Source organism: Aquibium oceanicum, assembly GCF_001889605.1.
GTDB lineage: Bacteria > Pseudomonadota > Alphaproteobacteria > Rhizobiales > Rhizobiaceae > Aquibium > Aquibium oceanicum.
The window spans coordinates 4,909,104-5,016,281 of record NZ_CP018171.1; the positions used below are offsets into that span (position 1 = coordinate 4,909,104).

125 protein-coding genes, 1 tRNA gene, 1 other RNA gene, 6 pseudogenes and 3 other annotated features (1 of these 136 cut by a window edge) are annotated in these 107,178 nt (G+C 59.8%); of the genes and pseudogenes, 38 read left to right on the plus strand and 95 right to left on the minus strand.

The genetic code is table 11. The annotated features are described in order from the left end of the window. Positions 1–1,339 carry the 5' portion of an acetate--CoA ligase gene (gene acs / locus BSQ44_RS23945; RefSeq protein ID WP_072607540.1) on the minus strand. Its footprint begins 617 nt before the window's first position, so the window shows 1,339 of its 1,956 coding nt (coding positions 1–1,339); the start codon lies at positions 1,337–1,339; the stop codon falls past the left edge of the window. 317 nt (positions 1,340–1,656) lie between these two features. Here acs and BSQ44_RS23950 point away from each other — a divergent pair, with 317 nt between their 5' ends. The 5 genes from BSQ44_RS23950 to BSQ44_RS23970 all read left to right on the plus strand — a co-directional run bounded on the left by BSQ44_RS23950 (position 1,657) and on the right by BSQ44_RS23970 (position 4,537). Beyond that, positions 1,657–1,929, plus strand: a complete 273-nt coding sequence (locus tag BSQ44_RS23950; protein ID WP_072607541.1) for an usg protein — start codon at positions 1,657–1,659, stop codon at positions 1,927–1,929. Positions 1,930–2,023: 94 nt separating this feature from the next. Beyond that, positions 2,024–2,180: non-coding RNA, 6S RNA (gene ssrS / locus BSQ44_RS23955), on the plus strand. An 81-nt stretch (positions 2,181–2,261) separates the two neighbouring features. Beyond that, positions 2,262–2,849, plus strand: coding sequence for a 5-formyltetrahydrofolate cyclo-ligase (locus tag BSQ44_RS23960; RefSeq protein WP_072607542.1), 588 nt, complete (start codon positions 2,262–2,264; stop codon positions 2,847–2,849). A 10-nt stretch (positions 2,850–2,859) separates the two neighbouring features. Further along, the gene (locus BSQ44_RS23965) at positions 2,860–3,690 is read left to right on the plus strand and encodes a TIGR00282 family metallophosphoesterase (protein ID WP_072607543.1); all 831 of its coding nucleotides are present in this window, start codon (positions 2,860–2,862) and stop codon (positions 3,688–3,690) included. Between the two features lie 64 nt (positions 3,691–3,754). Continuing rightward, a complete protein-coding gene (locus BSQ44_RS23970) occupies positions 3,755–4,537 on the plus strand; it encodes a TerC family protein (protein WP_072607544.1) in 783 nt (260 codons plus the stop codon). A 6-nt stretch (positions 4,538–4,543) separates the two neighbouring features. Here BSQ44_RS23970 and BSQ44_RS23975 read toward each other — a convergent pair whose 3' ends face one another. Then, positions 4,544–5,113, minus strand: coding sequence for a tetratricopeptide repeat protein (locus tag BSQ44_RS23975; protein WP_072607545.1), 570 nt, complete (start codon positions 5,111–5,113; stop codon positions 4,544–4,546). Between the two features lie 4 nt (positions 5,114–5,117). Continuing rightward, the gene (locus BSQ44_RS23980) at positions 5,118–5,933 is read right to left on the minus strand and encodes an MBL fold metallo-hydrolase (RefSeq protein ID WP_072607546.1); all 816 of its coding nucleotides are present in this window, start codon (positions 5,931–5,933) and stop codon (positions 5,118–5,120) included. A gap of 162 nt (positions 5,934–6,095) precedes the next feature. Between BSQ44_RS23980 and BSQ44_RS23985 the strand changes: the two genes are divergently transcribed. Continuing rightward, positions 6,096–6,170: transfer RNA gene (locus BSQ44_RS23985), tRNA-Glu, on the plus strand. Positions 6,171–6,310: 140 nt separating this feature from the next. On the opposite strand, the gene BSQ44_RS23990 is transcribed toward BSQ44_RS23985, so the two are convergent. From BSQ44_RS23990 to BSQ44_RS24005, 3 genes and pseudogenes are all read right to left on the minus strand, one after another. Further along, positions 6,311–6,892, minus strand: coding sequence for a hypothetical protein (locus BSQ44_RS23990; RefSeq protein ID WP_072607547.1), 582 nt, complete (start codon positions 6,890–6,892; stop codon positions 6,311–6,313). Positions 6,893–7,237: 345 nt separating this feature from the next. Continuing rightward, positions 7,238–8,350: a hypothetical protein gene (locus BSQ44_RS23995; RefSeq protein ID WP_072607548.1), complete on the minus strand. Its 1,113-nt coding sequence runs from the start codon at positions 8,348–8,350 to the stop codon at positions 7,238–7,240. Between the two features lie 853 nt (positions 8,351–9,203). Continuing rightward, positions 9,204–9,509, minus strand: a pseudogene (locus BSQ44_RS24005) (transposase domain-containing protein); the annotation flags it as partial. A gap of 260 nt (positions 9,510–9,769) precedes the next feature. On the opposite strand from BSQ44_RS24005, the gene BSQ44_RS27775 reads away from it, so the two are divergent. The 3 genes from BSQ44_RS27775 (at position 9,770) to BSQ44_RS24015 (ending at position 10,856) form a co-directional block, all read left to right on the plus strand. Further along, a complete protein-coding gene (locus tag BSQ44_RS27775; RefSeq protein WP_256381704.1) occupies positions 9,770–9,898 on the plus strand; it encodes a hypothetical protein in 129 nt (42 codons plus the stop codon). 240 nt (positions 9,899–10,138) lie between these two features. Continuing rightward, positions 10,139–10,528, plus strand: a complete 390-nt coding sequence (locus tag BSQ44_RS24010) for a type II toxin-antitoxin system RelE/ParE family toxin (RefSeq protein WP_072607550.1) — start codon at positions 10,139–10,141, stop codon at positions 10,526–10,528. Continuing rightward, positions 10,509–10,856 (plus strand): helix-turn-helix domain-containing protein, encoded by a 348-nt coding sequence (locus BSQ44_RS24015; protein WP_072607551.1) that lies wholly within the window; start codon positions 10,509–10,511, stop codon positions 10,854–10,856. Before BSQ44_RS24010 ends, BSQ44_RS24015 begins: the two co-directional genes overlap by 20 nt. A 275-nt stretch (positions 10,857–11,131) precedes the next feature. Here BSQ44_RS24015 and BSQ44_RS24020 read toward each other — a convergent pair whose 3' ends face one another. The 21 genes from BSQ44_RS24020 to BSQ44_RS24115 all read right to left on the minus strand — a co-directional run bounded on the left by BSQ44_RS24020 (position 11,132) and on the right by BSQ44_RS24115 (position 27,413). Next, entirely contained in the window at positions 11,132–11,572 is a 441-nt protein-coding gene (locus BSQ44_RS24020; RefSeq protein ID WP_072607552.1) for a TMEM165/GDT1 family protein, read from the minus strand. A gap of 369 nt (positions 11,573–11,941) precedes the next feature. Beyond that, the gene (locus BSQ44_RS24025) at positions 11,942–12,145 is read right to left on the minus strand and encodes a hypothetical protein (protein WP_072607553.1); all 204 of its coding nucleotides are present in this window, start codon (positions 12,143–12,145) and stop codon (positions 11,942–11,944) included. Position 12,146: 1 nt separating this feature from the next. Further along, the gene (locus BSQ44_RS24030; protein ID WP_157894675.1) at positions 12,147–12,890 is read right to left on the minus strand and encodes a hypothetical protein; all 744 of its coding nucleotides are present in this window, start codon (positions 12,888–12,890) and stop codon (positions 12,147–12,149) included. Between the two features lie 2 nt (positions 12,891–12,892). Then, positions 12,893–13,363, minus strand: coding sequence for a hypothetical protein (locus BSQ44_RS24035; RefSeq protein WP_072607555.1), 471 nt, complete (start codon positions 13,361–13,363; stop codon positions 12,893–12,895). Next, positions 13,363–13,533 carry a hypothetical protein gene (locus BSQ44_RS27060; protein WP_157894676.1) on the minus strand — a complete coding sequence of 57 codons (171 nt, stop codon included), beginning with the start codon at positions 13,531–13,533 and terminating at the stop codon, positions 13,363–13,365. Before BSQ44_RS27060 ends, BSQ44_RS24035 begins: the two co-directional genes overlap by 1 nt. A 1-nt stretch (position 13,534) precedes the next feature. Then, entirely contained in the window at positions 13,535–14,134 is a 600-nt protein-coding gene (locus BSQ44_RS24040) for a hypothetical protein (protein ID WP_072607556.1), read from the minus strand. After that, positions 14,121–14,717 carry a hypothetical protein gene (locus BSQ44_RS27300; protein ID WP_072607557.1) on the minus strand — a complete coding sequence of 199 codons (597 nt, stop codon included), beginning with the start codon at positions 14,715–14,717 and terminating at the stop codon, positions 14,121–14,123. Before BSQ44_RS27300 ends, BSQ44_RS24040 begins: the two co-directional genes overlap by 14 nt. 356 nt (positions 14,718–15,073) lie before the next feature. Then, positions 15,074–16,141 (minus strand): AAA family ATPase, encoded by a 1,068-nt coding sequence (locus BSQ44_RS24050; protein WP_083534897.1) that lies wholly within the window; start codon positions 16,139–16,141, stop codon positions 15,074–15,076. Further along, the gene (locus tag BSQ44_RS24055) at positions 16,138–16,650 is read right to left on the minus strand and encodes a hypothetical protein (RefSeq protein WP_072607559.1); all 513 of its coding nucleotides are present in this window, start codon (positions 16,648–16,650) and stop codon (positions 16,138–16,140) included. The genes BSQ44_RS24050 and BSQ44_RS24055 overlap by 4 nt, the downstream gene beginning before the upstream one ends. 396 nt (positions 16,651–17,046) lie before the next feature. Beyond that, complete coding sequence (locus tag BSQ44_RS24065) at positions 17,047–17,250, minus strand: helix-turn-helix domain-containing protein (RefSeq protein WP_083534898.1); 204 nt, start codon at positions 17,248–17,250, stop codon at positions 17,047–17,049. An 85-nt stretch (positions 17,251–17,335) separates the two neighbouring features. Next, positions 17,336–17,884, minus strand: a complete 549-nt coding sequence (locus tag BSQ44_RS24070) for a hypothetical protein (protein ID WP_072607561.1) — start codon at positions 17,882–17,884, stop codon at positions 17,336–17,338. Continuing rightward, on the minus strand, positions 17,874–19,238 hold the full coding sequence (locus BSQ44_RS24075) for a tyrosine-type recombinase/integrase (RefSeq protein ID WP_072607562.1): 1,365 nt from the start codon (positions 19,236–19,238) through the stop codon (positions 17,874–17,876). Before BSQ44_RS24075 ends, BSQ44_RS24070 begins: the two co-directional genes overlap by 11 nt. Positions 19,239–19,492: 254 nt before the next feature. Continuing rightward, complete coding sequence (locus BSQ44_RS24080) at positions 19,493–20,428, minus strand: tyrosine-type recombinase/integrase (protein ID WP_162276749.1); 936 nt, start codon at positions 20,426–20,428, stop codon at positions 19,493–19,495. A 121-nt stretch (positions 20,429–20,549) separates the two neighbouring features. Continuing rightward, on the minus strand, positions 20,550–20,819 hold the full coding sequence (locus BSQ44_RS27175; protein WP_162276750.1) for a hypothetical protein: 270 nt from the start codon (positions 20,817–20,819) through the stop codon (positions 20,550–20,552). A gap of 14 nt (positions 20,820–20,833) precedes the next feature. Then, positions 20,834–22,846: an AAA family ATPase gene (locus tag BSQ44_RS24085; protein ID WP_157894677.1), complete on the minus strand. Its 2,013-nt coding sequence runs from the start codon at positions 22,844–22,846 to the stop codon at positions 20,834–20,836. After that, entirely contained in the window at positions 22,831–23,049 is a 219-nt protein-coding gene (locus BSQ44_RS24090) for a hypothetical protein (protein ID WP_072607565.1), read from the minus strand. Before BSQ44_RS24090 ends, BSQ44_RS24085 begins: the two co-directional genes overlap by 16 nt. Then, the gene (locus BSQ44_RS24095; protein WP_157894678.1) at positions 23,046–24,020 is read right to left on the minus strand and encodes a metallophosphoesterase; all 975 of its coding nucleotides are present in this window, start codon (positions 24,018–24,020) and stop codon (positions 23,046–23,048) included. The genes BSQ44_RS24090 and BSQ44_RS24095 overlap by 4 nt, the downstream gene beginning before the upstream one ends. 143 nt (positions 24,021–24,163) lie before the next feature. Next, positions 24,164–24,661 (minus strand): hypothetical protein, encoded by a 498-nt coding sequence (locus BSQ44_RS24100; RefSeq protein WP_072607567.1) that lies wholly within the window; start codon positions 24,659–24,661, stop codon positions 24,164–24,166. Between the two features lie 53 nt (positions 24,662–24,714). After that, on the minus strand, positions 24,715–25,365 hold the full coding sequence (locus BSQ44_RS24105; protein ID WP_072607568.1) for a hypothetical protein: 651 nt from the start codon (positions 25,363–25,365) through the stop codon (positions 24,715–24,717). Between the two features lie 114 nt (positions 25,366–25,479). After that, on the minus strand, positions 25,480–27,087 hold the full coding sequence (locus tag BSQ44_RS24110; RefSeq protein WP_072607569.1) for a helicase-related protein: 1,608 nt from the start codon (positions 27,085–27,087) through the stop codon (positions 25,480–25,482). Further along, positions 27,084–27,413, minus strand: coding sequence for a hypothetical protein (locus tag BSQ44_RS24115; protein ID WP_072607570.1), 330 nt, complete (start codon positions 27,411–27,413; stop codon positions 27,084–27,086). The genes BSQ44_RS24110 and BSQ44_RS24115 overlap by 4 nt, the downstream gene beginning before the upstream one ends. A 439-nt stretch (positions 27,414–27,852) precedes the next feature. On the opposite strand from BSQ44_RS24115, the gene BSQ44_RS24120 reads away from it, so the two are divergent. Together BSQ44_RS24120 and pal are read left to right on the plus strand one after the other, a co-directional pair. Then, complete coding sequence (locus BSQ44_RS24120; protein WP_083534901.1) at positions 27,853–28,296, plus strand: phage integrase N-terminal SAM-like domain-containing protein; 444 nt, start codon at positions 27,853–27,855, stop codon at positions 28,294–28,296. A 349-nt stretch (positions 28,297–28,645) separates the two neighbouring features. Beyond that, positions 28,646–29,173 (plus strand): peptidoglycan-associated lipoprotein Pal, encoded by a 528-nt coding sequence (gene pal / locus BSQ44_RS24125; RefSeq protein ID WP_072607571.1) that lies wholly within the window; start codon positions 28,646–28,648, stop codon positions 29,171–29,173. Positions 29,174–29,192: 19 nt separating this feature from the next. Here pal and BSQ44_RS24130 read toward each other — a convergent pair whose 3' ends face one another. The 4 genes from BSQ44_RS24130 to BSQ44_RS24145 all read right to left on the minus strand — a co-directional run bounded on the left by BSQ44_RS24130 (position 29,193) and on the right by BSQ44_RS24145 (position 34,172). Continuing rightward, positions 29,193–30,467 carry a sensor histidine kinase gene (locus tag BSQ44_RS24130; protein WP_162276751.1) on the minus strand — a complete coding sequence of 425 codons (1,275 nt, stop codon included), beginning with the start codon at positions 30,465–30,467 and terminating at the stop codon, positions 29,193–29,195. A gap of 321 nt (positions 30,468–30,788) precedes the next feature. After that, positions 30,789–30,977 carry a lipid II flippase family protein gene (locus tag BSQ44_RS24135; RefSeq protein ID WP_235633303.1) on the minus strand — a complete coding sequence of 63 codons (189 nt, stop codon included), beginning with the start codon at positions 30,975–30,977 and terminating at the stop codon, positions 30,789–30,791. A 326-nt stretch (positions 30,978–31,303) separates the two neighbouring features. Beyond that, positions 31,304–32,662 carry an HD domain-containing phosphohydrolase gene (locus BSQ44_RS27600; protein ID WP_072607574.1) on the minus strand — a complete coding sequence of 453 codons (1,359 nt, stop codon included), beginning with the start codon at positions 32,660–32,662 and terminating at the stop codon, positions 31,304–31,306. 190 nt (positions 32,663–32,852) lie between these two features. Next, positions 32,853–34,172 (minus strand): TadE/TadG family type IV pilus assembly protein, encoded by a 1,320-nt coding sequence (locus BSQ44_RS24145; RefSeq protein ID WP_072607575.1) that lies wholly within the window; start codon positions 34,170–34,172, stop codon positions 32,853–32,855. A gap of 568 nt (positions 34,173–34,740) precedes the next feature. On the opposite strand from BSQ44_RS24145, the gene BSQ44_RS24155 reads away from it, so the two are divergent. Beyond that, a protein-coding gene (locus tag BSQ44_RS24155; protein WP_114579930.1) for an IS3 family transposase occupies positions 34,741–35,969 on the plus strand; the annotation gives its coding sequence in 2 pieces (ribosomal slippage) (positions 34,741–35,029 and positions 35,029–35,969; 1,230 coding nt in all). Next, positions 35,022–35,138: a sequence feature (AL1L pseudoknot), on the plus strand. Its footprint overlaps the gene before it by 117 nt. Positions 35,970–36,371: 402 nt before the next feature. Here the strand turns inward: BSQ44_RS24155 and BSQ44_RS26650 are convergent. The 3 genes from BSQ44_RS26650 to BSQ44_RS24175 form a co-directional block, all read right to left on the minus strand. After that, a complete protein-coding gene (locus BSQ44_RS26650) occupies positions 36,372–37,046 on the minus strand; it encodes a DUF7227 family protein (RefSeq protein WP_210187902.1) in 675 nt (224 codons plus the stop codon). A gap of 120 nt (positions 37,047–37,166) precedes the next feature. Further along, the gene (locus tag BSQ44_RS24170) at positions 37,167–37,985 is read right to left on the minus strand and encodes a hypothetical protein (RefSeq protein ID WP_072607578.1); all 819 of its coding nucleotides are present in this window, start codon (positions 37,983–37,985) and stop codon (positions 37,167–37,169) included. Positions 37,986–37,994: 9 nt separating this feature from the next. After that, a complete protein-coding gene (locus tag BSQ44_RS24175; protein WP_072607579.1) occupies positions 37,995–39,983 on the minus strand; it encodes a hypothetical protein in 1,989 nt (662 codons plus the stop codon). A 203-nt stretch (positions 39,984–40,186) separates the two neighbouring features. Between BSQ44_RS24175 and BSQ44_RS24180 the strand changes: the two genes are divergently transcribed. From BSQ44_RS24180 to BSQ44_RS27070, 4 genes are all read left to right on the plus strand, one after another. After that, positions 40,187–40,480, plus strand: coding sequence for a hypothetical protein (locus BSQ44_RS24180; protein WP_072607580.1), 294 nt, complete (start codon positions 40,187–40,189; stop codon positions 40,478–40,480). A gap of 2 nt (positions 40,481–40,482) precedes the next feature. Continuing rightward, the gene (locus BSQ44_RS24185) at positions 40,483–41,469 is read left to right on the plus strand and encodes an IS1595 family transposase (RefSeq protein ID WP_072607581.1); all 987 of its coding nucleotides are present in this window, start codon (positions 40,483–40,485) and stop codon (positions 41,467–41,469) included. Between the two features lie 678 nt (positions 41,470–42,147). Then, the gene (locus BSQ44_RS27065; protein WP_157894679.1) at positions 42,148–42,906 is read left to right on the plus strand and encodes a hypothetical protein; all 759 of its coding nucleotides are present in this window, start codon (positions 42,148–42,150) and stop codon (positions 42,904–42,906) included. A 150-nt stretch (positions 42,907–43,056) separates the two neighbouring features. Next, entirely contained in the window at positions 43,057–43,680 is a 624-nt protein-coding gene (locus BSQ44_RS27070) for a hypothetical protein (RefSeq protein ID WP_157894680.1), read from the plus strand. A gap of 135 nt (positions 43,681–43,815) precedes the next feature. Here BSQ44_RS27070 and BSQ44_RS24205 read toward each other — a convergent pair whose 3' ends face one another. The 4 genes from BSQ44_RS24205 to BSQ44_RS24220 are packed head-to-tail and all read right to left on the minus strand — an operon-like array spanning position 43,816 to position 44,854. Beyond that, a complete protein-coding gene (locus BSQ44_RS24205; RefSeq protein ID WP_072607585.1) occupies positions 43,816–44,010 on the minus strand; it encodes a hypothetical protein in 195 nt (64 codons plus the stop codon). Next, positions 43,991–44,287, minus strand: coding sequence for a hypothetical protein (locus tag BSQ44_RS24210; RefSeq protein ID WP_072607586.1), 297 nt, complete (start codon positions 44,285–44,287; stop codon positions 43,991–43,993). Before BSQ44_RS24210 ends, BSQ44_RS24205 begins: the two co-directional genes overlap by 20 nt. Further along, positions 44,284–44,670, minus strand: a complete 387-nt coding sequence (locus BSQ44_RS24215; RefSeq protein ID WP_072607587.1) for a hypothetical protein — start codon at positions 44,668–44,670, stop codon at positions 44,284–44,286. The genes BSQ44_RS24210 and BSQ44_RS24215 overlap by 4 nt, the downstream gene beginning before the upstream one ends. Further along, positions 44,651–44,854 (minus strand): hypothetical protein, encoded by a 204-nt coding sequence (locus BSQ44_RS24220; protein ID WP_072607588.1) that lies wholly within the window; start codon positions 44,852–44,854, stop codon positions 44,651–44,653. Before BSQ44_RS24220 ends, BSQ44_RS24215 begins: the two co-directional genes overlap by 20 nt. A 29-nt stretch (positions 44,855–44,883) precedes the next feature. Here BSQ44_RS24220 and BSQ44_RS24225 point away from each other — a divergent pair, with 29 nt between their 5' ends. Continuing rightward, entirely contained in the window at positions 44,884–45,108 is a 225-nt protein-coding gene (locus tag BSQ44_RS24225) for a hypothetical protein (protein ID WP_072607589.1), read from the plus strand. Here BSQ44_RS24225 and BSQ44_RS24230 read toward each other — a convergent pair. The 34 genes from BSQ44_RS24230 to BSQ44_RS24390 form a co-directional block, all read right to left on the minus strand. Beyond that, positions 45,071–45,424 carry a hypothetical protein gene (locus BSQ44_RS24230; RefSeq protein ID WP_072607590.1) on the minus strand — a complete coding sequence of 118 codons (354 nt, stop codon included), beginning with the start codon at positions 45,422–45,424 and terminating at the stop codon, positions 45,071–45,073. The two genes, BSQ44_RS24225 and BSQ44_RS24230, sit on opposite strands and share 38 nt — an antisense overlap. Next, positions 45,421–45,666, minus strand: coding sequence for a hypothetical protein (locus BSQ44_RS24235; protein WP_072607591.1), 246 nt, complete (start codon positions 45,664–45,666; stop codon positions 45,421–45,423). Before BSQ44_RS24235 ends, BSQ44_RS24230 begins: the two co-directional genes overlap by 4 nt. Beyond that, positions 45,663–46,313, minus strand: coding sequence for a hypothetical protein (locus tag BSQ44_RS24240; protein WP_072607592.1), 651 nt, complete (start codon positions 46,311–46,313; stop codon positions 45,663–45,665). Before BSQ44_RS24240 ends, BSQ44_RS24235 begins: the two co-directional genes overlap by 4 nt. Next, positions 46,310–46,714 (minus strand): hypothetical protein, encoded by a 405-nt coding sequence (locus BSQ44_RS24245; RefSeq protein ID WP_072607593.1) that lies wholly within the window; start codon positions 46,712–46,714, stop codon positions 46,310–46,312. Before BSQ44_RS24245 ends, BSQ44_RS24240 begins: the two co-directional genes overlap by 4 nt. Beyond that, the gene (locus tag BSQ44_RS24250; protein ID WP_072607594.1) at positions 46,701–46,934 is read right to left on the minus strand and encodes a hypothetical protein; all 234 of its coding nucleotides are present in this window, start codon (positions 46,932–46,934) and stop codon (positions 46,701–46,703) included. The genes BSQ44_RS24245 and BSQ44_RS24250 overlap by 14 nt, the downstream gene beginning before the upstream one ends. Further along, complete coding sequence (locus BSQ44_RS24255) at positions 46,931–47,182, minus strand: hypothetical protein (RefSeq protein ID WP_072607595.1); 252 nt, start codon at positions 47,180–47,182, stop codon at positions 46,931–46,933. Before BSQ44_RS24255 ends, BSQ44_RS24250 begins: the two co-directional genes overlap by 4 nt. Further along, on the minus strand, positions 47,179–47,691 hold the full coding sequence (locus tag BSQ44_RS24260; RefSeq protein WP_072607596.1) for a hypothetical protein: 513 nt from the start codon (positions 47,689–47,691) through the stop codon (positions 47,179–47,181). Before BSQ44_RS24260 ends, BSQ44_RS24255 begins: the two co-directional genes overlap by 4 nt. Continuing rightward, on the minus strand, positions 47,688–47,918 hold the full coding sequence (locus BSQ44_RS24265; RefSeq protein WP_072607597.1) for a hypothetical protein: 231 nt from the start codon (positions 47,916–47,918) through the stop codon (positions 47,688–47,690). The genes BSQ44_RS24260 and BSQ44_RS24265 overlap by 4 nt, the downstream gene beginning before the upstream one ends. Next, entirely contained in the window at positions 47,915–48,370 is a 456-nt protein-coding gene (locus BSQ44_RS24270) for a hypothetical protein (protein ID WP_072607598.1), read from the minus strand. Before BSQ44_RS24270 ends, BSQ44_RS24265 begins: the two co-directional genes overlap by 4 nt. Continuing rightward, complete coding sequence (locus BSQ44_RS24275; RefSeq protein WP_072607599.1) at positions 48,370–48,609, minus strand: hypothetical protein; 240 nt, start codon at positions 48,607–48,609, stop codon at positions 48,370–48,372. The genes BSQ44_RS24270 and BSQ44_RS24275 overlap by 1 nt, the downstream gene beginning before the upstream one ends. After that, positions 48,596–48,886, minus strand: a complete 291-nt coding sequence (locus BSQ44_RS24280; protein WP_072607600.1) for a hypothetical protein — start codon at positions 48,884–48,886, stop codon at positions 48,596–48,598. The genes BSQ44_RS24275 and BSQ44_RS24280 overlap by 14 nt, the downstream gene beginning before the upstream one ends. Continuing rightward, positions 48,876–49,115, minus strand: a complete 240-nt coding sequence (locus tag BSQ44_RS24285; RefSeq protein ID WP_072607601.1) for a hypothetical protein — start codon at positions 49,113–49,115, stop codon at positions 48,876–48,878. Before BSQ44_RS24285 ends, BSQ44_RS24280 begins: the two co-directional genes overlap by 11 nt. Next, positions 49,112–49,333, minus strand: a complete 222-nt coding sequence (locus tag BSQ44_RS24290) for a hypothetical protein (RefSeq protein ID WP_072607602.1) — start codon at positions 49,331–49,333, stop codon at positions 49,112–49,114. Before BSQ44_RS24290 ends, BSQ44_RS24285 begins: the two co-directional genes overlap by 4 nt. Next, positions 49,330–49,551 carry a hypothetical protein gene (locus BSQ44_RS24295; RefSeq protein WP_072607603.1) on the minus strand — a complete coding sequence of 74 codons (222 nt, stop codon included), beginning with the start codon at positions 49,549–49,551 and terminating at the stop codon, positions 49,330–49,332. Before BSQ44_RS24295 ends, BSQ44_RS24290 begins: the two co-directional genes overlap by 4 nt. Positions 49,552–49,607: 56 nt before the next feature. Then, positions 49,608–49,862 (minus strand): hypothetical protein, encoded by a 255-nt coding sequence (locus BSQ44_RS24300; RefSeq protein ID WP_072607604.1) that lies wholly within the window; start codon positions 49,860–49,862, stop codon positions 49,608–49,610. A gap of 79 nt (positions 49,863–49,941) precedes the next feature. Further along, entirely contained in the window at positions 49,942–51,171 is a 1,230-nt protein-coding gene (locus BSQ44_RS24305) for a DUF2786 domain-containing protein (RefSeq protein WP_072607605.1), read from the minus strand. Next, the gene (locus BSQ44_RS24310; protein WP_072607606.1) at positions 51,168–51,536 is read right to left on the minus strand and encodes a hypothetical protein; all 369 of its coding nucleotides are present in this window, start codon (positions 51,534–51,536) and stop codon (positions 51,168–51,170) included. The genes BSQ44_RS24305 and BSQ44_RS24310 overlap by 4 nt, the downstream gene beginning before the upstream one ends. Further along, positions 51,533–52,066 (minus strand): hypothetical protein, encoded by a 534-nt coding sequence (locus BSQ44_RS24315; protein ID WP_072607607.1) that lies wholly within the window; start codon positions 52,064–52,066, stop codon positions 51,533–51,535. The genes BSQ44_RS24310 and BSQ44_RS24315 overlap by 4 nt, the downstream gene beginning before the upstream one ends. Further along, the gene (locus tag BSQ44_RS24320; RefSeq protein ID WP_072607608.1) at positions 52,063–52,305 is read right to left on the minus strand and encodes a hypothetical protein; all 243 of its coding nucleotides are present in this window, start codon (positions 52,303–52,305) and stop codon (positions 52,063–52,065) included. Before BSQ44_RS24320 ends, BSQ44_RS24315 begins: the two co-directional genes overlap by 4 nt. Continuing rightward, positions 52,302–52,862, minus strand: coding sequence for a hypothetical protein (locus tag BSQ44_RS24325; protein ID WP_072607609.1), 561 nt, complete (start codon positions 52,860–52,862; stop codon positions 52,302–52,304). Before BSQ44_RS24325 ends, BSQ44_RS24320 begins: the two co-directional genes overlap by 4 nt. A gap of 143 nt (positions 52,863–53,005) precedes the next feature. Further along, entirely contained in the window at positions 53,006–53,308 is a 303-nt protein-coding gene (locus tag BSQ44_RS24330; RefSeq protein ID WP_072607610.1) for a DUF6197 family protein, read from the minus strand. Next, positions 53,295–53,651, minus strand: a complete 357-nt coding sequence (locus BSQ44_RS24335; protein ID WP_072607611.1) for a hypothetical protein — start codon at positions 53,649–53,651, stop codon at positions 53,295–53,297. The genes BSQ44_RS24330 and BSQ44_RS24335 overlap by 14 nt, the downstream gene beginning before the upstream one ends. Continuing rightward, the gene (locus BSQ44_RS24340) at positions 53,648–53,998 is read right to left on the minus strand and encodes a hypothetical protein (protein WP_072607612.1); all 351 of its coding nucleotides are present in this window, start codon (positions 53,996–53,998) and stop codon (positions 53,648–53,650) included. Before BSQ44_RS24340 ends, BSQ44_RS24335 begins: the two co-directional genes overlap by 4 nt. 329 nt (positions 53,999–54,327) lie before the next feature. Next, positions 54,328–54,681: a hypothetical protein gene (locus BSQ44_RS24345; RefSeq protein ID WP_072607613.1), complete on the minus strand. Its 354-nt coding sequence runs from the start codon at positions 54,679–54,681 to the stop codon at positions 54,328–54,330. Beyond that, complete coding sequence (locus tag BSQ44_RS24350) at positions 54,678–55,199, minus strand: hypothetical protein (protein WP_072607614.1); 522 nt, start codon at positions 55,197–55,199, stop codon at positions 54,678–54,680. The genes BSQ44_RS24345 and BSQ44_RS24350 overlap by 4 nt, the downstream gene beginning before the upstream one ends. Before the next feature lie 110 nt (positions 55,200–55,309). Continuing rightward, positions 55,310–55,669: a hypothetical protein gene (locus tag BSQ44_RS24355; protein WP_157894682.1), complete on the minus strand. Its 360-nt coding sequence runs from the start codon at positions 55,667–55,669 to the stop codon at positions 55,310–55,312. A gap of 55 nt (positions 55,670–55,724) precedes the next feature. Further along, entirely contained in the window at positions 55,725–56,018 is a 294-nt protein-coding gene (locus tag BSQ44_RS24360) for a hypothetical protein (RefSeq protein ID WP_157894683.1), read from the minus strand. 526 nt (positions 56,019–56,544) lie between these two features. Continuing rightward, positions 56,545–56,829 (minus strand): hypothetical protein, encoded by a 285-nt coding sequence (locus BSQ44_RS24365; protein WP_072607617.1) that lies wholly within the window; start codon positions 56,827–56,829, stop codon positions 56,545–56,547. Next, positions 56,826–57,134 carry a DUF6197 family protein gene (locus BSQ44_RS24370; protein WP_072607618.1) on the minus strand — a complete coding sequence of 103 codons (309 nt, stop codon included), beginning with the start codon at positions 57,132–57,134 and terminating at the stop codon, positions 56,826–56,828. Before BSQ44_RS24370 ends, BSQ44_RS24365 begins: the two co-directional genes overlap by 4 nt. Before the next feature lie 11 nt (positions 57,135–57,145). Next, positions 57,146–57,268 carry a hypothetical protein gene (locus tag BSQ44_RS27780; protein ID WP_256381705.1) on the minus strand — a complete coding sequence of 41 codons (123 nt, stop codon included), beginning with the start codon at positions 57,266–57,268 and terminating at the stop codon, positions 57,146–57,148. Between the two features lie 235 nt (positions 57,269–57,503). Then, a complete protein-coding gene (locus BSQ44_RS24375) occupies positions 57,504–57,950 on the minus strand; it encodes a hypothetical protein (RefSeq protein ID WP_072607619.1) in 447 nt (148 codons plus the stop codon). A 131-nt stretch (positions 57,951–58,081) separates the two neighbouring features. Then, positions 58,082–58,702, minus strand: a complete 621-nt coding sequence (locus BSQ44_RS24380; RefSeq protein WP_072607620.1) for a hypothetical protein — start codon at positions 58,700–58,702, stop codon at positions 58,082–58,084. 1,258 nt (positions 58,703–59,960) lie between these two features. Then, on the minus strand, positions 59,961–60,431 hold the full coding sequence (locus tag BSQ44_RS24385) for a sigma-70 family RNA polymerase sigma factor (protein WP_072607621.1): 471 nt from the start codon (positions 60,429–60,431) through the stop codon (positions 59,961–59,963). Between the two features lie 477 nt (positions 60,432–60,908). After that, a protein-coding gene (locus tag BSQ44_RS24390; protein WP_114579923.1) for an IS3 family transposase occupies positions 60,909–62,098 on the minus strand; the annotation gives its coding sequence in 2 pieces (ribosomal slippage) (positions 60,909–61,846 and positions 61,846–62,098; 1,191 coding nt in all). Between the two features lie 133 nt (positions 62,099–62,231). Between BSQ44_RS24390 and BSQ44_RS24400 the strand changes: the two are divergent. Then, positions 62,232–62,578: pseudogene (locus tag BSQ44_RS24400) on the plus strand (transposase); the annotation flags it as partial. Between the two features lie 327 nt (positions 62,579–62,905). Here the strand turns inward: BSQ44_RS24400 and BSQ44_RS27080 are convergent. The 5 genes from BSQ44_RS27080 to BSQ44_RS24420 are packed head-to-tail and all read right to left on the minus strand — an operon-like array spanning position 62,906 to position 68,822. Then, positions 62,906–63,163 (minus strand): hypothetical protein, encoded by a 258-nt coding sequence (locus BSQ44_RS27080; RefSeq protein ID WP_157894684.1) that lies wholly within the window; start codon positions 63,161–63,163, stop codon positions 62,906–62,908. A gap of 10 nt (positions 63,164–63,173) precedes the next feature. Further along, on the minus strand, positions 63,174–64,040 hold the full coding sequence (locus BSQ44_RS27085) for a DUF6671 family protein (RefSeq protein ID WP_072607623.1): 867 nt from the start codon (positions 64,038–64,040) through the stop codon (positions 63,174–63,176). Then, positions 64,040–64,930 carry a sulfate adenylyltransferase subunit CysD gene (gene cysD / locus BSQ44_RS24410; RefSeq protein WP_072607624.1) on the minus strand — a complete coding sequence of 297 codons (891 nt, stop codon included), beginning with the start codon at positions 64,928–64,930 and terminating at the stop codon, positions 64,040–64,042. The genes BSQ44_RS27085 and cysD overlap by 1 nt, the downstream gene beginning before the upstream one ends. Then, positions 64,927–67,287 (minus strand): YbcC family protein, encoded by a 2,361-nt coding sequence (locus tag BSQ44_RS24415; RefSeq protein WP_072607625.1) that lies wholly within the window; start codon positions 67,285–67,287, stop codon positions 64,927–64,929. Before BSQ44_RS24415 ends, cysD begins: the two co-directional genes overlap by 4 nt. Further along, positions 67,284–68,822: a proton-conducting transporter transmembrane domain-containing protein gene (locus BSQ44_RS24420; protein WP_072607626.1), complete on the minus strand. Its 1,539-nt coding sequence runs from the start codon at positions 68,820–68,822 to the stop codon at positions 67,284–67,286. Before BSQ44_RS24420 ends, BSQ44_RS24415 begins: the two co-directional genes overlap by 4 nt. Before the next feature lie 95 nt (positions 68,823–68,917). On the opposite strand from BSQ44_RS24420, the gene BSQ44_RS24425 reads away from it, so the two are divergent. Together BSQ44_RS24425 and BSQ44_RS24430 are read left to right on the plus strand one after the other, a co-directional pair. Continuing rightward, complete coding sequence (locus tag BSQ44_RS24425; RefSeq protein ID WP_072607627.1) at positions 68,918–69,796, plus strand: LysR family transcriptional regulator; 879 nt, start codon at positions 68,918–68,920, stop codon at positions 69,794–69,796. A gap of 132 nt (positions 69,797–69,928) precedes the next feature. Then, positions 69,929–70,447 (plus strand): transposase, encoded by a 519-nt coding sequence (locus BSQ44_RS24430; protein WP_072608267.1) that lies wholly within the window; start codon positions 69,929–69,931, stop codon positions 70,445–70,447. Positions 70,448–70,895: 448 nt separating this feature from the next. On the opposite strand, the gene BSQ44_RS24435 is transcribed toward BSQ44_RS24430, so the two are convergent. The 5 genes and pseudogenes from BSQ44_RS24435 to BSQ44_RS26420 all read right to left on the minus strand — a co-directional run bounded on the left by BSQ44_RS24435 (position 70,896) and on the right by BSQ44_RS26420 (position 76,164). Further along, positions 70,896–72,410 (minus strand): pilus assembly protein TadG-related protein, encoded by a 1,515-nt coding sequence (locus BSQ44_RS24435; protein ID WP_335623250.1) that lies wholly within the window; start codon positions 72,408–72,410, stop codon positions 70,896–70,898. A gap of 131 nt (positions 72,411–72,541) precedes the next feature. Next, positions 72,542–72,784 (minus strand): annotated as a pseudogene (locus BSQ44_RS24440) (transposase); the annotation flags it as partial. Between the two features lie 640 nt (positions 72,785–73,424). Next, positions 73,425–73,751, minus strand: coding sequence for a DUF982 domain-containing protein (locus BSQ44_RS24445; protein ID WP_072607628.1), 327 nt, complete (start codon positions 73,749–73,751; stop codon positions 73,425–73,427). A gap of 1,667 nt (positions 73,752–75,418) precedes the next feature. After that, the gene (locus BSQ44_RS24455; RefSeq protein WP_072607630.1) at positions 75,419–75,910 is read right to left on the minus strand and encodes a GNAT family N-acetyltransferase; all 492 of its coding nucleotides are present in this window, start codon (positions 75,908–75,910) and stop codon (positions 75,419–75,421) included. Further along, on the minus strand, positions 75,907–76,164 hold the full coding sequence (locus BSQ44_RS26420) for a type II toxin-antitoxin system TacA family antitoxin (RefSeq protein WP_083535042.1): 258 nt from the start codon (positions 76,162–76,164) through the stop codon (positions 75,907–75,909). Before BSQ44_RS26420 ends, BSQ44_RS24455 begins: the two co-directional genes overlap by 4 nt. On the opposite strand from BSQ44_RS26420, the gene BSQ44_RS24465 reads away from it, so the two are divergent. The 4 genes from BSQ44_RS24465 to BSQ44_RS24480 all read left to right on the plus strand — a co-directional run bounded on the left by BSQ44_RS24465 (position 76,157) and on the right by BSQ44_RS24480 (position 79,833). Next, positions 76,157–76,555, plus strand: a complete 399-nt coding sequence (locus tag BSQ44_RS24465; RefSeq protein WP_072607631.1) for a recombinase family protein — start codon at positions 76,157–76,159, stop codon at positions 76,553–76,555. The two genes, BSQ44_RS26420 and BSQ44_RS24465, sit on opposite strands and share 8 nt — an antisense overlap. A gap of 171 nt (positions 76,556–76,726) precedes the next feature. Then, positions 76,727–77,608, plus strand: a complete 882-nt coding sequence (locus BSQ44_RS24470; protein ID WP_083534908.1) for a serine hydrolase domain-containing protein — start codon at positions 76,727–76,729, stop codon at positions 77,606–77,608. 310 nt (positions 77,609–77,918) lie between these two features. Next, complete coding sequence (locus tag BSQ44_RS24475; protein WP_157894685.1) at positions 77,919–78,398, plus strand: hypothetical protein; 480 nt, start codon at positions 77,919–77,921, stop codon at positions 78,396–78,398. A 79-nt stretch (positions 78,399–78,477) separates the two neighbouring features. Next, positions 78,478–79,833: a hypothetical protein gene (locus BSQ44_RS24480; RefSeq protein WP_072607633.1), complete on the plus strand. Its 1,356-nt coding sequence runs from the start codon at positions 78,478–78,480 to the stop codon at positions 79,831–79,833. Positions 79,834–79,936: 103 nt separating this feature from the next. Here the strand turns inward: BSQ44_RS24480 and BSQ44_RS24485 are convergent, their stop codons facing one another. From BSQ44_RS24485 to BSQ44_RS24500, 3 genes are all read right to left on the minus strand, one after another. Then, complete coding sequence (locus BSQ44_RS24485) at positions 79,937–80,209, minus strand: hypothetical protein (protein WP_157894686.1); 273 nt, start codon at positions 80,207–80,209, stop codon at positions 79,937–79,939. Between the two features lie 64 nt (positions 80,210–80,273). After that, positions 80,274–81,502, minus strand: a protein-coding gene (locus BSQ44_RS24490; RefSeq protein WP_114579930.1) for an IS3 family transposase whose coding sequence is annotated in 2 segments (ribosomal slippage) — positions 80,274–81,214 and positions 81,214–81,502 — 1,230 coding nt in all. Because the reading frame shifts where the segments join, the coding sequence is not laid out codon by codon here. Further along, positions 81,105–81,221 (minus strand) — a sequence feature (AL1L pseudoknot). (Overlaps the previous gene by 117 nt.) 241 nt (positions 81,503–81,743) lie before the next feature. Beyond that, on the minus strand, positions 81,744–82,067 hold the full coding sequence (locus BSQ44_RS24500; RefSeq protein WP_072607635.1) for a hypothetical protein: 324 nt from the start codon (positions 82,065–82,067) through the stop codon (positions 81,744–81,746). A 585-nt stretch (positions 82,068–82,652) separates the two neighbouring features. Here BSQ44_RS24500 and BSQ44_RS27090 point away from each other — a divergent pair. From BSQ44_RS27090 to BSQ44_RS27935, 3 genes are read left to right on the plus strand one after another with little or no spacing between them, the layout of a single operon-like run. Next, positions 82,653–83,003: a transposase gene (locus BSQ44_RS27090; RefSeq protein WP_072607637.1), complete on the plus strand. Its 351-nt coding sequence runs from the start codon at positions 82,653–82,655 to the stop codon at positions 83,001–83,003. Then, the gene (locus BSQ44_RS24515) at positions 82,976–83,662 is read left to right on the plus strand and encodes an IS3 family transposase (protein ID WP_235633446.1); all 687 of its coding nucleotides are present in this window, start codon (positions 82,976–82,978) and stop codon (positions 83,660–83,662) included. Before BSQ44_RS27090 ends, BSQ44_RS24515 begins: the two co-directional genes overlap by 28 nt. After that, positions 83,607–83,804: an IS3 family transposase gene (locus BSQ44_RS27935; RefSeq protein ID WP_114580026.1), complete on the plus strand. Its 198-nt coding sequence runs from the start codon at positions 83,607–83,609 to the stop codon at positions 83,802–83,804. The genes BSQ44_RS24515 and BSQ44_RS27935 overlap by 56 nt, the downstream gene beginning before the upstream one ends. A gap of 13 nt (positions 83,805–83,817) precedes the next feature. Here BSQ44_RS27935 and BSQ44_RS24520 read toward each other — a convergent pair whose 3' ends face one another. Both BSQ44_RS24520 and BSQ44_RS24525 read right to left on the minus strand, forming a co-directional pair. Beyond that, the gene (locus BSQ44_RS24520) at positions 83,818–85,473 is read right to left on the minus strand and encodes a PAS domain-containing hybrid sensor histidine kinase/response regulator (protein WP_235633304.1); all 1,656 of its coding nucleotides are present in this window, start codon (positions 85,471–85,473) and stop codon (positions 83,818–83,820) included. Continuing rightward, positions 85,470–86,276: an alpha/beta fold hydrolase gene (locus tag BSQ44_RS24525; RefSeq protein ID WP_072607638.1), complete on the minus strand. Its 807-nt coding sequence runs from the start codon at positions 86,274–86,276 to the stop codon at positions 85,470–85,472. The genes BSQ44_RS24520 and BSQ44_RS24525 overlap by 4 nt, the downstream gene beginning before the upstream one ends. A gap of 427 nt (positions 86,277–86,703) precedes the next feature. On the opposite strand from BSQ44_RS24525, the gene BSQ44_RS24535 reads away from it, so the two are divergent. Further along, a protein-coding gene (locus tag BSQ44_RS24535) for an IS3 family transposase (RefSeq protein ID WP_114579930.1) occupies positions 86,704–87,932 on the plus strand; the annotation gives its coding sequence in 2 pieces (ribosomal slippage) (positions 86,704–86,992 and positions 86,992–87,932; 1,230 coding nt in all). Beyond that, positions 86,985–87,101, plus strand: a sequence feature (AL1L pseudoknot). Its footprint overlaps the gene before it by 117 nt. Positions 87,933–87,968: 36 nt before the next feature. Here BSQ44_RS24535 and BSQ44_RS24540 read toward each other — a convergent pair. Next, entirely contained in the window at positions 87,969–90,200 is a 2,232-nt protein-coding gene (locus BSQ44_RS24540) for an HWE histidine kinase domain-containing protein (protein ID WP_162276752.1), read from the minus strand. A gap of 172 nt (positions 90,201–90,372) precedes the next feature. On the opposite strand from BSQ44_RS24540, the gene BSQ44_RS26675 reads away from it, so the two are divergent. The 4 genes from BSQ44_RS26675 (at position 90,373) to BSQ44_RS26435 (ending at position 94,555) form a co-directional block, all read left to right on the plus strand. After that, a complete protein-coding gene (locus BSQ44_RS26675) occupies positions 90,373–91,779 on the plus strand; it encodes a sensor histidine kinase (protein ID WP_072607640.1) in 1,407 nt (468 codons plus the stop codon). 555 nt (positions 91,780–92,334) lie between these two features. Further along, entirely contained in the window at positions 92,335–92,577 is a 243-nt protein-coding gene (locus BSQ44_RS27940) for a DUF982 domain-containing protein (RefSeq protein WP_072607641.1), read from the plus strand. A gap of 512 nt (positions 92,578–93,089) precedes the next feature. After that, entirely contained in the window at positions 93,090–94,025 is a 936-nt protein-coding gene (locus tag BSQ44_RS24555; protein ID WP_235633305.1) for a GGDEF domain-containing protein, read from the plus strand. A 197-nt stretch (positions 94,026–94,222) separates the two neighbouring features. Next, positions 94,223–94,555 carry a transposase gene (locus BSQ44_RS26435; protein ID WP_210187903.1) on the plus strand — a complete coding sequence of 111 codons (333 nt, stop codon included), beginning with the start codon at positions 94,223–94,225 and terminating at the stop codon, positions 94,553–94,555. A gap of 47 nt (positions 94,556–94,602) precedes the next feature. Here BSQ44_RS26435 and BSQ44_RS24565 read toward each other — a convergent pair whose 3' ends face one another. Both BSQ44_RS24565 and BSQ44_RS24570 read right to left on the minus strand, forming a co-directional pair. Further along, the gene (locus tag BSQ44_RS24565; protein WP_072607643.1) at positions 94,603–96,978 is read right to left on the minus strand and encodes a hybrid sensor histidine kinase/response regulator; all 2,376 of its coding nucleotides are present in this window, start codon (positions 96,976–96,978) and stop codon (positions 94,603–94,605) included. A gap of 194 nt (positions 96,979–97,172) precedes the next feature. Then, complete coding sequence (locus BSQ44_RS24570) at positions 97,173–98,108, minus strand: LysR family transcriptional regulator (RefSeq protein WP_072607644.1); 936 nt, start codon at positions 98,106–98,108, stop codon at positions 97,173–97,175. 111 nt (positions 98,109–98,219) lie between these two features. Here BSQ44_RS24570 and BSQ44_RS24575 point away from each other — a divergent pair, with 111 nt between their 5' ends. Both BSQ44_RS24575 and BSQ44_RS24580 read left to right on the plus strand, forming a co-directional pair. Beyond that, on the plus strand, positions 98,220–98,663 hold the full coding sequence (locus BSQ44_RS24575) for a cupin domain-containing protein (protein WP_072607645.1): 444 nt from the start codon (positions 98,220–98,222) through the stop codon (positions 98,661–98,663). A gap of 4 nt (positions 98,664–98,667) precedes the next feature. Further along, positions 98,668–99,468, plus strand: coding sequence for a glutathione S-transferase family protein (locus tag BSQ44_RS24580; RefSeq protein ID WP_072607646.1), 801 nt, complete (start codon positions 98,668–98,670; stop codon positions 99,466–99,468). Between the two features lie 2 nt (positions 99,469–99,470). Here the strand turns inward: BSQ44_RS24580 and BSQ44_RS24585 are convergent. Beyond that, positions 99,471–99,773 (minus strand): annotated as a pseudogene (locus BSQ44_RS24585) (transposase); the annotation flags it as partial. A gap of 128 nt (positions 99,774–99,901) precedes the next feature. Further along, positions 99,902–100,934 (minus strand): annotated as a pseudogene (locus BSQ44_RS24590) (transposase). A 152-nt stretch (positions 100,935–101,086) separates the two neighbouring features. On the opposite strand from BSQ44_RS24590, the gene BSQ44_RS24595 reads away from it, so the two are divergent. Continuing rightward, the gene (locus tag BSQ44_RS24595) at positions 101,087–101,479 is read left to right on the plus strand and encodes a cupin domain-containing protein (RefSeq protein WP_072607647.1); all 393 of its coding nucleotides are present in this window, start codon (positions 101,087–101,089) and stop codon (positions 101,477–101,479) included. Positions 101,480–101,503: 24 nt separating this feature from the next. Continuing rightward, entirely contained in the window at positions 101,504–102,121 is a 618-nt protein-coding gene (locus BSQ44_RS24600; RefSeq protein ID WP_210187904.1) for a TetR/AcrR family transcriptional regulator, read from the plus strand. 137 nt (positions 102,122–102,258) lie between these two features. Here BSQ44_RS24600 and BSQ44_RS24605 read toward each other — a convergent pair whose 3' ends face one another. After that, a complete protein-coding gene (locus tag BSQ44_RS24605) occupies positions 102,259–102,744 on the minus strand; it encodes a DedA family protein (RefSeq protein WP_072607648.1) in 486 nt (161 codons plus the stop codon). Between the two features lie 39 nt (positions 102,745–102,783). Here BSQ44_RS24605 and BSQ44_RS24615 point away from each other — a divergent pair. Together BSQ44_RS24615 and BSQ44_RS24620 are read left to right on the plus strand one after the other, a co-directional pair. Beyond that, positions 102,784–103,973 (plus strand): IS3 family transposase gene (locus BSQ44_RS24615; RefSeq protein WP_114579923.1). Its coding sequence is split into 2 segments (ribosomal slippage): positions 102,784–103,036 and positions 103,036–103,973, totalling 1,191 coding nucleotides; the frame shifts between segments, so codons are not numbered across the junction. A gap of 636 nt (positions 103,974–104,609) precedes the next feature. Next, the gene (locus BSQ44_RS24620) at positions 104,610–106,232 is read left to right on the plus strand and encodes a sensor histidine kinase (protein ID WP_072607649.1); all 1,623 of its coding nucleotides are present in this window, start codon (positions 104,610–104,612) and stop codon (positions 106,230–106,232) included. Between the two features lie 93 nt (positions 106,233–106,325). Here the strand turns inward: BSQ44_RS24620 and BSQ44_RS24625 are convergent, their stop codons facing one another. Then, complete coding sequence (locus tag BSQ44_RS24625; RefSeq protein ID WP_072607650.1) at positions 106,326–106,613, minus strand: hypothetical protein; 288 nt, start codon at positions 106,611–106,613, stop codon at positions 106,326–106,328. A gap of 55 nt (positions 106,614–106,668) precedes the next feature. Beyond that, positions 106,669–106,872, minus strand: a pseudogene (locus BSQ44_RS24630) (transposase); the annotation flags it as partial. Positions 106,873–107,178 lie beyond the last annotated feature (306 nt).

Consider the following 107,178-nt stretch of genomic DNA (forward strand, 5'->3'; position numbering starts at 1 on the left):
GCTGGACACCGAAGAAGGGAAGCGTGGCCGAGCCCGCCTTCAGGTCGATCGCGCCGGGCAGCGGGGTGATGAGGATGCCGCCGGTCTCGGTCTGCCACCAGGTGTCGACGATCGGCGACTTCTTCTCGCCGACAACGTTGTAATACCACTCCCAGGCTTCCGGATTGATCGGCTCGCCGACGGAGCCGAGCACGCGCAGCGACTTGCGGGAGCTCTTCTTCACGTGGTCGTCGCCGGCACCCATCAGGGCGCGGATCGCGGTCGGCGCGGTGTAGAAGATGTTGACCTTGTGCTTGTCGACGACGTCCCACAGGCGCGAGGCGGAGGGATAGTTCGGCACGCCCTCGAACATCAGCGTCGTGGCGCCGTTGGCCAGCGGTCCGTAGACGATGTAGGAATGGCCGGTGACCCAGCCGACATCGGCCGTGCACCAGTAGATGTCTCCCTCGTGATAGTCGAAGACGTACTCGTGCGTCATCGAGGCGTAGACCAGGTAGCCGCCGGTCGTATGCAGCACGCCCTTCGGCTTGCCGGTCGAGCCGGAGGTGTAGAGGATGAACAGCGGATCCTCCGCCTTCATCTTCTCCGGCTCGCACTCCGGCTTAACGCCGCGGATCTCGTCGTGGTACCAGAGGTCGCGGCCGTTGGCCCAGCCGACCTTGCCGCCGGTGCGGCGCACGACCAGCACGTTCTTCACCATGACATGCTGGCGCGCGGCAATGTCGATCGCCTTGTCGGTGTTCTCCTTGAGCGGGATCGTGCGGCCGCCGCGCAGGCCTTCGTCGGCGGTGATGACGAAGGTCGATTCGCAGTCGACGATGCGGCCGGCGAGTGCATCCGGCGAGAAGCCGCCGAAGACCACGGAGTGGATGGCCCCGATGCGCGCGCAGGCGAGCATCGCATAGCCCGCTTCCGGGATCATCGGCATGTAGATGGTGACGCGGTCGCCCTTCCTGACGCCGTGCGCCTTCATCACATTAGCCAGCCGGCAGACGTGCTCGTAAAGCTCTCGATAGGTGACCTTCTTGTCATCGTAGGGATTGTCGCCTTCCCAGATGATCGCAACCTGGTCGCCGCGCTTCTTCAGGTGCCGGTCGATGCAGTTGTAGGAGACGTTGGTCTGGCCGTCCTCGTACCACTTGATCGACACCTTGCCCTTGAAGGAGGTGTTCTTGACCTTGGTGTAGGGCTTGAACCAGTGGATGCGCTTGCCGTGCTTGCCCCAGAACTTCTCCGGGTCCTTCACGCTGTCCTTATACCACTTGTCATACGTGTCGCGGTCGATCAGCGCCCGCTTCTTCCAGTCGGCTTTGACACGATGGACATGGACGTCGGACATGCATTCCCTCCCGTTCGGAACCTTCGCGGCGGCCTGACGGCTCGCGCTCGCCGGCCCCCGCACTCGGGCCGCATTATTATCAATTCGCCGCGCCCCACAACATTAGACCTTGGGTTGGGTGCGGCGAACGGCCCACACGCGGCGCACGCTGGGTCCAGCGGTTGTTAGCAGCCACCGCAACATGCTGCCAACATATTGATCCGACGTGGTATTTCGGCTTCGATCACGAAAATGTCAATAGACGATTAACCTTCCGGTCCGACACTTTTTCGTCGGAGGAGATTGATGGAGACCAACACATGACCGGAAGAACTGCCATGCGTGACGCTTCTGAGATGGAACTGATGCTCAATGGATACGGGCTGACCACCGCGCAAATCCTCTACCGCATGCCCGATCATCCCCACCTGCTCCAGACCTACATCTGGCAGGAATACGATCTCGCGCCTCGCTTTCCGGCACTTTTCCGATTCGTGGAGTTCTGGCGGGATAAGCTCGAGGGGCCGCTGCATTCTGTGTCCTACACGCATCGCAAGCTGATCGCGCCCAACGAATGGCGCAGCGTGAACGGCGAACTGGTCCTTCACTAGCATCGGCCGGCGCGGGCTTCGGGGCCCGCGCGCATCGGTGGTCGCGACATCGATTCCGGTGGCGGACGCAATCCGGTCGTCCTATATTCGTCGCGACGGTCTGCGCTTCGCGGCAGGAGTAACACTTCCTCGGGGCCTTATTGATCCTTAGGGAGCTGTCCCTGGGAGGACCCGTGGGTTCTTCCATACGGCGCCCACCTACTTTGTAGGCACCCGGGATCAACCTCTCCACCGGTTGTCGTGGATCGTCGCTCTGCCTCACCTTCGGGATTCCAAGGTTGATTTCCTCCCGCCATTCGGGTTCCTGCACCCCGGAAAACGGGAAACTCCGGATGCAGCCCCTCAAGGAACTCAAGCGACGCCTCCGCGAAGAAGCTCTGGCGCGGCGCGATGCGCTCGAACCGCAGTACCGCATCGAGGCGTCGCTTTCGGTCGCGGAGACCGGGGCCGCGGCTATCGCGTGCGGACCGGGCGACGTGGTCTCCGGCTTCTGGCCGATCCGTTCCGAGATCGATCCCCGCCCGCTGATGGACACGCTGCGGCAGAAGGGGGCGCGGCTGTGCCTGCCGGCGATCCTCGACAAGACGACCATCGTCTTTCGCGAACTCGTCCGCGGCGCACCGATGGTCGACATGGGTTTTGGCACCATGGGTCCGGCGGAAGATGCAGAGGTGCTCGACCCAACCATCATGCTCGTCCCGCTCGCCGCCTTCGACGCGCGCGGCCACCGCATCGGCTACGGCGCCGGATATTACGATCGCGCCATCTCGAAACTGCACGCGCAAGGCCTGTCGCCCCGTCTCTGCGGCCTGGCCTTCGACTGCCAGGAGGTGGAGCGCGTGCCGGACGAGCCGCATGACATGATCATCCCCGAACTGCTGACCGAAAGCGGCTTGCGCCGTTTCGCCGCCGGACTGTAAGGCTCGCCTCATGAGACTGCTCTTCCTCGGAGACATGGTGGGCCGCACGGGCCGCAACGCGGTGTGGGACCGCCTGCCCGGCCTGATCTCGGACTTCAAGCTCGACTTCGTCATCGTCAACGGCGAGAACGCTGCGGGCGGCTTCGGCATCACCGAGGACATCTTCCGCCAGACCCTCGACGCCGGCGCCGACGTCGTGACCACCGGCAATCATGTGTGGGACCAGCGCGAGGCGCTCGAATTCGCCCCGCGCGAGGAACGCTTCCTGCGCCCGGCGAACTTTCCGCCCGGCACGCCCGGTCACGGCTCGGGCCTGTTCACCGCGAAGAACGGTGCCCGCGTGATGGTGTCCAACATCATGGGCCGCGTCTTCATGCATCCCGAACTAGACGACCCCTTCCAGGCGGCCGAGCGCGAACTTGCCGCCTGCCCGCTCGGCGAGCAGGCCGATGCGGTGGTCATCGACTTCCATGCCGAGGCGACGAGCGAGAAGATGTGCTTCGCGCATTTCGTCGACGGTCGCGCGAGCCTGGTGGTGGGAACCCATACGCACCAGCCGACCGCCGACCACCAGATCCTGTCGGGCGGCACGGCGTACCTGACCGATGCCGGCATGTGCGGCGACTACGATTCCTCGCTCGGCATGGACAAGAGCGAGCCGCTCAACCGGTTTCTGTCCAAGGTGCCTAAGGGACGTTTCGAGGCCGCGGCCGGCCCGGCGACCATCTGCGGCCTCGGGGTCGAGATTTCCGACCGCACCGGGCTTGCCGAAAAGGTCGCGCCTCTGCGCCTCGGCCCGCGGCTCGAGGAGACGGTTCCAGCCTTCTGGAACGGCCATTGACCGGTCGCGTTGAAGAACCTAGTCCTTCAGCCAGTCCGGCCAACCCCCTCGGAAAGTTCCTCCCATGCCTTTCGCAGAGTTCATAGCCCCGCATTTCGTATGGCTGGATGATCCGACCGCCTGGGTCGCGCTGGCGACACTGGTCGTGCTCGAGATCGTGCTCGGCATCGACAACCTGATCTTCATCTCCATCCTGACCAACAAGCTTCCGGTCGAGCAGCAGAAGAACGCGCGCCGAATCGGCATCGGCGCGGCCCTGGTACTGCGGCTGATCCTGCTTGCCACGATCTCCTTCATCGTCAGCCTGACGACGCCGCTCTTCACGCTCTTCGACCATGGCTTTTCCTGGCGCGACCTGATCCTGATCGCAGGCGGGCTGTTCCTGGTCTGGAAGGCAACGAAGGAGATCCATCATTCCGTCGATCCGGAAGACGAAAAGGACACCATGATCGGTTCGGGTGTTACCTTGTCGATCGGCGCAGCGATCTTCCAGATCCTGCTGCTCGACCTCGTCTTCTCGATCGATTCCATCATTACCGCCGTCGGCATGACCGACGAGATCGCGATCATGTACATCGCCGTGATCTGCGCCGTGACGGTAATGCTGATCGCGGCCGAGCCGCTGTCGCGCTTCATCGCCAAGAACCCGACCATCGTCATGCTCGCGCTTGGCTTCCTGCTGATGATCGGCATGACGCTGATCGCCGACGGCATGGGCTTCCACGTGCCCAAGGGCTACATCTACGCTGCCATGGGCTTCTCCGCCCTGGTCGAGGCTCTCAACATGCTGGCGCGCCGCAAGCGCGCGGCCGACAAGGCCGCAGGCAGGAACGGCGGCGGGCACTGACCGTCGTCAAATCGGCGTGCCTCCGGGCCGGGGGAGTACCTCTCCCGGCACGGGGATCAGCATGTGGCGTTCCTTGAGCCAGGGATCGATCGAGATCGCCTCGCGCAGCGCCTGCTGGCCGAGTTCCCTCCGGCCCTGCCGCATAAGGACGAGCGCCTTGCCGGCCAGCGCGGCGAAGTGCTTCGGCTCGAGTTCCAGAGCGCGCTGGAGGTCGGAGAGCGACTCGTCGAAGTTCTCTTTCAAAAAATGCACGAAGGCGCGCTGGTTCCAGCCTTCCGCATAGTCCGGGGCCGCGGCCACAACGCCGTCGAGGATGCCCAGCGCCTTGTCGAAATCATAGTTTTCGCGCGCGCGCATCGCCTCGGCGACGTCGCGCCGCACCTCGGCTGTCGGTCCCTGGGCCATCCACATCTTCCAGATGGCGTCCTCGGCCGTCCGCGCCGCGGCCTCCGTCGGCGCGTTCAAGAGTTCCTCGAAGAGACGACCCCGCTCCTCCGGCTCCGCCGCCGGCATGGCGGAAGCCGCCAGGAACAGCGCCAGGAACGCCAGCACCAGCCTCGCCGGAGCGGAGCTCATGGCTTCAGACCCCCTGGAGGATGAGGATGGTCGGCCGCCTCGGCAGGTCCCGCAGCGAAATGGTAAAGCCGCGTTCCTCGCGATAGTCGATCTCGTAGCCCTCGCCCATCATCGACAGGAACTCGCCCATTGGCGTGGAATGGCGATGCATCGGCAGAACGATGGAAGAATATAGCCGCGTGGTGATGTCGCTCATCTTGGTGAGCGACTGCGTCATCCCTCCGTCGACCGGTACCATGACGATGTCGAGCCGACCGATCGCGGCATAATGCGCATCGGTCAGATCGTGGTGGAGGTGTCCGAGATGGCCGATGCATAGATCCGCCACCTCGAAAATGAAGATCGAGTTTCCGTCCTTTTCCATCTCGCCGTAGCGGCGGATGTCGGTCGGCACGTTGCGGATGTAGACGTCGTCCACGACGACGGCATGCCGCGCCGGCCCGTCGCCGGAAGGGTTCCAGCCGGGCAGCACGTATTCGATCGCCGGATCGGGAGTGGTGGTGAAGTGCGTGGTGTGCGCCTTGTTCATGGTGACGACGCGCGGCAGCGGATCCCGGCCGTAGATACCGCTGAAATCGGTGGCGACGCGCACGCCGGCGGGCGTCTCGATGATGTAGGTCGAATGGCCGGCATAGGTGATCGTCACCTCGGACGCAGCCCTGACGGTCTGCGCGGGGGTGAAACTCGAGAAGGTCACCGAGGGCAGCCCTTGCGCGATCGCCAGGCATTTCGACGGGACGGGATCGTCCTGCGCAAGTCCCGGGATCGGCCAGGACAGGAGGAGGGCGAGGAAGGCGGCGGCAGCGCGGGCGAGAGGCATGGGCGTTTCTCCGACGGCGAAGCGTTTGGGGGCGCTAGCCCATTACGCCACGTTATGCCGCTGGAACGGAGTAACGATTTCGCGAGACGGCAAGTCGAAATTTCCCGCCGCGCCACCGGTTGCAATTCGCGGCGGCTCTGGTTATATCGCGGTCTCTTGGACGCGCCCATCGTCTAGCGGTCAGGACGGCGCCCTCTCACGGCGCAAACAGGGGTTCGATTCCCCTTGGGCGTACCAAGAAAAACAAGGGTTTAGGCAGAAACCCGCAAAACCATCAAATATCAGTCGAATAAACGTCCACGTACAATGGCGGACAAATGAAAAACCCGGTCACGTGAGCAGCCGGGTTCGGGATCAGCGCAAAGGCGCCCGTTGGATCAGGCGCCCGACTTCAAGCCGTCGATAACCGCTTTCTGCCTCGCGCGCCGCGCTTGTGCCTTCTCGAATTCGCGATGCCTCTCTTCCCGTTCTGCCTTCGGCTTCTCGATTGCCCGCTGGACCGCGCCGATAGCAGCGGCAAGCCCAATCCGCTGGCGCTGCAACAAACTGAATTCACTCGAAACAAAATGGCGAACCGTGGCGTCGGTATCATCTGCTGACGGCGGTTCCTCCCGGTAGTTCGCCACGATCTCCCGCGTATGGCCGCCCTCGGGATAGATCGAAAGGTCAGTCGCGTCCTTCGACGGATTGGCGAGAAGGAATTCCATCGCTTCGGCGAACGCTTCATATGTGAGGTCAACGTCCGCCTTCTCGGCTTGCAGAATAGCCAGGACGGGTTGCAGCCCATGCCGGATAAGGTAGGCGAATGCATCGTTGATGCTGGTGGGGGAACTTCCCACCGTGCGGCGAACCCCGTCCTCCCCGGTCTCCCATTCGTAGAAGTGTGGCCCCGTGAGCGCCTTCGCCGCCTGCTTCAGTTCGGGTGCAATTCGAAGGGCAAAGCTCGTGGTCTGCGTCATGATTTCAGCCTCATGTGATATCGACAGCGGTCAGTGATATCACTTCAGAAGTTCAATATCAATCCATCCCGGTGATATGAAAAATCGGTCAGTTGCCCAGCCAGGTCAGAAGGGTGCAAATTTGCCCCCTTGTCAGCCGCCGCGCCTAAGCCGCCAGCGTGCCAGCCTGAGCCGCCACAAGGCGCACCACAGGCGGACGATGGACAGGAGCAGCCTCATAGCGGTTCCCATCATCCCACATCATCGCTCCTACGCCTTGGCTATCTCACTCGGCTTCGATCGCCTAACGTGTGTCCCTGTGGGAAGCCCCGTCCTCTGGATCATCCGCATCAGGCTTTGAAGCCGCTAAACGGATGAATGCGAGGTAGAATGCGCAGCAAGAGCGTAGCGTAGCCGCAAGTAGATCAGGGACGCATAGCAGGCTATCAAACTTGCGATCAGAAACTCGCGGATTTCGGAGAGCTCGTATCCATCCACCATACCGTCGCCGAGTATCAAGAAAATGATCTGAGATCCCATGAGCAGTGACACCATCCCTACCGACCGCCTGTAAATTGGCCCCCCCTTGTCGACCGTTTCTAAGACCCAGCGTACAGCGATGAGGATCGCAAGGAAGAACCACAGTTGGTAGAGGAGGATGTTCCACTCCTCGAAAAGGAGCCCTGCTACTGGAAGGGAAGCGACCGCAAAGGCCGGTGGCGGTACGAAGGGAGCCAGAGTACGCAGTATTTGGTTGCCAGATGATTGCCAGAACGCCGGCAGGGCAATGAACGCCATAAACGCTGCGGAATAGTAAGCGGCTTCGAACATGTATGTTGCAAAATTGTGGAAGTTCGTTTCGTTCTGTGCATTCCCCGCAAATAGTTCTCCTGCTTCCCATCCGAGCCAATGCTGTCCCCAAGACATCTCTTCCATCAGGATGAGGAAAGTGCACGCGAGCATCGCAGAGAAAGCAACTGACGGAGGGAGTCCCAACGGTCGGAAGTCCCGGACCTCACGGCTGATCCAGACACAGCGAGCAAATCCCGCAAGCGCAATCAACAAGACAAGCTCGGTGGCGATGCTGAGCAATTGCCCTTCGCGAACGAGTTCGTTGAGAATCTGAGGCGCAAGAACGACGGTGGCGGCAGCTAGAAGGAGAACTGCACCCGAGAAGTTCGATGCGAATGCGAGGAGAACTGCCTCTTTCCTGTTACCCACATGCATTGCGGGTGAAACAAGTCTGGGCCCGCGAAACGCAAGGAACAAGCATCCAGCGGCGACTGCCGAAGCCGTAATCCGCGCCCAACCGAAGAGCGACCAATCCGGTGCATATTTTTCTAGGAATGCGAACCCGTATTGAGTGCTTCCAAAATGGAAGGTGGCGCCGATAACCCATATGGCGGCAACAAGAAACAACACCCTGGAAAAAGGAACGTTAGACCGAAGCGCACCAATTCCGCGATCATGCACTTCCATGACGCTACCTCCCTACGGATTGCGCCAATATATAAACAAACTGTTAGCCATCAATACATATGAACAGATATGGTTAAATATAGAAATTTCGTAAAATTTGACGCGAATTTTTATGATACAGTTACTCTCTGACTCATTGAATTCTTACAATTATGGAATTGACGGCCGAGTTGGCGCACCCGACTCGAATTTGCTGTGTCCGGGGCCTTTGAGCGTAGAGGTATCAAGTCGGACACTTCCGGAAACCTCCGCCGTTATCCAAATCGGCCTCGATGCACAGGAACATTGAGGAATCGAAACAGAAACGGACCAGAATCAAGCCCTCAGGTGTGCTCCCCCGCGATTTGGGCGAAGGAGGTTTCCGGAGGTGCCCAGTCATGTATTACCCGTTCGCGTTCGGTCGACCGGGCGAAGGGAAATCCCGATGCGCCGGCGGATGCAGGATCAGCCCGACGTCTTTGCCGCCGCACTTCCTGCACCGGAGTTTCGGAACGAGGTCGGGCGCCATGGTTGAGTGCTCCGGCCCGAGCTTCGCCTTCAAAACTCCGAGGTCGATCCTGCCGAAGTGGAAGCATTGCGGCTTGTTGCAGCCCGCGCCCAGGCTGTAACCCTCATCGATCATTTTTTGCACGGTCCAACCCATAGCGGCTGAGATAGCGTCCTCGCGGCGCCGTGACGAGCGCTATCGATCGCGTTTCAGCTTACCTTTCGGGCCGGTTCCAGTCAGGCGTTTTGAAGCCCTCCTGCGACTGAGACTTCGGCGGTTCCAGTAGCGGGATGCCAGCCTCGTCCACAGCCTCATCACAAGAACGGCGACCTCGCTTGCGCCGTATGCGTCCGGGAAGGGCCGCGGTCAGGCTGCTTTTGCGGTGGCGGTGGATCGGCGCCAATTCCACGGCAGGAGTTCAGCCAGCCTGCTCTGCGGCGCGTCGGCGATGCGGGAGAGCACGTCGGCGAGCCAGGCTTGTGGATCGACGTCGTTGAGCTTTGCGGTGCCGATCAGCGTGTACATGACGGCCGCGCGCTCGGCGCCGCGCTCGGAGCCGGCGAAGAGCCAGGATTTTCCACCGAGAGCCAGGCCGCGCAGCGCTCGTTCGGCCGCATTGTTGGTCAGGCAGATGCGCCCGTCTGCGAGGAAACGGCTGAACCCCTCCCAACGCTTGGCTGACAACGCGAATCCCAGGGGTGGGCTGTTGCGAATTTGGTGGACGCTTCTCGCGTGCCTACTCATCGGCTGCGGGGTAGCAATTTTGCTGCTAGGCTCGCCGCCCGGGCCGATCGACGCGTACTTCTTCGGATAGAGGTGGAAATGCGGACTGACCCGCCCGGCTTCTTCTCGCGCGCCAGCCGCCGCGCATTCTTCGCGGGGACATGGTTCGCGCTCGCGGTGATCTTCGTCGCGTGGATGGTGATGGGGTGATGCCAAACATTGAGGAAATCGCTCGGACGATCGCCAAGGCCAAGCACGGCACGGACGCCATGTGGGCGAACTACGTTGGTGCTGCGGAGGCTGTGATCGGGTTGTTCAAGGCGAAGCGTCGGCGCTGAGACAGTTCTCACCGGCTTGGCGATGGCTCAACGCCGCGCGAATGGCAAGTACGTGTCGGCACTGCTCGGCGGCGCGCTCAATTATCCGGTGTCACGGGCGTGGGCGGGGTAGCGACAGCGGGCGGCTTGACGAACTATGCCAGAACTGGCATATATGCAGCACGCGCCAATAAGGGCGCGCTCACAGGAGGTTAGTGATGCTCAGCGGAAAAGCATACGTCAAACAGGAGCGGTGGACCCGTGAAGACAACATTCTTTCTTGGATCGAGCCTTGACCAGATTCGCAGTTTTCCAAAGGAGGTACGGCAAGAAGTAGGCTTCGCAATTGAGACGGCACAGCTTGGCGGTAAGGCGATCAACGTCGTGCCGCTCGTCGGATTCAAAGGGGCCGGAATTCTTGAGATTTTCTCAGATTTCGATGGGAACACTTTTAGAGCGGTTTACACCGTGCGGTTCCCGGAAACGATTTATGTACTGCATGCGTTTATGAAGAAATCAAAGCGGGGGATTTCGACTCCCCGTCAGGAGATGGAAATGATTCGCTCGCGCCTGAAAGCGGCGGAGCGCCATTATGAAAATGAAAAGAAACGAGAAGCCGCGGAGAAAAAGAATGTCGGAACAAATCGATGACGTTCAGGTCGTCAGAAGTTCTGGCGACATCTACAATGACCTAAATGTGCCTCATGACGTCAAAGATGGGTTGAAAAACGCGATCGCACGCGAGATTTGCAGCCTCATTGAAGACAAGCGGCTCACTCAAAAGCAGGTCGCAGACATCCTTGGTACAGATCAAGCCAAGGTATCGAAGATCACTCGCGGACGACTGACAGATTTTAGTGTCGATCGCCTCGTCAATTTCCTCACGGCGCTTGGATACAACATCGATATCCATCTGGAACGCACGATGGAAAAGCAGGGTCGCGTTAAACTTCACACCCCTATGGCAGCGGTCGGTTAGCTAGCCCGCCGCTGCCACAATACGTTCCCCATCTAACCCGCCGCGCCCCGAACTTCCCCCGCCTCCCGTATTGCCCGCAGGGCCTCCCCTACGCGTGGTGTCAGATCGGCGACGTACTTCGGTCCGGCTCGTCATTTTCGCCAATGGCGACGCTCTCACCGGCAATGTGGCGGAACTCATTCCTTGGGCAGTTCAATCCTACCGGTAAGTGGATCGAATTTATTGTAGGACCAAGGGGCGATAACGTAACTGTCGCCATCCTGCGGCAATCCGAACTACATAAGGGCATCCTCGGGGGTGATGTCCTCGAACGTCTTTCCCCCGTCCGCCGTGAAACGCACCTTGGTATTTGTATTGATTTCGGTAATCGTCTTTTCGATGCGAGACAGGCTTTCGCGAAGATAGTTTATGTCCCTCTCTTGGAGTCCTTGACGCCCATCTATGCGGCCAACCTCTTTGGCGATCTCAATAGCCAAGGAAGCCCTCTGGCGTTCGAGGTCCATGAGCTGCTGAGAAAGATTGGTATTGATCGCGGTGACGGTGGAATTCAGATCGGAGACGCTCGTCTGTAGCCCGCTTACGGCGACGGCCAATCCCTTCACATGCTTGTCAGAGATATAGTCCGCGATCCAGTACGAACCGAACCATATTGCCGGGGCGGAAACGATCATCGCCGCGACAGTTTTTACAGCCCATACGGCGATTGCGTTCCACATCTGATGTTACCTCTCTCGCCCGGAGCATACTGAGTGTTTGCCCATATTTTGGCAAGGTAAGATTGCTTTTGGGGAACCGCTACAACCTGTTCCTTGTTTCCTGCCGATGCGCCACGCCTGACTGCCGTCATCCGCCCCGCGTGACGTCAGCGCCCGATGCCGCTGGCAGACCCTCCGAACACGGTTGATCTACTCTTTTGACCGTTCCTGCGGCCATGCCTTCACCTATCGCCTGATCTAGGTCGCGGTCATGCGTACCGAAGTCGATGTTCACGCATCGACGAAGGCGATTGCTGCTTTGCAATCTTTACGCTCGTTCGCCCGCTGCGATGCGATATCGGCGCCGATCGAGCGTTGCGATCCGGGAGTCTAGCCATTGCTCTGCACCTGCCTTGCCTGTTGCCGCATGATCTGCCGCGCGATCTCTTGCAGCCGCTGTTCCTCTAACGAGGTCTCACGCGCCCGCTTCCTCAAGCTAAGCCGTTCCGCTTCGTCCATTTCCGCCAGCCGCGCCCGATGCTGCTTTGCGAGGGAATTCCGGATTGCACCGCACAGGGATTGCAGGGAAATCATCTCAGTCACCCACGAATGACTTGATGATGGTCTTGGCCTCGTTCGGCTTCAGGTCATCGAACCAATCGAGGAAATCGAGCGCGTCGGCATCGTCCATCCGTGCCAGAAGCCGGTTCGCCCGGAACCATGCCGCAGCCACCTTTTCAGCCGCCCATGGCCCCCACTCGTCAATGAGTTCCCGTCCAACCTGATTTGCACCGAACTTTTTCAGCCCGTCTTCGTCCACCGGATTGACGAAGGAGGGCGGACCATCCGCAATCTCGGCATAGACCGCATACCGGGCCGCTTCCGTCATGCTGTCATCGAAACGCTGCATGAAAACGCGCATGGCGCGGCGATCTTCCGAGACCGCATTGACGATGCCTCGCGCTTGCGTCTGGACGCGTTCCAGATGCGTTTTGAAGCCGGCCATGGACTGCCATTCGTCCACAAGCGCGCGGCCTTCCGTGGTTTCCAAAAGCTGATTTCGGCTGTCCTGCCAATCCAGCAAGTCCACCGGGTTGACGCTGTCCGGATTGGCCGTTGCCAGATCGTCGCGGATATAGCCTTCCAACTCGCGATCCAGCTTTTCCTCGAAATAGCGATCAATATCCGTGTCCCGAATTCGTTCGATTTCCTTCCTGCGAGCGATGCCGGCAGGGAGGGAGGCAATCCCCCCACCGGCACCACCCGCAGGTTCTTCCGTCGCAGCCCACCCGGCCATTGCGCCAGAAGATTCATGTTTCGTGAGTTCGGAACCCGACACGTTCACACCTTCACGGGATAAAGCTGTCGAAGATCGCGCTCAGCCACCGCCGCCGACGCGACCGGCTGTGTCATGCGATGGCCGTCCGCCTTGCGCTCCACCGCGAAGCCCGAGCCCGTCCACATGACGCGATACTTCTCGTCTTCGAACAGGCCATCAAAACGCGCCGAGAACGTCGTCACGCGAGGCTTGGACAGAACGGCTTTCTTCATGTCGCTATCGGTGACAATCGATTCAGCAGACCAGCTTTCATCGAACGCGACCATGTACACCCGGTCATGCTTGCGAAGGCTGTTCCCACTCGACTGGACCCGCCGCCAGATGCCAGGCTCTTTCAGGTCATCGAGCACGATTTCTTTCGGCATACGGACCATGTATTCCCGCCAGCCGAACCCGTTCGAATTCAGTGTGACCAAGCGCGGATCGATCTCCGCCGGCTTGCGTGGCGCGAGTTCTACCGTTTCGTCTTTCATCAGAGTGTCCCCTTATCAACGAGCTTTCCGCCGCGATCTTCCGCCAGTTCTCGCGTCGGGAAACGCTCAAGCTGTTCCCCGTCCGGACGGCAGAGCCAATAGGTGTTCGGCCCGGTGCGATGCACCATTGCCCGACCGTCAAGGATCATCTCTTTCTCGTTCTTCTCCATCTCATTCGCCTTTCAATGCCGGTTCGATCTCATGTGCGGAAATCTTCTCTTCCGCCTCCCGCCAGTTGCCGGCATGGAACGGCGGATGGATCGGCCATTCGATATGGCCGAAACGGTTCGTTGCCATTCCAACCGGGGACAGCGCGTCGGCCAGAAGCCAGCTAAGGCGCTGTTCGAAATACGGTCCGGTGATGGTATGCGGAGCCGGATAGCCCAGCGCCCGCACCCCGGCATGAACCGACGTTGTCAGGTTGCGAACGTCCTTCAACGCGCCCGCCAGTTCGCGTGCCAGCGTGTCAGCCGTTTCTAGCGCTTCCAGACGTTCGGAATGCAGGTTGGCAAGTTCCTCCCGCTTGGCCTTCCTGCGCGCCTGTATGGCCTTGTCAGAGGCTTCACGTTCGCGCCGGGTGACTTCCCCTTCCGCCGCTTCAAGAGCCTCTATCTCGTGCTCTAGGGCGTCTATGGCGCTATGGTCGAACTTGCGTCCCTCAAGGATCGCCGTGCCCGCCTTGTCCCTCAGCACCTTGAGCCGTGACGCGGCCTCACTCTTGCGAGTGGCAAGGGTATCCATGGCGCTGGCCGTGGTCTCAAGCTGTTGCATCGGATGCCTCCAGTTCCAGCAAGCGAGCGATGCCTATCTCTTGCGCTAGATTGGCGAGAGGTTCGGGAAGGGGATGGCCTGCATCGATGGCTTCACGGATGACGTGAGCTACCCGGCGGGCCAGGTCGTAGCGTCCCGCACGGTCGAGAGGGAGCGCGTAGCTTTCGCCGTCGCCGTTGGCCGTGGTGGCTACATCGGCAGGGGAAAGGGTGACGAGCTTGCCAGTCCAAGCCGGCGCGGGAGGCATGGGCGGAACAGCCGCAGCCTTACCCTTTAGGTCTAGGGTCTCAAGCACGCGGCGAAGCTGCCCCACGGTCGTCTGATAGTCCTTGAGGGCGTCAGCGTTCGCCAGTCCGGCCTTCGCAAAGCCTTCCTCAGCGCGCTCAAGTTCAACCTGCATGGTAGCGGCGCGGCGGACTAGGGAGCGCTGCATTTCCGTGAGCGCGTCCACGCCGCCTAGATCGTCGGAAAGCGCGACTATCACGTCACGAAACCGGCGCGCCCATTTGCTGCGCCCGTCCATATCGCCGAGCGAACCGTTGGTAATGCGGCTACGGCCTTGCGCCTTTGTGGTGGCTTTCACCGGGGTTGCAGATGGCATTTCGAAGCAGCCTTATTCGTCTGTTATTCGACATATACCGGAGTTAGCCCGCTAAGTCACTGTTTTTCAATGGCCGCCAGTGTTCGCCAGCGTTCATGTTTCCGCCTTCAATGGGCGCAAACGCCAGATCGGGAGTGACTCGAGGATCAGCGCGACAGGGCAAGACGCAAAAAATCGGCTGTGCGACAGACGGAAAGAGGGCCCATTAGACCGAGAATTAATCTTCGCCCCTCAAACGGGACAAATCGGGACAAGTCGGGACAAGTCCCGCAGAAGGGCCGGGACATACCGGGACACACCCCTATAAGGGTGTCCCGTGTCCCGTCTGCTGTCCCCTCTCAGAAGCATCGCCAAACGTGTTCATCGTAGATACGGACTATCCCCTTGTCCTGAAGAGCGTTCCTGATCCGCTGGAATGCTTTCTTGCGCGCTTCTGGCGTGTCCTTGTCTGCTATGCCGTGAGTGTAGCAACGGGACCGCCAATGCTCGACCAGCACGACCTTGCACGGGGGCCATTCGGTTCCCTGTCTAGTGACGCCTTTGAAAACGAGTGCATCGTCCAGAGCATCAAGCGCCGTCCTTTGCTTCACGCTTAGCTTTGACGTCTTGGACGGCTTTACGGCATCGTCCAAGACGGGAACGAGGCTCCCGCCTGTAGTCGTCATCCGAAAGCCCCATTGCCCTGTGCTGTCAGCGTCCTTGTGACGTTCGATTGTCAGCGTTGACGTTAGCGCTTCCTTGTCCCCTTCCACGCGCATACGGCTATCAAAGGAGCCCCAGAAGTGGGTATGCATCCGGGCGCGGGTATCGTCCTGCCATCCGGTATGTGCGACGGTGAGGATAGCCGCGCCGGTCTCGCGAAGAATGCGCTGGATACCATGCACCCATGCACGCGCCGTCTTGTCCTCGATCTCGGAACCCGCCATCGATCCGCCGAAGATATCCACCACGACTAGGGCGAACGTGCCAATAGATGCCATGGACGAAATCAGCGCTGACACGTCGTCCACCACGTCCAGCCGGATTTCTCGCGGGAACAGGTGCACGTTTTCGCGCTCTTCAATCGACATGGAATGATAGTCAAACCATGTCGGGATGCGAAGGCGTCCGACACCAACGGAACCTTCCGTGGCGACAAACAGCACCTTGCCCTGTGCTGTCCTGCCACCGTGCCATGGTTGGCCTGTCGAGACGGAACAGCCAATGTCGATGGCAAGGAAGCTTTTGAACGAGTTTGACTTGCCGAACATCAATGCCGTGCTGCGCTTCTGGATAAGCCCTTCCACGAGCCATTCCGGTTCCGGCATTGCCTCCATTTCGGCATAAGACAGGATATGCAGCGGCGGTGCCTTTCTGGCCTCTTTCCGCATGTGATCTTCCAACGGAACAGCGCTAAAACTGTTCATGCGGCCACCGCCTTCCTGCCAGTCAGAACGAAGATTTCCGGCTTGTGGGGCGGTTCGAAATGCCGGCGGAACTGGAACAGCAATTCATCGGCAATCGCGATGCGAGGGCAGTCCTGTAGCCGGGACCATGCACGCGACCAATCGAGGATGACTATGCCGTCACGCTTGGCCTGTAGCCAATCGAGGGGATTGGCAAAGACGTTCAAGTTGCAGTCGAACGAGTAGGTTGCCGGGTTGTCTATAACGTCCTGTCCAAGCGCGAATGCGCGGTTGCAGTCGGTCGCCAGATCGCCCGTGCGAGGCTGCCAGAAGACAACATCGTCGCCTTCATCGAAGGCCAGCCAGGGTGAACCTCCGCTGTCAGCTTCGAAGATGCCATCGTGCGCCTTGCGACCGTGCGCCAGCCGGATAGGTTCCGGACGGATCATCGCTTCGATTGTGACGCCCGACTTTAGCAGCCAATCAATTTGCGCCTGCTTTAGTCCGGTGAATTCGGAAGAGTGCATCATACCATCGCCCTCCCGTATGCGAGTTCGGCAACGGCCCGCGCCATCGGCCAAGAGACCGCGAAGCGGGATCGAACGCGCGCCGCTTGCCTTTCGGTGAGAGTTTCGGCATTGTCTGGAAAGGGATTGCTGCCGCGCATTCCAATCTTTCGAGAGCCGGCCGTCGCCACAACGGCCGGTTTTCGCTTTTCCGGGGGACCGTTCATCAAGCGGCCCTCCTGCGCCGCAGCGTAGCGGCCCGCAAGACTTCAATTGCTTGCTTGTTCGTGATGCCGAACCGCTCGCAAAGCGTCGGGATTAGTGCCCTGCGAACCCGATCCTGTGGACGGCGGGCGTTCCATTCCGCTACCGCGTCGATCATTTCGCGGTCAGGAACGAAAGTGTCGGAAGGGTTGTCCATCATGCAGCCTCCACAAGCGGGAGGGACGCCAGATAGGCTTTGAAGTCGTCGGCAAGGATCAGCGTGCGCCGTCCGCACTTGCGCGCCGGTAGCAGCCCTTCGCCAATGGCTTCATATATCTTTGTCCGCCCCACCGGAGCGCGTGCCACGCACTCGTCAATCGAAAGGCCGAACTTTTCCGAGATGTCCGTTTGCTGGTGCATATCTTGTTCCCGTGGCTGTTGGCGAATTCGCCGTTGTTCACGAGACCAAGATTGCTGGCACTAGCGCGTAATTCGCCTAGGGCAATTACGCTTTGTTGAGCGATAAACTTCGCGCCGTTTCGAGCATTACCCGGACGTGTTCTTCCGCACTCAGTTCCGGATATCTGCTACGATCACGAAGCCACTCATGATAGGCGTCACGAAGCTCGCCTTTCTTGCGCTTCACGTTACCGCGATAGTGAATGAGGCTTTTCTTATCCATCCCGAGCGCCCGCGAAACATATGTCGCCGACTTATCCAGCGTCCAGCCGGGAGCTTCTGACAGTATGGTGATAGCCGCCGCTGCCATTGTGTCATGCGATGCCGAGAAGGCCTTTTTTGTAGAACGCCGTTCGGCATTCGCCAGCGTAAACAGACTATTGTTTCGCCCTTCGCTGACATCTTCCAACGCACTGTAGAGATGGTGCAGCGGTGCGCGTAGCCGCCGATCAACGCCCGCGTCCGCTAGAAACTCGTACACGGCTCCGAGGCTCTTCCGGACTAGCCGTCGTTCTTCGTCATCCGTATCGTCGTTTTCGCGGGATTGCGCGGCCTCAAGTTTTCGAACCAGTTCGGCTAGCAGATCATTCCGCATGATATGCACCCCGCAACGTAATGACGTTGCCCTGTGTCGGCATCATGGGAACGATTGCCGCCCGCGCCATGTCCTCCAGTCCGTCCGTGACATGCGCGGAATAGTGGTCTTCGATCATCTTTACTGACGTGTCATGCAGCGCCGCGACAAGCCGGATAGGCAGGTTCGCCTTGATGCCCCTGACGATGCTGGAATGACGCAAGGCGTAGGGAATGACATCGGCCATACCCGCCGCGTCGCGGATCGCCTGCCACGGACGGCCGATTTCGGATGACGACTGCCACGGTCCACGGTAGCCCTTGTACCAAGCGATGCTGCCCTTGCGCTGTTCCCACCGCCAGCGCTCCAAAAGGAATTCGTCCGGCTTGCGGCCCGTCACCACAGGGACAAGCGCGTCCATGATGTCACGGCCCACAGGAACCGTGATCGAACCGGACTTCCCGCCCCTGCCCTTCCGGCTAACCGGGATCAGGAGCCGGGATGCGGCAATCTGGCAATCGCCGACGCGAAGGCGTGCAACCTGCGAGAAGCGGGCGCCAGTGGCCGCAAGCACGAGCACGAGGCGGAACAGGTCGCCGCCCCTGTCCTGCTCCTGATCCACTTCCCTTGCCGCGCGGAGAAGCCGCGCGATATCGCTATCGGGGAGTATCTGGTTTTCCCGTGCGATCGGGTCTTCATCGTCCATGGTTTCCAGCGCCCGCAAGCCATGCTTCACGATGCCGGGGAATGTCGGGTCCAGACGGTCCCGGTTCGCAGCGTATGCGCTGTTAAGCGCCGCCTTGAGGTCGTTTATCAGCCGTTGCCGGGAGGATGCCTTCATACCGTCCGACAAGTCGGCGCGCCATGTGAGCAGATCGCTTTCCTTAAGCGCATGAAGCGGGATCGCCGCCAAGGGAGCCGCCCCGATTTCTTCCTGCTTTCCCCGCGCCGGCTGGCCAAGCACATAGCGGCTCAACCGCCTTCCGCCGTCCGAACGCTTCTCCCGCCCTGCCCTCTTGCTGTCCCGAGCGTCGCGCGCCGCGATGTAGCTTTCGACCGCATGAGCAACCGTGAGCACGGGACCGGCTGCCGCTGCAATGGCTTCCTGCCGTGCGGTCTCGACCGTGGCGCGGGCTTGCTTGACTGCCGCGTGATAATCGAGCGTCCCGGTCTTGATCGCGTCATCCGCCGTGCCGATGGACGATTGCTTATAGCCGATGCCGACGCGCCAGCGGACAAGCCACACGCCGCCCCGCTTGCCTTTGCGATAGCCAAGGTGAACTTCCGGGTCGATCGATTTCCAATGTGCTCCATGCGCCAGCTTGGCGCGGGCGTTCGGGGTTGTGATCGCGGCTTCCTTGAGGGTCTTCGCCATGTCCGTCACTCCAAACTCGTCTAATATCCGTCAAATATACACTGGCGGACGCTGGCGAACAATGGCGAACGTCAAATATTCTTTTCCTTTATTTTCATTAACTTAGACGAACAACGGCGGACACACATCCAGTCGTGCTAACGCCCTCTCACGGCGCAAACAGGGGTTCGATTCCCCTTGGGCGTACCATTCGGCCGTTTCGGGTTAACAATTTCAGCGGCTTATGAGTGGTTTTGTCTAACGGTCTTCGGCTGTTAGACAGTTTTTGTTCCCTTTTCGTCTTCCGGGACCAGGTGCGCGATCGATTCCATCGCGGACCGAGCGGCCGTCTTTCGGTTCGCAGCTTCGACATATGTCTGAACCTCGGCCAGGTTTCTGTGCCCGCTGATGGCCATGATGTCGGTCGCGCTCCGCCCTGCGTCTGCAAGGCGAACACAGGCAGCTTTGCGAAGGCCATGAGGTGACAAGCCGGTTGGCAAACCGGCTTCCTTCACCATGTCGCGGAACCAGTTGGTGAAGCCGGCCTCCGTGAAGGGCTTCCCTTGTGCCGTCATCAGAAACGTCAGGTTTTCGCGCTTGAGTACACTGAGCACCTCAGCGAAGCGACCCATGACAGGAATCGCGACCTCGGTTCCGGTCTTGGACTGCCGAATGGTTAAGTACCCGCCGCGTACGTGCTGCCAACCCATCCGAATGATGTCAGAACGCCTTTGAGCGGTAAGGAGCAACAGATCCATCGCTAGCCGCGCCCGAGTTCCCTTCGGATGCTTCGCGTAGAAGATTGCGATCTCATCCTCGGTCCAGGTGCGGAAGCCTGTGGACCGGTCTCGCAGCTTCTTTACGCCAACCGTCGGATTATCAGCGCGGAACCTCTTCTTTACGGCGAAGCTCATCAGGATCTTGAGTGTCTTGCGCAATCGGTTAGCTGCTGCAGGCCGATCTGCCCTCTCGGCGATCAGTTTCTCAACGTGATCCGTCGTCAGCCCTGCGACGGACTTGTCACCGTGCTGGGCTCGGAAACGCTCGATGTCATTCCGATAGGTGCGCTGCGTTATCGGCGCGAGATTGTTGAACTCCGGTGTCTGGTAATACTTCGCGATCAGATCGGAGAAACTGCCAGGGATGGTCCTGCTCTTGCCGATCTCGACGACCTGCCGTTCGCCCGATATTGCCTTCGTATAGACTGCCATGAATTGCTCCGACCACACTGGAAGGGGCAGGTTCACGCCATGCATTGGATACCCAGGCCGACGGAACTGAGCACGCAACACCCCGCGGGAGTCGATGTACGGGCCCTTGACGTATTTTGGCTTATTCTTTCTCGGCGGCATTGAAGTATTTGTCCCATTCGTTTGCTGGCGCATCGTCATTTGCCGGGATCGCAGAAGGTGCCGTGGTGTCGAAGTGTACGAGGACGATCCGCCCATCGTTCGTGATTTCACTCCGAATAATGGGAAGATCACAAGCTCTGGCAGCTCGGATGGCACGCTGAAGGTCGGCTTGCTTGAATGTCTTTTGCGTGTTTGGCATGTTCGGGGCTTGTTGCCTCGCGTAGAAAAGCGGCAGTGCGAGGTGCTCCATTGACGGCTGCCACCTCAAAAAGCGGCATAAGTTGAGATCGAGCTCACTCTCTCAAGCTCGATGTAGTAGTCGGCTTGAGGGTACTTGTGGGTGACGAGGAGGATTTGCGAGACACGTTCTGCCAAGCCCTCTAGGGTCTTCGCAGTATTATCCGCCCGATCGGCGTCCATTGATGCGTCGATCTCATCTCCGAGGAAGACTGAGAACTGATTGTTGGTCAGAACCTGGCCCAGTCCAAGACGCAGCGAAAGGTTCGCCACGGCCTTGCCGGAGCCCGACAGCGTGTTGATCGGCTGGCCGTCAACCTGGATATCGAACTCCTCGTCAACCTCGATCAGGTTGCGTTGTCCACCGGTCATCTTGGTGATGTAGTGGGACGCCACCTTGTTCAGCGACGGGATGAGGTGCTGTTTCACCAGCTTGCGTAGGATGGTGAGAGCTTCCTTGCCCTTTCGGTATCCCTGCTCCTCCTCCCGGCGACGGTCGACCTCAGCCTTCTTGGTCTCGTAGATCCCGAGCGCCCTTTCATAGGCGTCGAGCCGGTCCTCGTAGATCTTGGCAGCTTGATAGGCTGCTTCGAGCTCGGCGAGGTTCTCAGGCACGTTCAGCAGATAGGCGTGACGCTCCTCGTCCTCGACCCGACGAGCCTTGGCCTCGATCCATTCGGCATGACGCTTCTCGTAGGAGGACATCTCCTGCTCGTAGGCCAGGCGCTCCCGCCAGAGCTGGTTCAGCTCCTTGCTGCTTCCAACGCTGGGCTTGATAGCTTCCAGCTCCGCACGGCGGGCCTGGGCGTCCTTGGCGACCTTGAACTGCGCCAGCTGCTGGCGGGTGTACTCGGGCTTGGGCGTGTCCTTCACACGTTCCCATTCGGCCCTGACCTTTTCGAACGCCTGCAGCTGGCGACGGGCGACGTCGATGTTCACCATGTCGGGCTTGGAGGGGCGCTCCTCGTCCTGCAGTTCGCAGTCGAGTTTCCGCATCTCGGCTTCGACCTTCTCCAGCCGACCGGCTTCGATAGGCCATTGGTGCTCACAGGCAGGACAGGTGTGAGTGCCGACGTCCGTCAGGTCCTTCCACTGCTTCTCCAGATGGTCGAACCGCTCGAACCGCTTCAGGAGCTCCATGTCGGCGTCGGCCTTGGCGATCTGCTCGGCCGTCATGGTCGGCACATCTCGCTTGAGGCGCTCCCGGATCTCCCAGTCGTCCACACTGATCGTGTCAGGATCGACCGGAGGGGGGCCAGGGAGGCGCGCGAGCTCCTTCTGGGCGCTCTCATACGCCCGAGCCTCCTCAACGAGCTCCTCGAGCTTCTCTGCCGGTTCCTGTGTGGGTTCGACCGGCTTGGTGGGCGCAGCGGGAAACGGCGACGAGATCCTGCCCTTGATCTGGTTCAGCTCGTCACGGAGCCCGCGGAGGCGGCTGAGCTCCGGTTCCATGTCGGCAGAAGGCTGGTAGCCGGCCGGCTTGGCAGGCTCCTCCGGCTTGACGAGCGTCTCCTCGATCCCGTCGATCGCCGAGGAGATCGAGCGCGCCTCCTCGCCGCACCACTTCGCCAGGTCATCAATCACGGACAGGCCGATGACGGAGTCCACCATCTGCTTGCGCTCGGTTGGCTTCATGGCGCCGAGCTTCTCGATGTCGCCCTGGTTCGCCACGCACGCCGTGTCGAAGACCTGGAGGCCGAAGCCGAGGATCTCGACGACCTTCGCGTTCGTGCCCTTGACGCCATTGGCGATCTCGGTGTCGCCGCGGAAGATCTTCGCGGTCGAGATCGTGCGCTTGGTCCGGTAGGTCTCGCCGCGCACGACGAACTCCAGCTCAACCTTCATGTTCTTGTAGTCGGTCGTCTGCCCGCGCAGGGCGGCGGTGCCGAAGAGCGAGAACCGGATCATCTCCAGGATGACGGACTTGCCGGCCTCATTCGGGCCGGTGATGGCGCCAAAGCCCTTCTGGAACGAAAAATCCCCCGACAGGGTGCGACCTGTCGAGGGAAACGTGACTTCGTACTTCAATCTGGATAGCATTTGCATTTCCCTTGTGCTCGCGCCTTGTTGACGGCGCTGATGACGGTCTCCGGCATGACTTGCCGATAGAAGAGAGCGATAGCCCGCAGGGGCTCCTCGCCTTGTCCCGCCCTCTTCTTCAGCTCCGAGATCATGTTGATCTCACCCTGGTCGAGGCCCTGGGTCGTCAGCCACTCGTCCATCGCTTTGACGAACTTGTTCATTCCTTGATCCTGGCCTCCTCGAACCGCTCGACCAGTTTCTCTCGGACGGTCTGCGGGACGCCGGCCTCCTCGAACGCCTGGGAGAACAGTGCCATGAGGTCGAACTCGCCCATGGAGACCTCCTCGACCGCGTCGTCTTCATTGTCCCCGACGCGCTTGAACGAGAGCTGGAGGCAGTCCACCTGTTGGTCGAAGGGCTCACCGCGGTTCAGGAGCACGCGGACGCACTTGTCGCGGAGATCCGTGCCCTCCAGCTCCTCGGGCCGGAGCGTGACGTACATCTCGCCGGTGTCCTCGCCGTGGGCGTAGGGCTGCATTGAGCCGACCTGGACGACCTTGACACCGTCGCGGGTGAACTCGTCGGGGAGGTGGACATGTCCAGTGTAGACGGTACGGCATCCAACCTCCGCAAACCGCTCAGTCGGAACCATGTTGTCGTGGCCGCAGATCGTATCCCAATGGCCGAACGCCACGTCGATCTCTTCGGTGACCAGCTCTGCGGCCGGTGTGATTGGATGGAAGGGGAAGAAGCCGACCTTTACGCCACCCATTTCGGCTAGGAGTGCACCACGGCCGTGCCGGACGACGAACACGTTTTGACAGCGCGAAACGATCAGTTCGAACAGGTCGAGTGCACCTTTCCTCTTCAGATCCCGCGAGATGTCGTGGTTGCCCGCGAGTACAAAATACCTGGTCTCGGGATTGGAGCGGGCGGCGGCCAGGTAGGCCCATGCCGCCTCGAAGACGACTACGTAGGGGACGGCCCAGCGATCGAAGAGATCCCCGGTACAGATGTGGACGTCGTATCGTCCCGAGTTCTCGAGCCGTTGTCGGAAGTCCCTCGACACCATCCCCTCACGAAGACATCGCTTGTCGAGCGGAACTCCGCGGATGAAAGTCCTTCCTAGATGTGGATCGCCCAAGATGCCGACACGGGCGGCGCCAATCGTGGTTTCGGTGATGCGGTCCATCGAAAAAATCCCTTCGGTGAGTGGGCAATGCAGCTTGGTGCCGGCGGCCAATTGAGACCGCCGGCGCCGGGCAAGTTCATGTCTTGCGGGAGAGGGTCGGCGGCTGTTTGCGGCCCGCTAGGAGCGGGATCGACGAGCGGCTATCAAGCAACGAGGCCAGAAGAAGCCGGGCCAGAGGCCTGCAGGTCCGTGACGATGACACTGTAGCCTGCGCTGACGTTGTCATTGTAGCCGGCGTTGCAGTCGATGTAGCCGCGTATCACCACCTGGACGCGGCGCTCTTCTCCATAAGAGGGGGAGCGGTGGCCGTTGCGCCGGAAGTGGCGGAGAAGTTTGTGTCTGCCTTCCTTGACGTCTAGCATGGCGGACTCTGCGGAGATCCTGATGGGGTGTGGTCCGCTGAGAGAGGGTTCTCCCTCAAGCGGAGGTTCGGTCTCTACGTTCGTGACGATCACGCCGTATTCGATGCTGATGCCGTCATTATTGCCGCAGACCCCATCGATATAGCCCCGGATCTCCACCGGTACGCGAAGTTCCTCCGAGCAGGAGTGCAATGGGTTTTCGCCGAGGGAGAAGTGGTCGAAGAGTTCGTGCCTGCCCTCCTTCACGTGGAGCAGGAGGAAGTTGGAAGAGATGTTCATGATGCTATTCCTTGGTCGAGCGGGAGTTGAGGGGAAGGAAGTGCCAGCCGCCATCAAGCCACCACCCTCCACTCACGGAACTCGAGGATGCCCCAGGTATTCCCGTTCCCGTTCTTCTCCTCGTAGCCGATGGTGACCGCGATCCTGTCGGTCGCCGGGTCGTCGCCGGCCTTCCGCATTGCCTTCACGAGCTTGGCGAGCGCCGAGAAGCCGGTCGTCGAGAACGAGTGACCCAGGACCGTGCCGGCCTCGATCGTCTCCTCCTTGAGCTTCACGTCTTCGGCGAGCTCGATGTTGACGTCCGCCGACTTGTACGGCCGGGCGTTCGACTGCACCGAACGGGCTTCGGACAGTGCCTGAGCCCACGTTGCGCCGTCCTGCGACATCACCCGGTCGGTCGTCTTCCGGTAGGTCGCCGGGTTCTGTCCGTACTTCACCACCTCCGTGTAGGAGATGTCGGACATGTCGATGATCGCCTTGATCTCCTCCAGGAGCGGCTTCTTCGAGCCGATCTGAAGGCCGTGTTCGGAGACCTTGAGCCATTCGTCTACGACGACGGCACCGGCCATCGCATCGTCCATGCCGATCGGCCGGCCGACAGCGGTGTTCTGCTGCGGAGCCGGAGCCGGTAAGTTGGCCGCTTCCTGCGGGACGTTGGCGGCGGCGGTGGTGGCGGCGTTGATGGCTGCGTCGATGTTGTTCATTCTCATTTCCTTTTTCAGTTTGGTTCACCGCTTGCTGCGGTAAGCGAGAAATAAGAAAGGCCCGCTGGATTACAGCGGGCCTTTTCTTGTGTTCCTAGAGTATCGGTGTTTTCTCTATGCCGCCTCCTTGTACTCCTCGTTGTCGTTCGTGTTGTGCTCGAACAGCTTCAGAACCGGCTGGGTCGGGTCCACCTTGTGCGCGTCGAGCGACTTCGAATAGATGACCCAGGTGATCCGGTTGTCGAGGCTGTCCTCGTAGAGCAGGACGGTGATGCGGAGCGGGGTCCCCCGCTTCCCGCGGATGCAGCGCCGGTATGCCTGCAACACGGTGGTGTCGAGGAAGTCCAGCGAGGCGAAGATCATGTGATCCACCTCCTGGTCCCCACACCATTGCCAGTTGAAGCCGACGTCGGCGACGGCCGGCGAGGCGATGATGCAGTTCAGGTCGCCCCGCTTAAAGGCATCGTCGATCTCACCGCGCTTCTTCGGCGTGACGTCGCCATTGAGCACCGCCGCTTTCAGTCCGTACTTCTGCGCCAGCTTCAGGATGCGGTACTGCTGGGGCTTGAGGGCCGCATAGACGATCACCGGCTTCCCGGTGCGCTGGTGGTCCTCGAAGTGGATGTCGAGCCGCTCCTCCTTCCCGCACGGGGCGCCACCCATGATATCGACGGTCCCCTCTCCCACCAGGTTGGGGAACACGTTGGGGTGTTCCATGATCTGGCGAGCGCGGATGAAGGCGACACCTGGCTCGGTGCCCTCCAGGAAGAATTTCTCCAGCTCGACGAAGGCCTGATCCTTGAACTGGTCGTAGATCTCCCGCTGCTTTTTCGTCATTTCGACGTACTCGGGAATGATGACCTTCGACTCCTTGCCGTAGACCATTTCGAAGGTGCGCCGGATGGCGTGCTTCTTGAAGATCGCCGACAGTTTCTCGTGGTTGCGCCACGAGGAGAGCTTCCCGGTGATGGGGTCCTCGACGGCGTGGTAGTAGTAGAAGCCCTTGTAGGACGGGTAGTAGCGGGGCTCGATCACGCGGATCGCCGGATAGGCGCTGTCCAGCCGGCCCGAGATCAACGTCCCGGTCATACCGATGAACCACTCCATCCGCTTCTTGAAGCTGTCGTAGAAGCCCTGGGTCCGCTGCGAGCTATCACCCTTGTAGCCCTTGTGGATCTCGTCGACGTGGCAGGCACGCACGAAGGGCGGGAGAGCCTCCCAGTGGGTCGAGTAGCAGTCGAACCCCATGAGGAAGACCTTGGTCTTGCCGGGGTTGGCGATTTCGTAGGGGAGGATCGTCCGCGCGTAGAACATCTGCTCGTTGACGGACATGTCCTCGTTGACGATGCCAGCCTCGCGCAGGGCCTTGAACGTGGTCTTCTGCGAGCCGAACAGCTTGTAGTGGCCGCGCCAGTTGCGCAGGGTCTCGGCGAGCTTCTTCTGGGCCGGCGAGAGCGGCCGCAGGCCGGTGACGATCGTCACCTCGTCGGGCTGGAACCCGGTGAAGCGCAGGACCTCGTCGCGGTTTTTCTTGAGCAACGACAGAGGCATTACGAACGCCGTGCCGATGCCGTGGGTCTTCCAGAGCCACCACTGCTTCACGCAGACAGACGGTGTCTTCCCCGTGCCCGGATCGGACAGGTTCAGACACCGCTTGTTGCGCATGTAGAAGGAGAGATCGGCGACCTGGTAGTCCCTAAGCGAGACGTCGCCCTGCTTCACGCCATCTCCGGCGTCACCTCGACGCGGGCTTTGCAGGCTCTCGAATAAATCGTGTCGGTCCTCAAGATGCCGAGTTCGAACAGCGAAGCCGTGAGTTTTGGATCGGCGATGGCGAGCTTTTCCGGGTCGAGCACGATGGCCGTCCCTTTCGGCGCGCGTTGCGTTGCCGCTGCGACGGTCACCTTGCCTTTGCCGGGGACTTCGTACGTGTCGGCGCCGGCGGAGCGTATTTCTTCCTTCTTACGCTCGAACGTCGCCTCGAGCGGGATCAGTTTCGCCTTGAGTTGGAGCAGTTCCTCGACGAGCGGGCGGATGTTGTGGTTCATGGGGTTCTCCAAAATGAAAAAGACGAGACCGTGGTCAACATCTGACGCTTGGTACCCGCATGGACTGGCAGGAGGCGACTTCATCCCGGCCTTTCGGCCGGGTTCGCGCGCGACCGGAATCTCGCCATGCGAAAGGCATTCGGCTCCCGGCTTATTCGGAGGCGAGAAGGAGACTGTCAGGTCTCAGCGAGCGTCGCGCAGACAGCTGCCGTTCTGGAGTCGACCCTTTGTCGTCGTTCCGGCTAGTTCGACCGCTGCCCGAAACCTGCCGTTCGTTCAGCTGTCCTGCGATGGCAAACTTGGGGCCGTTGAGAGAACCCGCTGCGCGGGAAGGCTCGTGCGACTGAGGTCGACGGTACAGGGCGACCATCGCGCTCTGCATTGAGCGCCGCCCGGTAGCGGCAGAGCATGACGGGTTTCTGCAACAAGGAGCCTGACAATGCACAACCAACCGAACTCGCCCGCGATCAGCCCGCTTCCTCAACGCCTGATTGACGACATGAACCTGCGCCGCTTCGGACACGAGGCCCGACGCAAATATCTCCGGGAAATCGGACGGCTTGCTACCTTTCTCGCACGATCTCCCAATACGGCGTCCCCGGATGATCTGCGCCGCTTCCAGATATGGCAGCAAATCGAGGGCGTCCCGGTGCCGACGATGAACAGCGTTGTGTCGGCGCTGCGGTTCTTCTTCAATACCACGGTTGATCGCCCTGATTTTGGCCGCCGCCTTGTTCGGCTGGGGCACCCGCGCAAACTGCCGGTGGTGCTCTGCCGTGAGGAAGTGACACGTCGGCTCGACGCCACGACCTGCAAGCCTACGGGCAGACTAAATCCCATCGGGTTCCACAACGATGGTGCTGGTCCACGAACGGGATCCTGAACGGATCATAGATCGGTTCGCAGACGTGTTCGAGCAGTTGTCCGTTGCAGTTCAGTCGGGGAACGACACGTGGGGAGGTCAACACTTCCCCTATGCGAACACGCCCCAAGTCGTTGGCGAGTTCCTCAAAGACTGCCCCCGCGCTCCGTAGGTGGAATCACCGGTCAGTCAGTGTTGGCGCTCATTGGCCTGTCGGAGTGGCGAAGCAGCCGACCGCTGCCAGCGACACCCGAGGCGGTTCCTTATCCAAAAATTCGCAGTCATTAACCTCGTTTCTTGAGTGGCGGTTAACCTAGACGTGGATACTAGAAGATCACACTAACCCCTGCAATTTGAAGGAGTGGCGGCGATGCGCCGGATGGCAACGACTGCAAAGAGCCCGGCGATCTATGCTCTCTTCATTGTGCTCGCGGTGACCGGCTGCGCGTCCAAGAAGATTCCCAACAGTGCGGCCGATCTCGGCCTGGGCGCGGCCGCCGTCACCGGCGCGAGCGTCGGCGCTGGGGCACCCGGCTCTCAACAAGAGTTCACTGTCACAGTCGGAGATCGGATCTTCTTCGACACCGATTCGTCCACCATACGCGCCGATGCTCAGGCAACCCTTGCCCGCCAGGCGCAGTGGCTGAACCAGTATCCGTCCTATTCGATCACCATCGAGGGACATGCGGACGAACGCGGCACACGCGAATACAACCTCGCGCTCGGCGCGCGCCGCGCCGCGGCAAGCCGCGACTTCCTGGTCGCACGCGGCGTTCAAGCAAACCGCTTGAAGACGATTTCGTATGGCAAGGAACGTCCGATCGCCGTCTGTGACAACATCTCTTGCTGGTCCCAGAATCGCCGTGCGGTAACGGTCCTGAACAGCGTCGGCAGCTGACTTATCCAAAGAGTCGAGCTCAAACTGCCTGATCAGCATAGTCCTGCGCGGGGGGATGTCGTAGCGGGAATTGGACCCGCCAGCGGGTCCCCGGTCTCTCCAAGTCTGATCGAGCAGAGGTATGAGCTGAGCGGCCGGCCAGAGTGCTAACCATCGACTGGACCACCAGTGATCCAAGTCCTTCTTGAGCTATAGAATCGATTCCGGCACCATCATCGACCACTTCGACGACGACATCGTCGTTCTTCCCGCAGACGCTCACTGAAATGAATCCGCCATCAGACGGGAATGCATACTTCAGCGAGTTCACCACAAGCTCGTTTACAATGATCCCCAGCGAGACAGCATCATCTCCTCTCATCAGGAGCGCTTCAGCTGACAGCTCCAAGCAAATGCCCTCCCGGACCAGGGTACAACGAATGTCCCTGATCAGAGCTTCGAGGTACGCCCTGATATCGACGGCCGAGGTCGCTGAATTGATCTGGAGACGACGTTGCGCCGACGCGACCGATACTATCCGCTGGTGCACATCCTCCAAGGTTTCGCGCGCACCGGGGTCGGTGGTTCGGCGAGCCTCCAGAACTAGATATGATGAAAGCATCGACAGGTTGTTGCCGAGGCGATGACTCATGTCGGCCAGCAAGTTCTCGACCCGACGTCTCTCGAGTTCAAGCTGGCGAGTGCGTTCGCCAACCTTTCCTTCCAGGTCGCGATTTAGATCGGCCAGACGCTCGGCCATCCTGTGCTCACGTTCGAAACTGACCGTCGAAAAAAGGAAAGTGCCAGTCAACACGAACAGCAGAACTCCCAGAAGGGTACCCCGCAGGAGCGTGACTTGTCGTTCTCGTTCTCCCAGAAGGCGGTTTTCCTCCTCGCCGATGGTCGCTACCAAGTCGAGAATTTGGTTCGTTGTCTGCCGGACTTCGTTCCGCCGAACCTCTTCGACTGCAGCACTGAAACCTCTGGCATGTAGAACCTCGATCGCTGTCGTGAGCTGACTGTTTCTCTCCCCCGCCAATCGATAGAGTTCTTCTATCGCATCGTTCTCAATTCGATTGCGAGCTACTATCTCTCGAAGCTGTTCAGCAAGCTTGCCGATCTTCTGCAGCGCGTACTCGTAATCGGCAAGGTACTCGCGATCCTGCGTAAGGATGTAGGCGCGTTGCGACCTTTCGGCTTCTACCACCGCATGGATGAAGCGTTCTACATAGGTTCTCGCCTCAAGGGATGCCCGGACCCGATTTTCCGCCCAACTGCTTAGCAGTGCGAACGAGATCACGATGAATGCGCTCACGACAAGGGCTGCAATCCATGTAATCCGCACCCACCGCCTATGGGCAACACCGGAATCGTTAGACATTGACAAGGTCCTTGTGCCGACAGTGCAGAATGCCAGAATCCAGCGGTGAAGTGGCTGACAGTGTACTGACTCCGAGGACGAATCAGCACCGTAGAGTGAAGCAGTGGCGGCGAGATCTTTCAACATGGATAGTACCGGCCTCTGGAAACACAGGGGCGTCGAACCTATCCAGCGCCTTCTCCCTGCTCTGCATGGGTCGCTTCAAAGATGCAGTCGCGGCAAGACGAGAACCTGGCGCCTAGCTTGCTGACACTGTCAGATGACGCCGGCGACCCAGGCGATCGCTATCGCCGAGGGAAGCAGCAGAGCTTGCGCGAGCAGGGTGCCGACTAAGCGGCTCGGCTCCATCCATATGACAGCGCGCCCGAAATCCCTCTTGCTCGTACGGCCGGCGATAACATCGTCCGCAAGCGCGTCCAGGAAGGGGTCGACCACCACGAACATCACGATTGTGGCCAGGCCGTTGATGATGGCCGAGAGCGTACGGGCGGTGACCCTGAACAGGTTCGAGCGAACCGGCAGAGATCGCCGCGAGCACGCCTGTCAGGCTGCCTCCCACTCCGTTGGAGCCGTTCAGGCGCGTAGGGCGGGCCGGTAACCGGAGACCGGCAGGAGTCGACCCCATTTAGGTCGTCCAAGCGCGATCGCGAGGCGCTCGAAACTTGCCGTTCGCTCCGCGCCGCTTTTTGGTCTTGAGCGGGGCCATCCCGGCGGCACTGGCCGACGGCGTGACGCACCTCAATCAGGGCAGCAGAGTGCGCGCTGACTTGCTACGAGGCGATTGCCGGATATCGAAAGGTCGCTTCCCCACGATCATTTGCATAAACTTCTTCTACTTGGGACCAACACGATAAAAGGGCGTCCACACAGGCAGGATCGAAGTGGGTGCCGGCGTTTTCGGCAAAGTGTCTTTTGACCTCAGAGAGCGGCCAGGGCTTCTTGTAAGGACGCTCTGAAAGGAGTGCGTCGCAGACGTCGGCGACAGCGGTCAGCCTGCCGGAGATTGGAATGTCGTCACCCGAGATTCTGCGCGGATAACCTTTGCCATCCCATCTCTCGTGATGAGACAGCGCTATTTCAGCAGCTAACTGCACCAGCTCGGAGTCGCTTCCGGAGAGAATTTCGTAGCCCCTGAGCGCATGCGTTTCCATCTCCCGCCGTTCGTCGTCATCAAGTTTTCCAGGCTTGTGGAGGATGGCATCAGGGATGGAGATCTTGCCGACATCGTGCATCGGAGACGCCCGGCACAGGTCTTCGACGAAAGTGGGATCAAGCCCCAACTTCTCCGCGACAACCCTGCTAATTTTTGCAACCCGCACGACGTGCTGACCGGTTTGATCATCCCGCAATTCGCCTGCTCGAGACAATCTTTGAATGATCTCTCCCTCACGGGACAAGATCTTGTCAGTGGCAGCACCGATCTCTGAGACCATAGCATTGAAGCTCGCGGCAAGTTGTGCGGTCTCTGCATCCGGCGTTTCAATTGACACCTGACTGTATTTGCCAGTGCGCGCGACGTCGTCCATGGCGCAGGTCAATTGGTGCAGCGGGCGGGTGATCGATCGCTGCAGTCGCCATGCAAGCAATAGGCTGGGCACGAGAGCTACAGCCGACCCCACCAGTGCGTATCCAAGCACCTTCCATACCTGGCTAAGTAGGTCACTTTCGGCGATCAATATGAGTTTGCCGACCTCCTCCCCACCATCAATGACTGGCGTCGTCACCGCTACAGTATCCGCGAATAGAAGAAGCCACAGGTTCTTGCTGGCGAACGTGTCGCCGATATCTACGTCGCTTTCAAGCCGAACAACGGAACCGATGCTCGCTAGCTGCGATCCGTCTCTGTCAATCACCTCCGCGTAGAGTAGATGAGGAATCCGAGCTATGCCTCTCAGAGATTGCTGGACCCCGGCAGCATCATCATCGGCCGTGGCGGCCGATACCGCGGCCCCAAACACCTGCGCGGTTGCCGCCATCGTTTCCTGCTTCTTAAGAAGAAACTGATTGGCCTCGTGCCACATGCTGATCACCGACGCCATCAAGAGCGCGACCCCGAGGGACGATAGAACGAGCCAGGTCAGCTTCGTCTGGATTGAGATCGAAGTTTGCGAACGGCGTTGCACAGTCACGTGTCGATGCTCCGATGGCGTCAAGATGTAGTGTACACGGACGTCAAGCCCCTGCTTACGGCTGAGTTTCGATGGTTTCTGCGTTCGATCGGGATTAGATCGCAGTAGTTCCGAGGGAACATCATGCCGACAGAGCGTTAAAGGTTCCTCTTGCGGACATCACCGCTTCGCCGTTCCTCGTCAAAGGGCTTCATTCAGCCAGGGAGACGCTGGTGCTGTTCGGGCCAAGTCCTGCAGGGACAGGGACTCTTGAACCTTCATAGTCGGAGTTGAGGACGAGCGTCACCCCATCGGTGACGTCCAGCTGGTGGGCGACTATAGCCGTCCAATCCGACTCGGTACCGACGTCTGTAACGCAAGGAAGAAGTGGCATCGCGGGCAAGGCATCGCACAAGCCATCGCCATCCTTGTCACCACCGATAGTCAGCTTGTCGCCGGGCAAATAGACGGTTCCCAGGAGCTTCTCGGCGTGCCGACTTTCGATCTTGAACTCGCGGACTTTGCCCGAAATGGGCTGAACATACATGAGGACGCCCGCCATGGGGCCGTCCTCAGGGGCAACAAGAGAGATCGTTGAATCGTTCTTGAGTTCAAGCTTCGCGTCTTTCCCTCTGAAGACGAAGCTGACGTTGTGCCCTAGCAGCTTAGCCATTTTGTCGAGCTTCAGAGCACCGTCCTTGATGACGTATATACCCGGCGCAAGCTTTACCTCTGAACTGTCAGTGATCTCCAGGCCGTCGCAATAGGTACCGGGTGACAGCGTTCGGATCTCTTTTTCGATCTTCAGCTTGGTGAACTTACACCCCGAGCTGGCCGCCTGATCCATCACGGGAGCACGAAGCGCCAGAGGGTCACGAATTATGGGACAGTCGGTAACCGGTAGGGGTGAGAAGTTGATGCTCCTACCGCGAAAGCCGCCGACGGAACACGAGAATTGAGCGACGATCCGGGAAACGTCCTTCGCGGCAAGACCGCTCGGATGTTTCGAATTGGTGTATGTCGAACATCCTTGAGCCCTTATCTCTGACTTACCACTGATTTTGAACACCTCTTTGCCGCTCTTGGCTTGCACAATGATGCACAGCATCGCCTGGCCGTGAGCACGAGCCACTGCGCGAACGGTGATCTGGGGACTTCCGGTGAAATAGCCAAGGAAGAAGTAGCCATAGTGATCTTGAGTAAGGGATAATTCGATTCTGCGCTTTGCTTCATCGATCACTACTTCGGTCTGGAATGTCGCGCCGGCGAAGCGATCCACAAGATTCGCTGATACGACGGATTCCGCAACCTGCTTTGCTGTGGTGGTATTCCAGCCCTTCATGCCCGCTTCCGTAGCGACGGCCATCACTGCTGCGTCCGCTGTATTCTGCAATTGGTTTTCTTGGTTCTCAAAAACATAGAGGTCGATGGCGCCGCCAACGACACCGAGAAGCATAGGTGCAATCAAGGCAGCCGTAACTGCGAAATTGCCCAGCCGATCGGCAACGAAGGCTGAAAATGACTGAACCATGCGGGCAATTGTGGATGGCCGTTTCATACGAGCGAAGGTAGCCGAGTTTACTAAATTCCTTGTTAAGCGCGGACTGAACCGTAGCAATTGATGATCGCGCATACGGAGTTGACGGCAGCAATGTCACAAGACGTAGGAGCCAACTTCCCTCGATGTCGGCTACAGAGACTCACCAGTTCTGTCGCGACGCACGAATGAAGGCCGCGTCAGTGTTGAAATGACACGGTTACCCGAATGTCCGCTTTCCAGAGGCCCCTCTCAGAACCGGTCGGGCAGGAGTCCACCCCCGAGCGTACTTTCAGGTCCGGTACTATTCGTCGGATTTGCACCACTAGACAGCAGGCGTACGGCCGTGGATAGGACCAGTTCGTCCGAGTGGGACCCTACCGCTGCGGAGCTGTCCGCTTTAAGGCCCGACTGCACCAACGGCAAGTCTTGGCGCGAAGCGGTCGAAATGCGGCTGCCACGCAAACCGCTGGCTTCCTACTTTGCCCCCCAGAAGCCGTCGGGCGGATTGAACCGCCCCGGGTTTGCCGGAGGCTCCAACTCCTGAGAAGGTGGAGCCATCATGAGCAAGACGACGAACAAGTTTTCCCCGGAAGTACGCCAGCGAGCCGTGCGGCTGGTGCTGGATCACGAGCATGAACACCCCTCCCGCTGGGCGGCGATCATGTCGATCTCGGGCAAGATCGGCTGCACGGGCCAGACGCTGAACGAGTGGGTGAAGAAGGCCGAGGTGGATGCCGGCAAGCGGGCCGGTGTGCCGGCGGACATGGCGGCCAAGCTGAAGGCCCTGGAACGGGAGAACCGAGAACTTCGGCAGGCCAACGAGATCCTGCGCAAGGCGTCGGCGTATTTTGCCCAGGCGGAGCTCGACCGCCCATTCAAACGATGATCGCGTTCATCGACGATCACCGCGAGGCGTATGGGGTCGAGCCGATCTGCAAGGTGCTGCCGATCGCCCCGTCGACCTACCACCACCATGTCGCCAAGCGCGCCAATCCCGAGAAGCTGTCGGCGCGGGCGAAGCGGGACCTGGAGCTCAAGCCCGAGATCGAGCGCGTCTTCACCGAGAACTTCGAGGTGTATGGTGCGCGCAAGGTCTGGCGTCAGATGCTGCGCGAAGGCTTCGGCGTTGCGCGCTGCACAGTCGAGCGGCTAATGGCCGACGTGGGCCTACACGGCGTCATCCGCGGCAAGCCGATCCGCACCACGGTCCAGGACAAGGCCGCGCCATGTCCACGCGACCATGTGAACCGGGTCTTCCATGCCCCGGCGCCGAACAGGCTCTGGCTCTCGGACTTCACCTACGTCAGCACCTGGTCGGGCTTCGTCTACGTGGCCTTCGTGATCGACGCCTATGCGCGTCGCATCGTCGGCTGGCGGGTGAGCCGGACGGCGCATGCGAGCTTCGTTCTCGATGCTCTTGAACAGGCCCTGCACGAGCGGCGGCCCATTCATCGCGGTGGCCTGGTGCATCATTCGGACAGGGGATCTCAATATGTCAGCATCCGCTACACAGAGCGTTTGGCCGAGGCGGGCATCGAGCCTTCCGTCGGAAGTATCGGCGACTCCTACGACAACGCTCTCGCCGAAACCATCAACGGCCTCTACAAGGCCGAGGTGATCCATCGGCGCGGACCCTGGCGCTCCTTCGAGGCCGTCGAGTTCGCAACGCTGAACTGGGTCGACTGGTTCAACAATCGCCGGCTGCTGGAGCCCATCGGCAACATCCCGCCGGCCGAAGCCGAGGCACGCTACTACGCCATGCTGGAAGAACCGGCCATGGCAGCGTGACTCAAACCAAATGGCCTCCGGCAAACCCGGGGCGGTTCAGATAGCCCCCATGAGCGGACTTCCTTGTCGGGTACCACGCGTCACCGTTAGGCCGGCTTGCTGAGTTCCTGTTCGTAGATGTTCTGGAGGCGAGCACGGAGGCGCGGGTCCTTCTCCAAGGTGATGGCGAGTTTGAAGGGGCCCGTTAGCCAGGAACGGCGGGTTTTTTCCGTCGCGCACCGTCGCAGTCCGCAAAGAGCGGACCAATAGCTCTTAAGGTGGTTGTCGACCGTCATCAGGCCCTCTCGGACCGTGTCATGTGATTCCCTTCTCATGATAGCGGAATTGATCGCGGCAGAGGTCAGCTTCGTTGCCGCCGGTGCACTGGTACCCCGCAATTTCGGGGCTGCGGGATAGGCGGCGCTAGGGGTTTCCCGAACACCAGACGTTATCGACATGGCGTTTCAGCGCGCCATGGGCAGGAAACCCGATGATGACACCCTTGCGATCGCCGTCAGCGCAGACACCGCACTCCGTACAGCTGATGTCGGCATAGATTGCCGGACAGACCGCAATTTTCCGGCCCTTGGGGGTCCGGCGTGGCAATAATCGTAATCGCTCGCGGAAAGGGCCTAGTGGCTCGGCAGATTTGCGGCCATGCTCCGAGCTCAGCACTGTGACAACCGGCAGACCCAAATCGGCCAGCTCATCGGCCTCCTCCAGGTTGTCGGCGGAGAGATTGACGTTCAGCCCCTTCTCGGAGACCTCACGCAAAATCGCCAGGTTCTCTGGCGTTGGGGGTTTGTGGGTGAATACGATTGCTCGCTTCCCCCGGTTCACTGTGGCGATCTTGCGCATCGCTTCGTGGTCGATGACGTCACCCTTCCCGGGAAGATCACCGGCTTGGCCCCAGCGCCACAAGGCGCCGCGGTTCAGCTTTCGGATCGGCTTCAGAGCCTCGTCCAGGTCGGTACCCCGCTCACCTGACGTCACTTTATCCCAGTGTAGCTTAAGCGGGCCGGTGAGTGCATAGCAACCCTTTGCTTTCAAAGGGCAACTGTCGGGGCAGGTGTCGGCGGAACTCGTCACGACGGGCATCGGACCGGTCTTCTCATTCCGGGACACCTTCGTGGTGTGATATCGCATCAGTCTCCTCGCAACAAAAAAAAGGGCGCTCCGAGGAGCGCCCTTGTTGGCAGTTTGGGGTGGATGGTGTGGCTAGTTCAGCCACCTCCTTGTCCAGGCACGGATGCGGCCGAAGATCGTTGGGCTTTCGGCGTCGTTGTCCGGGTCGTCATAGACCGTCGTGTAGACCGGCTTGGGAAACGCCCACTCGGCCTTCTCGGCCTCGACCTCGTCGACGATCGTGTAGCGCCACGCCCTACCCTTCGCGGTGTCGTCCCGCGGGAAGGCCACGACATCGGCCGGGTTGATCTTGAGCACCAGGACCTTGCCCTGATCGCCGAGATAGTTGCCGAGGTAATGCCACGAGCAGAAGTGCAGACCGCTCGAGCAATAGCTGAAGCGGTCGGGATCACACTCCTCGCGCGGGAGAAAGATGGTCGAGCCGACGTCGTTGCGGGTCTTACCATCGTGGAACGACAGGTAGTCGTCCCGGACCTTCTTGTAGGCCAGGAAGTAGCCGTCCGGCGTGATCGGCATCCCGGCATGCTCCAGCCACTCGAACAGGTCGTCCCTGATCTCCTGATCCGGGTTCATCTGGACGCGCTTGAGGAAGGCGATCCACGGGGCGATCGGCTGCTTGTACTTCGCCATCTCGATGATCCTCTGCGTGAGGTAGTTGTGCAGCGGCTGGTCGTTGTAGTTGAGCGTGTCGTAGCCAACCCTGATCAGGTCATCCTCGTAGAGAACCTGCTTGCGCAGGGCGGCGCTGATGTCGATCAGATCCTCGACCGGCTGATCTTCGCGGAGCGCATCCTTGATCTCCGTGAAGTTCGGATGCGAGGAGTCGATCGTGCGAAGGTCACCGCCGATGAAGACGGTGACCGTGTTGCCGGAGATGATGTGGGGTGTCATGCGTGCCTCCTATCGGGCAATGAGTTTCAGGTACTCGTCCAGCCACTCGTCGTTGCGGTGGACGGCGTCGAACAGCGGATAGCGGGCGATGAGTTTCGCCCACCGGTCCCGCCAGTAGGTCCGGAGGTCAGGCAGCTGCTTGCCGGTGATCCTCTGCCAGAACTGGGAGAGGTCGTACTCACCATTGGTGACGGGCTCGATCTCATCGATCGCGTCGAAGAACGCCTGCAACCGCTTGGGCAGCTGTTCCTTGCGCTGGTGGAGCCGCATGACAAGAAGGTCCTGGAACAGGCGACGAGCCTCTTCCTTGCGCTGGAAGTCCTTCGGGTTGAAGGTGCCGGCGATCTCCTGGAGCACGTCCTCCAGGCTCTTCCAGTTCTCGTCCTTGGCGAAGGCCTTCTGGGTCTTCAGCAGAACGACGATCAGCCGGTCGAAAAACAGTGGGCCGACCTTGCGGGCCGGCTCGATGAACCGACGCTGGATCGTCTCGTAGTCGAACACCTCGCCGAAGACCTTGTACTTCGAGCCTTCCGACTGGACGTAGATGACCTCGTCGACCTCGCCGGGGATGATCGACCGCCACTGGTCGAAGCGCCGGATGTCGGTCTTCTTCAGGCTCCGGGTCTGGCGCGGGGTGCGCGGCAGCTTCAGGGGCTCGTAGTCCTCCAGGTCGACGAAGTCCTCGACGCCATATTCCTTGGCGAGACTGTCGAGGTAGTCGGTCTTCACCCAGATCACGTCGGCGCCGGGGTTCTCGGAACGAAACCGACGCAGACGATCCTTGGCGAACTTCAGATCCTCGGACTGGACCACGATGGTGGCGTCCCGCAGCTCCTCCGGCGTCCAGGAGGGTGCCTTCCTGCCGTAGCGGAGGTCAGTACTGGTTGGCTGACGGACGGTAATCCAGTCCACACCATGGGGGCGGGACATCTTGATCGTCGCGCCCCGGCTTCCCGAGAACGGGAAGGACGAGCGGAGTCCGGTTTTGCCCCTCCACTTCAGTCCCTTGCTCCACAACCTGGAGGGCAGCGTGTGGGTGAGATCACGATACCGAATGCAGGCGTCGTAGAAGTTGGTGGGCTCGTCGAGCGTCCTCTGGATTGACGCCTGGATGTCCTCCATGGTCGCTTTCCAGATCTTGGCCAGGTTTGCCTTGGTCGTCTCGTCGTAGCCGAGCTGCTCGCGAGAGGTCGACACGCTGGCCGTACCAATCGGCACGTCGAGGATGATCGGGAGCTGATTGTCGTGGTACTCGCCGCCGATCTGTTCCGCGTCCAGCGGGTAGAGTACGCAGCCCTGACGGACATACGGCCGCTTGATCATGTCGCTCTTCACGATCCGGAAGTTCGAGCCCGTCATCAGATCGACGGGCCGGCCGGGTTGCCAGGCCTCGTTGAGGATCTTCGGCATCGGATCGAAGCCGATCATCACCTTGGAGATCGCCGCCTGGAAGCGGTAGATGTCCTCCTGCTTGACCGGGAACATCACCTTGAGCCCACGGGGCTCAGTCGACGGCACCGGCTCCATGGCGGAGACGTTCGGCTCCTCCCCTGCGTCCAGGTAGCAGACATAGTCGCGCTGGAACTCGCCGTCGTAGCAGGTGATCGTGTACTGCTTGGTGTAGGCAAACGGCGACATCATGCCGATGCCGATCATGCCCACCTGGTTGTTGGTGTCCCGCTTGCTCGAAGCGAACGCTGTCGTGGCGCGGGTCTCCACCTCTTCCTGGCTCATGCCTGGGCCGTAGTCCCGAACCATGAAGTACGGATTGAAGGTCGACGGCGCCATCAGCTCGAAGGGGACGTCGTTCTTGTCGACCATCAGGTGGGCGTCGAAGGCGTTGGTCGAGATCTCGCGAACCGGCGCCAGGATCTTGTCGGAGTACATGCCGTTGATCACGGCGTGGAACGCCATGGCGTTCATCTCGAAGCCGAACTTGCGGGCCTCGCCGAAGCCCGAGGAGGTGAAGTCGTTGGCGAGAGAGGTATTCAGTTTCATGGGTCAGTGCCTTTCAGCCATCGGAACAGCCTCACGGCGCGCTCCCTTTCGTCAGACGGAAAGGAGGGGTTCGAGAGGTAGTGTCGGAGGGCTCTTTGGAGGGTTTTTCGTAGCATGGTGGCTCCTTTGGGAATTTCTTCCTAATTATGCACTTGACGTACCACGCCTGAAATGCGATAACACTCGCAAGAGGGGGCGAAGCCATGCCGAAGAAAAAGACAGAGCGGGAGATCGTTGAGGAGCTTCAACGCAAAGCCGACAACCAGCGCCCGATGCGTGTGGACTTCCAAGGCCAACCGGGACCATTCGAACTTCCCAAATGTGGTCCGCACGTTTCAGTTGGTGTGGGAGCCGGAGATACATTTGTCCTTGAACTGGAAACAGCAGAACAGTCCCAACTGATCCGTATTCCGATATCCGTTGAGGCTCTAAGCGGGCTTGAAAGCATGATCCTCCACATGCGCCAGAACTACGGCCTAGATCAGAAGAAGCACTAGCCATGATCAACATCACCAACGAGATTTACAACGACGAAGCCAAGGCCCGCGAGCACTTGGAGGCGATCCATTGGCCGAACGGTCCGGTTTGCCCGCATTGCCAGAACGCGGACGAGACCCGCATCAAGAAGATGGAAGGCAAGTCCACGCGCCCCGGCGTTTACAAGTGCAATGAGTGCCGCAAGCCGTTCTCCGTGACTGTCGGGACCGTCTTCGAGCGCTCGCATATCCCGCTGCACAAGTGGGTACTGGCCTCACACCTGATCGCAGCTTCGAAGAAGGGCATGTCCGCTCACCAGTTGTGGCGCATGCTTGGCTTTGGCTCCTACCGCACCGCTTGGTTCATGCTGCATCGCCTTCGCGAAGCCATGAAGGAAGACGTGAAGTCTTCTGGTCCCATTGGCGGCGAAGGCAAGACCGTGGAAGCCGATGAAACCTACATCGGCAAGCGTGAGACACCCCGCGTTTCAGCGCAGCGCAAGGGCCGTCCTTTTACGAAGGGCGGCAAGTCAGGCGGCGCACAGAAGCGTATCGTCGTCGGCCTCGTGGAGCGCGGTGGCAAGGCACGCATGTTCCACCTGAACGACGCCACGAAGGAAACCGTCCGTGACGTGCTGGTCCGCAATGCAGACCGCAAGTCCATCCTCTACACGGACGAAAGCCGCCTCTACACCGTCACTGGCGCCGAGTACGCGGGACACAAGACCGTCAAGCACTCCGCCAAGGAATACGCCCGCCGCGAGGGCGATGTTGTCATTCACTCCAATACGATTGAAAACGTGTTCTCTGTCTTCAAGCGCGGCATGGTCGGTGTCTATCAGCACTGCGGTGAGGCTCACCTACACCGCTATCTTGCCGAATTCGATTTCCGCTATAACCGCCGCATGGCGCTAGGCTTCAATGACGCGGATCGCGCCGAAGACCTGTTGCGCGGTGCGCGTGACAAGCGCCTGACCTATCGGCGGACTGGTGAGTCCGCGTACGCCTAAGCAGAAGGCGCGCGTATTGCTTCGCAAGAGAAGGAAGAACTAATTTCTAGTCAGTTAGACGCTTTATGCTGACCAAATTCTGCTCGACCCTAACGCTGTAGCCGGCCCCCAATCCATCCACTTCCACTATGGGAGGCTTCTTGTAGGATAAGCGACTTGCCCAGTACCCCAGACCAGAAAGCCCGATAACTCCAAGTGCGATCCGCATCCATTCGAACTCAAGGATCATAGCCAAAACGCCCCAGCTCTCCGGGCAGCCTGCTAATCCAAGGATCAAGCTAGCTGCACCAACGACAAAACTTGCAATTTCGAGCATCCTCATAGCAGTATGATGCTCACGCGCCTTTCACCAAGTCAACTACACTGAACTTTTTGCCAGGAGGAAGCATGGAGCGTGTGGTGATTAAGTGCCCAGTGACGGGAAAGACCGTTCCGACGGGCTTTGCTATGGATAAAAGGTCCTTCGATTCGGCTCAAATGAGCAGGAACACTTTCGGGCCATGCCCCGCATGTGGTCGCATGCATACATGGGACAAGAAAGATGCGTGGGTTCAAGAGTGGCCCCCGCGCCAACTGTAATCAATGCGCGCGTTCAACACCACGACCCGCTTGCCCGCGAGTAAGCGGATCAGGGCAAACCTAATCGTGTTCATTTGCTTCTCCTTTGGTGGCTAGAACATGCCGAGCATACCCGGCTATTGCGCGCATTGTGACTTGGTCTTTGACGGGTCGGGCGGCATCCACATTGAAGGCGCTTCGAATGTGGTGCTCAGCGGGAACGTCATGACTTGCCCAAGATGCCACCGACCGGCAAAGCTGGCAGAGGGCACGTTCAATGTTCGTGGCGGCAATATTGAACTCGTCTCAGGCCCACCGCTCACGGTCGAAATTCTTAGGCGTCTTCAAGACATCGCTGAACGAGCGCATGCCAAGAAGATCACGCCTGATGCCGCCATCAGAGAAGCCAAGGAACTTGACACCATCCTAGGCAACTTGCTGGAGCGGTTCCTCGCTCTCGGCCTTCCAGCGCTCGCTGCCTTTATCGGTTTGATTGGCGTATATCTGGCGCATGCCTCCCTACAGCTACAGAAAGAAGGGGTTGCCCTTCAGAGGGAAAGCCTTGACCTCCAAAAGCTCGACAGTGAAGCGTCGGAATCGTTTTATCGCGAATCTCTAAATTTGCTGAAGGAACAAAAGGCCGCATCAAAAAAGGTGAGACAACCACCACGAAAGCGTGTCCGTCCACCACATGATGAGCAGGGCGTTGATGATAAACGCGACAGACCAACCAAGGCAGACGCCGCAAAGAAAACGGTGGCGTTCAAAAAACCATCGAAACGCCGAACGGAAGTCTACAACCAGCGCCGCATCGAGCTGAAAGAGCGGCGTAGGATGTTCCCGCGTCGGGCGCGTCGGGCGCATCGACCTCAATCCTGACCCGTCTTGCCACGTTTGGCAGCATTTGGCTTTGGCTTAGGCGTCTCACTCTTCCCGGCCTTGCCAGCCTTCGGCGCGGGAGGGGTCTTCAACAGGCGTCGAAGAAGTTCGTCGCCCTTCTCCCTGTCTTTGTCCTTAGGAGCATCAGCCATGCCTCAGCCTCTCTCGCGCGTGAACCCGAATGCCAGCGTCATGGTAGGTAACGCTGGCATTCCTGTCTTCCATCACAACCCGTCCCTCGGACTACTAGCGATGGAAAGCATCGCTACGTGGTCGAACGTAGAGAACTTTCTACTCGGCTTGTATCTCGAATTGCTTGGAGGTGCATCCGACCGAGCCGCCATAGCCTATCTGGCAATCGAGACGCAAAGCGCAAAAACCCAAGCGATCCGCGCGGTTGCACAAAGCGTTCTGAACGAGGACCATTTCGAGCTGTTGGCTGCGATCCTGAAGGTAGCCAAAACAGCCCAAAAGAGCCGTGACAAACTCGCTCATCACATTTGGGGATTTAGCCCAAACTTGCCAGATGCCCTCTTGCTGGTTGATCCTAGGGCGCTCGCGCGCCGCCTTGATCCCCGCGAATTTGGCGATGACGTTATGGTTTACCGCCAACCAGATTTTATGAGCATCATCGACATCAATAACCGGGTTTGCGGATGGGGATTGTCACTGCGTTTTATCGTTACCGGCCATCCAGCCAACCACGAAGGCGAGCTATACGCCCAGCTATGTGCGGAACCTGAAATTCGAGAAAGGCTAGATCGTCAGGCTTAGCCAGTTCGATCTCATCGCGCAGAATTTCCTCAATCGCGCGTTTCATTTCCTCTCTTTGATTTGCCGGCCTGTCAGCCGAATCAATGTCATTTTTCATCATGGTACGTCAAGTGCATAATTAGGAATTTCTTCCTATTACGCGGCAAGCGTTTGGAGGTCCACCCTGTTTGCGACTGCCTGTTGATAAGTGCGCGCCTCGGCGAGGATCACACCGTCGTCACCGGTGACGAGGTATTTCTCCCAGCCGTACTTGAACGGCAGACGCATCTTACGGACGTCGGCCCGAGTGAGGATCGTGTCCGTCTCGAGCTCATAGATCTTGATCTGCAAGAAATTCCTCCAATCGTTGGGTCTGCCCGTTGATGATGCGGGCGACGGGCCGGCCGTCGATCAACAGGATGTTGTCGAAGATCTCAGCGGGTTTGCTATGAAGTCGGAGGGCGTCCTTGCCCTCCTGAGTGATGGTGCTTCGGTTGACGGAATAGTCGGACGTGATCCAACCCTTCCGATGCATGGCCTTGACGGCGGCGTGCTCGCCGCTGCCCTTGAGCGAGACGTAGTCGGACTGGAGCGCCTCCACGAGGAGCTCCTTCTGTTTCGGGGTCATACGACAAAGACCTCCTTTCCGATGAAGTAGGCGAGATTGGCCTTGAGGATCGGGCGCCCGCTGGGTGTCACAAACTGCGCGTTCTCGTAGGGATTGTATCGAACGCGCATTCCCAGGAGTGGCGGCTCGGTCACGGTGATGGCGCTAACGGTCCCACGAATTGTCGCGTGGACCTCCTCGCGCTTGTTCTGCATCACCCGCTCTCTGACCTTCTGCGAGACGTGGAAGGTCGAGTTCTCCAAAACGAAAGGGCCGCGGTTGTAAAACACGCGGCCCCTGGGGGATCTTTCGAAGCCGGAGAGCTCTGCATAGGGCTTCCTCGGCCGGATGCTGAAACACCGCTTGTGGGTGTTCCAATAGACGTCAACCTTGGGGGGTGACATTCTCGACCTCCCTCTCGATGATTGACTGGCCGTGGAAATCGATCTTGTCGTCGAGAAAGGCGTGTTCGGCCGCCTCGTGGCGATCCTCCTCCTTAACCGTGTCAGGAAGTTCGACGGTGAAGGTATGAACGATCGTCTCCACTAGAGTGACGTCGTACTTGCGTTTGTCTCCTTCCGGAGTCATAGGTGTTCTCCCTTTCGATGGAGGTTTGAATGGCGAAGGCCAATGTTGATCTGACGGACAAGAGCATGGATGAGCTCGAAGCCATCCACGAGGCCGTGATGCAGGCCAAGGAGAAGAAGGCGATCGAGCATCAGAACGAGCTGATCCGCGAGTATCAGACCCTGCGGGACAAGATGGTGAAGTACGGGGTCGCGAAAGACGACGACCTTCCCCGGTTCAAGGTTCGTGGATGGTCTCGCTCGAAGCCTCACTGACACGCTTGATGTCGTCCGGGTTGATGCCAGACCGCCTCGCCCATTCCTTGACCAGGAACTCCGGCACGCACTCGGGCACCTCGACCTGGTTGCGCTGGATCACCTCGGGCTCCACGACCTGGGGCTCGAGCACGGCACCGGCCGGAGAGGCTTCCGCGGTGAGTCCCATCATGCCGTTCAGCAGCGCGGCCAGCTCGTTGCGGTCGTTTATCACCACCTTTGTGTTCGCTGCCGGCGGGAGGCCGAGCTCCCGCCGGTGTGCCTCGGCGTCGTTCTTCATGGGGAACCAGCCGCGGGCGACGTTGTAGACGATCACAACGATGCTCCCTCGCAACCAGTGACCTGAAGCGTCTCGGTGTCGAGCACGGCGAGCTGGGCTCCCTTCCAGCTGCCGGCCTCGTACTGCTCCGAGACCTCTTTCCAGAACTCCGGCGTGTCATCCTGTCGGGTCGTGCCGAAGGCGTCGGCGATTTCGACGATGGCCTCCTGGCGGGTCCGGAAAGCGTGGATGCTCTCGTCGTAGTCGTGGTTGAACGTCACGATGTAGATCTTGCTCATCGACGGATCTCCTCCAGATTGTACTTCAGGGCGCAGTGACGAGCCGCCTCCTCCGGCGTTGCGTCCGGATCATACCAGCGATCCAGGAACTCCTCCGGGGTCATCCCGAAGGAAATACCGTAGTGGCGCTCGTGGTAGGCCTGAGCCGTTCGGTGGTACTCGGCCTTCGCCCAGTCGCTGTTGATGACGTTGAGCGCCGCCACCTTCGGAGTGGGGTAGGCCTCGCCGGGGGTCAGCTCGCTGCAGATCGCCGGGACGATCTCCCAGTCGTAGGAGCCGCTCTCGCGGACCCACTTCGGCAGGAGGTCGTAGACCTTCAGCACCCACTGGCCGATCTTCATGCTCTCGTGACGGAGCTCGACGGAGCCAACACCGTCGCGGTACTCGATCCAGTCGGGTTTGCCATCATCCAGGGTGACTTCGTTGATCCACTCCCAGACGCAGAGCGCGGCTTCCATTTCGAGCGTGCTCCAGGCGTCGGGCAGCTCGACGGGTAGGGTCTGCGAGTGGGAGATCTTGCCGCCGGCTTTGGTGACCCACTCGCGGTGGGCCTTCTCGGTGGCGTTGTCGCCGGGAGCGACGAGCCAGCGGTGGACACCGGGCACCTCGTCGTGCTCGGCTTCGAGGTAGGTGAGATTGAGTTTCACAAGTATTTCTCCAGTTGAACTGTCACCGAATACTGGACGTTGCTTATCCTCGCCGTGTGGTAGAGGAAGGGCAGATCAATCGCGAGATATCGGTTGAGGAGCTGCATGTAGGCGCCGACGAAATCCGGGCCGTGCTTGTCGCCGTGCGTCAGGGCGTGGGCGACTTCGTGCAGGATGACCCAGGTCGGGGTCGGAGCGGTGGTGGGGAAGCGGACACGCAGACGGTGGCCCCTCCCCCCGTTGCCGGCGAATGGTCGAACGATCGGTGGGTGTGGCGTCGGCCACACATGGTTCACGATCGGCTGGATGGCGTCAAACGGGACCTGTGACTGGTCCCGCGGCTTGATGTAGATGTCCTCCCAGCGATAGACGCGCGACTTCTGGTAGTCAGGCTCCCTCATATCGCTGGAGCCGAGCCTGAGCCGAATACTCCGGTGGGTTCACGAGGTGGGCCAGGGCTCCGCAGGACGGACACTGGCCCGCCGGGACGATCTCGCCGGGGCTGATCCGCTCTTCGATGTCGGTTACCATGTCCAGCTCGTCAGCCCGGTGTGTCTCCCCGCAATCATCGCAGATGCAGGGATCATCGTCGTTTTCGGTCTGGATGTAGCACTGGGTCATGCCAGCACCTCCCTGATCCGGGCCAGGAGGTCGTCGACCGGTGGATCTTGGAGTTCACACCCCTCGAAGCCGGCGATGAAGCGCTCGGCCTCGGCGAGGAGGCCGATGATGTCGGACTGTTCGGCCGCTGCGCTTTGGGTAATCTGCTTGTAGAGGTCCTGGATCTGGATGATCGTCAACGGCCATGCTCTAGCTACTGCGACGATGACATCCATCGGTGGATGGAGGGGGACGAGGACTGTGGTCATGTCAGCTCCTTTCGAATTCTGGTCAGCAGATCGTCGACCTTGCCTCCCTCGGGCTCGCCTCCCGAGAGGCCGGCGATGAAGCGCTCGGCCTCGGCCAGGAGCCCGCGGAGGTTGCCCTCCACTGGCGACCACTGGCCATCCTCCATCTTGTCGGAGAGCGGTCTGAGGATGGTGTCCCAGATCTCGTCGCAGATCGTGTTGGCCGAGTAGTCGGAGATCACGTCATAGCCGTCGTTGCCGTAGATAAGCTGGAACCAGCCGATCTTCGTCACGTCATCCACTCGACGAACCATGATCAGGTCCTCGTCGGTCGAGAAGAGAGCGGCCATGATCTGGGCCTTGTCGGTCGACCGCTTGACGACCCACTCCCCACCATCGTTGACCGATAGGCAGTAGCCACGGGCGAGGCAGGCCGCGACGAGGGCGTCAGCCATTGCCTCTTCCATCTGGATCCGGAAGCGGACATCGGTGTGGGCACGCTCCAGTGCCTGTTGGAAGCCGGACTTCATGTGGTCTCTCCTTCGATTGGCTCCAGGTAGAACTCCACCGTGTGGCCCATGTACTCGCCTCCGGACATCCGCTCTTGGACGTCGGTCTTGACCATTGTGCGGGACTGGAGTTCCAGACGGGCACGGGTGTGTTCGGCGAGTATGGCGGCTACCTGCTCCGGCTCGAGATCGAGGGTCGTGACGTCGACCTCCTTCTCGACCGTGACTCGGATGGTTTCACGTCTCATCGGAACGCCACCTCCCACTCGACCTCCCCCGTCTTGGCCAGATGCCGGAGCACCTTCGCGGCCTGGCGCGGGGTGACTTCGTCCCATTCGAGGTGGATCGCTGGGCCGTAGTTCATCGGCTCGAACAGGGTTTCGGCATCCAGCTCGTCGAGGCCAAGCAACTTTGCTGCGACGATCGGCTCAGGGGCGTAGGTTGGGTGATCGATCCCAAACTCTTCCACCATCTGGCTCTCTTTGCGAGGCGTGTCACGCAGAGTGCCATCGAAGTTCAGGAACTGAGCAGCCCAGCCGGCGATGCAGGAGACGGTCCCACATTGATGGCCGACGTTTTCCTTCACTTCAGGATTGGGCTCGGTCTCTACGGAGTACCACTCCATGTTAAAGCCGGTGTCGTACTTGCTCGGTATGTTGGTGAGCAGGTTGGCGAGCGCGGTGATTGCGGTGGTGTTCATTATACCTCCAGGACTTGAATGACTCGGATCTCACGGACGTCGATGATGACGGGGTTGTCGTTGTCGAGGATCAGGACGGGCTCGCCGTCCCACTCTTCGGGCACACCGGTGAAGCTGCGAAACTTGTCGGTGTAGACGCGGAAGTGATATCCGCGGCCGGCCTCGCAGATCTCCCGACCGAGATCGAAAGCGTACTTGACGACGGGGCAGTAGGTCTTGACCTGGTCAGGGCGAAGCATGGTGGAGAGACCTCCTCGTGAACGGTGGAATGTTGCGGAGGCGCAGCCACTCCTCCAGACGGGGCTGAAGCGCGGTCAGGAACTGGATGTCGTCCTGCAGATCGCGGGTCCACTCGGGGTTGTTGTCGCCGATCAGGGACAGGGTCGCGTTGTTGTAGTCGATCATCATCTTCGTGCGTTCGAGGCTGACCTCGATCGTGAAGATGTCGCTGAAGTCCTCCAGTGGCTCGACGACGGCGAGCCACTTCCGAAGGATCGGGGTGTAGTTATACTGCATGGATCAATCTCCCGATGACTTCCTCGTCCAGGCCACGGCCGAAGGCGATCGTGGCGGCGTGTTCCGGTGATGACGCGATGATCGTCCCGCCGTACCGCTTTCCGTTGGCTTGGAACTCGGTCAGAAAGACGAGGCCCCGGCTGACAAGAAGATCCAACGACAGCTCTCGGATGTCGTCGAAGCAGGTGCCGTCAGCTCGGCCTTTGCTGCTTTCGATGATCATGTTCATGTGTGGGCAAACCTCTCAATTCGAGGGCGCGGCCGGCGTTCGTTGCACTCCAGCTGGTAGGCGGTCCAACGGCGCAGGACGTACTTGGCAGCTGCCAGACGCTGTTCGTCCGCCTCCGTGTTGTTCCACGAGTGCAGGCTGAGTGCGGTCGCCATGTTGCGGATGGGGGTGTAGGTATTGTTGATCCCCAGGATGGAGATGGCTTCGTCCATGTTCATTTGTCGCGGGCTCCGATTGCAATCGGAAGGATGTCGGCCAGCTTCTCCGTCTGGTGGCTGAAGTTCCTCCGGTGGATGTCGATGATACGATCTAGGGCGTCGTCCTTGGGCTGCATGTGTTCCCGTAGACGGCTGACGAGGGTGGCGTCGTTGTAGCCAGCCTCGTAGAGGTTGATCAGGTCCTGGACCGCTGCTGCGTAATCAATCGAAGAAGGCATAGGCGAGCTCCAGGATGATGAGGATGGTGAGGCCGATGACGAGCCAGTACTCCTGATCAGTCATCCCACTCCCCTCCCTCGTCGACGTTGTTCAGGACGTCGGGCATGGCCTGGCCCGGGATGGCCGGCTTGAAGGTCGCCATGGTGCCTCCGAGGTCGTAGCTGGCGCCGGAGGTGGCGATGCCGAGCTGGTCGGCCATGTCCTTGGCGATGGTGTCGGCCAGAGCCTCGAGCTCGAGCCGGTAGGTGTTGTCGGGGTTGATCTGGTCGAGGACGTCGATCATTTCGTCGACGGTGAGGACTTTCGCCATTTCAAAAACACTCCAATGAAAAGGGCTCCGAGGACGAAGACCGCGGAGCCTGTGATGGTGGTCACGATGAAGAGGTGGATCATGTCAGGAGCAACTGATCCGGTTTGGCACCGGCGAGCGGCCTGTTCAGGTTGACGCGGTCACCCACTTCACGGCCGGCGTGGTAGGCGGCGGCGTTTACCCGGACGGCCTTGGCCTTGCAGCGCTTCAGCTTCAGGTTGGGCTTCAGGCGCTGGAGCTCTTCCGAGACCTTTGTCTGCTTAACGAGCACGAGACCCTTGCCCTGCGGGACCATGGGGCGCAGACGCTCGTCGAGACGGCCGAAGAAGCCCAGCTGCCACGCCTTGAGCAGACGTCGCTTGCTGCGGATCGTTCCCCAACGATACGGGGAGGTTTCCCGGAAGCGCTTGGCCTCGGTGTGGAAGGCCTTGAGAATGGTCTCCGACAGGTAGACGGCGAGCTGCACGTCGGGCTCGTAGCCGAAGAAGTGGATGTCGGGCATGTTGCTCCACGCCCGGGTCTGGGTGAAGGCGGCGATGGTCGAGAAGATGTAGACCCAGCGCGGCCGGGTGACCCGCTGGAGATCGATGGTGGCTTCGACGCACGTCTCCTCGGCGAGCAGGGCCTCGCTCATGGTGAGGTTGTAGACCTCGAGCAGCTCGGCGACCTTGTCCATGGCGGCGAGGGCTTCTTGTTCGGTGCAGCCATGGGCGGTCGTCTTGAGGGACAACGCTCGGATGCGGGCCTTGACCTTGTTCAGTTCGGTGTTCATGGGGACCACGTTGTGGAAGTTGTTGGCGTCGACCATGTTGAGCCGGCCAGAGGACTCGAAGGCAGTGGCTGGCATCACGCGCTTCAACCATTCACGGACCATCTCGTGATCGACCACCTGGCTGGTGGCGTCGATGAAGACGATCCTTCTGCCGCTGATGAAGGCCCTGCGTAGGCTGACATGCACCGGCTTGTCGTCGATGTGTCCGATCGTGCGGCCAATCCCGGACAAGTTCTCTTCCCAGAACCGACCGGTGCGGCTGTTGCGGTAGAGTTGGTGGTACTCGAACGAATTGGCCTCGACGATACCGTGGGCGCCCTTGATGAACTCCTTGAGCTCTTCGTCGGCGACACCCACCTCTGTGATGCTCTCAGCTTCAACAGTTCGGTCGATGACGCCCACGCAGCGGGTGGTCCTCTCGTGGATGGTGTCACCGATCTCCGCCTTCGTGATGGCGTAGTCTGCGTTCTCAGCGTCGATCGTGTACGTGACGTTGTAGGCGCGGGTCTCGATGACCCGAACTTCAAAGCGTTTCATGCTGCCTCTCGGTGTTCGTGCCGGAATGTCTGGGGATGCTCGCGCTCGTACCAGAAGTAGACGCGGGGCGGCTCGTTGTAGATCGCGAGCGTGATGCACCGGTGATCGTACTTGGCCGACGCCTTGCGCAACGTCTTTCCGGTCTGGGTTGCGGTGTCGATGATCAGCAGATCACCGAGGTGATGGGGAGCTTTGGCGCCGTACGGGATGAAGGGGACGCGGAGGTAGTGCGATGCGTAGACCGCAGCCACGGCGCCGGACCGGCCGGGGCCGGTGACTGCGCCGATGGTGTCGGTTGGGAGGTCGTCCAGCGTCAGCTCCAGACGAGCGCGGAACTCGCGCTCGTCGACAAGCCTCCAAGTCATGCTGCGATCGGCTCGCCGACCAGCTTGATGCCCTTCAGCCGGCACCTGGCCGACTTGGATTTGGTGTCGAGCTTGACGATCTTGACCAGCGTGTTGTGCTTGGGCAGGAAGACGAGGTCGCCCTCCTCCACGCTGCCCTTGTCGGCCTCCATGTGGAACTCGCTGCGGGCATCGCCGACTGCCTGGACGAGGATCGTGTAAGGACGCACTTCCTCCAGCTGGTCCGGGGTGTAGGCCTGGACCTTGGGGACCGAGCCCTTCAGCTCCAGCACCATGTTGCCGGCGCTGTCGCGGGCCAGGAGGGTGCCGTACTGGTTGTCGGGGGTCTTGAAGAGGGTGGGCTGGGACATTTGGGGTTCCTCGAAGTGGATGAACTTGTCGTGGTGACGGGTGGTGGGCGGATAGTGGTGACCACCCGGCGACGTGTACTTGGCGGTAATGTTGACCCTGCCAACGGCGATGACCCGCTGCGGGCTAGTCCCCGTTTTGAGGCGGACGATGTCACCTACAGCGAACGGATTGGAGGTCATGCGGCCCTCCGTGTGAGGACCGCGTTCGCCTTGTCGATGAGCTCGTTCCCGAGACGGCGCAGGACGTGGGGATCGGCCGGCAGGGTGACATGGGTGCGGGCCGGCTGGTCGTGAGCCGTGTAGTTGACGATCCACAGCTCGTTGGGCGTGATCTCCATCAGCTCCACGGCTGTGACGATGGTGCGGTGGTCGCCCATCAGGGGTGGGACGGTCGGTTGGAAGGGGATGGCGCGTTTCATAAAATCGCTACTCCTGCTTCATTGAAGACCGAAAGGAGCGTCGCTTCGAGCCTGTCGAACGCTTCCTTGATCGTGTCGATGGTGGGTTCGGCGACGGGGATCGAGATTTCGACCTGTGTATAGGCACGGTCGTGGTTCGGGCCGTACTGCCACTCGCCTCCTTGGGGGCAGAAGTGATCGACCTCCTTGCCCTTATAGACGTACAGGATCTCGGCGTTGGCTTTGGCCGCGCCTTCGTAGATCTTGCGCCGGTTCTCGTCGTCGCCCTCGTCGAACGAGCGAAACTCGGCACCCACGCGGGTCTGACCACCCCAGTGTTGAACACGGGCAAAGCTGCCGTTGAACTGCTTCTGTGCTTCCCAGATCAGGATCACATGCTCAGCCAGTTTCTCTGTCGGGAGATGCAGGCGAGCAAGATCCTTGAACTCCTGCTCGAGATCCGCGTCGTTAGGGTCACGGCCGATCTTGCGCTTCAGTTCGGCATGGTTGATGTCGCCAATCACATAGGCATCGTGGAAAAAGACCTCGCCGAGGCCGTTAACGATCAGGTCTTTCATCGGTAGACTTCTCCATGATGATTGGAATGAGAGAGGGGCCGGGACCGATGATGATCCCGGCCCCTCGGATGGAAAGCCGCGTGAAGCACTGGTATGGCTTCGGTGGTGGGTCGGGAACGAAGTCGTCCCAGCCGTTGCGCCAGTTACGCATGGTTGATTGCCTCGTCGAACTTGGCCAGCACCTGGGCGTGGGTGTGGTTGTCGTTGAAGGAAGCGATGCACCTGTTGAGGGTGTCGCGGAGTCGTGCCCGAGCCTCATAATAGGCGTCGTTGAACTCACCTCCGGCCGCACGTTCGAGTGCGCCGATCGAGCAGAAGCAGACAGCCGATGGGTGCTGTGGGTTGATGTAGCTGCCGGTGTTGGAGCGGGCCAGTTGACCTTGCGTCCAGTGCTTGGGGTCTGCGATGAGCTCGCGGGCCTTGATCAGGATTTCAGTCGGCGTCATCGGGGAACCACTCCTTTCTGAGGTCGTCGAAGGCCGTCTTCATGTCGGCCGGGAGGGGGTTGTTGTCGTGAGTGCTCTGCAGGATTTGGAACTCGTCGTGTGTGAGGTTGCCCAGCAGGCCGATGTTCTGGAACGAGCCGAGGCCCCAGATGCCGACGCCGGTGTGGTCGTCGTCCATGACGGGGTCGTAGTGGCCGTCGGGGATCAGGTGGCCGACGGCGCACTTCCGGCCAGCATGGGTCGGGTCGCGGTAGGCGCAGGTGCCACAGGGGAGTGTCGACTGCTTCCAGCCCTGCGCGGCGAGGCCGTTGTAGACGGTGTCGAACTGTTCGCGGGTGATCATGTGCGAAGCGTCTCCAGGTGTTCGATGGTTTCGGTGAGGGTGATCTCGCTGCGGGGTTTGAGCACCCAGTGGCCGAGGAACAGGCCGAGTGCGTCACTGCTGCTCATGCCGAGCCAGATGCCAGCGGCGTCGGAGATGCTGCCGCCCTCGACCTCATCTCGAAACTTCATGACGATGTGACCGGCGATACAGGCTACGGACCCACAGTCGAGTTCGTTCGGCTCGACCTCGAAGACGTAGTCGAGCTCCTCGTAGTCAGGGCGCTGGACGAAGATCTCCATGTTGAACTGATGCTGTTCGATCGCCCGCAGGTGGTCGATCAGCCGTGACAAGTTCTGTTGGTTCATCGCAGAGTCTCCAGATTTCGGTGGTGAGGGGGTAGCTCATGCGCTTCCAGCCGGCGTGCGGTTGCTCGCCGACCAGCTGGTCGATGTCCGTGCTGTAGTGGATTTGGAAGCGGCTCATGTCCGGGAGATTGGTGCCCGCGTGGAAGTACATGCGCGCGTCAGGTGTCACGCACACGTTCTGGCGCGCTCGGTCTGCGAAGATGGTGCAGGCCGAGAAGCAATCTCCGGTGATTTGCACGGGGATGTCGTACTGCAGGACGTGGGCGGCGCGTTCGAGGTATTCCTGAACTCTGCCGCCGCCGTCGAAGGCGATGACGATGACAGCGACCTTAAGCATCGACGAGGGACTCGAGGTGCTCGATGGCCTGCTCGACGGTCAGATCGTCAAGGAACTGGCCGGATTGGCGGTTCGGCCAGTGGCCGTAGAACAGGTCGTAGGCGTCGTCTTCGTTGATGCCGAGCCACTCAGCAGCTGCGGTTTGGATGTCGCCACTGGCGGGAAGCTCGTCCCGGAAACCCACGACGACGTGACCGGCGACGCATCCGGCGGTGCCGCAAGTGGCGCGCTCGAGAACAGGGGCTCTTGTGCGGTCCTTGTTGACGACCCACTCGCCCATGGCGAACTGCGAGGGCTTGATTGAGCGGAGGTGGTTGATCAGGCGGCGGAGATTGGTCTGGTTCATGGCTTCCTCCAGAGGACAGGATCAGTCAGGATCGGTAGGCCTGAGCCGTCGACCATGACGTTGGCGGAATGGATGTCGAACTCGACACCGAACGAGAGAAGTTTCTCGAGAGCGCGCCGGAACCGGTTGTCGGCCTTGTGACTTGTCCACTCGCCGGTGAGCTTGCTGGCCGTGCCGTGGACCGGGTAATAGGTCCCGTAGGGCGGCTTGTAGTAGCGGCGCATGATGACGATGAATGCCTCCCCTTCCTCGCGTACGTCGTAGATCTTGGGGAAGAACTTCGACCCGACAGTTCTGGCGCGGATCCATGAGGCGAAGTCAGGGAATGCGTCCCTGTAGCGGCTGCGGACGTGCGGGGCGCCCTCTCGCTGGCCCACCTTGACCACCACGTCCGGGGCGTCGGGGTGGACGTAGACCCGAGAGAAGGCTCCCGAACCGATCTGCTCGTAGCCTCGTTTGCGCATGAGGGAGCGATCGAACGTCGCATTGCGACGCGCGTGGTTGATCTGCTTTCGCATGATGTGGTTTCCCTTGGATGTGAAAAGGGCGCCTCGTGGGCGCCCTTGTTGGTCAGTAGTCTTTGGGGTGATGCTCGATCTGGCGGAGGTCCAGGTCGAAATGGAGCACATCACATCTGGACGCGGCGTTTGATCTCCTCGAAAACGTGGTCGGACTTGATACTTTCGCGCACGTCCTCAAGGGTGAACTCACCAGATTGGACATCAGCCACGTTGTCCTCGATCTCTTCAACTTCGCGATCGGTGAACGTCACTCCACCCATCACACGCTTCCGTGGATCGTTCCACTTCTTGATCGGGCCGTGGTCGTGCCACAGGGGGTTCTCAGCGATCACCTGCCAGTGGTGTGGCTCGATACAACGTGGTTCGGAGCATGTTGGACGGACTTGCCGGTGGGGGTGGCCGACGAGCTCGAGCAGGACACGGACTGGATTGCCGAAGTGACCAATATGGGGTTTGTTCTTGTACATCCGGCCTGTCCAGATTAGGTGGCCGTGGTGTTCCTCGGTCCGCTGCAGGACGTATTCACGGGTCGGTGGGTACTTGCGCGGCATCTCTCAGTCTCACCCTCAGAAGGAACTTGTCGATATGGGTCACGTCCCACTCCCGTTGCAGGCGGTCGATTAGGGCCGGGTCGGTGTCCGGGATACGGTGCTCGGGTGGGATGTCGACCATCGGTGTACCGTTGAACTTGTGGAGGCTCTTGAACCGCTTCAAGGGCGAGTTTGACCATGAGAAGTTCCGACCATTTCGGTTGGCGCGACCACGTGCGAGGGAAGCTTGCTCAAGATAGATGTTGAGAACCTCGTCATCTGTCATGGTTGTATCCTGCATCTTTTGGTTGCGGGGAATTACTCATGAGCCCTATTCCGTTCAACAGTTAATATTTTACCCCGGGGTAGTAGCGAGCCCCGTGGAGTCGATTAGGTATTATGAGTAATTCCCCCTCTTTCTCTCTACGCATAGGGGAAGAAAGAAAGAAAGAGAGTATATAATATAGGGCGAAAAAGCAAATGATTCCAGAAGCTTAGGGGAGAGTGCTGGCAGAAAGGGTTAAGACCAGCACTCTCCCGGCACTTCGAGAACCCGACCGGTGATTGGCCGAGGCGGCTCCCGAAGATAGCGGTCAGCCTCGATCTTGTACCTCTCAATGGCCTCCTCTCGCTGCTCTTGGTGGGCTGGCTTGAAGTAGGGATGGTAGGTCATGGTCTCCTCCATGGGGCTGGTTAGAAAAAGCCATCCTGCTGGCTGGCAGGATGGCCTTTGGAAAACAGTCGGGAGTTGCTCAAATGGGTTTGGTGTTAGCGCATGATGGCCTCCTTCGTTGGCGTGATCCCGCCGGGGATCAGGCTAGGGTCTCGATGAGTTCGACCCAGTCCTTGGACTCCCTCAGTCCCCAGTCGGAGAGGGCTCGAACGATCTTGATGGCGGCGATCTTCTGACCGTTCCGGCTCAGGTGGCGGATGTTCTCGATCAGCTTTGGCATTGCCTCCGACTGAACCAGTGGCAGCTGCTCGATCTTGATTGGAAATCGAACGGTGATGAGCTTGTAGAAGTCGGCGAACTCACCGGTCTGATCCAGCTTCGAGGTGTGACCGCCGAAGGCATTGCGAAAGACGTAGATGGTCATGCTGCCAGCTCCTTAATGGCGTTGTCGAAACGAGCGAGGACCTCGTCCTGGGTCCGATCCTTCTCGTCGTTCCAGAGGAGGACCTGACCGGAATACTCGAAGCCGAGGGCTTGGACGGCGGGATGGACGATGTCCTCGTCGAATGTCCCAGCAGCTCGGAACAGGGCTCCCATGGTGCAGAAGCAAACAGCATCCTCATGCAGAGGACCTACTGTGATCCCGTTTGCACTCTCGCCGTAGTGACCTTTGTTCCAGCCGGCAGCGACCAACTCACGAGCCTTCGTGAGGATTTCATACGTATTCATGTGAACACCTTCTAATGTGTTAGGGCAAAACCAGAGCCGGCGACGACGACCGCCGCCAGCAGGACGAAGCCGAGCTCAGCCGAGCGCGCCCACGCGCCCAGCCCCACGGCGATTACGAGACCGGTAATCAGCATCACGAAAACTCCACGAACGAGCGCCAGCGCCACGCCCACCCAAGGATGAGCGACTGGTGCAGACACAGGAATTGGTTGAAATCAGAACCTAAGCAGGTTCAGGTTGTGGCGCAGGCGCGGGACTACCTGTCGAGCCACTCCCAAATGCATGCAAGCGCGTAGCCCCAGATGGGGAAGGTGATGAAAGCGAGCAGAGCGATGTCTTGCACCTGCCACCAGAAGAGAATGTCTGAGTTCATGCCAGCTCTCCCTCGAACACGACCTTCAGGTCGGCCAGCTCGCAGCCTTGGCTGCACGCCAGCTTCTCGGCTTCCACTTCACAGTGCGCAGCACCTCCACGCACCCGCGCCAGCACCTGATCCGTCTCCCGGTCGAGGATCACAAACACGGTCGAGACTCCGCGCTGATCCTGTGGCCGGTACATCCGCCGGTCATTGCGGGGGATCTGGTGCTGGCGCCGGCCTCCCGCGGCGCGGACCTCGACGACTGGAGGTGTCGTGGCCACGCGCTCGGGAAAACTCATCGCGTTCCAGCGAGCAGTCGGCATGCGCTTGCCCTCGATCTTCGAGCCCAGCGGCTTGCCCGGGTCGGGACGCACTCCGCCCTCGTCCCGGTCAATGACGACCGTGCGCAGCCGCTGGCCCCGCATCGGTTTTTGGGAAAGATCGGTCAGCACGCGCATGTCCTGCTCCTGCGAGAAATTTGGGTTTGCTTCCTGCGCGCTATAAGGAAGAAGCCTCGCGCCACATGCGTGGCGTGCGGATGCGCGCAGACACGTATGGGGTGGGCGCCCCTCGCGGGGCGCCCCGTGGATCAGGCGGCCTTCCTGATCTCTTCCGTCTGCTGCATGTCGGCGATCCGAGCATTCAGCATCTTGGCCGCTTCGATCAGCTCTTCCGGGGAGAGGGTCAGCATGACCGCCTCGAAGTGCTCCAGAGGGGACCGTTCCGAGCCGGTCTTGTCCGTGGCCTCTTCCTTGGCTTCCGGCTCTTCCGTGGTGACCGGCTGTTCCGTGGTCTCTTCCGGAGTGGGCGCCGGCATGTCCTCCTTAGAGGCATACTTGCAGAACTCCTCATACTGCCCCATGCTGGTCACGCCGAGCGCCGTCTTGTGCGCCTCAAGGCTATCCATGGCGAACTTGAGCGCGTCATCCAGCCCCATGGTGGCGACCTTTTCACGGTGCCCCTTGTGGAAGCCTTCGGCGAAAGCCTTGTCGGCGATCCGCCATGCGTTCCGGAAGGTCGACGTCACCTTGACGCCTTTTTCCACTCCGAACACCTTGTCCTCAAGGCGCTTTTTCGCACCCTTGCCACTGTCCCGCGCCATGGCCAGCCAGCAAAGGCCGACATAGTATGCGCCGTTGGTCTTGCTTTCCAAATCGCGGATACGACCGGCAACGCCTGAAATCGTGTATCCCTTGGTTTCCGTGGTCATCTTCGTTTCCCTTTCCGTTTTGCTCAATTGAGCAGGTTGTCCGTTTGACACACCTCTCCCGTTGCCCCGCGAGGGGCTGGTTTAGAGCGGTGGCTGGCCGGTCCGTCATCACGACGCTCCGTTAGACATAGACTACACTGGCCCACGGTCAGGTCTACGAAGGCGTAGACGATTTTCTGCAGTAAATACAAGGTGTTGATTACCGAATAGTGACACACATACTTCACCTATATTTTCCATTTTTCATCTGATATCACTCCAGATATAGAAAAGGCGCCCCGAAAGGCGCCTTTTCCTTCGCCGTTTCTTTATTAAGACCCTAATCCCAACTCGGGGCCTCGATCAACGGCATGAACCTGGGGGTCATTGAAGATTAGTGTCTTGTTCCTCCTGTGAGCTCCAATTCGGCCAGAACCGGCGCGGTTTCGTTGAGGATGGTGGCAAAAACCTCCATGGTGCACCGCCACGCCGGTAGCCAAGCGGCACCAAAGCGCCGCGCCGCCCCGCGCCGGCTCAGCCCCTCGATCTGAACCGCATGGCGAACCCTATAGCTCTACGCCCATCTCAATAGACATCAGCTTTCCTGAAGCTTCCGACAGCAGTCCCAACGGGGAAAGTCGGAAGGAGCGATTGCGAAATCTCCGGCCTCCGCTTGGCCCGAGCTGGTCGGCATGGCTCGGGTTCATTAGGAACTTTCAAAACTACACATGCGTTACCCTTGGCCAGAGGGCGAAAGCGGCTTGGCACGGATGGAATGTTCTGCACGTGCTACGGCCCCGCCGGCGGCGTGATGTTTCTGGGAGGAACCGCGCCGCCGGCGTCTGAGCGGCCAATGGTGCCAAACCGCCAAAATCGGTCACCGCCCACCGACTTTCTCGGCGTATTGTGTGTACGATTTTTCCGTGAATAACTGCGCTACACCATTGCACGCGGATCTGATGGGCATAGATTTCCCTTGCGGCAGGGCAAGGCAATCGGCGCCATTGGGCGACACGTAACGAGGTGTGGGCGCGGATCCCGCAATCCGAAGCGCCTCGCGGTCCCTTCTTCCGCGAGGCGTTTCGCTACTCCAGCAATCCGAAGTCAGATTTCCGATAGTCGAGGCTGCGCCCTGCTATGGCCGCAAGCCCGAACGTCTGACAACGTGGAGGCGGAGATGTTCCGCGCGGTAAAACCCGCGCCGCTCAGATCTCGTGGCGTCCTCGACGCTTCTGTCGGAGGGTTCGAACAAGGCGCGCGCCGAACTCTCCCCCAGATCCTAGAGCAGGCTGACGCGTGCGCGGTTGAGGCGGCTCTTGACCGTGCCCATGGCGCAGCCGCAGACCTCCGCCACCTCCTCGTATCTCATGCCCAGCATGCCGATGAGCACGATCACCTCGCGATGCTGCACGGGCAGCCGGTTGATCGCCGCGACGAGTTCCTTAACGCGCACCGACCATTCCTGCGTGGCCTGCTCGATCGGGCGGACCGAAGCGCAGTCGGCGAGCCCCGGGACCTCGCGGCTGTAGACCTTGATGCGAGTATAGAAGGTGTTGCGCATGATCGTGAACGGCCACGATTTTATCCGGGTGCCCGGCTCGAACTTGTCGAGGTTGGCAATGCCCTTCGTCAGCGTCTCTTGAAAGAAGTCGTCGGCGTCGGATACGTCGCGGTAGAAGCTGCGGGCAAAGGCGCGAAAGGCCGCGATTAGATCGACCAGTTCCCTCTCGATCCCGTCTCTCTCCGGCATCGGATGTACCTGCAGCGATAAACACGATTAAAGACCTGTCGAAAAGTGGCCGGTCGCGGCATTGGTTCCTGGCAAACCCCTTCAGGATGAGATCGATACCATAGACAGCGGCATTCGCGGGTTTGCGAAGTGTTATGCTCGCTCCTCCATTCTGCCTCGCTATCGTCGCATTGGCGGACGGAGCGGACCATCCCATTAACTGAGGCCCGCTCGTAAGAAGCGAACCGGTGGCGCAGATATGTGGTAGTAGTTCGCAACAGCTGCGCGACGCGTGTCCGCTACGGCTACGGACGCGCGTAAGGCAGTGCTCCACGCGCTCGGGAACATGAAGGACGCGAAAACCGCGGCGAAGGCCAGAGAGACGTTTGCCGATGCTGCGGACGAGGCCGTCAATCTCATGCCATCCCGCCCAAGTCGCTAGCGCCAGCCGGTTTCAAAACCCCCAAATTGGAACCGACCTGACCTGCCACTGAACTTTCATCCAGCGGCGGTTAGAGCCTTGGCCGTTTCTGTTACGCCGTAGGGCGCGGTTCGAGCAACCGGTGGAGACGCGAAGCCCTTATCGAGCGAAGCGTCGGAGGCGGTTGCGGCGAGAGTTCCGGCGAAGGCCGCCGGGGTCTGGTATCCGAGCGAGGAATGAGGTCTCGCAGAGTTGAAGTCCTGCCGCCACTCGGCGATGGCGTTGCGGGCGTGGTCGAGGCCGAAGAACAGGCTCTCGTTCAGGAGTTCGTCGCGCATCCGGCCGTTGAAGGATTCGACGTAACCGTTTTGCATGGGCTTGCCCGGCGCGATGTAGTGCCATTCGACGCGATGATCCTTCGACCAGGCGAGGATCGCGTTCGAGGTGAACTCCGTGCCGTGGTCGGAAACGATCATGTCCGGCTTGCCGCGACGGCTGATCAGATCGGTCAGCTCACGGGCCACCCGACGACCGGAGATCGACGTGTCGGGGATGGCGCCCAGGCATTCGCGGGTCACGTCGTCGACGATGTTGAGCACGCGGAACCGCCGCCCGCAGGCAAACTGGTCGTGCACGAAGTCCAGCGACCAACGCGCGTTCGGCCTCGCCTCGACCAGGATCGGCGCCCGCGTGCCCACCGCGCGTCGCCGCGCCCGGCGCTTGCGCACTGTCAGCCCCTCCTCGCGGTAGAGCCGATAGATGCGGTTGATCCCTGATGGCTCGCCCTCGCGCCGCAGCAGGATGAACAGGCGCCGATAGCCGAAACGCCGGCGCTCGTTGGCGAGATCGCGCAGCCGGCCGCGCAGTTCGGTCTCCGGCGCCCGGCACGACTGGTAGCGGATCATCGTGCGATCGGCACCGACGATGGAACAGGCCCGACGCTCCGACAGACCCATGACGGCCTGCAGATGCGCGACGGCTTCGCGCTTGGCGGCGGGCCCTACCATTTTTTTGACAGGAGCTCGCGAAGGGCCGAGGCTTCCAGCATCTGCTCGGCGAGCAGGTTCTTCAGCCTCCCGTTCTCGTCTTCCAAAGCCCTCAGGCGCTTGGCGTCGGACACGTCCATGCCGCCATACTTCGCCTTCCAGTTATACAGCGTCGCCTCAGAGACCCCGTGCTTGCGGGCCAGGTCACCTGCCTTCGCACCCGCCTCGTGCTCGCGTAGAACCCCGATGATCTGCTCTTCCGTAAATCGCTTTCGCTTCATCTGTCCGTCCTTCGATCGAGAGCCGGACTCTAACTCCAGGTGGAGGAAAAACTCAGTGGCAGGTCAGACCGAAGCCGAAGCGACTTTTTCCCATCCCGTGAAGCCGTGCGCGGCAGGCTCCATTTTCCCTTCGAGGCGCAGGCTGACCGGGACTTTCGGTGCGACCGAGATTGGAAGAGCAAGGCCCAGCGGGCATATCAGCGGCGTACGCAGGCGGCCGATGCGCTGATCGCCTCGGTCTTCCTTCCCGACACCAATACGCGCCGAATGCGCCGCGCAACTGCTACGCTGGTCGCTGGAGCCATCGGCAAGGACGTGGTCAGCCGCACTTGGCGCAAGGTCAATACCGGCCGGGATGCCTGTAACGCTCGCTCGCTGGCCGAGGAACCGATCATGCGCCTGATCCTGGACGGCACGATGGTCCGTGACAGGCTCGACCGCAAGGCGACCTCGCTCTCGCTGCTGGTAATCGTCGGCGTGCCCCGGATGATGCCGTGCTTTCGATCGATCGAGATGTAGCTTTTGTAGCCATGACGGGAATGGCGATGTCGATCTGAGGGGCGCCGTCCTCCTTCGGTTTGGCCCTGGAGAACTTCACCGTCCAATGGGCGTCGCGATCGGATGTCCCCATCAGTTGGCTTGATTTTTTTTTCACCAATTCTTACGAATACCGAGCGAATGAATATCGGCAGTGCAGACCAACTTTCCCCGCGACCGTTGTCCGCAGTCCCATACCTCCTCTGTTGGCCGACCACACTTGAACATAGTTTGATCGCTGGTTCGCTCTGAGCGGTGATCCTTTTTGACTCAGGGTTCACCCGGGTGTCCCGGCTCAGGGAGCACGTCGGTTTTTGTTCCATTCTGCGTATCGCGTCGATCCGTTCCGGCGCGGCAACGCGCTTCGATAAGCCATTCGAGGACGGCAAGATCGGCCAGCACATCATTGGGATTTCGCCGCCACGCCGATCTCAAAGCCGCCCTAAGCCAACGCCCGGTCTGTGCGCTCGCCAGGACCTCTTTGTATAACCGATCAGGTGATTTGGCAGTAGTTGATTTCTTGCTCATGCTCGTCATCTCAGGGGTTGCAGAACAGGCAATGAGCGGCCGAAGCGCGCGATGCCCGATCAGACGCTCTACGCCTTGAAACATGCTTGCACTTCACACAGCCGTAGACTTCCCAGAGTGGCAAAGTACTTGGTCCACCACACTCTTCGCATGGTAAGCCCGTCTCGATGTCAACGAGACCAAAGCCCGGGTTGTCGCAATCTGGACAGAGTGTCAGCAATCTGACCGCGAGCCTTCTGACGGCCTTCTGGATTGCGGCCATCCGGGTCGGGTTGAAGTGTGCACGCATGTCCGACGCGACGAGTGCTTTACCATCTTTGGATGACTTAGCGCAGACAGCGATTGCTTCGTCCAGCGCACAATAGGAGCCGATGCCCTTGAAGATTATTCCCGGTACGCGATCTGGCAAGTTCGGCCGGACGATCAGCGCATGCGAAGGAAAGTAGTTGTTCGTCAGAAAATCTTCGAGTTCGCTGATTGCCGCGACTGAGCGATGCGCAAAGACTGGCGCATCGACCACTAGATGCTCGTGGACGATGATCCCAGCGACATCATCGACGAGAACAACAAGCTCGATGCCGCCTGGTACGAAAGGCAATTGAGGATGAGGACCATAAGCACCTTCGCTCGCAAGACCGCGGGGCAGCTTCATAGCGGTCATGCCAAGCCGGGCTTTTGCCATAACTGTTTCGAGCATCGTGCCCTTGCGAGGAACTTCGCCGGTAAACGTGCCAAGCGCATCGGTATCGATCATCTCGGGTACGAGCACACTCAGTCCCAGAATGTCGTGAAGAATAGCGGAAAACGCCTGCTCCTTGCCATGCATGGTTGCGAGTGCGGCCTGTCCGCCATCATAAACGCTCAGAGGCCTGCCCATCAAAAATAGCCTTCGCGTTTTTGTGCCTCCAGCGACGAACCATCGCCGACCCGGCCGTTTCGCTCCGAGATTCGGGCCGAGAAGGTTTCTTGCAGTACGGCGCCAAGGTCCGATGCCGACGACTTTGCCGCGGCCGTGACCGGCCAGCACCCCAGCGACCGAAAACGCACGCCCATTGTCCTTATCGGCCCAAACTGGAAACGCTTCGCCTGCTCGGGTTGGTCAACCACGATCAGATTGCCATTGTGCTCTACGACTGGCCGCGGCGCAGCGAAGTAGAGTGGACAAAGCTCGATACGATTGAAGAAGATGTAAGCCCACAAATCCTGCTCGGTCCAATTCGACAACGGATAGACGCGGAGGGTCTGCTCCGGGCTTCGGCGGAAATTGTAAATCGACCAAAGTTCCGGTCGTTGGTTCTTGGGATCCCAGCTGTGTTCCTTGCCCCGGACGGACACGATGCGCTCCTTGGCCCTGGATGCTTCTTCATCTCGCCTGGCACCGCCGAGAATGACATCATAGCCACCCAGATCGAGAGCTTGCTTGAGCGCATCTGTCCGCATCATGGTCGTGTAGGTGGCGCCGTGATCAATCGGGTTCAGCCCCTCGCGTCGCCCTTCTTCGTTCACATGGGTGCGGAGTTCGAACTCGTTCGCAGCAGCGAAAGCATCGCGAAACGCAATTACATCGTTGAATTCCCACGTGGAGTCGACAAGCAACAGAGGGATAGGCGGTTTTGCCGGGTAGAATGCCTTGACGGTAAGGTGTGCCAACACCGTTGAATCCTTGCCGCCAGAAAACAGGACCACGGCATTGCTGCTCTCGACCACCGCCTCCCGGATAATCCCGATTGCCTCACTTTCCCTGTGCGAGAGATGCGTGAAGCTCATAATGCACCCCATCGGAGATCTCTGATGTAGCGGCTGGTCGGGCGGCCGAGATCGTCCAGGGCGACGAGCGAAAGCCAGGCGTTGTCGAACAACGCGCGTACACCTGTATGACGTTCCAAGATTGTTGTGATCGCATCGATAGGGGCAGCGACGAGGACGCAAAGGCGCACAGGATCATGAACAAGCCGTTCGCCATCGTGGACCGATTGCCAAGGTAAGCCGGTGCGAAGCGGTCCTGAGTTGCCTTCGAGCACACCAATGCCGCCCGCTACGTTGTGAAGCATTTTATTCCCCGATCCATACATGTCAGGCGCCACGCTCGAACCGAAATATTGGAGGCTGATCCAACTCGCCACGACAACCGGCGCCGTCATGATCAATTCAAGGACTTTGAACCCATCATCCTTGCGCCAGTCATAGTCATGCAAAAAACTACGCCCCTCCAGCGCGAGACCGCGTGTTCGAGATCGCGGTGCGGCGATAAATGCCGCACATCCAGCCAAGCCCCATTCGGGCCGCAACTCGGACCAATCCTTGCCGCGGACAGTGAGGGAAGCGGCGTTGCTCGCACCGGGCAGACGGGCGGCGCGCTCGACCCGGGCAAGGGCACTCGCCTGATCAAGCCAACAGCGCGCTTGCGAAATTTGCGGCGTAAGGCCTTTCGCGAAATCTTCGAACAGAGTCACCTGGTCGGAGGTCGTGTCGTGCAATCCGGCAACGAACACGGTCTCCTGCGGGATGGTGATGCCCATGACCACCAGCCCTTGCCGAACCTCCGCCTCGTTGAGGATGCCGGCGAGCACTCTTGCGTTGACGTCGCCGGCGTGGCCTCCGCATGCTCCGCAATGCAGTGCGCTGGCGAACGGGTTGTTGACGACTTGCGCGCCGTGACCGATGAGCAGGATGAGTGGCGGAAAATCCTGCGTCATCGACATCGCCTGCAAAATGCCCGATGCCATTGTAATCTTGGTGCTGAGATCAGCGTTCAAATACGGCGCGGGCTCTGCCACAGTCGAGTCTTCTTGGCGGAGGGCGCCTCTCGCCAACCGGAGCGCGTATCCAAGACCGGCCGCCTCGACATAGGCAAAAGACGAAACGGCAGCGGCCTTGAACCGGTCCAGCGCTCTTCGAGCGCGTCTTGCGATTCTGGCGTTGGTATCCGGCAATTGGTTTTCGCGCGTGGATGCCGTGGTAGACACCGCTGGAGGTAGCAGCACCGGCAGGCGATGTTCTGGGACATCGGAAGCGAAGCGATGATGCGAGGAGCCGATCCCAAAGAAGCCAGCGAAACCTCCTGTCTCGATACATGGTGAAACGCATTCCAACGCCCGCCGGAAAACCTCCGAGCGCACGTCGATACAAAAGAACGCCTTTATTTCGGTCGGCTTGCCAGCCGGCTTGAGGGTATTCGTGGACAGTGTCCGTGCCAGATTTCTGCGGGAGGCCACTTCAACCGATGTTTGCAGAACACAATCCACGAGAATGTCGTCGGACACGACCAGTGGAGCTGCGTGCGCTCTAAGTATGCCTGCCCATTTTTCCCGGCTGCGCGGTGACGCGAGATCAAGACATGCCTTTTCAAACTGAAGGTAAGCGGCCAGGAATCCATACAGTGTCTCGTCGCGTTCCCCTTTTTGTTCAGCCAGCCAGCCTGGCAACCGCGCCGCCTGCGCCCAGCCGCGGAGACGAAGCAGCAACTGATGGCAGTAGCTCTCCGCTGCTGTTTCGGAAACGCCGAGCTTGCCCAGCGCGGCGATTACCGCATCGGCTGTGCTGGCAGGCGCTCCTTGCGCTTTGCGGCAAAATCCTTTCAGGCCGACGAGTTCGGGAACGAGGTCGTGTGTCGCGAACTCACGCCAGCTGGCAAAGGCGTTCGCTAGTCTTGCCGGGCGCCACATTGCCTGGCCCTCATCGAAGTAGCCCTGAGCCCAAATCGACAACCTCTCTTCGACCAGCACTGGAAAATCGAACCCGCGTTCGGCGGAAAGGATATCCGCGACGGTGGCAAGCGGCCCTACAGGATCACGTTCCACCCCGGCGGCGGCTTTGACACTCGAGGCGTTCATGCGCGAATCCAGACCGAGATCACCAAGCGCTATTCCGATGTCACCATCTTCGATCTCTCCACTTGCCAGCCTGTCGCGGTACCAGGCTCGCGGCATGAGCGGATGCGGACCGCCAATCCGCTCCATACGCGCAGCAACGATTGGAAGAGTTTCTTCCGCGTGGCCGAGAAACGGGTTGACAGCAACGGTTGCGCTCAGCGGCCATGCAGGAGGGATCATCTGACAGGCCCGGTCGACTGCCTCGAGGACTGGGTTCGCAAAGAAGCCACTGGCCGAAGGAATCTGGTTCATGACCTGAGCCCCTTGGGTTCCGCATAGCTGCGCAAGGCTAGATCGAAGAGAAGGTTTGCGTAGAGCCCATTTTGGAGGTGAACCCTTAGTCCCGCGGCGGCGGGATGATCCGCCCAGTGTGGGAACATCGACTGAGCGAACGCCGTTATGGAGAAGGTGGTAAGAGCGAGCACGATCAACACCCACTCCAGAGGCCCGGCAAAGGGAACCGGTGCGACGGCGTCGCCGACCAGGAGAGTAACCCCCTGTTGCAGCGCAAAATATGCAACTGTCATCACCGCGGCATAGACGATGGTGCGGCGCGTAAGTGCTCCGGGCGCGGCATCGGCCAGACCCTGAGCGAACATATAGGCGATGCCCAGCACCAAGATGATCCCTAGAGCAACTGCTTGTGGCGGTTTATTCCACGCCTCGAAGAGCACTGCGACGACCGTGAACACCAGGAGCGCACAGAGAAACGCAAGCGCGACTGATCTCAGCGAGGGCACAGCTACGCGACCCGGCCGCTTTGCAGCGGTCACTCTCTCGACCACCCCTCCTGAAGAGAGGAAAGAGTGGGCCTTGTAAAAGGAGTGGGCAACGATATGGAGGAGAGCAAAGGCAAACAGACCCAATCCGCACTGCATTATCATGAAGCCCATCTGTGCAATCGTCGACCAGGCAAGTGCGGTCTTGATTGCGGGCTGCGTTAGCATGACAAGGCTCCCGATCAGCGCCGTGAAACCGCCGATCGCTACAAGCACAGCAAGGACGCCGGGCGCACCGACCAGGACGTCCGAGAATCGGATCAACAAAAACCCACCCGCGTTGATCACGCCGGCATGAAGCAGGGCAGAGACCGGGGTCGGCGCCTCCATCACTTCCGTGAGCCACCCATGGAATGGAAACTGCGCGGATTTGAGAATGGCCGCTGCCGCGATTAGAGCCGCCGCAAGCGTCGTGCTTGCCGAGCCGGCAAATTGGCCGGCCTGCGCTGAAATCGTGGCGATGTGGCCGCTGCCAAACGTGTACGCAAGCAGGATGAACGCGACTGTGAGACAGATGTCGCCGGCGCGGGCGAGCAGCCATTTCTTGCGGGCGGCCCGAATTGCAAGAGGCCGATGCGGATAGAAGATAAGCAGACGCTGCAGGAATAAGCTCGTGGCAAGCCACGCCAAGGCGAATAGCCAGAGCGTACCTGCCTGCACAAGAATGTGAACGGCGCACAACGTCAAAGTCATCCAGCCGAGAAAGCGGTCGCCGCCCTTCTCCTCGCGCAGATTGATCGTGCTGTAGCGCAAAACGATCAAGCCAACAAAAGCGATTAGACAAGATAATATTACCGTGATGTTATCAATCAGAATCGGCAAAAGCATTGCTTTATGACCGATTACCAACAGCATTGCCGAATTCAATGTGAATAAGAGCGAAATGCTCGCAGCAATTAATACTACACAAGTCTTGATGAACCGCTGCTCGCCCGGTCGCAGAAGCGCGAATAGACCGGCGAAGGCCAGAAGCGCAGGAGCGGATAAGGCAGTGATGTCAAGCAGCATGGCATTCTCCCCGAGAAGTCAGAACAGCTTAACAAAGGGGGCTTCCATCCATCAAATCGAAAGAATAGAATGGATCGTTCTTTCATGGAGAACACATGCTGCTGAATTACAACCATTTGCGGTATTTCTGGGCGGTAGCGCGGGAGGGAAACCTCACCCGGGTCGCCGAGCATATGCGCGTGTCCCAGTCAGCGCTTTCGACCCAGATCAGGAAGCTCGAACACCAGCTTGGACACGAGCTATTCGATCGACGTGGCAGGAAACTCCTCCTTACCGAGGCGGGCAGGCTGGCGTTCGAGCATGCGGAAGCAATCTTCCGGACAGGTGATGAATTGGTGGGCACGCTTCGCGCGCAAGGAGAATCCCAAAGGATCATTCGGATCGGTGCGCTGGCGACGTTGTCGCGCAACTTTCAGATGGAGTTTCTAGGTCCTTTGCTTCGCCAACCTGAACTCGAGATCGTGCTTCGATCAGGAAGCTGGGAGGAATTGCAGGCGGAGCTGGAGGCGCTGCGCCTCGACGTGCTTCTGGTTGACCGGCAGGTGCCCGCCGAGCCTGGAAGGCAATGGATCGTCCATCGGCTCGACGAACAACGGGTCGGCTTGGTCGGTACGCCTCGCTATGACACCGGTGAGACGCTGAAGAAGACTCTCAAGCAGTATCCTTTGATCCTCCCGACCGCTGCCAGCGGATTTCGCATGGGCTTCGATGCGCTCATCGACAAGATGGGCATCACGCCGCTCGTGAAAGCGGAAGTGGATGACATGGCCATGATGCGCTTGATGGCACGGGAAGGCTCGGGGTTGGCTGTCGTGCCGCCGATCGTCGTGCGAGACGAGCTAGAGTCCGGGCTTTTGAAAGAGATACATCCATTGCCCGGGATCGTAGAGACCTTCTATGCCGTAGCCATTGCCAGAAAATTCCCCAATCCTGTTCTTGCAACCCTCTTGGGGCGTGGATCCGGGGAACATTGATACGCTCCACTATTACGGAAAAAGCTGACCTTCGCTTGGCATAAGTAGATAGCCGGGGTCGAAACCCAGTCGGGCTATTGAAGGTCTGCAACAAATCAGATTCGCTGTCGTCGCTTTACGGCGGAGGCGATGATGAGGAGGCATTTCTGGCTGGACGACGAGGCGTGGGCGGCGATCGAGCTGCACCTTCCAAGGAAACAGCCGGGCGCGCGCCGAGTCGATGATCGGCGCATCATCAGCGGCATCCTGCATGTGCTGAAGGCCGGCTGCCGCTGGCAGGACTGCCCGGCCATTCTGCCGCTGACCGCCGACAACGTCGCCCACTTCACCATGGCCGGGCCACTGATGGACGCGGCCGGTCGGGCGCGCTGCCTGATCGCCGACAAAGGCTACGACGCCAATGCGCTGCGCAAGCGCCTGCACGCCAAAGGTGCCGAGGCCATCATTCCCGGGCGCTCGAACCGGAAGGTGCCGATCGACTACGACGAAGTCCGCTACAAGGGACGCTGGCGCATCGAGGCCGCCTTCTGCAGGCTGAAGGACTTCCGCCGCATCGCTACCCGCTACGACAAGCTCGCCCAAAACTTCCTCTCGGCCGTCGCGCTCGCAACCCTCGTCGCATTCTTGGGTCTGAATGAGTCTCAACCTTAGCCAAAATCGGGAGCCTCGGCCAACGGGGACACGAGATCACCGAAGCTTACTATCGCCAGTATTGATGAACGCGAACATTAGTATCCTGGCAGTTGGTATTACCCAACGATGCGCAGGTTCGACAATTCGTCCGCGATTTCCTTGAACTTGTCGGAAAGATTGGCGCCGGTCGCGTTCCAGTAGAGCTTCGCGGGGCTTCCCGAACTGTCGTTGCGGAAGCGGGAGTTGGACGAGCACGCCTTCAGCGCGTCGATCTGCGCTTTCTCGTCGGACTTGGAGGTGCTGAGGTCGAGCGACACGGTCATGACGATGATGCCCTTGGCCTTGGCGCTTTCGCAAAGAGCGTTCATCTGCTGCGTCATGGCGCTGGTGTAGTTGTCGTTCGAATAGGTGGTCTTCCCGACCGTGGTGCCCATGAACATGCGGGTGTAGGATTCGCCCGGCTGCTTCAGGCCGGTGTAGCCGTAGGCCGAATAGGTCGACTTGTTGGCCGCCGCGTCGGCGTATCCCAGCGAACTCGGCGTGTAGTAGGTGTTGGCGCCGTCGGTGAGCACGATGACGACCTTGTCGTTGCCCTTCTCGGTCTCCACCCTGCCCTCGGTGAAGGGAGCATCGTGGGAAACGGTCCGCCATCCCCAGGCCAGGCCTTCGGGAACGTTCGTCGCCCCAGCGGGGTCATCGCGTCGATCGCGTCCTCGATCTTCTTCTTACCGGCCGCGACGCTGACGTCGACGAGCGCCGTGATCGGCTTGGTGGTGCAGGAATCGTTCGGCCCGCTGCTGGCTGCCGCGGCGGACGTGCCCTCCCCGGCCGGCGTGAAGTATTTGGGCATGTATTTCTGCCGCGTCGAGGCGCTGCTGGACGTCGTCACGTCGACCCACCAGCTGTTGGGTGCCGAACCGCCCGAGGTCTGGTCTGTCTCGTCGGGGGCGAACATCGGGACGAAGAGCGTCGCCGGCGTCGCCGTGACAGGCGCGGCATCATTGAGGTTGTAGGGATAGGGCCGCGCCTCGACGCATCCCTGCCAGCCGGCGAAGGCGCCGTATGAATACTGGTACGCGCCGTTGTCGACCCAGCCATAGGTCCGGCACGATCCGCTCGACCTGTACGAGGTGCACACATACTGCATGTCAGCGACCCAGGACTTGCCGGTGACCCGCTTGACGTCGTTGAACATGGTGAAGCGGGTGACCTTCTGGTTCTCCTGCGCGCCCCAGTCCGCGCCCTTCTTGTAATAGATGCCGCCCGACAGCTGCACCTTCTTGGTCGAAGGCATGGTGGTCCAGTCGAAATCCTCGTGATGGATCGGCGAACGGCCATCGACGTCCATCCACGCAGCGGTGGCGTTGGAGGGACCGACATTCACGGAAGCCGCAAACGGGACGAGCGAGAACTGCACCGGCTTGTCGACCTGCTTGAGCTGGTCGGCCTGCGCGGCGAGCGTGGAAACGAGTTGCTTGGCGGCATCGCGCAGAAGCACGATCCGCTTCTTCCCCGATCCCGAGCCCGTGTAGTCCATCGAGCCGGAGTTATCGAGAACGAGCGCGACCTCGAGCGTGTTCTTCAACCTCACCTTCGTCTCGGCCTGGAAGTCCAGCACCGCCTTGTCGCTGCCGATGAGGCTGGTGAACCCGTCGAGGAAGAAGGGCTTGAAACTATGTGTCGCCGAGATCGTCAGCACACCGCCGCCGGTCCCCTCGTTGGGAAGGACGAGCGTGAACTTCGCGCCACCACCATCGATCCCGTTCAGGTTGGCGAGGAAGAAGTCCTTCGCGTAGGCGGTGGTCGCATCCTTGCTGGCGCCTTCGACGTAGTAGCGCGCAGCGGCGATGCCGGCCGCATCGAGGGCGTTCTGGACGATCGCCCGTTCTCTCGAAAGCTCGGTATAGTCCACCGCCAGAGCGAGCGAGCCCAGGATCGGGATGATCGCCACCGCCGTGGCGATTGCATAATCGCCACGCACATCACGCAAGAATTTTCGGAACATCTGCCTGCACCCGCAAGAAACGAGCCCAACCAACGCGATCTGTAGTGGTGATTCCCTAACGATTCCTAACCCGGAGTCGGATTTCAGAGTATTAAGGCGGAATCCGTTCACGTTGCATCGTATCCTACGGCAGCGAAGTAGTTTCGGCATTCGGTCGGAGTGAAGTGGTCGATAAGGCGGCCGATCGTCGACCAGAGGGCCGTAAGGGTCTGCTCGCCGGCCTTCCTGAGCAGCGCCTTGAGCTTTGCGAAGGCGTTTTCGATGGGGTTGAAGTCGGAAGAATAGAGCGGCAGGAAGCGCAGTGTGGCGCCGGCCGCCTCGATCAGTTCGCACACCTTGTCGCCCTTGTGCCATCGCTGGAGCCGGGAACCTCCGCTCGCGCGTGCTCTTATCTTTTCCATGTTCATCAACTTGGCGATCAGTATCGGAATTGGCCTCCTCCTTGGTGCTGGCCTTTGTGCGGTGCTGGGGCACGCCCTAATCGGCGATGCGGCGCTCGGCTTGTCGTTTGGAACGCTGGTCGATCTGCGATCGGGATCATCTTCGCTGTTGCCCGCGATAGATGAATATCCGGCCAGACGAGCAGCCGGGTTTTGAACCAGCGCCCCTCTCCCTCGTCTCTTGCTACATGGCCCACGCCGAGCTAACTTCTTCCCACCAAGAACGGGGTTCAGCGATGTCTCTGCACAATGTAAAGGCCCACGCTATTGCCGCGCGCGCGGAGAAAGACGTGGCGAAAAAGCTGGATGCGATAGCTTGTGCTCTTGAGGAACTCGCCAAAGCTCTGGGAACTCCAAGTTCGCAACTCAATGGCAAGTCCCCAGAGGAGAGACGTTTGTTCAAATGATCCTAGCTGGTGCGTAGCGGACAGCAATGAGACGATTGCAGCCCGCGCCTGGGCTGTAGTCCTCGTCTATCATTTCTTGCACGCTGCCACCCGTCGCAACCCATGGCGATTGACATCACTTCCTCGTGACACGTTCATGAAAGTCATCGATCGCGCTTCAGCTTACCTTTCGACCGGGTCCAAGCTGGCGACTTGAAGCCCTCCCGCGCCACCGACTTCGGCGGCTCCGGCAGCAGAATGCCGGCCTCGTCCGCAGCCTCTGCGAACGCCTTCCTCGCGGTGGTAACGGTATAGGCACTTTCCATCGCCTTTAGGACGGCCTTGCGCACCGACAGGTGCTTTGCGGTCCAGTTGGTCGGCCAGTCGGTGGCCAGGATTTCAGCGGCCTTTTCTGGCGAAGTAACGGCATGCGCGAGGTTGCCGGCGCGTCCGAGCGAAACACGAAAGTGTGCGGAGAACTGGTCGGACATTTGGGTACTCATGTGAACGGCGGAATCAACTTAGAGCGAGCAGCACGGTTCCGAGGCAGGCTCTGCTTGATATGTTCATTGAGCCAGACCACAGCCTCTTCTGCGGCATAGAAGAGCGGCGGAATAGGATCCAGCGGAAAGAGACACGCCTCTATGTACCAGTGACCTCACATCTCCTCGTAGGTCTCATTCTCGAGATAGACTAGCATCGCAACCAGGATGTCGTCGCGCGAGACCAGACTTCCCGCCCCGATGCCGCGGGGAATGCGTACCGGAACCGGCTCTATGCAACCATAAGCAACACCGCCAGTCTCGGTTGAACGGGGCCTTCCCCTTCACGATGCAAGGCGGCGCGAGGTATACGAACCTGCCACCCAACCTTTGGTTAGTAGAAAGTTCAGATGTCGGGATCCTAGAGCCACCGCTTAAAGCCCTCTTATAACGGGACGATCTAAGTGACGAGGAAATTGCGCAGTCGCACTCGTTGCCGTGTCGCCGACGCGCCCATCAGCGCGGCGAACAGATCATTCCGGAAGGCGCCCGGCTTGACTAAAGCTGCTTTGTCGTAAAGGGCCTTATCGTCCGGGCTCGTCGACCTCCTTGCCTGGGCACTCAGACAAAGTTAATCAAACGTTTCACAACTCTTTTACCATCACCGCAGCCGGCCTCTCAGAAAGCAGGAACTTTGTTCTCGGCTCCCTATTTCATTCTCTATCCATAGGGGTATGGAATGAACATGCTTGCCGCCTTGTCGCTGTCGCTTGTCGTCGGCTTTACCATCGCTTCAGTAGTGCTAGGGGTTCCATGAAGCCCGCTTGAAACTCGGCGTTGAGCCAGGCAAATGCGTTTCGACGCTTGGCGGAGATAGGTGGGCGAACCACCTGAGTGCCCCAGTACAGGTGGGAAACTGGCGGTCTACGCTTGCTTTGCCGCTGGTCGCTTGATTTCGCAGAATACGCGCTTCATCATGCTGCGAGTGCAACTTTTGCAACGTCACCGAGGGTCCGCGGGCGATCCCTAAGTTCACCCGCACCATGCTCAACGGCGCGGGCAATCTGGCGCCGGGCGACGTCTACCCGGACTATTCCGCACCTATCGTCCGCAACAGCGAACAGGGGCGCGTTCTTACCCGCGCACGGTGGGGTTTGCCGTCGTCCCGAAAGGCGTTGATGGATGCCGCGTCTTAGCGCGCCGACAAGCTGCGATCCAAGGGCAAGGAAGTGGATTTCGACTTGCTCCTGAAGATGGAGCCGGACGGTGGGACCACAAATGTCAGGAACGCGGTAAGCCGGCATTGGAAGCCGTGGCTCGGGGTCGAGAACAGGTGTGTGATGCCGCTTACCGCCTTCGCCGAGCCGGACCGGGCGAACAAGCCCGAAGGCGGCAGGACGCCCAATGCTTGGTTTTCCACCGGTCCCGACTATCCACTCGCGTTCTTCGCGGGGATCCATGTGCCGGGCTGGGAATTTTGCCCTGCACCCCAAGCGAAGCGCCGGGGCGGGCGAAGCGGAAAGACGGCGCATGCGTTGCAGGGACGAAATTGCTTCTGCCAGAACCTCCAGCAGAAAAGGCCGCGGGGCGTCGCGGATCGTCAGGCGTCGAAGGAAATGGTGTCCGCCCCCGGAGAGGCTGGCGCAGGGGAACGGCTCTATCGCATCGAGGCAGTATTACAGGCCGCGCAGATCCTTGATGAGCGCGAACAGGTGGAGCGGGTCGCTAGGCGATTCTACGGATCCGAAATGCTTGTAGAAGGATCGCGCTGCGTCGTTCTTGGCATGGACGGTGAAGGCGCGGATGCCGGCGATGTGAGCAGCCTGGAGCGTTCGAAGGATGGCGTCGCGCAAGAGGCCGGCAACGATGCCCTTGCCTTGCCAGTCTCGACTGACAGCAAGACGCGCAAGCAGCATGATGAGCAACGGATGGCGTGCGAGGCACTTGGTCAGCCGTTCGGGTGCGCCGTCATACGCGACCTCGCCGACGACCAGCGTGTAGTATCCGATGATCGTATCGTTCGAGAGCCCGGCACAAGTTTGCGACGCGTTCGCCTGTTGGTTGGGCAGCGCATAACGGAGCAGGAACCGGTTGAGCGGCTCCTCGCCGCAGTCGAAGAGATCGACCGCGTGTTTGCGCGCCAGTTTCTCGATTCGAAAACCGCTCACGCGGGCTCGCGGCCGGAAAAGACGGACGGCTCGTTCAAGATCTTCTTCAGGCGCGGCAGGTCGCGCGGGGGCGCGTCAAGCGCGGCTTGAAAGGCCTCCCACCGCTCAGCGTCAAGATGAAAGCTGCGCCGGTCGGCCAGCGTTTCCTCGACGCGGCCCGACGAGGAAGCAACGAACGGACCTGCAGCAAAAGGCGCTGGAGGCGGCAAGGTGCGACATGGTCGTGCTGGGACGGCTTTCCGCAGTATGCACATAGGCCGCGGCCTGCTGGCGGCGATCGGCAGCTGCCGTCGCGGCGACACGCTGGTTGTCTGGAAGCTCGATCGCGTCAGCCGCAATCTTCGGGAACTGCTGGCGGTGCTGGAAGCGCTGATACCTCAAGGCATAAGCCTGAAGGTTTTGAACGGAGCGGGAGCCGCCATCGATCTGTCGCAAGTCGAAGGGGCGGCCATTTACACCGTCTATGCGGCCTTCGCGGAAATGGAACGCCAGATGAACCGCGCGCGTACCGTTGCCGGCCTTGAAGCTCGGAAGGAAAAACGGCCGCAGAGCAAACGGTTACATCATTATCGACGACCCTCGCTCTGCTCCGTATTCAATTCACGCTCTGCGAGATTAGGCCATATCAGCCGAACTCGCATTTAGGTGCCGTGCGCAGAAGGTTCGCGCAAAATCGATCGGTATGGGGAACCGGACCATTTGAAGGATCGTGGGCATGGCCGATTGCGACCGCTTCTCGGACCCTCGACATATTACCTGCCTCTCCCGAATGCTGTCGCCTTTCGCTTGCAGCACTGCAACAGATAAGGTGGTGGGATGGAAGCACGGGCGATCATAGGCAGTGACGGCAAAATCAACTCCTTCGGTATTACAACCTCCGTCCCATGGTGGAGCTTCACGAAAACTGCCCTCGCGATTGCGCTTCTACGATTGTCGGAAGTTGGCAGGCTCAACCTGGACGAAGCAGTTGCGGGCAGACCATTCACACCGGCCCAGCTGCTTCGGCACGAGGCTGGCTTGCCCGACTACGGTGCGCTGGCAGCTTATCACGTCGATGTCGCGGCGGGGCGATCGCCATGGCCGATCGAAAAGCTCATGGCAGCGGTCGAGGCGGATCGGTTGCGCGACGAGCCGGGACATGGCTGGGCATACTCGAATATCGGCTACTGGTGGGTCGCCCGCCTGATTGAACAGGTTTCGGATCGACCGCTTGAGGAAGCTCTCACGGATCTTGTCTTCGGCCCAGCCGAACTCACGACAGCCCGGCTTGCTACAGTTCCTGCGGATCTCGCCCATGTCAGCATGGGGGACGCGTCCGGCTACCATCCGGGATGGGTTTATCATGGCCTCGTGGTTGGATCCGTGATTGACGCTGCGTGGCTGCTGCGTCTGTTGCTCCGAGGCTCACTGGTGAACGAGCGCACGCTTTCACGTATGCGTGAACCTAGAGCTCTCCCTCAGTTTCGAAGTGACCTATACCCCGATCCTGCATATGCGATGGGCCTTATGCTGCGGGCGACCAACCCGCTTGACCACCCGATAGGTCACACCGGGGGCGGGCCGGGAAGCCAGATTGCCGTCTACGGTCGGCGCGGCGTTACCTGTGCGGTTTGGGTATCTTCCGCTGTCGGTATCGATCCGGTGACGGAAGTGTTTCAAACGTTGGGAAACGGCGGCAATCGCGAAACCGTGGCCTAAAGCGGCCAGTCGGGTTTCCACCCCTACCAAGCCGTTCCGCTGCGCTAGTCCTGGGGAAGCCGATCCGGCAGAAACCGACGCCTTAGTAGCCATTCCAGCGCCCAACCACCTCTGGCGAAAGCGGACGCTGAGCTCATGAAACAGAATACTAAGATTCTGTTTCATCGGCCGGAGGATTCTCATCGTGCAGCTGGATTGCTTCCGCACCCGGCTCTCTATAAAAGTCTTCAAGTAGCGCTTTATGGACGTGCGAACGCCCTTGGTTACCCGTCAGCAGAACACAGTGAATACTCTTACAAGAGATAACTAAATGAAGAAAATATTTATGGGTATTATAGGCTCCGCGATGTCTGTGGCTGCCGGAACTGGTTATGCCCTAGCACAGCAGGAGCCATTCGGACAGGGATTTGCCGGCTGGACCTTTACGCAAGAAGCTCAAAAGGATGGGAAAATCTTCTGTCGGGCGTTTTTGACCCGAGGCAAGCAGGTATCCATCATGGGCATGCTAACCGACGGCACCGGATACGTCTCCGTGAACAATCCGGGAGTGCAGGGGAAACACGCCAGCCGGCTGAACCTCACACAAGGTCCGATCTCGGTGACCGCCACCTCCTACCCCACGCGTCTGGTGTTCTCTCCGCTCGATGACTTCACCCTCGACCAGATCGCTCAGGAAGGCGGATACGTTTGGGTGATCCCGAAGATCAACAAGAGCAACGAAGTCGATCTCGGCGACCGGGCAACGGACGCTTTGAACCGTGTGTTCGAGTGTATCAACGCCAACAGCTGAATTGCCTACTCCCGATGGGCGCGTCCGTCCTCTCAAACTGGAACTTCGCCCGATCACTTGATTCAATGGGATCTACGACATGCTCGGCCGCCTTCGCCTGTCCGCCTTGATTTTTGCCGCATCCGCCGCTGCCTTCGCCCCATCCGCGACTGCGCAGGAAACCGACTATGCGATGGTGAAAGGCTGGCGCATCTTCTCCGAGCAAGGAGGTCTGTCGGGTGGGCTAGTGTGTTACATGTCGAAGGACAACGGCCGCGTCGAGTTGCGGCTTGGCACCGACGGCGGCGACTGGCTGCTCGGGATGCCTTATTATGATCAGGAAGACCGCACCGGAGCCTGGGGATTTGACGGGCTTGAAGCCGAAGCGACCTTTCAGGTGATCGGCTCCGGTTGGGCCTACATGTCCGTTTCGCGGGAAATGCTCAGAAACCTGCGCAACGAGGCCTCTGTCTCGCTCGAACTGGATCGCGGCGTCCAATCCTTCTCGCTTTCGGGTTCCGCAGCGGCGATGACCAAGGTTGAGGAATGCGTGGACAATCGTGGCCGGCCGGCCGGCGGCAACCGGTCGGTTCAGACCCGGCAGCCAGCCTCCCCCGCCCCTAGAGACAATTCAGGATCGCAAGGGGCGAAGGGAGCGACCTCCCAGGTTGGACGCTGGCAACTTCAACGCTTTCGCGACCATTGCGCAGTCACGAACATCCAGGGGCAGGAGAAGGCCCTGCGCTTTGCCTTCGACGGCAACGTGTTCGAGTTCGGCTTTATGGGGATTGGTAGCCACTCGGTCGACAACTCGATTCCGGTGGAAATTTGGTTCGACGGGAGCCGGTCAGGATCCGAGACGTTAGAGGGCGCGCTGACCACTGACGCAGAAGGCGTCGAATGGCGTTCCTTCGCCGATCCGGCCAACGAGCCGGGTCATGAGGACGGGTTCATGAATGCCAGCAGCTTCCACGCCGCCTATACCACGGCTGGTGGCGACGCGACAGAAACCTTCTCCCTGAAGGGCAGCAGCGCTGCGCTGAGGTCGCTATTTGACTGCGGACACAAAGTCTCCGGCAGCACCATGAAGGCAGCACCGCCGCCGGCTACAAGCCGCATGGCGACCCGCGTTACCCCGCAGACTGCTCCGGTCGAGGACGACGCCTATCGCCTTGGTCGCGGGTGCCCCAAGCTTGGCGCTGTTGTCTCCGACGACTCTGCCGAGCCTGCATCAGTCGAATTCAGGTACGCAGTCGGTTCGGGTAATGCGACGCTCATCTACTGGCTCGATCTGGGCGGCAATCCGGTTGAGATGTCGACGTTCGACGCAACCGATGCGATCGTGCGCCTGGATAGCTTCGTCGGACATTCCTTCATCGTGAAGGATTTTCAGGGCACCTGCTACGGTGGATTCTTCGAAGTCCAGCCAGGACGAAATGTATTTGTCGTACGGTGAGGCGCGCGCACGGCCGACAGTCACCTTTGAAGGTGCGACTTTGAAACAGAATTCTCAATTCTGTTTCAGATTCCGCTCTGATCCGAGATGAGCAGGATTGGAGTCAAACTCGCTGACAAAAGGCAGCTTCGGCCCCGCGCCCACTAATATAGCTTAGCGTTGGAATGCCTTGCCTGACCTCGTAGCTGGCCACAAAACCATCAGGCATTACCCCTTGCAGCGGTCCGGAGAGAAACGTCACCGCGCCGAGTGCATCGACGGAGTAGGTGCCCGATGCCCCATCATATCCCGTGTATGTTCCCGGGCCGTCCACGGTGAAATTGAGCGTCAACTGAGCCTGATTGAAATACCAGCACTCGTAGGTTCCGGTCGCCATGTCAGCTGCAAGGGCAGGAGCGGATTGAACCGCCCCGGGTTTGCCGGAGGCCATTTGGTTTGAGTCACGCTGCCATGGCCGGTTCTTCCAGCATGGCGTAGTAGCGTGCCTCGGCTTCGGCCGGCGGGATGTTGCCGATGGGCTCCAGCAGCCGGCGATTGTTGAACCAGTCGACCCAGTTCAGCGTTGCGAACTCGACGGCCTCGAAGGAGCGCCAGGGTCCGCGCCGATGGATCACCTCGGCCTTGTAGAGGCCGTTGATGGTTTCGGCGAGAGCGTTGTCGTAGGAGTCGCCGATACTTCCGACGGAAGGCTCGATGCCCGCCTCGGCCAAACGCTCTGTGTAGCGGATGCTGACATATTGAGATCCCCTGTCCGAATGATGCACCAGGCCACCGCGATGAATGGGCCGCCGCTCGTGCAGGGCCTGTTCAAGAGCATCGAGAACGAAGCTCGCATGCGCCGTCCGGCTCACCCGCCAGCCGACGATGCGACGCGCATAGGCGTCGATCACGAAGGCCACGTAGACGAAGCCCGACCAGGTGCTGACGTAGGTGAAGTCCGAGAGCCAGAGCCTGTTCGGCGCCGGGGCATGGAAGACCCGGTTCACATGGTCGCGTGGACATGGCGCGGCCTTGTCCTGGACCGTGGTGCGGATCGGCTTGCCGCGGATGACGCCGTGTAGGCCCACGTCGGCCATTAGCCGCTCGACTGTGCAGCGCGCAACGCCGAAGCCTTCGCGCAGCATCTGACGCCAGACCTTGCGCGCACCATACACCTCGAAGTTCTCGGTGAAGACGCGCTCGATCTCGGGCTTGAGCTCCAGGTCCCGCTTCGCCCGCGCCGACAGCTTCTCGGGATTGGCGCGCTTGGCGACATGGTGGTGGTAGGTCGACGGGGCGATCGGCAGCACCTTGCAGATCGGCTCGACCCCATACGCCTCGCGGTGATCGTCGATGAACGCGATCATCGTTTGAATGGGCGGTCGAGCTCCGCCTGGGCAAAATACGCCGACGCCTTGCGCAGGATCTCGTTGGCCTGCCGAAGTTCTCGGTTCTCCCGTTCCAGGGCCTTCAGCTTGGCCGCCATGTCCGCCGGCACACCGGCCCGCTTGCCGGCATCCACCTCGGCCTTCTTCACCCACTCGTTCAGCGTCTGGCCCGTGCAGCCGATCTTGCCCGAGATCGACATGATCGCCGCCCAGCGGGAGGGGTGTTCATGCTCGTGATCCAGCACCAGCCGCACGGCTCGCTGGCGTACTTCCGGGGAAAACTTGTTCGTCGTCTTGCTCATGATGGCTCCACCTTCTCAGGAGTTGGAGCCTCCGGCAAACCCGGGGCGGTTCAGATGCCGCAGCTAGAAACAACAGGACAACCGCTGCGCGCATGCACTTACTCCCCCCAAAAAGCCAGCTCTACCGAAGGCAAATCTGTTCCAGATTCCGCCGGGAAGCATGGCTGGACCCGCCCCGTCGATGCCCCATAGCGTACCGGCGGGAAAGAATTCACAATTCTGTTTCAGTTGCGAGCTAATTTCATCGAAACGCCTGCTCTGCCGTCCTTGTGGCCGAAACCTGCCAGTCGGCTTCCCACCCCTTCGCCGCCGTTTGGCGCTCGCTCGAGTGGTGGCCGCTTTCCGGTTCGGCACTCGCTGGCTTGATCTCCGTACAGGACGGAAACTGTCCTTCTCGATAGACGAAAGTACCAGCGCGCTGCACCTGAACGTCCTCCTCATAGAAGGGCGGGCAGATCATGTGGCCGTTCTCAGTAAGGTTCGATTTCGCAGCCTCGGAGTGTTCTGCCTCCACTTCCCAGATTTCGGTGATGATGGTGCGATAGACGGCGATGAATTTGGGCATGGCGTTCTCCTATTCTGTTGGCTCTCGCGAGCGGGGAGAAGCCAAATGGACGGCATCGAGCAGCCGGTCATGATGCAACTGGCCGGCGCAGCCGGGTGGTGCGGGCGGCATCTCGACGGGCTGCGGCCCTCCATCATGATGACCGCGCGTCCGGAAGGTGCGCGAGGGACTGGCCTGCACCGATCTGTATGGCTTCCTAACGACGGAGCCGAGTGCCGTGGTCGCGCCGGTCCAACAGAAGGCGATGTCGGTGATCCTTACCGAGCTCGCAGAAATCGATGCGTGGATGACCGCGCCCTGGGGAGAGGCAAAGGCATTGCAACGTCCGCTGCCAGCGAGCGGCTGATGGTCGTGACTAAGCCGGAGACTCTCTCGTGACAGCGATGATCACGCTGTCGTTTTCGCTAAACGTCGCGGTTCTCGTGCCGGTCTGCATCGGACTGTTCCAGAATGCCGACTGGACACTCTTAGCTTACGGGTTAGCTTCACCCGCGCGAGGCATCCTCTTTGGAGTGCGCCCTGCGGGTGGACAGATTGGTGGAAAGGCATTCACCGGTTTGCCAGGGTTTCGAAGGATGGAAGCCCATGGTTCGACATCGCACACACAGCATCGAGTTCACGCGTCAGGTCGTGCAGAAGTATCTCGCCGGCGAGACGCTCCATGGCCTCGGCAAGCGACATGAGCTGCTCCGCAATCTGATCCGCATCTGGATCCAGAAGTTCGAGGCCGGAGCGTTCGATGACGAAGTCACTGCAGCCGACACGATCCAAACATACGAGGCCAGGATCGCCGCCCTGGAGCGACTTGTGGGGAAGCGGGCTCTGGAGATCGAGTTTCTAAAGGGGGCGCTGAAGCACGGACCGCAGCCGAGAAACGCGACTACATCCGTGATCACCGGCCCCGGGGCATCTATGTCGCGGAAGGATGTCGTCTGATAGGAAGCGCGCGCTCGACCTTCTACGACCGGCCGGCCGTGAGCTTCGACGACACCTCCCTCGTCGAACGGATGGTGGCGATCTCCGACACTTTCGAGGCCTATGGCTATCGCCGCATACAGGCGGCTCTGCGTCAGCAGGGTATGGTCGTCAACCATAAGAAACTGCGACGCCTGATGCGCGAGCATGACCTTCAGCCTCGCCGCCGAAGGCGCTATGTCGCCACCACCGATGGCGATCACGACTTGCCGCTCTTCCCGAAGCTGGCGAATGAGATCGTATCCGACGGCCCAGATCAGCTTTGGGTCGCGGACATCACCTATGTGGCGATCCAGGCCGGCTTCGCCTATGTCGCGGTCATCCTCGACACCGGGTCGCGCAAGGTGGTGGGCTATGCGATCGCCCGGTCGGTCGACGTGCGGCGGACGCTGGCAGCGCTGCAGTCAGCCATTGAGAAGCGGAAACCGCCTCCAGGCTGCATTCATCAAACGGACAGGGGATCGCAATACTCGGCCGGGCGCTACCGACAGGTTCTGGCGCAACACGGCTTCGTCGGATCGATGGAGTGCCGGCCCCTACGACAATGCAAAGGCGGTGAGCTTCATGAATACGCTGAAGGTCGAGGCGGTCTACCCGATGTCCTACGAGAGCTTCGCTGACGTCGCCGCCGACCTTCCGCGCTTCATTGACCAGATCTACAATGAGCGCCGATTACACTCGGCGCTCGGATATCTGAGCCCGCAGCAGTTCGAAGATCAACACACCCTGTCAAAACCTCCGCCTGATCCTGTCCATCCGTAGGGGCGCACTCCAATTAGTCCAAAACCTCCCGAATTTTTGCCGCCATCTCTTCCATTGTGGACGGCTTCGGCAGGAAGGCGACGTCTGCGTCCAGTATTCCGTTGTGTACGATGGCGTTGCGCGTGTAGCCGGTAGTGTACAGTATCTTCAGTCCGGGCTGTGCTTCCTGCGCTTTTTTTGCCAACTGGCGCCCATTCATGTCCGGCATCACAACATCGGTGAATAGGAGGTGGACTCGGGGATGGTTTCGCAGGACCTCCAAAGCATCCGCGCCGTTGCTCGCCGTGAGAACCGAATAGCCAAGTTCCAGCAGTGTCTGCCTCGTTAGGTCAAGAACACGAAGGTCATCTTCCACCAGCAGAACAGTTTCGCCTCGGGATGAAACAATAGCATCTCGTCGAGTCGCGCGCTCCGGAACGTCGGCCTCTCCGTAAAGGCGGGGCAGGTAGATCTTCACGGTGGTTCCGTGCCCGAGCTCGGAATAGATCTTGATGTGACCGTCTGATTGCTTCACGAACCCAAAGACTTGGCTCAGGCCCAGTCCGGTCCCTTTGCCGACCCCCTTCGTCGTGAAGAACGGCTCGAATGCTTTCGCGAGTATGTCCGATGACATGCCTGCACCTGTATCGGTAACCGCCACCATTACGTATTGGCCAGGCGATACCGCATGTTGGGCAGCATAGGTGTCATCGAGGTGGCAGTTGGCGGTCTCGATCGTAAGCCGCCCCCCGTCCGGCATGGCATCACGAGCATTGACGGCGAGGTTGATGATCGCGTTCTCGAGCTGGTTAGCATCCGCCTTGGTCCTCCAAAGTCCGCCGGCCAACACAGTCTCCAGCTGGATCGTTTCTCCCAGAGTGCGACGGAGGATCTCCGACATCTCCGACACCATGCGATTGGCGTTCAGTGGCTGAGGCGATAGCGGCTGCTGACGCGAGAACGCCAGCAAACGCTGCGTCAGTTTAGAGGCGCGATTGGCCGCATCTCGTGCAGCGTCCACATAAGACTGAACGTCCGTCTCGCCCCTGGACAGGCGCTTCTCGAGAAGGTTCAATCCCGATAACACGACGGCCAGCATGTTGTTGAAGTCATGGGCAATGCCGCCGGTCAGCTGACCTACTGCCTCCATCTTCTGCGCTTGGCGTAGCGCGCTTTCGGCCGCCATCCGCTCCTCGACTGCCTCGGCAACACGGGTTGCCAACGTGCGGTTCAGTTCTTGAAGCTCAAGACTGGCTTGCTCTGCAGTTCTCCGAGCTTGAAGCAGTTCGGCTTCGTACTTGCGTCGGTCCGTTGCATTGAAAACCGTGATACGAATGAAGCGCACGCCACCAGCGTCATCGCGACGCTCGACCGCATTCACCAGAACAGGAAACGACCTCCCGTCGCCTTTGACCAAGTCGAGAGCCACCTCCTGGAAGAAGCCTTGCATCCGCAGCAAAGGCGCGAAGTGGGTTTCGTAGTAGATACGGCCGGCTATGTTCAGAAGGTCCTGGAACCTGCGATGTGACAGTTCCTCACGAGGGACGGCCATCCAGTCGGCAAAGGTCTGGTTCACTCGCGATATGCGGCCATCCGGAAGCGCAGAGACGTACCCGCACGGTGCGTTGTCGAAGAGATCCAGCAGCTCCGACGTGTCGAGAGTCAGATGCTCCTGTGAATTATCGCTCAACTGCTCCGCCCGTTGTTCAGGAATCCCTTCATTGCGGAAACCGTCTCCTCCGGAGCGCTCAGATTGGGACAGTGGCCCGAGGCCTTCATCACAACCAGTTCGCTGCCAGGGATGTGCTTGTGGACGAACTCGCCTACCGCCCGGGGAGCTATCACATCCTCCGAGCACTGCAGGATCAACGTCCGAACGTTCACATTCGCGAGGTCCTCTCGATTGTCCGACAGGAATGTCGCGCGTGCGAACTGCTTGGCGATTTCCGGGTCTGTGCGGCAGAAGCTGTTGGTGAGTTCCTCGCCGAGTTCCGGCCGATCGGAGTTGCCCATGATCACGGGCGCCATTGCCTGTGACCACCCCATATGATTGCTGTCCAGGAAATCCAGCAACTCGTGTATCTGGTTCTCGCTGAAGCCCCCCACGTAGTCACCGTCATCGATGTAGCGCGGCGAGGGACCGACCATGATGAGCGTATCGAATAGTTCAGGTGCTCTCTTAGCAGCGAGCGCTCCGATCATGGCGCTGACCGAGTGGCCGACGAATACGCCATCCTGAATGCCGAGCTCCCGGCACAATGATACTACGTCATCTGCGTAGCCATCGAGCGAAGTGTGCTTCGTAGGATCGTAGGAAGCCAGATCAGAACCGCCGGACCCGAGATGATCGAAGAGAACGATGCGATAGGCGTCCTCGAACGCTGGCGCCACGAAGCGCCACATGTTCTGATCGCAACCAAATCCGTGAGCGAACACCATAGGTGTCGTCCCTCTTCCGCTCGGGTTTACATTGTGGCGGCGCGCTGCGTCCATTCTTCCCTCCCATGATGCCGTTCATCCCCATCCACATCAGTTGGCGAGGCGATCTAGTGACGATAGAAACTTGTTCTCGCGTTCTTGTCGGCGCTCGTCGTGAGACGAGAGGTTTGTGGATCCCAATTCAGGGTGATCCTGCATTCGAACCCATCGGGACCTGCAATTCGATGGATCGCCCCTTCGCACTCGAGTCTAATATTCAGATCGATCAGGACGCCTGCAAAGCGGTCCTCAATCCATTCTGTAGAGGAAGCTTTTGTCTCGGTCCATTTGAGCTCCAACTTCTGAGGCTCCTGTGGATCTGGCTTCCATTCCACCTGTATGCTGCTCGCCTCGGCTGACTGGCTACGCCACTTGGCACCAGCGGAAAGTGAACCGCCCCGGGTTTGCCGGAGGCTCCAACTCCTGAGAAGGTGGAGCCATCATGAGCAAGACGACGAACAAGTTTTCCCCGGAAGTACGCCAGCGAGCCGTGCGGCTGGTGCTGGATCACGAGCATGAACACCCCTCCCGCTGGGCGGCGATCATGTCGATCTCGGGCAAGATCGGCTGCACGGGCCAGACGCTGAACGAGTGGGTGAAGAAGGCCGAGGTGGATGCCGGCAAGCGGGCCGGTGTGCCGGCGGACATGGCGGCCAAGCTGAAGGCCCTGGAACGGGAGAACCGAGAACTTCGGCAGGCCAACGAGATCCTGCGCAAGGCGTCGGCGTATTTTGCCCAGGCGGAGCTCGACCGCCCATTCAAACGATGATCGCGTTCATCGACGATCACCGCGAGGCGTATGGGGTCGAGCCGATCTGCAAGGTGCTGCCGATCGCCCCGTCGACCTACCACCACCATGTCGCCAAGCGCGCCAATCCCGAGAAGCTGTCGGCGCGGGCGAAGCGGGACCTGGAGCTCAAGCCCGAGATCGAGCGCGTCTTCACCGAGAACTTCGAGGTGTATGGTGCGCGCAAGGTCTGGCGTCAGATGCTGCGCGAAGGCTTCGGCGTTGCGCGCTGCACAGTCGAGCGGCTAATGGCCGACGTGGGCCTACACGGCGTCATCCGCGGCAAGCCGATCCGCACCACGGTCCAGGACAAGGCCGCGCCATGTCCACGCGACCATGTGAACCGGGTCTTCCATGCCCCGGCGCCGAACAGGCTCTGGCTCTCGGACTTCACCTACGTCAGCACCTGGTCGGGCTTCGTCTACGTGGCCTTCGTGATCGACGCCTATGCGCGTCGCATCGTCGGCTGGCGGGTGAGCCGGACGGCGCATGCGAGCTTCGTTCTCGATGCTCTTGAACAGGCCCTGCACGAGCGGCGGCCCATTCATCGCGGTGGCCTGGTGCATCATTCGGACAGGGGATCTCAATATGTCAGCATCCGCTACACAGAGCGTTTGGCCGAGGCGGGCATCGAGCCTTCCGTCGGAAGTATCGGCGACTCCTACGACAACGCTCTCGCCGAAACCATCAACGGCCTCTACAAGGCCGAGGTGATCCATCGGCGCGGACCCTGGCGCTCCTTCGAGGCCGTCGAGTTCGCAACGCTGAACTGGGTCGACTGGTTCAACAATCGCCGGCTGCTGGAGCCCATCGGCAACATCCCGCCGGCCGAAGCCGAGGCACGCTACTACGCCATGCTGGAAGAACCGGCCATGGCAGCGTGACTCAAACCAAATGGCCTCCGGCAAACCCGGGGCGGTTCAAAGTTCATGGAACACGAGGCTAAGGGCAATTGCTTGCCTTGGAGGGACTGCAACATTTGGCCCGTGGATTTGGATATGCTTATCGTCGCCCGGTAGTTGTTTCTCAAGAGCTTTGGAAATGATGAGACCCAACGGTGCGGCTTTCCATTCGGCTTCCGAAAGCAACGTGTGGCCATCTGCGATCGCGATGAGCCGGCGGCGGAAGGCGGTGATGAACTCCTCACGGTCACGGCTCACTCTAGCCGTTTGATCAGCAATGGATACCACGACTGCAAGTGTGTTCTTGACCCGGTGATTGAGCTCCGAGAGCAGCAGACGTTGATGCTCCTCGGAGCGTCGCCGATGATCGAGCTCCACCTTGGCTTGCTGGAACATGCGCGCGTTGTCCATTGCAACGGCTGTCTGTGCCGCAATGCTTTCGACAGCCTGAGCCGCAGACTCATCGAAAATCCCCTGCTCGGGATGACCGAAGAACAGCCCACCTACAACCTCGCCAGAGCGGGATGTTACCGGGACCGCTAAGTATGATCGTACTGGAAGATGACCAGGCGGCATGCCAAAATGAGGGTCGTTCTGCCCATAGCGGACATCCGACGTGATGTCATCCGAAAGCATGGTTCCTTCGCCGCGAAGCGTTGGACCAAACACCTGCGTGTGACGAGGCATCGGGAAATTTGCGAATGCCTTTCGGTCTGCCCCAGATAGAGTGAACAGTTCGTAGGTCTCTTCCCCAGGTCCTGGATTCCTGAAGAACGCTCCGAAGCCCGCTCCAATGAGACGAGTGGTAGCGTCTGTCACAGACTGCATCACCTTCTGAACGTCCAGTTCCGCGGCAAGTTGGAGGTTGATGGCGTGAACAGTCTGGAGTGCGCTTGTCCGTCGTTCGAGCGCCTCAGCGGTGGCCTTGAGTTCCGAGACATCAAGAAGGGCACCATCCCATACCACGCTACCATCCGAGCGGCGGTGGGGTCGGGCTAAGCTACGAATCCACGAAAGGGTCCCATCCTCTCCGACGATTGGCCCCTCAAATTCGAACAAGTCTAAGGTCGAGGCGCTTTTGCGGATTTCCTCAGTAAAGCGGGTGCGCGCTTCTGACGTCGCAAAGATCTGTGACACCTGCTCCACCGTCATCTTCTCGCGCATGAGATCGTTCAGTCTTGCGGAAAAGGGCGTGTCACTGCTGGAACTGATGAAGGGGAATGTCACAGTCCCATCCGGATGAAGTACGCGACGGTAGAGAACTCCCGGAAACTGCGCAGTTATGTCCTGCAGTCTCGCCTCCGCCTGCCGCTCACCCTCAGCTTTCAGGCTGCGTCGCTCGGCCTCCCGTTCGTTCCTGATTTTCTGCATCACCAGCCATGCAAGCAGTGCTGCGACTCCAGCGGCAGAGGCCGCGCCTGCCGCTAGCCACCACCTGGATTGATTGATGATCTGCCGTGCTACTCCGGCTGGCGCCCCGACGGCTGCGCTCCAGCCGGTAATCGAGGACCTGCCGATGGCTGTATAGACAGGTTCACCTTCCTGATTATAGGAGTAGAAGAGATCCTCGGGCGTCGAGTCTATCATGTCGATCAGCGATGGTGTGGCTCTTCTTCCGACATATCGTTCGACTGCCCTTGAGCGGCCTGCAATCCTATGTCCAGGCCCAAGTAGCGCCGCGATCCATCCTTCCGGCAAGTCTAGTGTCTGAAGCGCTTTGGAAAACGGGTCAAGGGAAATGATCGCGGTCAAGGACATGCTCTGATTCGAGGCTTCTTGGCGAATGAGCAGGAATGAAAACCCAGCTTCGTCCCCGGCGACCACAGCCGGCAAAGTGCCAGACTCGAAAGCTTCTGGCTCACCACGGAGGATGGCCCTGGCGCTATCAGGTAAGCCGGGACGCATCAGCGACGAAATCGCTCGTCCATTTTTGTCATGCAGACGAATGGTAAGCCATGGCCCCTCACTCAGAAGCCGGTCTGCCTGCGATTGGAATGCTTCTGGGAACAGAGCAAGATCGGAAAGGATCTCGATCTTCAGCAAATAGTCAGACAGAATTCGATCACCCAGACCGACCGATGCATCAGCTATCGCAATCAGGTCGGCTTCGAGCTGTTGCTCCTTTCCGCCGGAGAGCTGGGCCGTCAAAAGGATGGCAAACACCATGACGGGCAGAATCGCTACCGCAGGGAGAAGTACCAGCCACCATCCCGGAGCCCGCCACGGATCTCCGCCGCCCTTGCCCACCATTCGACCACCTCTTACCCCAACCGGCTTCAACGCGGGGAGCTCTCCGAGGTTCCATGTCTTCGATAAGGCATTGATGATCAATGAATCGAGAGAGAGAGCGCATATGATCCCAAGGGAGCACATTGCTTTCCTCCGCAGTTGCGAGATAGTTCCGCAATCAGGGAGGAACCTCGTGAAGATCCAAGGATTGCCCGACAACGGAGCTGTCGATCGAGAACTCCATCATAAGTTCGCGGTTGCGATACGGGCCGCCCAGCTCGGCATTTGGGAGTGGGACCTCCGGACAGATGAGTTTTCCTATTCTGACCGAGCCAAGGAGATTTTCGGCTTCCACACCGATGAGGTTGTCACACGGCAGCGGATCATTGAGGTCCTGCATCCCGACGACCACCGAGTTGCAAGAGAACAGGCCGCCAGCAGCCTGGATCCTTCGCTCAAGCAGCGCACGCCCTATCGCTACCGCATCTTCCGCGCAGGTAGTCGCGAGCTGCGCTGGATTCACGCTTTCGGTGAACCCATCTTCGAGGTGCTGGAAGGCAAACATGTGGCGGTCCGCTTCATCGGTACACTGCAAGATATTACCGACGAGGTCCAAGCGCACGAGCGGCTTGCCGATCAGGAGGCCCGTTTGCGACTCGCAATCGAAGCTAGCGGCATTGCCATCTGGGAGGTGAATCTCGCCGATCAGACGATTACTCATTCGCCAGAACTGAACAGATTATGTGGCTTTCCACCGGATGCACGGCCTACTCTAGAGGAATTCCGGTCTAGATACGCTCCCGGAGAAAGAGAGCGCATGGAGCAATTGGGTGCAGAAGCGCGCCTGCGCGGTGAAACCAAACTGGATACCGAAATCCATCATTTATGGCCCGACGGAACGGAAAAGTGGTTGTCGCTGAAGGCGCAAATTCCACCTGGGGAAAGCGGCTACGGCGGACGCGTTATCGGTGTTCTGATGGATATCACGGAGCAGAAAAGGCAAGAGGAGTACCAAAAGCTCCTTCTCACGGAACTCAACCATCGTATCAAAAACTCGTTCGCCGTAACCCAATCCGTGATCAACCAGACGCTGCGGGGAACGGATGTTCCGAGCGAGACACGTGCGAAGCTTTCCGCAAGGCTGCAGGCCATGGCAGACGCACATGAGATCATGACTGGCGGCGCTTGGGAAAGCGCGGCCCTGATGACGGTACTGAACCGATCACTAGAAACCTTCGGCGAATGCGGGAGTGGCCGGATCATTGTGCAAGCGGAAGACATCGAGCTCTCCCCGCGGGCGACTTTGTCTTTCTCGCTTGTATTGCACGAGCTCCTTACAAATGCGGTGAAATACGGCTCACTATCGAATTCGACGGGAACGATTCATGTAAAAATCAGTCACGAAAGCTTAAATCTCCTCCGGTTTACGTGGATCGAGAAGGGCGGGCCACGTACCGCTGGTACAGCTCATGAAGGATTTGGCACACGTCTTATTGAACGCGTTTTCGGTTCCGAGTTCGAAGCCACTATCCGGCGGACACTTGACCCCGAAGGACTCTCTTTCATAATGGAAGTACCTTTATCACGGCTCCAACCATAGACAATGCGCCACTGGTCTTAGCAAGCCACTCACCATCCTCTCGGCTGCCTGTCATGGCCTTAGGTTGATTTCCACCACCTCCCGGCTGGCGGAAGATTATCTTGAGGACCAAACCACGGGCCCCTACCGGCCTGCGAAGAAGAAAGACAAGAGGAGCCTGTTCGTTCCTGCCTTTGCCATTGACGAGCCAGACAGTGGATACGCCAACAGCTGCATCGCATCCTCCTCCGGCGAGGTCGTCTTGCCATGGTCTTCTCCTCGCTCGCAGCATCATGCTGCCGTTGCGCGGAAAAGCCACTTATCCCGGCTGTTCAGATTTCCCGAGCCACCTCTGAGCCCGACCTGGTGCTGAAGGATTGCGCCACAAGCGCTGCTCACTTCTTTGACGCTCCGTCTCGAAGTCAACTCGACGACGTCTTCGAGGAAATTGGCAAGCGAGCCGTGGAGCTCAGGCTTTCGAGTTGAAGGCGTCACGGCCGAACGATCGGCGAGCCGATTCACATTATGGGAGCTAGACTATCGCTCGAAGGGCAGCACTCCGCTACATTTCGCACAATGGAGACTGGTAGGTTCGATTTTCCGGTAACGATCGCGATCGACGGTGTTGGCATTAAGAGCATCAGCAGCGCGAGAGAGGCCGCCGTGGTTCTCGAGGAACAATGGCCGGCGGCACGCGGGCGAAAGCATGAAATCGCGCTGAAGGCATGCCAGAACGTAACCAAAGGCTATGTCGCGCCCGCACTATGTCGACGCGCGTTTGAAGCGGCTGCTCGGGATGCAGGCATCTTGCTGGAATAGAAAACCCGGCCGCTTGCGCGACCGGATTTTCAAAGACACATCATGGGGCTCTAGATGTGGCCCGCCGGCTTCTGAGCGCTTTTGGCAGGGATACAGCAACCGTCTGATTGCAAACGAAGGCGCAGAATAGGCAGGGTGGTCGGCGGATGGCCCTCGCGAGTGATCGAGGTCGGGCCGACCTCACCGAGATGGTATCTCGAGCTTTGGAATGGAGTCGATTGGGACCGACTTGCCGGCCCTGAACTCTACCGCTCCGATCAAATTGCCATCCCCCTGCCCACACTTCCTTTACCCGCGAGATCTAATCATTGATGGGTCATTTTGCGGCCCACCAAAGTCGCGCATACGCAAGGAAGGGAGCAGGGGTTCGATTGTTCGGAGCATTGTTCCAGGGTCTTGGGATAGTCACCCTCACCGTCTTGGCCTACGAAGGGACGTTGCGTATCTGCCCTACCGAGCGCTGCAGGCGGATGGCTGCGGCAGTGGTGTTATCGGCGGGGATATCCATCTCCATGTTCCTGCCACTGACATTGGCGCCAGGCCTTGTCTTCGATCTCCGGCATGTGTTTCTGGTACTGGCTGCGACCTACGGAGGGAGCCTCGCAGCAATTACCACAGCGACATGCGCCATCGCCATACGCTACTGGACGGGCGGCATAGGGATGGAGGCCGGCGTAGCAGGAATCCTGATCTCGGCGTGCCTCGGCTATGCAATCGCGAAGACGTTACCGCAGCGTAGAATGACGTTCGGCGGGTTGCTGATCTTGGGTGTCGCCGCTTCCGTTTCACTCACGAGCACATTCGTCCTGCCCGTCGAGATCGCGGTCGATATCCTGCAGCGCATAGGCCCGCAGATGTTCGTGGCAAATCTTGTGGGGACTCTGGCGGCGGGTTTTCTCCTGGACCGAAAGCGGGTCGGCGTTTCCTATGAAAATCGCCTGAAAGACTATGCTCGGACTGATCCGCTCACAGGCCTTCTAAACCGCAGGGCGCTCGATCACATCGGATCCCGTATCGAGAGGGAATGTAGGGAGCGAAACGCATCCTGTAGTTTCCTGCTCCTCGACGTCGATCACTTCAAGACCGTAAATGACACGTTCGGTCACGCCGCGGGCGATGAAGTTCTGAGAACGATTGCCTCCCTCATCCTGGAGGAGGCTCGATCCCCGGATATAGTATTCCGGTACGGCGGCGAAGAAGTCGCGATCGTCATGCCAGACACGGACACCGATGTCGCCTACAGCGTTGCCGAGCGGATGAGAAGCAGGGTCGAGATGCATCCGCACGAGATGCGCGGGATCATGATAGCGGTGACGGTCAGCATCGGCGTCTACACGGCCAGCGGAGAACGCATTTCCATTAGCCAGGGCATGCATCTGGCCGACGATGCGCTCTACAGGGCAAAGAGAGCCGGCCGAAACCGTACCGAACTGGCAATTGCCGCATAAAACCGCTGTCTCATCGCAAGGTCCGCGATCCTGAGACCGGGCGTCTCCCGCTGTTCTGATTCGGCCTCGACGAAAGCTGCCTAGCTCGAATCTACGATTGAGGCGCATTCACTCTCCGGACGGCGAAACGTCCGTGAACGGGCCAAGACATTTTGGAACTTCTGGTGGGCCCGATGGGACGACATGAGGAGAGTAGTTTGACGGCCGACAACGTCGCCCGCTTCACCATGGCCGGGCCACTGATCGACGCGGCCGGTCGGGTGCGCTGCCTGATCGCCGACAAAGGCTACGACGCCAATGCGCTGCGCAAGCGCCTGCACGCCAAAGGTACCGACGCCATCATTCCCAGGCGCTCGAACCGGAAGGTGCCGATCGACTACGACGAAGTCGGCTACAAGGGACGCTGGCGCATCGAGGCCGCCTTCTGCAGGCTGAAGGACTTCCGCCGCATCGCTACCCGCTACGACAAGCTCGCCCGAAACTTCCTCTCGGCCGTCGCGCTCGCAACCCTCGTCGCATTCTGGGTCTGAATCGGTCTCAACCCGAGAGCCGGTAAAGGTCGCGGATCAACGAGGCGTTATCGCGTCGGGCCGCCAAACAGCTTCTTCACGGCAGCTGCGATTTGCGCCTCGCTGTAGGGCTTCGAAATAGCAGCCATCGTCGTCTTCCCTTCGAGCGACAGTTGCTGTCCCGAAGCAATCAGGACCCTCAGCTCCCGATCCTGCTCCTGCGCCGCGTCGGCCAATTCCTGTCCGCCACCATCCGGCAAGCCGAGATCCACCATCAGCAGATCTATGGTACCACTGCCTAAAATCGCTTTGGCTTCGGAGACGGTCATCGCCTGTTGCACCTCGTGCCCAAGGTCCTCCAGCATGTCCACAGCTGTCATCAATATGAGGGGCTCGTCCTCCACAATAAGGACGCGCAGCCTCTTGGTCTCCTCGGGGTCTGGCTTCCGCTCCGGGCCTATCACCGAACGAACCTTGAACGCGAGCTCCTCTCGAGAATAGGGTTTGCTCAGGAGTTCCACTCCTCGATCAAGCCTCCCTCCGTGGACTATCGCGTTCTGGGTGTAGCCCGATGTGAACAGAACCTTGATGCCCGGGAGCCGTTCTCGCGCCAGGCGAGCCAGGTCCGTACTGCGAAGCTTGCCCGGCATGACGACATCGGTGAAAAGGAGATCGATGCTCAAGCCGCTCTCGACCAATGTCAGTGCGCTGTCGGCATCCTTGGCCTTGACCACCTTGTAGCCGAGGTCTGACAGCATCGAGACCACTGTGTCCCGGACCTCCTCGTCATCCTCAACAACCAGGATTGTCTCGCTGCCCCCAACAGGTTCGTCAGACGATTTGCGCGGGGGAACTGTCTCAGGCTCAGTGGAGCGGGGCAGATACATACGGACCGTCGTCCCGTCGCCCGGCTCACTGTAGATGCTCACGTGGCCGCCGGACTGCTTCACGAAGCCGTACACCATGCTGAGGCCAAGCCCGGTACCCTGACCCTCGGCTTTGGTCGTGAAAAACGGCTCAAAGGCCTGGCGCCGGACATCCTCGCTCATGCCGGGCCCGTTGTCGGTCACTGCAATCATGACGTACTGGCCAGCCTCGACCTCCAGATGTTCTCTTGCGTATGAATCATCGAGTGATGCATTCCCGGCTTCAATCGTCAGCTTGCCTGTCCCTTCCATCGCGTCGCGCGAATTGATCGCCAGGTTCAGGAGAGCGTTCTCAAGCTGTGTCGCGTCGACTGCGGTGTTCCAAAGTCCACCGCCGATGACCGTCTCCAGCTCGATCGCCTCTCCCAAGGCTCGCCGCAACATGTCATCCATCGAGCGGACAAGCCTGCCGACATTCACGACCGTCGGCCGCAAAGGCTGACGGCGGCCAAACGCCAGAAGCTGCGAAGCCAGTTTCGAACCGCGGGAGACGCCAGCCAAGGCATTGCCGATCCGAGTCTGCGCGCGGTCATTCCCCGCGAGTTCCTTAGAAAGGAGCTGCAGGTTTCCACCTATTACCTGCAGGAGGTTGTTGAAGTCGTGAGCGACGCCACCGGTCAGCTTGCCTACGGCTTCCATCTTCTGAGCCTGAACGAGCTGGGACATCAGTGCCTCTCGCTCAGCGACAGCCTCTTCCACCTGCTTGGCGAGGCTTTCGTTGAAGGCTCTGGCAGTCTCCTCCGCCCTCAGCTCCTCGGTAATGTTGCGGGCTTCGATGACTGTACCGATCGGGCGGCCGCTCTCGTCCTTGATGGGACTCGCTGTGAAACCTACCGGGTAGAACGAGCCGTCCTTGTGGACGAACACCTCCCTTCCCTGAACTTGCATCTCCTGCGGAAGTGCCCGATCAATGGCGCAATCTTCAATCGGGAAGTGTCGCCCGTCGGGATGAGTGTGATGTATCACGTCATGCAGTGGGCGGCCCGTGGTTTCTGCGAGGGTGTAGCCCGTCAATGCCTCAGCTGCCTTGTTCATGTAGACGCAATGCTGCCGATCATCCATCATGAAGACCGCCATGGTCGTGTTCTCGAGAACGGCCTTGAGACGGCGCATGGTCTGCGCGAGCTTCCGCTCCGTGGCGACGCGCTCAGTCACATCTGACACGGCCGCATAGAAAAGCGCGGGCTCGCCCTGCATCAACTGAAGACGAATCCAGGCGTCGTACCGACTGCCATCCTTACGTTGATGAACTGTCTGGAAATCGATGTGGGATGTTCGGCCGCTGCGCAGCGGATGGATAAGGCGATCGAATGACCCTCGGTCGAACTCTGGCTTGATGTCCAGCGGCGTCATCTGCTCGAGTTCGGCGGCAGAGTAGCCCAGGTTTTGCCGAGCGCCTGCGTTGGTAAAGACGAACCGGAGGTCGTCCACACGGAAAATGAATACTTCGTTGGTAGAGCTTTCGACAATCCGGATCAATCGGTCTTGATCGAGGCGAGGACGATCAGACGTCGGCATGAATCGCGCTCCGAAGGGGCCGGCGGGTCAGGTGCGCAGGCGAGCATCTCCTGTAGGGCAAAGGTGCGTTTGCGACAATTACAAAAGCCAATCCGAAGGAGCCATTTGGCGCCCCGGAAGGCAGCGACCCCAACACCCACCGCGTCGCTGACGAGGTTTGCTTTGCCCTCATCAAAGATGGATGTGGACTTCCGTCACTGGCTCTCTTCATCCAGAGCTTCCATGAGCTGGAAAATTCTTTCGCGCGTCCATTTGGCAAAGGGGGTGTTATCCGATCGCTTGTGCCATATTCCAACGATCAGCGGTGGTTCGATCTCCATCGGCGGCTCGAACACCCGCAACTTGAATGTTGTCGCAACCTTGTTTGCCAACTGCGCAGGAACCAGAGCGACAAGGTCGCTCTCGCTAACGGCACGGCACACGCCGGAGAACACTGGGACCGTCAGTGCCACCTGCCGCCGCCTGCCAACGCGTTCCAACGCAGCATCGCCCATGGCAGCCAGATTTCCTTCTGGCGAGAACAGGACATGATGGAGAGCACAGAAGATATCGATGGGCATCACTGGGGCGCCATCCAATCCGGCTAAGGAAGGGTTGCTCGCTCGGGCAATAACGCGGAAGGGTGAGCGGAACAGTGGCTGGCGATTGATCCACTCGGGCACTGTCATATCGGGAATGAGAGCGAGGTCAGCGTTTCGACGCTCGAGGCTCTGCACATAGTCATAAGGGACGAGATCAACGAGCTGCGCGCGTATTCCAGGCGCTGTCCGGTGCAGCAGATCGGCCAACTGCGGCATCAACAACTCGGCGAAGAAATCGCTGGCCGCGATCCTGAAAGTTCCACTTGCCGCCTTGGGATCGAACGCGGAGGGGGGCGATAGCATCGCCTCAAGCCGCTCGAGTTCTTCGTGTAATGGCCCCTTCAGCCGAGCAGCATAATCCGTCTCTACCAATCGGTTGCCTTGCCGGAGGAAAAGCGGATCTCCCAAAGCGTGGCGCAGACGGGATAGGGCCCCCGATACAGCCGATTGCGACAAACCCAACCTCGCAGCGGCTTTAATTGTTGATCCTTCTCGAAAGAGGGCATCAAGCACGCGCAGCAAGTTCAGATCGAGGGTGGCAAAATTCATCCAGCCGATATCCGTTATCGGGAAATACGGTTTGATGGATACCCTGCTGTCGGCTTAGTCTCATGTCAACGAAAGCGCTTTCGTTTCAGTCCCATCTGCAGGAGTGAAACGATGACGGATCTGACGACAGACTCGGGAGCCGTGGAATGGCTCGGGGTCAGGTATAAGACTATCCTCAAACCCGAAGAGACCGGCGGCTCGATGTCAATCGTTGACAGCTGGTCGCCTGCGGGAAGCGGACCGCCGCGCCACATCCACGAAGAAGAGGACGAAACTTTTGTGGTGATCACTGGGAGATGCAGGGTCTGGATCGAAGGAGACGAATCCGAGATCGGACCAGGCGAGACCGTGTTCATCCAACGCGGCAGGAACCACACGTTCAAAGTCACGGAGGACGGACCATCCAGACATCTCGTCATCCTGACGCCGGGGGGCTTCGAGGGCTTCTTTACTGACATGGCAGAAGGCCGATACCGGATTCCGGAGGATATGCCGGCAATCACGGAGGCGGCGAGACGACATAACCTGACCTTTACCGGACCGCCGCTGGATTGATCCCATGAGCATCAAGCCTATCGTCTACCACATTCCCGTTTGCCCATTCTCTCAACGGCTTGAGATCTTGCTGGCCCTGCGTGGCCAGCAGGGCGCTGTTGAGTTTCGGGTTGTCGACATCACAAAACCGCGCTCCCCGGAACTGCTCGCGAAGACACGCGGCACGACCTCGCTTCCGATCCTGGAAACGACTGATGGAAGGATCATCAAGGAGAGCCTCGTCATACTGCGCTATCTGGACGAAGCGCTCGAGGGGCGGATGCTGCGACGTGAAGATCCGATTCAACATGCAGTCGAATCGATGCTGATCGCTCGCGAGGGTTCCTTCACGACGGCAGGCTATCTGTTCGTCATGAATCAGAAACGTGAGCAACGCGATCAGTTTGAGGGCAGACTCCTCTCCATCTACCGAGAGATCAATGATTTCCTGATCAATCATAGTTCCAAAGGTCCGTACTTGTTCGAGAGTTTCGGACTTTCGGAGGCCGTCTTCACGCCGATGTTAAAACGGTTCTGGTTTCTCGAATACTACGAAAACTTCGAACTGCCGGGTAGCGCCGAGTATGATCGAGTGCGGGATTGGATTGACGCGTGCGTCGAACATGATGCTACCAACCAAGTCACCAAGGAAGAAGTCGTCAAACTCTACTACGACTATGCCCTTGGTGCGGGTAACGGAGCGCTTGTCGAGGGGCGGAACGTTTCAAGCTTTACGTTCTCGCCGCATTGGCACGACCGTCCATGGCCGCCTCGTGACAAGTACGCAGGATCTGCCACCGACACAGCACTTGGGCTAGATGTTTGATCTCAGGTTTTAACGGAAGCGTATCCGGCGTTGGCGAAGTAGTTTGCGCACTCTTGCGGCTCGATGGTGGAGACGAGATGGCCGACGTGGCGCCAGGTTTCCTCCCCGGTGCGCTTTTGGGCGTGACGCATCCAGTGTTTGATCTTGGCTAAAGCCTGCTCGATCGGATTGAGGTCCGCGGAGTAGGGCGGCAGGTACCAGAGCCTTGCGCCGGCATCCCGGATCATCTGCCGCACCGCGGCCGACTTGAATGAGCCGAGATTGTCCATGACCACGATGTCGCCGGGTTCGAGTGCGGGCACGAGCTAAACACCCGCAACAACCGGATGATTTGGGCGGTCGATACCGCGACTGCCGCTCTGAGCGCGTGTTTTTCGGCACCCTGATCGGATCGGGGCCATTCCAGCGTGCTTCTGGCCGTTTTCGGACAGACTCATCCCGTGGCCGTGCAGCGCACGTGGAAGATCAGACGTTCCATGTTGTAGGCGATGTTGGCCAGCGTCATTTTCGCCTCCGCGCGTGCGATGCCAATGGTGCGGATGAAGAGGCCGAAACGGACCTTCTGATGCGCGAAGACTTGCTCGACGGCGGGGCGGATCGAAGATTTCCTCGCGTTCGCTCGGGCGGTCGCCTCAGGCATCGGCTTGCCCGCGGGCTTGCGCTGGTGGATGCGGCTCGTCAGCATCCTGTCCGTCAGCCACTTCTCGTTCTTCTGGCTGCGATAGGCGCTTGAGTTGCCGCCCGTCGGCTGTCGATGCCGACGCCACCGCCGCCTCGCGGATGAAACCGAAGCGCCGGTCGATGCTGATGTGGCTCTTGTAGCCGAAGACCGGCGTCGCGATCATCGGCAGCGGCGTCCCGTCCGGGCGATACCGCACCTTACCGCCGACCTTCAGGGTCCAGCGGGCATCGACGTCCTTCTGGGCCGCCTTGGCCGGCTCGTCGGGCCAGATCTCCCGAGCGGACTTGCCCTCCTTGATCGCCTCCTTCTCGCCTTCGGTATTCCGTTGCTTCGGCGCCGGCACCAGTGAGGCGTCAACGATCTGGCCCGACATGGGGATGTAGCCCTTCTTGTGGAGCTGCCAGTCGAAGGCCTTCATCACCCGCTTCAGCGTCCCCGTCTCGGTCAGCCTGTTGCGAAAGTGCCGGATGGTGTTTTCGTCGGGCGTCGGCGCGCCGAGATCGAAGCCGAGGAACCGCATCCAGGAGAGCCGGTCACAGATCATGAATTCCATGCGCGCGTCGCTGAGATTGTGCTGCGCCTGCAGGATCAGCGCCTTGAACATCGACACCGGGTCGAACGGCGGCCGACCGCCCTTTTAACCATCGCCGTAGCCGAGCCCCTCGACCAGCCAGCCGCGGAAATACTCGAAATCCACCGTCGCCTCGAGCGTTTCCAGCGGATCGCCCGTCTTCTTCAGACGCTCCAGATGCTCGGAGAGACCAAAGAGAGACCGCTGTTCAATTGCCCTGCCTCCAAATCACCACAGGGTAAGTGAATCACGAAATCTGAGACCGCGCGAGGTTGCGGCGGGTGCCCAGCTTGACCTAAGGGTAGATAGGTGTATCGTACGATTAGACCGATCGGTCTAATGTCAATTGGGAATGGAGAAACGATATGCGTGTTGCCAAGGACCAAGTTGATATCCAGATGCAAATCCCCGGTGCCACTATCCGCCAACAGAAGAATTTCGGCGACGCCACAGGATATGGCGAGATCAGCGGCGAGTATTTCACGTTGGCGAAAGGTGTGGACACGACACCGCTCATTCAGGGCCTGCACGGTAATGTTTGTCACTGTCCCCATTGGGGATTCGTGGTGAAGGGTAAACTCACGACGACCGACATAGCGGGGAACCGAGAGACCGCCAGCACCAATGATCTATTCTATTGGCCGCCCGGCCATAATGTGCAGGTTGAAGAGGATGCAGAAATCGTCATGTTCAGTCCGCAACATCAACATAGTTTGGTAATCGAGCACATGAACTGGATGGCAAAAGGCTGCTGCTAGTTCTCTGCATATAATGGAGAATGAATGGAGACGATACCGTCGAGCAGCAACGAACGCGTACTAGAGATGCATACAACTAAGCGTCGTTTGATAGATGCTGGCCTAGTGATGCTTCTGAAGCACGGCTACAACGATCTTGGAATACAGGCGCTGCTCGCGGTTACCTGCCTCCCCAAGGGTTCATTCTATCATCATTTCAAGGACAAGGAGGACTTTGCGTTACAGGTTCTCGACAGCTACATGGCGCAGGTTCATGCCGGACTTGATGAGTGCCTTTCAGACCTAACCCGCCGGCCTCTAGAGCGCATTCGAGCCTTCTTTGAATCAACGCGACAATCGTACGGCGATGAGGGGTATATGGGGTGCCTTATCGGGGGACTTGGCCAAGAACTATCCGGCATTAGCGATCTTTTTCGCCACAAGATCGAGGGGTGCTTTTCAGCGATCGCGACACGAATGGCTGATTGCTTGGAGGAAGCCCGGCAGGAAGGAGATATCCCTTCCGATTGCGATGTCCGCGAAATGGCTGACCTGCTCGTCAACTGTTGGGAGGGTGCAGCTCTGCGCAGCCGGCTCCGGCGGAGTCCAGATTCTCTGAACTCGATGCTCGACTTCTATATCCGCGCCGTAGCTGTTGGTTGACTGCCATTCACGCAGGGCATTTGTCCAATGAAACAGAATTAGAGATTCTGTTTCATACACTCGAATCCCGCAGTCGGCGATCCATCCATGTCCATTATCCTAGAGAGAAAGCCTGATGTGGGCGGGATGCACCACACTCAGGCATCCTTAGATACCTTCCTGCGGAATGTAATCACCCGATAGACATACCAGAGCACAATCCCGGCAATGATCACGTTCGACACCGGACCTACCCAGTCGGCAACCGCCGTGTATTGTGATTCAAGGAGATAACCTGCCGTCGCCAAGAATCCGGTCCATACGCTTGTCCCGATTGCTGAGTAGGTTAGGAACGGTCCTAGCCGCATGCCAGATACGCCAGCGGGAACCGAAATAAAGGTTCGCACTGCGGGGACGAGTCGGCCCAAAAGCACGGCTTTGCCGCCGTGCTTTTGAAACCAAGCTGACGAGCGATCAATTTCATCAGGTGTAATCGTAAGCCATCGGCCATGCTTTCGCGACCACTGCTTGAGACGATCCGCTCCTACCCAGACGCCGATATAGTACCAAAGCAAAGCTCCTAGAAGGGACCCAATGGCTCCGGCGATCAGAGCCAGTGACCTGCCACTGAGTTTTTCCTCCACCTGGAGTTAGAGTCCGGCTCTCGATCGAAGGACGGACAGATGAAGCGAAAGCGATTTACGGAAGAGCAGATCATCGGGGTTCTACGCGAGCACGAGGCGGGTGCGAAGGCAGGTGACCTGGCCCGCAAGCACGGGGTCTCTGAGGCGACGCTGTATAACTGGAAGGCGAAGTATGGCGGCATGGACGTGTCCGACGCCAAGCGCCTGAGGGCTTTGGAAGACGAGAACGGGAGGCTGAAGAACCTGCTCGCCGAGCAGATGCTGGAAGCCTCGGCCCTTCGCGAGCTCCTGTCAAAAAAATGGTAGGGCCCGCCGCCAAGCGCGAAGCCGTCGCGCATCTGCAGGCCGTCATGGGTCTGTCGGAGCGTCGGGCCTGTTCCATCGTCGGTGCCGATCGCACGATGATCCGCTACCAGTCGTGCCGGGCGCCGGAGACCGAACTGCGCGGCCGGCTGCGCGATCTCGCCAACGAGCGCCGGCGTTTCGGCTATCGGCGCCTGTTCATCCTGCTGCGGCGCGAGGGCGAGCCATCAGGGATCAACCGCATCTATCGGCTCTACCGCGAGGAGGGGCTGACAGTGCGCAAGCGCCGGGCGCGGCGACGCGCGGTGGGCACGCGGGCGCCGATCCTGGTCGAGGCGAGGCCGAACGCGCGTTGGTCGCTGGACTTCGTGCACGACCAGTTTGCCTGCGGGCGGCGGTTCCGCGTGCTCAACATCGTCGACGACGTGACCCGCGAATGCCTGGGCGCCATCCCCGACACGTCGATCTCCGGTCGTCGGGTGGCCCGTGAGCTGACCGATCTGATCAGCCGTCGCGGCAAGCCGGACATGATCGTTTCCGACCACGGCACGGAGTTCACCTCGAACGCGATCCTCGCCTGGTCGAAGGATCATCGCGTCGAATGGCACTACATCGCGCCGGGCAAGCCCATGCAAAACGGTTACGTCGAATCCTTCAACGGCCGGATGCGCGACGAACTCCTGAACGAGAGCCTGTTCTTCGGCCTCGACCACGCCCGCAACGCCATCGCCGAGTGGCGGCAGGACTTCAACTCTGCGAGACCTCATTCCTCGCTCGGATACCAGACCCCGGCGGCCTTCGCCGGAACTCTCGCCGCAACCGCCTCCGACGCTTCGCTCGATAAGGGCTTCGCGTCTCCACCGGTTGCTCGAACCGCGCCCTACGGCGTAACAGAAACGGCCAAGGCTCTAACCGCCGCTGGATGAAAGTTCAGTGGCAGGTCACCAGGAAGAAGCTCATTTCTCCCCTCGCCGCCGTAAACCCGGCAAGAGGCATTACCAGCTCGGAAGGGATAGGAGGAAAGACGTTCTCCGCGAACATCATAAGGGCGAGCGCTGGCAAGCCACCGACTTTGATCAATGATGTCACCCAACCAAACATGGCCTATCCCCTATACTCAGAACTGAACCGATGGTGACAGCGTAAGGTTCCGACCGTGTCAGAAGACCATCCCAGCTCAGCTGATGGGACGATCAGCCAGAACAGCAGAGCCCATAGACAATCACGCCCGGTTCTGCGCTATCCGGTATAGGCGACAATCTTGGGCATCCTCGGTCGCATCTGGTCGGCTACAACTCGCCAATGGCTGCTGGCCGTCTAATAACCTGTGAATATGAAACAGCAATTCTGTTTCGGACCACTCACGGGAGCTCCCTCGCACATAAGGCCGATTCCATGGTACGCAGAGCCCAAGTTATGCGATCCAAGCGGACCATTGCGACGTAGATTCAGGGATCATAAAACATGAGGTGATGTGAGGTCTGCAGCTGCGGGGGATCAAGGTGCTAGCCAAAGGCATTCAGCTTCTTCGTAGGGGAGGTTCAGCCAGCTTGCGGTCATATATGATCGGGCTTGCTCTTCTCACCACCGCGCCATTGGCGATCTTTTCGGCCCTGCTGGTCAATGAATTGCGGGAGGGGGAGTACCAGGCGCTCCAGCGGAGGACCATTCGTGAAGCGGAGGCGATCTCTCGTCTGGTGGAGCGCCAACTGCACGACATGTCGATCACGCTCAGGCTGCTTGAAGTCGCGCCCGAATTGCCACTTCAGAACTTCGAAGAATTCCATGATCGCGCTCAGCTCGCGCTGCGTGGAAGCAGCTGGAACCTGCTTCTCTTAAACGCTGAAGGGGATCAACTCCTCAACACCCGAGTGGACTACGGCACCCCATTGGGCAAGACCGCCAACTTGGAGGCATATCGACAAGCGCAGAGTTCCGGACAGATGGTCGTTTCCGACCTGTTTTACGGACGCGTCAGTGAGACATGGGTCTATAACATTACCAAAGTTGTCGATGCAGCAGGGGTGTCGCAGGGCTCGCTAGGGCTGATTCTGACGCAGAATGCCAGCGATCTCATCGAAGCTATCGGGGAGCGTACTTTTCCCTCCGGATGGCACTACGCTGTCGTTGACGGCTCCTCAAAGGTGGTGGCTTCAAGCAACGGTATCAAAGCTGGCGATCCCATCCCCGCTGAATTGCAGGCGCAGGCAAGGTCTCTCGCTATCCTGCGCAATGCCCGTAACGAGAATACATTCGGCTACGCCAAAATCGCAGGAGCTCCGTGGGAAACAATCGTTTGGGGGCCAACGGCTTCCGCTGCAGCGCCTATTCAGAAGGCGTGGCTGGACCTGATCCTTCTCGGCCTACTGTTTTTCGTACTTTCGGTGATCTCCGGCGCGGCATTTGGATACACCCTTCGACGGTCAATCCGAGAGATTGCTCGTCGGGCCAATCAAGTCGGTCATGGCGAAATAATAGCCCCGCTGCAGACCGGCATCCGGGAAATCAATCAGGTTTCGGTCGCTTTGTCGGAAGCGTCGTTTGACCGAAGCCAGGCGCACGATCAGCTGCAGACGGTACTGCGGGAAATGTCCCACCGGATCAAAAACATCATTCAGATTACGCAGGTTTTGATCCGGCAGAGCGCCCGCCACTTCGAATCCAAGGAGGAATTCCTTGACGTCGTGCTCGGACGTCTAAACGCCTTGGGCCAATCTGTGGAATTGCTCAGTTCTCAAACGAGAGCAACGCCGATGTTTGGCGAGCTGATCGACCTCCAATTGCAAAGCTTCATCGATAACCCTGAGCGCGTGCGGAAAAGCGGTGAGGATTTTCAAATGGCAGGCGATGCCGTCCGCGATCTCGGGATGATCTTGCATGAGCTGGCGACCAACGCGACCAAGTACGGTGCGTGGTCAGACCCCGGTGGTCGAGTCGAGATTAGCTGGGACGTACGCCAGAAAGAGGACGGGGAAGTGCTCCAGCTCACATGGGTGGAGGTGGACGGTCCGCCTGCGCGCGAGGCAATGACGAATGGCTTCGGCTCAAGGCTGATCGAAACGACGGTATCGCAGCTTCGCGGCTCCTCAAGCAGGGAGTTTCTGGGGGCCGGTGTAGTGTGGACGTTTGAATTTCCGAATCAGGCAGTAGCCGATACCATAGAGGGGGCGTCTACGGCAGCGTAGTGCCACCGACCGAGGGAAACCCCTGGCGGGAAACGAAATTCGCAATAATATTTTTGATTGAGTGCGGACCGCACAAACACGCTTTTGAAGAACTCAGTTGCGTTCGCCGACGAAGCCTGACTCGTCGCCGTTGTGTATGTAGAAGTGCCCGACGACGCGGCCGGCGGTGCCGATTGCGGCCCATCCGCGACCGCGGGCGGGGTAGTCCTCCTCCTCACTTTCCCACGAGAAATCCACGCAGGCGGATCCGTCTCTTGCACCGTAGCGGACATCGAGGAAGCCCATGAGCGCGCCGAAGGCGATTTCACCGTCCATCGCACCCTCACAGTCGAGATGCGCCTCGCCGACGAGGTCGAGACAGTCGTTGTCCCAAGTGTCCATCTCGACGATGCGCCAGCGGCCGGCGAAGGCCTTTGCGAAGGGGGAGCCTTGACCATCAGCCGGTCTCCGTCACGAGCTTGGGCAGCCGCACCAGATTGTAGGCGGCGGCCGCGAAGATGAACGCCCATCCGACACGGTTGCAACCGCGGAACTTCGTCTTGTCCTGACCGGCGACGGTTTTGATCCAGCCAAACGCCTCCTCAATGCGCTTCCTGACGCGCTGGGTGGTGACATAGCCGCCGAGCCGGGTCGTGCGGCGAAACGGCGTGTGGATGTGAACTGTTGTGCGGCGCTCATGTAGGCAACGAGCGCAGATGCGGCAATCGGGCCGACCCCCGGCGCCATCGCCAGACGCTGGCTGACCTCGTTGCCCTTGTGCCAAGTAATTATCTCGGCTTCGACGGCTGGGAGCGATAGCTTGTGCTGTTGAGGAACTCGCAAAGGCTTTGGGAACTCCAGCTTCGTCGCTCAACGGCTAGTCACCGGAATAAAGGCGCTTGTTCAAGTGAAAATTTTGGTGCGTCGCGCAGCAACAAGACAAGGTGCAAACCAGTTAGCCTTGGTC

Bases quoted from the DNA above. Each gene is read 5' to 3' on its own strand.
- BSQ44_RS23950 (WP_072607541.1), top strand. From the start codon at position 1,657: ATGCGTGACGCTTCTGAGATGGAACTGATGCTCAATGGATACGGGCTG.
- BSQ44_RS23960 (WP_072607542.1), top strand. From the start codon at position 2,262: ATGCAGCCCCTCAAGGAACTCAAGCGACGCCTCCGCGAAGAAGCTCTG.
- BSQ44_RS23965 (WP_072607543.1), top strand. From the start codon at position 2,860: ATGAGACTGCTCTTCCTCGGAGACATGGTGGGCCGCACGGGCCGCAAC.
- BSQ44_RS23970 (WP_072607544.1), top strand. From the start codon at position 3,755: ATGCCTTTCGCAGAGTTCATAGCCCCGCATTTCGTATGGCTGGATGAT.
- BSQ44_RS23975 (WP_072607545.1), bottom strand. From the start codon at position 5,113: ATGAGCTCCGCTCCGGCGAGGCTGGTGCTGGCGTTCCTGGCGCTGTTC.
- BSQ44_RS23980 (WP_072607546.1), bottom strand. From the start codon at position 5,933: ATGCCTCTCGCCCGCGCTGCCGCCGCCTTCCTCGCCCTCCTCCTGTCC.
- BSQ44_RS23990 (WP_072607547.1), bottom strand. From the start codon at position 6,892: ATGACGCAGACCACGAGCTTTGCCCTTCGAATTGCACCCGAACTGAAG.
- BSQ44_RS23995 (WP_072607548.1), bottom strand. From the start codon at position 8,350: ATGGAAGTGCATGATCGCGGAATTGGTGCGCTTCGGTCTAACGTTCCT.
- BSQ44_RS27775 (WP_256381704.1), top strand. From the start codon at position 9,770: ATGCCAAACATTGAGGAAATCGCTCGGACGATCGCCAAGGCCAAGCAC.
- BSQ44_RS24015 (WP_072607551.1), top strand. From the start codon at position 10,509: ATGTCGGAACAAATCGATGACGTTCAGGTCGTCAGAAGTTCTGGCGAC.
- BSQ44_RS24020 (WP_072607552.1), bottom strand. From the start codon at position 11,572: ATGTGGAACGCAATCGCCGTATGGGCTGTAAAAACTGTCGCGGCGATG.
- BSQ44_RS24025 (WP_072607553.1), bottom strand. From the start codon at position 12,145: ATGATTTCCCTGCAATCCCTGTGCGGTGCAATCCGGAATTCCCTCGCA.
- BSQ44_RS24035 (WP_072607555.1), bottom strand. From the start codon at position 13,363: ATGAAAGACGAAACGGTAGAACTCGCGCCACGCAAGCCGGCGGAGATC.
- BSQ44_RS27060 (WP_157894676.1), bottom strand. From the start codon at position 13,533: ATGGAGAAGAACGAGAAAGAGATGATCCTTGACGGTCGGGCAATGGTG.
- BSQ44_RS24040 (WP_072607556.1), bottom strand. From the start codon at position 14,134: ATGCAACAGCTTGAGACCACGGCCAGCGCCATGGATACCCTTGCCACT.
- BSQ44_RS24050 (WP_083534897.1), bottom strand. From the start codon at position 16,141: ATGAACAGTTTTAGCGCTGTTCCGTTGGAAGATCACATGCGGAAAGAG.
- BSQ44_RS24055 (WP_072607559.1), bottom strand. From the start codon at position 16,650: ATGATGCACTCTTCCGAATTCACCGGACTAAAGCAGGCGCAAATTGAT.
- BSQ44_RS24065 (WP_083534898.1), bottom strand. From the start codon at position 17,250: ATGCACCAGCAAACGGACATCTCGGAAAAGTTCGGCCTTTCGATTGAC.
- BSQ44_RS24070 (WP_072607561.1), bottom strand. From the start codon at position 17,884: ATGCGGAATGATCTGCTAGCCGAACTGGTTCGAAAACTTGAGGCCGCG.
- BSQ44_RS24075 (WP_072607562.1), bottom strand. From the start codon at position 19,238: ATGGCGAAGACCCTCAAGGAAGCCGCGATCACAACCCCGAACGCCCGC.
- BSQ44_RS24080 (WP_162276749.1), bottom strand. From the start codon at position 20,428: ATGGCAGTCTATACGAAGGCAATATCGGGCGAACGGCAGGTCGTCGAG.
- BSQ44_RS27175 (WP_162276750.1), bottom strand. From the start codon at position 20,819: ATGGAGCACCTCGCACTGCCGCTTTTCTACGCGAGGCAACAAGCCCCG.
- BSQ44_RS24085 (WP_157894677.1), bottom strand. From the start codon at position 22,846: ATGCTATCCAGATTGAAGTACGAAGTCACGTTTCCCTCGACAGGTCGC.
- BSQ44_RS24090 (WP_072607565.1), bottom strand. From the start codon at position 23,049: ATGAACAAGTTCGTCAAAGCGATGGACGAGTGGCTGACGACCCAGGGC.
- BSQ44_RS24095 (WP_157894678.1), bottom strand. From the start codon at position 24,020: ATGGACCGCATCACCGAAACCACGATTGGCGCCGCCCGTGTCGGCATC.
- BSQ44_RS24100 (WP_072607567.1), bottom strand. From the start codon at position 24,661: ATGAACATCTCTTCCAACTTCCTCCTGCTCCACGTGAAGGAGGGCAGG.
- BSQ44_RS24105 (WP_072607568.1), bottom strand. From the start codon at position 25,365: ATGAACAACATCGACGCAGCCATCAACGCCGCCACCACCGCCGCCGCC.
- BSQ44_RS24115 (WP_072607570.1), bottom strand. From the start codon at position 27,413: ATGAACCACAACATCCGCCCGCTCGTCGAGGAACTGCTCCAACTCAAG.
- BSQ44_RS24120 (WP_083534901.1), top strand. From the start codon at position 27,853: ATGCACAACCAACCGAACTCGCCCGCGATCAGCCCGCTTCCTCAACGC.
- pal (WP_072607571.1), top strand. From the start codon at position 28,646: ATGCGCCGGATGGCAACGACTGCAAAGAGCCCGGCGATCTATGCTCTC.
- BSQ44_RS24135 (WP_235633303.1), bottom strand. From the start codon at position 30,977: ATGTTCGTGGTGGTCGACCCCTTCCTGGACGCGCTTGCGGACGATGTT.
- BSQ44_RS24145 (WP_072607575.1), bottom strand. From the start codon at position 34,172: ATGGTTCAGTCATTTTCAGCCTTCGTTGCCGATCGGCTGGGCAATTTC.
- BSQ44_RS26650 (WP_210187902.1), bottom strand. From the start codon at position 37,046: ATGCCCGTCGTGACGAGTTCCGCCGACACCTGCCCCGACAGTTGCCCT.
- BSQ44_RS24170 (WP_072607578.1), bottom strand. From the start codon at position 37,985: ATGACACCCCACATCATCTCCGGCAACACGGTCACCGTCTTCATCGGC.
- BSQ44_RS24175 (WP_072607579.1), bottom strand. From the start codon at position 39,983: ATGAAACTGAATACCTCTCTCGCCAACGACTTCACCTCCTCGGGCTTC.
- BSQ44_RS24180 (WP_072607580.1), top strand. From the start codon at position 40,187: ATGCCGAAGAAAAAGACAGAGCGGGAGATCGTTGAGGAGCTTCAACGC.
- BSQ44_RS24185 (WP_072607581.1), top strand. From the start codon at position 40,483: ATGATCAACATCACCAACGAGATTTACAACGACGAAGCCAAGGCCCGC.
- BSQ44_RS27065 (WP_157894679.1), top strand. From the start codon at position 42,148: ATGCCGAGCATACCCGGCTATTGCGCGCATTGTGACTTGGTCTTTGAC.
- BSQ44_RS27070 (WP_157894680.1), top strand. From the start codon at position 43,057: ATGCCTCAGCCTCTCTCGCGCGTGAACCCGAATGCCAGCGTCATGGTA.
- BSQ44_RS24210 (WP_072607586.1), bottom strand. From the start codon at position 44,287: ATGACCCCGAAACAGAAGGAGCTCCTCGTGGAGGCGCTCCAGTCCGAC.
- BSQ44_RS24215 (WP_072607587.1), bottom strand. From the start codon at position 44,670: ATGTCACCCCCCAAGGTTGACGTCTATTGGAACACCCACAAGCGGTGT.
- BSQ44_RS24220 (WP_072607588.1), bottom strand. From the start codon at position 44,854: ATGACTCCGGAAGGAGACAAACGCAAGTACGACGTCACTCTAGTGGAG.
- BSQ44_RS24225 (WP_072607589.1), top strand. From the start codon at position 44,884: ATGGCGAAGGCCAATGTTGATCTGACGGACAAGAGCATGGATGAGCTC.
- BSQ44_RS24235 (WP_072607591.1), bottom strand. From the start codon at position 45,666: ATGAGCAAGATCTACATCGTGACGTTCAACCACGACTACGACGAGAGC.
- BSQ44_RS24245 (WP_072607593.1), bottom strand. From the start codon at position 46,714: ATGAGGGAGCCTGACTACCAGAAGTCGCGCGTCTATCGCTGGGAGGAC.
- BSQ44_RS24250 (WP_072607594.1), bottom strand. From the start codon at position 46,934: ATGACCCAGTGCTACATCCAGACCGAAAACGACGATGATCCCTGCATC.
- BSQ44_RS24255 (WP_072607595.1), bottom strand. From the start codon at position 47,182: ATGACCACAGTCCTCGTCCCCCTCCATCCACCGATGGATGTCATCGTC.
- BSQ44_RS24260 (WP_072607596.1), bottom strand. From the start codon at position 47,691: ATGAAGTCCGGCTTCCAACAGGCACTGGAGCGTGCCCACACCGATGTC.
- BSQ44_RS24265 (WP_072607597.1), bottom strand. From the start codon at position 47,918: ATGAGACGTGAAACCATCCGAGTCACGGTCGAGAAGGAGGTCGACGTC.
- BSQ44_RS24270 (WP_072607598.1), bottom strand. From the start codon at position 48,370: ATGAACACCACCGCAATCACCGCGCTCGCCAACCTGCTCACCAACATA.
- BSQ44_RS24275 (WP_072607599.1), bottom strand. From the start codon at position 48,609: ATGCTTCGCCCTGACCAGGTCAAGACCTACTGCCCCGTCGTCAAGTAC.
- BSQ44_RS24280 (WP_072607600.1), bottom strand. From the start codon at position 48,886: ATGCAGTATAACTACACCCCGATCCTTCGGAAGTGGCTCGCCGTCGTC.
- BSQ44_RS24285 (WP_072607601.1), bottom strand. From the start codon at position 49,115: ATGAACATGATCATCGAAAGCAGCAAAGGCCGAGCTGACGGCACCTGC.
- BSQ44_RS24290 (WP_072607602.1), bottom strand. From the start codon at position 49,333: ATGAACATGGACGAAGCCATCTCCATCCTGGGGATCAACAATACCTAC.
- BSQ44_RS24295 (WP_072607603.1), bottom strand. From the start codon at position 49,551: ATGCCTTCTTCGATTGATTACGCAGCAGCGGTCCAGGACCTGATCAAC.
- BSQ44_RS24300 (WP_072607604.1), bottom strand. From the start codon at position 49,862: ATGGCGAAAGTCCTCACCGTCGACGAAATGATCGACGTCCTCGACCAG.
- BSQ44_RS24305 (WP_072607605.1), bottom strand. From the start codon at position 51,171: ATGAAACGCTTTGAAGTTCGGGTCATCGAGACCCGCGCCTACAACGTC.
- BSQ44_RS24310 (WP_072607606.1), bottom strand. From the start codon at position 51,536: ATGACTTGGAGGCTTGTCGACGAGCGCGAGTTCCGCGCTCGTCTGGAG.
- BSQ44_RS24315 (WP_072607607.1), bottom strand. From the start codon at position 52,066: ATGACCTCCAATCCGTTCGCTGTAGGTGACATCGTCCGCCTCAAAACG.
- BSQ44_RS24320 (WP_072607608.1), bottom strand. From the start codon at position 52,305: ATGAAACGCGCCATCCCCTTCCAACCGACCGTCCCACCCCTGATGGGC.
- BSQ44_RS24325 (WP_072607609.1), bottom strand. From the start codon at position 52,862: ATGAAAGACCTGATCGTTAACGGCCTCGGCGAGGTCTTTTTCCACGAT.
- BSQ44_RS24330 (WP_072607610.1), bottom strand. From the start codon at position 53,308: ATGACGCCGACTGAAATCCTGATCAAGGCCCGCGAGCTCATCGCAGAC.
- BSQ44_RS24335 (WP_072607611.1), bottom strand. From the start codon at position 53,651: ATGATCACCCGCGAACAGTTCGACACCGTCTACAACGGCCTCGCCGCG.
- BSQ44_RS24340 (WP_072607612.1), bottom strand. From the start codon at position 53,998: ATGAACCAACAGAACTTGTCACGGCTGATCGACCACCTGCGGGCGATC.
- BSQ44_RS24345 (WP_072607613.1), bottom strand. From the start codon at position 54,681: ATGAACCAGACCAATCTCCGCCGCCTGATCAACCACCTCCGCTCAATC.
- BSQ44_RS24350 (WP_072607614.1), bottom strand. From the start codon at position 55,199: ATGCGAAAGCAGATCAACCACGCGCGTCGCAATGCGACGTTCGATCGC.
- BSQ44_RS24355 (WP_157894682.1), bottom strand. From the start codon at position 55,669: ATGTACAAGAACAAACCCCATATTGGTCACTTCGGCAATCCAGTCCGT.
- BSQ44_RS24360 (WP_157894683.1), bottom strand. From the start codon at position 56,018: ATGACAGATGACGAGGTTCTCAACATCTATCTTGAGCAAGCTTCCCTC.
- BSQ44_RS24365 (WP_072607617.1), bottom strand. From the start codon at position 56,829: ATGACCATCTACGTCTTTCGCAATGCCTTCGGCGGTCACACCTCGAAG.
- BSQ44_RS24370 (WP_072607618.1), bottom strand. From the start codon at position 57,134: ATGAATACGTATGAAATCCTCACGAAGGCTCGTGAGTTGGTCGCTGCC.
- BSQ44_RS27780 (WP_256381705.1), bottom strand. From the start codon at position 57,268: ATGCTGATTACCGGTCTCGTAATCGCCGTGGGGCTGGGCGCGTGGGCG.
- BSQ44_RS24375 (WP_072607619.1), bottom strand. From the start codon at position 57,950: ATGCGCGTGCTGACCGATCTTTCCCAAAAACCGATGCGGGGCCAGCGG.
- BSQ44_RS24380 (WP_072607620.1), bottom strand. From the start codon at position 58,702: ATGACCACGGAAACCAAGGGATACACGATTTCAGGCGTTGCCGGTCGT.
- BSQ44_RS24385 (WP_072607621.1), bottom strand. From the start codon at position 60,431: ATGCCGGAGAGAGACGGGATCGAGAGGGAACTGGTCGATCTAATCGCG.
- BSQ44_RS27080 (WP_157894684.1), bottom strand. From the start codon at position 63,163: ATGAGCAAGAAATCAACTACTGCCAAATCACCTGATCGGTTATACAAA.
- BSQ44_RS27085 (WP_072607623.1), bottom strand. From the start codon at position 64,040: ATGGGCAGGCCTCTGAGCGTTTATGATGGCGGACAGGCCGCACTCGCA.
- cysD (WP_072607624.1), bottom strand. From the start codon at position 64,930: ATGAGCTTCACGCATCTCTCGCACAGGGAAAGTGAGGCAATCGGGATT.
- BSQ44_RS24415 (WP_072607625.1), bottom strand. From the start codon at position 67,287: ATGAACCAGATTCCTTCGGCCAGTGGCTTCTTTGCGAACCCAGTCCTC.
- BSQ44_RS24420 (WP_072607626.1), bottom strand. From the start codon at position 68,822: ATGCTGCTTGACATCACTGCCTTATCCGCTCCTGCGCTTCTGGCCTTC.
- BSQ44_RS24425 (WP_072607627.1), top strand. From the start codon at position 68,918: ATGCTGCTGAATTACAACCATTTGCGGTATTTCTGGGCGGTAGCGCGG.
- BSQ44_RS24430 (WP_072608267.1), top strand. From the start codon at position 69,929: ATGAGGAGGCATTTCTGGCTGGACGACGAGGCGTGGGCGGCGATCGAG.
- BSQ44_RS24445 (WP_072607628.1), bottom strand. From the start codon at position 73,751: ATGTCCGACCAGTTCTCCGCACACTTTCGTGTTTCGCTCGGACGCGCC.
- BSQ44_RS24465 (WP_072607631.1), top strand. From the start codon at position 76,157: ATGCACATAGGCCGCGGCCTGCTGGCGGCGATCGGCAGCTGCCGTCGC.
- BSQ44_RS26420 (WP_083535042.1), bottom strand. From the start codon at position 76,164: ATGTGCATACTGCGGAAAGCCGTCCCAGCACGACCATGTCGCACCTTG.
- BSQ44_RS24470 (WP_083534908.1), top strand. From the start codon at position 76,727: ATGGAAGCACGGGCGATCATAGGCAGTGACGGCAAAATCAACTCCTTC.
- BSQ44_RS24475 (WP_157894685.1), top strand. From the start codon at position 77,919: ATGAAGAAAATATTTATGGGTATTATAGGCTCCGCGATGTCTGTGGCT.
- BSQ44_RS24480 (WP_072607633.1), top strand. From the start codon at position 78,478: ATGCTCGGCCGCCTTCGCCTGTCCGCCTTGATTTTTGCCGCATCCGCC.
- BSQ44_RS24485 (WP_157894686.1), bottom strand. From the start codon at position 80,209: ATGGCGACCGGAACCTACGAGTGCTGGTATTTCAATCAGGCTCAGTTG.
- BSQ44_RS24500 (WP_072607635.1), bottom strand. From the start codon at position 82,067: ATGCCCAAATTCATCGCCGTCTATCGCACCATCATCACCGAAATCTGG.
- BSQ44_RS27090 (WP_072607637.1), top strand. From the start codon at position 82,653: ATGGTTCGACATCGCACACACAGCATCGAGTTCACGCGTCAGGTCGTG.
- BSQ44_RS27935 (WP_114580026.1), top strand. From the start codon at position 83,607: ATGAATACGCTGAAGGTCGAGGCGGTCTACCCGATGTCCTACGAGAGC.
- BSQ44_RS24525 (WP_072607638.1), bottom strand. From the start codon at position 86,276: ATGGACGCAGCGCGCCGCCACAATGTAAACCCGAGCGGAAGAGGGACG.
- BSQ44_RS24540 (WP_162276752.1), bottom strand. From the start codon at position 90,200: ATGGTGGGCAAGGGCGGCGGAGATCCGTGGCGGGCTCCGGGATGGTGG.
- BSQ44_RS27940 (WP_072607641.1), top strand. From the start codon at position 92,335: ATGGAGACTGGTAGGTTCGATTTTCCGGTAACGATCGCGATCGACGGT.
- BSQ44_RS24555 (WP_235633305.1), top strand. From the start codon at position 93,090: ATGTTCCTGCCACTGACATTGGCGCCAGGCCTTGTCTTCGATCTCCGG.
- BSQ44_RS24565 (WP_072607643.1), bottom strand. From the start codon at position 96,978: ATGCCGACGTCTGATCGTCCTCGCCTCGATCAAGACCGATTGATCCGG.
- BSQ44_RS24570 (WP_072607644.1), bottom strand. From the start codon at position 98,108: ATGAATTTTGCCACCCTCGATCTGAACTTGCTGCGCGTGCTTGATGCC.
- BSQ44_RS24575 (WP_072607645.1), top strand. From the start codon at position 98,220: ATGACGGATCTGACGACAGACTCGGGAGCCGTGGAATGGCTCGGGGTC.
- BSQ44_RS24580 (WP_072607646.1), top strand. From the start codon at position 98,668: ATGAGCATCAAGCCTATCGTCTACCACATTCCCGTTTGCCCATTCTCT.
- BSQ44_RS24595 (WP_072607647.1), top strand. From the start codon at position 101,087: ATGCGTGTTGCCAAGGACCAAGTTGATATCCAGATGCAAATCCCCGGT.
- BSQ44_RS24600 (WP_210187904.1), top strand. From the start codon at position 101,504: ATGGAGACGATACCGTCGAGCAGCAACGAACGCGTACTAGAGATGCAT.
- BSQ44_RS24620 (WP_072607649.1), top strand. From the start codon at position 104,610: ATGATCGGGCTTGCTCTTCTCACCACCGCGCCATTGGCGATCTTTTCG.
- BSQ44_RS24625 (WP_072607650.1), bottom strand. From the start codon at position 106,613: ATGGACACTTGGGACAACGACTGTCTCGACCTCGTCGGCGAGGCGCAT.